Here is a 115343-nt window from a genome sequence, read left to right as displayed (position 1 = left end):
CCAGGCAGCGGACTCCGCCTCGCGATCGACAACGGTTGCGAGCGCGATCTGCGGATAGCAGGGCGGGCGTCCCCGAGCTGTGAGGCGCCATGACACTTGTTCGCTTTCCACGCAGTACGCGCGTCGTCGCCCGTCACGCGAGCGACGACGGGCTCGACACCGGCGCGCTCGAAGCTGCGCTGCGCGAGGTGGTCGACGGCGAGGTTCGCTTCGACGCCGCCACCAGGGCGCTGTACGCCAACGACGGGTCGAACTTCCGGCGCGTGCCGATCGGCGTGGTGATCCCCCGCACCATCGACGACGTGGTGGCCGTGCACGAGGTGTGCCGGCGTCAGGGCGCGCCGATCTTGGCCCGGGGGTGCGGCACGAGCCTCTCGGGCGAGACCGTGAACCACGCCGTGGTGATCGACTTCACCAAGCATCTGCACCACATCGGCGACGTGGATCCCGACCGGCGCCTGGTACGGGTGGAGCCCGGGGCCATCAACGAGCAGGTGAACCATGCTGCCGTCGAGCACGGGCTCGCGTTCGGCCCCGACCCGGCCACCCACGCGTACTGCACGATCGGCGGCAACATCGGCAACAACTCCTGCGGCACGCACTCGCTGTTGTCGCGCCTCGCCGGCAACGGATCACGCACCTCCGACAACCTCGAATCGATGGAGGTCCTGACGTACGACGGCGTGCGGCTCCGGGTCGGGCCGACCAGCGACGCCGACATCGAGCGACGGATCGCCGAGGGCGGCAGGGTGGGCCAGATCTACCGCGACTTGCGCGAGTTGCGCGACCGCTACGGCGACGCGATCCGCAAACGCTTCGCGCCCATCCCCCGACGCGTCTCGGGCTACAACCTCGACGAGTTGCTTCCCGAGAACGGCTGCAACGTGGCGCGTGCGCTCGCCGGAACCGAGGGCACCTGCGTGACCGTGCTCGAGGCCACCCTCCAGCTCGTGCCCCACCCGCCGGAGCGCTCGTTGCTGGTGATCGGCTACCCCGACATCTACACCGTCGGCCGCCACCTGACCGAGATCGTCGACGCCCGCCCCACCGCCTGCGAAGCCATCGACCACGCGCTGTTCCACGCCGAGCGAGAGTCGGGGCTGAACCCCTCGGAGCTGTCGCTGCTCCCCGACGGCCAGGCCTGGGTGCTGGTGGAGATGGGCGGTGACACCAAAGCCGAGGCCGACGACCGGGCCGAGGAGCTGCGCAAGCGGCTGGCTGCCAGCGACGACCCACCGTCGGGCGCGTCGTTGTTCGACGACCCCGACCAGGAACAGCGCCTCTGGAAGGTGCGCGAGTCGGCCCTCGCTGCCGAGACGTTCCCGCAGGACGAGGCCGACCGATGGCAGGGGTGGGAGGACTCGGCCGTGCCGCCAGAGCGGATGGGCGACTACCTGCGTGACCTGCACGGGCTCCTCGACGACTTCGGCTACCACGGCGCCACGTACGGGCACCTGGCCGACGGCTGCGTGCACTCGTCGATCTCCTTCGACCTTCGCACCGCCGGCGGCCTCGGCGACTACCGACGGTTCCTCGAGGCGGCGGCCGATCTCGTGGTGTCGTACGGCGGGAGCCTGTCGGGCGAGCACGGCGACGGCCAGCAGCGCGCCGAGCTGTTGCCGCGCATGTTCGGCGACGAGCTGGTGCAGGCGTTCCGGGAGTTCAAGGCGATCTGGGATCCCGACGGGCGGATGAACCCCGGCAAGATCGTCGACCCCGATCGGTTCGACGAGCACCTCAAGCTCGGCACCGCCTACAACCCCTCACGACCGGCCACGGCGTTCGCCTATCCCGACGACCACGGCGACTTCGCGCACGCCACGTTGCGCTGCGTGGGCGTCGGCAAGTGCCGCACCCCCGAGGGCGTCGACGTGATGTGCCCGAGCTTCAGCGTGCTCGGCGAGGAGCAGCACACCACCCGCGGCCGCGCGCACCTGCTCGACGCGATGCTCCGCGGCGACGTGATCACCGACGGATGGCGCAGCCAGGAGGTCTTCGACGCGCTCGACTTGTGCCTCGCGTGCAAGGGATGCACGAACGACTGCCCGGTCAACGTCGACATGCCCACGTACAAAGCGGAGTTCTTGCACCACCACTGGGCCCGGCGCCTCCGGCCTCGCCACGCGTACGCGTTCGGGTTGATCGACCAGGCGGCACGGGTCGGCTCGCACGCGGCCACGCTCTACAACATCGCCGCGACCTCGCCGCTGGCCTCCGCGATCCGCTCTGCGGGCGGTGTGGCGCCCGAGCGCGAGCTGCCGAAGCTGGCGCACACCACGCTGCAGCGCTGGCACCGTCGCACCACGCGCAAGAGCCGCAGCGCGACCCACACCGGCGGCGACCGCCCGTCCGTCGTCTTGTGGCCCGACACGTTCAACAACTACTTCCACGCGGATGTCGGCATCGCTGCGGCAGAGGTGCTCGACGAAGGTGGGTTCGAGGTGCTGATGCCGCGCCGCCACGTGTGCTGCGGCCGACCGTTGTACGACTACGGATTCCTCGACATGGCCCGCCGCTACCTGCACCACGTGCTCGACGAGCTCCGCCCGTGGATCCGTGCGGGCATCCCGGTCGTGGGCATCGAGCCGAGCTGTCTCGCCGTGTTCAAAGACGAGCTACCAAAGCTTGTGCCCCATGACGACGATGCGCGCCGCCTCGCTGACAACGCCATGCACTTCGCCGAGTTCGTGGATCGCTACGAGCTCCCGCTCCCCCGCCGGTCGGGTGACGCGCTCTTGTGGGGGCACTGCCACCAGAAGGCGACCGGCGGGATCGATCCCGATGCACGGGTGCTCGCGCGCATGGGCTACGACGTCGAGACGCTGACCGGGGGATGCTGCGGCCTTGCCGGCTCCTGGGGCTATGAGGCCGATCACTACGACTTGTCGATGGCCTGCGGGGAGCAGGGAGTGCTCCCGGCCGTTCGAGCAGCGGCGCCGGACTCACTGGTCGTCGCCAACGGGTTCTCGTGCCAGACGCAGATCGCCACAGGCACCGATCGCCGCGCGCGGCACCTCGCGCAGGTCATCAACGACGCCAACTGACGGTCGTCGCGTCGGAGGTCAACCGTCGGTGTCACCGCGGCGGGCACGGTCCGCCGCGCGCACACCGATCCGGCCGCACGCCAGCACCAACACGCCGAGCCCGAGCGTCCAGGCGATGAAGCCCTCCGGCACGGGCCCGAGGTGACCGAGGTTGATCCCGCCGCGATCGTCGGGATGGTGCAGGTACTGCACATACGCCGCGATGTTCGCCACGTCACGATCGCTCAGCGCCGAGGGCGAGAAGGTGGGCATCTCGCCCGGGCCGGTGCGAACGGCTTCCGCCACGTCGACGCTGCTCGAGCGGTGCAAGCTCGGCGCCGCGTCGCCGTTCGCGAGCGCGCCGCCGGCACCCGCCGACTGATGGCACGCGGCGCACGCCTGCTGGTAGCGCGTCGCCCCCGCACCGAGGTCGGCGTCATCCGTGCGCACACGCGGCACCTCGGGGCCGTGCGTGAACGTCGACGCGTAGGCAACCAACGCGCGCACCTGCGCGGACGTGAACTTGGGCTCGTGACGCTCCACGCGTGCGTCGGGCGAGCTGAGCGGCATCCGTCCGGTGCGCACCATGAAGTCGACCGACGCCGTGCCCACGGCACGCAACGACGGACCGTTGGCGGTTCCGACGCCGGCGGCGCCGTGACACATCGCGCACGACCGGAGATACAGCACCCGGCCATCGGGGCCAGGCGCGGCTTCGCTCCGCCCCAGCCGCATGTCCGAGCCCGGCGCCGAAGCCGCCGCGCGCCCGCCTACCAGGCACCACGTGCCCGCCACGAGCGCGCACCCGAGCATCACCAGCAGCCATCGCGCGCGGCACACACACCGGCGCTGACCGGCACGCGGGCCGGCTAACAAACTCCGCTTCGCCACGCAGGCGTTTCGCGGCCGACGCAGCGGTCAGTTCCGCAAGCCGGATGCCGCCTGCCACTCGACGACCTCGCCCGCACACCGGCCGATGGGCGCACGCGCGCCATGGCGTCACGGTTGCGGTCGCCACGCTGCTGGGCAGCTCGGCGGTGACGGGCTGCGCGGAGACCCACTCGATGCTGCACCCGCACGGCCCCGACGCCGGGCGCATCGCGAACCTGACGTGGTTCATGCTGATCGTGGCAGGAGCCATCACGGCAGTCGTGTTCGTGTTGATGGTGGTCGGTCTGTACCGCAAAGGCAGGGGCGCGACCTCGGCCAGCCGCCGCCTGATCATGTACGGCGGGGTGGCGCTCCCCGCGGTGGTGCTCGGCACGTTGTCGGTGATGACGGTGTTCACGTTGCACCGCACCGAGAGCGCGGCCGCCCAGCGGGTGCAGATCGAGGTGATCGGCCACCAGTTCTGGTGGGAAGTGCGCTACCCCGGCACGGGAGCCGTGACGGCGAACGAGATCCACGTCCCGGTGGGCGAGGAAGTCGACCTCACCCTCCGGTCCGACGACGTGATCCACAGCCTCTGGGTGCCGGCCCTCGCGCAGAAGGTCGACATGATCCCCGGCCGCACGAACCACCTCGCACTCGAGGCAACGCACCCCGGCACGTACCGCGGCCAGTGCGCGGAGTTCTGCGGCGTGGAGCACGCCCAGATGATCTTCCAAGTCGTCGCCCAGCCCCCCGCGGCGTTCCACCGATGGCTCGCCCACCAGGCCGCACCCGCCGCTGCTCCCGCGTCGCCGGCCGCGCGAGCCGGACGCGCGGAGTTCCTGTCGCAAGCGTGCGCCGGCTGCCACACGGTGCGAGGCACACCGGCACACGGAAGCGAGGGCCCCGACCTCACCCACGTCGCCGACCGTGCACAGCTCGCGGCCGGAGCGATCCCCAACGACCCCGACTCGCTCCGACGTTGGATCGGCGACGCGCAGGCGATCAAGCCCGGCGCGCTCATGCCCGAGATGCCGATCGGGGCCCATGAGCTCGACCTCATCGCCGCGTACGTCGAGGCGCTGCAGTGATCCCGGTCGCAGCACCGGCACCGCCGTCGACCGGTCAGCCCGGCCCGGGCCCACGGGTCGGCGGCGATGCCGACCACGCGCTGACCGACGTGTGGGAGGACGATCCGGGCCTGCCCGGGTTCTTCACCACCGTCGACCACAAGCGGATCGGCATCCGTTACCTGGTGACGGCCGTGATCTTCTTGCTGATCGGCGGGATCGAAGCCTCCGTGATCCGCCTGCAGCTGGCCACGCCGAACGGCTCCATCGTGGGCGCGAACACGTACGACCAGATCATGACGATGCACGGCACGACCATGATCTTCTTGTTCAACACACCCGTCTTCGCGGGCTTCGGCAACTACCTGGTGCCGCTGCAGATCGGCGCACGCGACATGGCGTTCCCCCGCCTCAACGCGCTCAGCTACTGGATCTACGTGATGGCGGGGCTGTTCATGTACGGCGGCTTCGCGATCGGCGAGGTGCCCAACGGCGGCTGGTTCGCGTACACCCCGCTCACCGCATCGGCCTACTCACCGGGCCGCGGCCTCGACTTCTGGGCGCTCGGCATCACCTTCTTGGGCATCGCCACGACGGTGGGCGGCATCAACTTCATCGTGACGATCTTCCGGATGCGCGCCCCAGGCATGTCGTTCAACCGCCTGCCGCTGTTTTGCTGGGGAATCCTCACCATGAGCTTCATGATCGTGTTCGCCCTGCCGGCGATCACGCTGGCGGGCGCGCTGTTGGAGATGGACCGCACGTTCCACACCCGGTTCTTCGACGTGGCCCACGGCGGCGCGCCCCTGCTGTACCAGCACCTGTTCTGGATCTGGGGACACCCCGAGGTCTACATCCTGTTCATCCCCGCGACCGGGATCATCTCGATGATCATCCCGACCTTCGTGCGCCACCGGATCGTCGGCTACCCGGCGATCGCCGCGTCGCTGGTGGCCACCGGGTTCATCAGCTTCGGCCTGTGGGTGCACCACATGTTCGCCACCGGCACCCCGATGGTCGTGGCGAGCTTCTTTTCGATGGCCTCGATGGTGGTGGCCATCCCGAGCGGCGTGCAGATCTTCGCGTGGCTCGCCACGCTGCTCGCCGGCGAGAAGGTGCGCTTCGAGCCGCCGCTGCTGTTCGCCGTGGGCTTCATCGTGATCTTCGTGATCGGCGGCATGTCCGGGGTGATGGTGGGAGTCGTGCCGTTCGATCAGGCGGTCACCGACAGCTACTTCGTGGTGGCCCACTTCCACTACGTGCTCATCGGCGGCACCATGTTCCCGGTCTTCGCGGGTCTGTACTACTGGTTCCCGAAGTTCACCGGCCGGCTCCTGCACCGCGGCCTCGGCATCGCGTCGTTCTGGTTCATGTTCATCGGCACGAACGTGACGTTCTTCCCCCAGCACCTGCTCGGCTTCGACGGCATGCCGCGCCGCATCTACACGTACGCCAGCTCGACCGGCTGGGGCCCGTTGAACCTGCTGTCGTCGATCGGGGCGGGCGTGCTCGTGCTCGGCGTGGCGGCGTCGGTGGTCAACTTCGCCCACGCATGGCGCCGGGGACCGCAGGCGTCGGCCGACCCGTGGGGCGGCGAGACGCTCGAGTGGGCTGTGGAGTCGCCGCCGCCGCCGCACAACTTCGAGGCGGTGCCGGTCGTCGGGTCGGGCGAGCCGATGTGGGATCTCGCGCCCGGAACGCGCCTGGGCACGCTCGCCACGGTCGACGACGAGGACCTGACCCGGCCTGCCCACCGCCATCACCGTGCGTGGCTCACGTCACCGCTCGACGCCACCGAGCCCGAGATGACCACCATGCCCGGCCCCACGTGGTGGCCGTTCGTGTTGGCCCTCGGGATGCTCGTCGTGTGTGTGGGCATCGCCGGCCGCGCGGTGGTGGTCGACGGGATCGGCCTGGCCCTCATGGCGTTCGCGCTCGTGCGCTGGCACGACGTGGGAGGCAGCTGACGTGTCGGCCACCGACACCGGCATCGCTCGTGCACCGAGCGCGGTGGGACGCCGGCCCCTCGGCTGGTGGGGCATGGTGCTGCTCATCACGACCGAGGCCACCTTGTTCTCGCTGCTGCTGTTCGCGAACTTCTACCTGCGGGCCAACAACCATCCCTGGCCGCCCGCGGGCGTCGAGAAGCCGAAGCTGCTGCTGAGCGGGATCCGCTCGTTCATCTTGTGGGGATCGAGCATCCCGGCGGCGCTGGCCGAGCGGGCGTTGCGTCGCGACGACCTCCGACGCTTCCGCGCCATGTTGGTGGCCGCGCTGGTGATGGCCGCCGTGTTCCTGGCCGGCCACATCCAGGAGTACGTGGAGCTGTCGGCCGAGCTCACGCCCACCGACAGCGCCTACGGCTCGAGCTTCTACACGATCACCGGCCTGCACGCGATCCACCTGCTCGTCGGGATGGTCGTGCTCGCCTACCTCGTGGTGCAGAGCCTCCGAGGCCGCTACGACCCGGGCCGCCCCCGCACGGGCGCCACGTGCGGGATCATGTACTGGCACTTCGTCGACGTGGTCTGGCTCGCGGTGTACCCGTCGCTGTACCTGTCGGTGACCTGGTGACTGCGCACGCCCCGGCACCGCAACCGCAGCACGCTCCGGCCGTCACCGGGCGCCTGGTCTGGTTCGTGGTGGCCACGGGCCCGCTGGTGTGGATGGGGCACCTGGCCGGCAGCGCCGCGCTCGTGCCGCTGCAGTGCAGGCTCGGCACCACCTGGATGGTCAACGCGCTCACGGCGCTGTGCGCCGCGGTGATCGCCGCGTCGGTCGTGGCCGGCCACCTGTTGCGACGGCGTGCGCTCGCCGCCGGGAATCGGGCGGTCGCGTTCGTGGCGCTCGTGGGCCAGGCGTGGGGCGCCATATCGATCGCGGTCACCATCGTCGAAGGGCTCCCGAACGCGGTGCTGTCGTCGTGCCCGCGATGACCTTCCCGGTCGGGCGCTTCCTCACCACGTGGGAGATCGACCCAGCGGGGCTCCTCGCCGTGGCGGTGGCGGGGCTGGCGTACGAGCGCGGCCGACGCGCCATCCGGCGGCGAGCCGGGCCCGGTCGTGTGGTGCAGGCGAGCGGAGTCGCCTGCTACACGGCGGGCCTCGGCTGCGTGGTGCTCGCCTTGTGCTCGCCCCTCGGCGCGCTCGACGACACGCTGCTGTCGGCGCACATGGGCCAGCACCTGCTGCTCGGGCTCGTCGCGCCGCTCCTGGTGGTGGTGGGCCGCCCCGCCACGGTCATCGCCTGGGGGCTGCGGCCGACGGAACGCCACGCGCTCACCGATGCCTGGCGGCGCTCGCCGCTCGGGCGCGTGAGGCGGGGCAGCGCCGGAGTGATGATCGCCGCCGTGGCCTTCCATGTGGGGGCGTGGTGGGTGTGGCACCTGCCGCCCGCGTTCGACCTCGCGCTGCGCAACGACCTGGTGCACGTGGGCGAGCACGCCACGCTGTTCGCCTCGGGCCTGGTGCTGTGGTGGGTCGTGGTGGGCATCCGCTGGCGCGATCGCACCGGCATGGCCGTGCTGGCGCTCTTCGCCGCCGAAGTGGGCACCGGCATGCTCGCGGCGCTGATGGTGCTCGCCGACCACCCGCTGTACACCGTGTCGCCCGAGCTCGTCACGTGGGCGGTGCACCCGATGGCCGACCAGCAGCTCGGGGGCGTGATCATGTGGGTGCCCGGCGGGTTCGTGTACCTCGGCGCGGTCACGGTGTTGGTGGCGCGCTGGCTGGCACGGGGCCCGGCCCCGGCGACGCCTCCCGCCGCACCTCCCCCTCCCCCGCCGCCCCTTCGCTCCGAAGCAGATCGCGGCACCACCGCCACGCCAGCGCGCCGGTGACGGCCGGCAACGCGAACACGGCGATGCGCAACCCGGCGGTCATCGCGTTCACCGAGACGCCGAGGCGAGCGGCCAGCACGTCGTTGCCGCCGGCCACGAACAACACCGTGTAGAAGGTGAACGCGCCCACGCCGAGCGCCGTGCGCCACGGCCGGTCGCGTGGGCGCTCGAGCAGGTGGTGCTCGGCGCGATCTCCCGTGATCCGCTTCTCGACGAACGGCCACAGGTACAGGCCCAGGAACGTGAGGCCGGGCAACAGCACGGTCGGGAAGAACTGGTTCGGCAACGAGTACCCGCCGATGCGCACCTCCCACGGGGGAAAGAGGCGCATCGCGCCCTCGATCCACCCCATGTACCAGTCGGGCTGTGCCGCGGTGCTGACCGTGGCCGGGTCGTAAGGCCCGTACAGCCACACCGGGTTGATCTGGAATAGGCCACCGAGGAAGGCCAACACGGCCACCACCGAAAGCCCCATGGCGATCGAGCGCGCCGCGTACGTGGGCCACAACCGCGAGCCCACCACGTTGGACTCTTCGCGGCCCCGACCGGCGAACTGCGTGTGGGTCTGGCGCCACACCGACGCGAGGTGCAGCGCGAGCAGGGCCGCGATCACCGCCGGGATGATGAACACGTGCGCCACGAACAAGCGCTGGTTCATCGCGTTGCCGGGATACTCGCCGCCCCAAACCCAGAACGCCACGCGATCGCCGATCAGCGGGATGCCCTGTGCGATCGAGTAGCCGATGCGCAGCCCGGTGCCGCTGAGCAGGTCGTCGAGCAGCGAGTACCCGGCAAAGCCGTTGGCGATCGCGAGCACCAACAAAGTGACGCCGACCAACCAGTTGAGCTCGCGGGGTCGGCGGAAGGCGGCGGTGAAGAAGATGCGGCACAAGTGGGCCACGATCGCAGCGACGAACACGAGCGCAGCCCAGTGGTGCATCTGGCGAAAGAACAGTCCGAGGCGCACGTCGAAGCTCAAGCGGATCGACGACGCGTACGCCGCGCTCACCTGTTGGCCGGCCAACGGTGCGTACGAGCCGTGGTACACCACCTTGTTGGTGCCGGGGGTGAAGAAGAGCGCCAGGTACGTGCCGGTCGCCACCAGCACCATGAAGCAGTACAGGGCGATCTCCCCGAACAGGAACGAGAAGTGGTCGGGGAACACCTTGCCGAGGGCTTTGGTGACGAAATGGGCGGCGCCGAAGCGGTCATCCACCCAGCCGGCGGCGCGGCGCGAGATCATCCGGGAACCGCGAGGCCGGGTCATCGACGGTTCATCGATGCCATGACCCCGGACCGATCGGATCGCTGAAGTCGCCACCGGCCACGAGGTAGCCGTCGCGGTCGATGCGCAACGGCAGCTGCGGGAGCGAGCGGGTGGCGGGGCCGAACACCGGCCGGGCCCCGTCGGTCACGTCGAACATCGACTGGTGGCATGGGCACAGCAATCGATGCGACTCCGCCTCGTACAAGCCGACCGGGCATCCGGCGTGCGTGCACACCTTCGAGTACGCCACGCAGTCGTCGGGGTTCCATCCCTCGCGTCCCGGCCGGGCCCGGAACGGCACGTCGCCACAGCGCACGAGCACGGCCTGCGAGTCGGCCGAGCCCACAGCCCCCTCGGGAAAGATGGTCACCGCACTGCCCTCGTCGAGGTCGACCGGGCGCAGAGGCTCACCGTTCGCCGTCACCGCGCGCGTGCCGCGACGCCAGTCGGTGTGGCGCAGCGCCCCGTCGGGGTTGGGGCCGAGCGACCGCAGTGGCAAGAGCGCGCCCAGTGCGCTCGCGAACAGGCCGGCACCGAACAGGCCGCCGACCAGCCCTCGCCGGCTGAGCACGCGCCCGCCGGCCTCGAAGTCAGCAGCGAAGGCAGCGCGCTCGCGCTCGTCGGACCGGAGGGCGTGCCGTGGCTCGGTCTGCCCTCCGCCGGGCATGAAAGCGCGGGCCCACATACCCAAGCCCAACGCCATCCCCGCCGCTGCGACGAACACGCAGACGCCGGCCCATTGCGTCTGACCGCCGCGCCACGCCACCACGATGAACCCGATCGCGCCTGCGAGCCCAACGGCGAACGAGCCGGCGATCCACGTGTCGACGCCACGGCCGGGGGGAGGCGGCTTGGTTGGCATGGCGGTCACCCTCACGTCTGCGACGGTCAGGCCGCTTCCCCGCCCCCGGTCGCGGCAAACGGTTTGTCGCAACCCCCACCCGGTCAGCGTCCTGAGGGCTCGACACGCCCGCGACACAGGAGGCAATGCATGAGCGAGCAGCGACCCACACCCGAGTCGGAGCCGGGTTGGGATCCCCCCATCTCCTCCCTGCCCCAACAGGCGGTCGCCGTGTTCGACGGTGAGAGAGCGGCCCGGGATGCGGTCCAGGCGCTCGTGGCCGCCGGCGTGCGTCGCGAGGCGATCCGCGTCGGGGCGGAGCGAGATCGGCGCGCCGCGCTGCGCGGCGAGATGCGCGAGGAAGCCGACCACACCTTCGCCGGGCCTGCCGGCGCGCTGCCGAAGGAGGCCACGCGTGGTGCGGTGGCCATGGCGCTGGTGGGCGGCGGCGCGGGAGGCGTGATCGGCGCGCTGATCTCTCTCATCCCCTTCGGTGGGCACTGGTGGGTGCGCTTGGTGATCCTGGTGACCGTGGGCATCGCCGCCGGCTCCACGATCGGGTTCATCGCTGGCGGAGGGGCCATGGCCCGCGGGCCGGCCGAGCCGCCAGCCGCGGCCCGCGGCATCACGGTGGCGGTGCAGCCCGTGTCGTCAGAGGTGGTGGAGGTGCTGCGCAACGCCGCACCGTTGCGGGTCGACATGCTCACCGCGAACGGCGACACGCTCGGCGTGGTCACCACGGAAGCCGACCGTCGTGACGCGGACGACCGTGCCGGACCTGTCAGTCAGGCCGGCGAGCTCCTCCGAGAGGATCCCACGGCGCAGCGATCATGGGCGACCAATGGAGAGCGATCTGGCGATGACTGACCTCTGCTCACCCGCCAGGGGCACCGATCGCCGCGAGTCCGCGTGCGGGTCAGCACCGCTCCCCGCGCCGCCCGCGCCACCGGCACCGGCACCGGCACCGGCACCGAACCCGATCCCGGAACCGCGACCGATGTGAGCGCGCGTCACGGCTCGATCTGCCCTTCGCCCTTCACGTTGGCGCCGATCTCGGCGGCCTCTTCGTAGGCCCGCGACACGTTCGCGTCGGCCGCGTCGGCCTTGGTGTCCGCGGCAGCGATCTCCTCGTCGGTCGGGTCGCGATCCGCCGCGTGCCCCGTGAGGGCCTCGCGCTCCTCCTCGGCCTCGGTCGCTTCGTTTGGCTCGGTGGGTGCCATGTCGTCGGTCCTCCTGCTCGTCGGCCGGTTGACAAGTGCCGACGGCGATCGCACTTGCCGCCTCGACTGCAGCCAAACAGTCACCGAAGATGTCGACGCACTGCAGCGAGCCAGCGCTGGGCGTCGCGACGGGCGACGCGCGACGCGACCGAGTCGTCGGCCGTGGTTCGCACCGAGGTGCCGCGCCGGCGGCAGCGTCCGATCGCCCGCTCGACCACCACCCACGACATCACGTCGAGTGTGGCCTCGCGGAGATCGAGGTGCACGGCGCCGCGACCCGCGTCGGCTGCCTCGTCGAGCACCGCTCCGAGCTCGAGAGCCACGACCTCGTCGACTGGGCCGTGCACCGAGACGGCCGTGTGGTCTTCACGGCGCTCCACGACCAGCTGCTCGGCGCGGTGTTCCTGATCGTCGTGGTGATGGTCGATCATCGTGCTCGACGAGGGTCGGTCGACGGGTCGGGCGCGTGCCGGCGCCCGGGCTCGGTGCTTCTCAGGTCGGCATGACGAGCCGGCGGAGCCGCTGTGTGGCTGCAGCGAGCCAGCGCGACACCTGCATCTGGCTCACCCCGAACGCCGCGGCGATCTCCGACTGCGTCTCGTCGTCGATGTAGTAGCGACGGATCACCTCGCGCTCGCGGCTGCTCAGCTCGGTGAGCGCACGCATCAGGGACACGTGGTTCTCCGCTCGCTCGAAGTCGAGGTCGACGGGGTTGGGCGGCTCGACGGGGGTATCGCCAGGCCGCACCGCCCGGTCGAGCGAGCCGACCGAGCGTGCCTCCATGGCTTGGCGCACGGCGCCGATGCTCGCAGCCGAAACGCCGATCACCTCGGCCACCTGGCCATCAGTGGGTGCCGTGCCGAGCTCCAGGGTCAGGCGCTCGGTCTCGTGGCGAACGGGTCCGGCGAGCTCGTGAACCCGCCGGGGCACACGCATGGCCCAACCATGGTCGCGGAAGTGCCGCTTGATCGACCCTTCGATCGTGGGCGTGGCAAAGCCCTTGAACGGGATGCCCCGTGTCGAGTCGAAGCGCTCGATCGCCACCAGCAACGCTTCGGACGCGACCTGCACGAGGTCGTCGAGCGGCTCGCCCATGCGGTGCATGCGGTACGCGATCGATGTGGCGTACGGCAGGTACGCGTCGACGAGAGCAGCCCGGGTGTCGCTGCTCGCGCGCTGTTGGTGCCGCAGGTGCAGCTCCCAGAGCTCCAGCGGAACGGCGTTCGAGCCGTCGGGATCTCGCGGGACGGACGCCTGCGCGAGCGCCGGGAGCTCGACCTCGATCGTTGTGGTTGGCCGTGTCACGGTCTCTCCTCGATCGACTGTGCGTACGCCAGAGGCACGTCCCCAGGTGCAAGCGGTCGAAACGAAGTCACGCCGTGCGCAGGAGCTTCAGCAGTCGCGAGCGTGCAGTGCCAGCGCCATCAGCGTCCCACCGCCTTCTCGAGCTCGTGCTTGTTCATCTTCGATCGGCCCTTCACACCGCGTTCGCGTGCTTCCTGGTACAGCTGGCGGTACGTGCGCCCGCCCGGTCCGCGGTGCGAACGCAGGCCGCCGCGCCGCGCGGAGCTCAAGTCGTCGGTCGACGTGCGCGCGTGTTCCGAGGCCTCGCCGCTGCGAGCGCGCTCCTTGTTGACCGTGCGCGCCGCGATCTCTTCGGCCCGGCCGCCACGCCCGTGCTCCTCGAGACCCTCCTTGATGTGCTCGTACTGACGTTCGCGCTCGGCGCTCCAGCGGTTGGTGCCGTGCCGTGGCATGCAGCCTCCTTCTCGGTCGAAGTCTTCGAGCGCGCGCTGACCCCCGACCGCGACGTCAAACCGGTGTTTGCCACCAAGGGCCGCGGCTAGCGCAAGGGGTGTCGCCATCAGCTGCATGAGGAGGGGCCATGGCCCAGACCGTCGCCGACCAGATCCTGCAACGACTGCACGAGTGGGGTGTGCGCCACATCTTCGGCTACCCGGGCGACGGCATCAACGGGATCATCGGCTCGTTCGCCGAGCTCGACGACGCGCCACGGTTCGTGCAGGCACGCCACGAGGAGATGGCCGCGTTCGAGGCAACGGGCTACGCGAAGTTCTCGGGCGAGGTCGGGGTGTGTCTCGCCACTTCGGGCCCGGGTGCGATCCACCTGCTGAACGGCCTGTACGACGCCAAGCTCGATCACGTGCCCGTCGTGGCGATCGTGGGCCAGACCGCTCGCACCGCGATGGGCGGCAACTACCAACAAGAGGTCGATCTCAACACGTTGTTCAAAGACGTGGCCCACCACTACGTGCACACGGCGATGGTGCCCGAGCAGTTTCCGATGTTGATCGACCGGGCGATCCGAACGGCGTATGCCGAGCGGTGTCCCACGTGCATCATCGTGCCGTCCGATCTGCAAGACCTCCGGTGGGATCCGCCCACCCACGACTTCAAGATGGTGCCCGGCAGCTTGGGTTGGACGCCGCCGGACGCGGTGCCCGCGTCGTCGGACCTGCAGCGCGCCGCGGCGGTGCTCAACGCCGGCGAACGGGTGGCCGTCCTGGTCGGGCAGGGAGCGCGCGGGGCCCGCGACCAGGTGATCGACGTCGCCGACCGCCTCGGCGCGGGCGTGGCCAAAGCGCTGCTCGGCATGGACGTGCTCAGCGACGACTTGCCGTACGTCACCGGCGCGATAGGCCTGCTCGGCACAAAGCCGAGCTACGACCTGATGATGGAGTGCGACACCTTGTTGATGGTGGGGTCGAGCTTCCCGTACTCCCAGTTCCTGCCACCGTTCGGCCAGGCGCGGGGCGTGCAGATCGACCTCGACGGCACCATGATCGGCATCCGCTATCCGATGGAGGTGAACCTCGTCGGCGACGCGGCGGCCACCCTCTCTGCGCTCGTACCGCTGCTGGAGGCCAAGGCCGACCGCGCCTGGCGCGAGGGCATCGAGAGCGCCGTGGCGCGATGGTGTGAGGTGCTCGACGCCCAAGCGCACCAGGACGCCAATCCGATCAATCCTCAACGGCTCGTGTGGGAGCTGTCGTCGCGGATCCCGCACGACGCGATCGTGTCGAGCGACTCCGGCTCGGCGGCCAACTGGTACGCCCGGCACCTCCGGTTCCGGGGCGACATGCGCGGTTCTCTGTCGGGCACGTTGGCAACGATGGGCCCCGGCGTGCCGTACGCCATCGGCGCCAAGTTCGCCCACCCGGGCCGCCCCGCCATCGCACTCGTCGGGGACGGAGCGATGCAGATGAACGGGATCAACGAGCTCATCACCATCAAGCGCTACTGGCAGGAGTGGACCGACACCCGCCTGATCGTGGCGGTGTTGCACAACAACGACCTGAACCAGGTCACGTGGGAGCAGCGCGCGATGAGCGGCGACCCGAAGTTCGAGGGCTCCCAGACGCTGCCGGATTTCCCGTATGCCGACTACGCGATGAGCTTGGGGCTCGACGGGAAGGTCGTCGACGACCCCGGCGCGCTGGGTGACACGTGGGAGCGCGCGCTCGCCTCGGACCGGCCGTTCGTGATCGACGCGATCTGCGATCCCGAGGTGCCGCCGCTGCCGCCGCACGTCGAGCTCGAGCAGGCCACGTCGCTGCTCAAGGCGGTGATGAAGGGCGACCCTGCGTCGGCCGAGATCGTGCGCAACGGCTTTCGCGGCAAGCTCGAAGAGTTGCTGCACCGGTGAACCGGGCGCGATCGAGCGAACCGCGGGTCACCCGGGTGCGGGCTGCGGCCTACACGGTCCCCACCGATGCGCCCGAGTCCGACGGCACCCTTGCGTGGTCGTCGACCACGGCCGTGGTGGTCGAGGCCGACGCCGCGGGCCACACCGGCGTGGGCTACTCCTACACCGATGCCGCCGCCGTCGGGGTGGTGCACCGCCTCTTGGCCCCGGCTGTCGAGGGCTGCTCAGTGTTCGACGTGCGCGGCGCCAACGGGCGGATGCGCCGGGCGGTGCGCAACCTCGGCACCCATGGCATCGCCATGGCCGCGCTGTCAGCCGTGGATCTCGCGCTGTGGGACCTCGAGGCACGCGTGCTCGACCTACCACTCACCCACCTGCTGGGTGCCGTGCGGGACGGCGCTCCCGTGTACGGCAGCGGAGGGTTCACCAGCTACGACGACCAGCGTCTGGTCGAGCAGCTCTCGGGCTGGGCTGGCGACGGCGTGCCGTTCGTGAAGATGAAAGTCGGGCGGGAGCCCTCGCACGACCTGCACCGCGTGCGCGCGGCACGCCGGGCGATCGGGGTCGGTACCGAGTTGTTCGTCGACGCGAACGGCGCGTACTCCGCGTCCGACGCGGTGGCGTGGGCCGCACGATTCGCTGACGAGGGCGTGTCCTGGCTCGAAGAGCCCGTCACCTCCGAGGACCTGGCCGGCCTGCGCCGTGTCCGGGATCGGGCCCCGGCAGGCATGCAGGTCGCGGCCGGCGAGTACGCCGACTCGCCGTGGGTGTTCGAGCAACTCGCGCAAGGCGCGGTCGACGTGCTGCAGATCGACGCGACGCGCTGCGGTGGCATCACGGGCTTCCTCGACGCCGCCACGATTGCTGCCGCGCATGGCTTGCCGGTGTCCGCGCACTGCGCTCCGGCGGCGCATGCCGCGCCCGCGTGCGCCGCGCCGAACCTGGTGCACGTGGAGTGGTTCTGGGACCACACCCGCCTCGAACCGATGCTGTTCGACGGCGTGCCGGCCCGACGCGCCGACCGTGTGTATCCCCACCGCGACGCTTTCGGCAACGGGCTGACCCTCAAAGCGGTCGACGCTGGTGCGTACGCCGCATGAGACGGGTGGGCTCGAGCTCCGTCGACGGTGCGCCGGGGGTCGTGGTCGTGACCGGGGCGTCGGCCGGTGTCGGACGAGCGGTCGCGGAAGCCTTCGGTGCGCGCGGTGCTCGTGTCGGCCTGCTCGCGCGCGGTCGGGCGGGGCTCGACGGCGCGACCAGGTCCGTCCGCGAGGCGGGCGGTGAGGCACTCGCGGTGCCGACCGACGTCGCCGATCACCACCAGGTCGAGGACGCCGCGACCCGGATCGAACGGGAGCTCGGGCCGATCGACGTCTGGGTGAACGACGCGTTCAGCGCCGTGTTCGCGCCGTTCAGCGAGGTCACCGCGGCCGAGTTCCGCCGCGCGACCGAGGTGAGCTACCTCGGCTTCGTCTACGGCACGATGGCGGCGCTGCGTCGCATGCGGCCCCGCGACCGCGGCACGGTCGTGCAAGTGGGCTCCGCGCTCGCCTACCGCGGCATCCCGCTCCAGTCCGCGTACTGCGGCGCCAAGCACGCCATCCAGGGGTTCACCGAATCCGTGCGCTGCGAGCTCCTTCACGATCGCAGCGCAGTGCGGGTCACGATGGTGCAGCTCCCCGCGGTGAACACACCGCAGTTCTCCTGGGTGCTGTCGCGGCTGTCGCGTCACCCCCAACCCGTGCCCCCCATCTACCAACCTGAAGTGGCAGCACGATCGGTGGTGCGCGCCGCCACCGGCACTCGCCGGGAGTGGTGGGTGGGCGCGAGCACGGCCGCCACACTTCTCGCGAACGCCGTCGTACCCGGTGCCCTGGACCGCTACCTCGGCCGTACCGGCTTCGAGAGTCAGCAGACCGACGAACGCCGGTCGGTCGACCGGCCCGCCAACCTCTGGGAGCCTGCCGACGCAGAGATCGACTTCGGAGCCCACGGCGAGTTCGACGACCGGGCGCGGGCGCACAGCGTGCAGCGAGCCATCGCGGCGCGGCGCACCCCATTGGCCGTCGGCGCGGGAGTCGTCACACTCGCGGGCGTCGGCTGGCGCGCACAACGGCGATGACCCGCCCGGGCGAGGCCACGAGCCACGCCGGCGACTCCCCCTACCCGCCGATCGCCGACTACGCGCTGATCGGCGACGGGCACAGCGCCGCCCTGGTTTCGCGGTCCGGGTCGATCGACTGGTGCTGCATGCCGCGCCTCGACGCGGGCAGCTCGTTCGGCAGGCTCCTCGACTGGGAACGCGGCGGCCATTGCGCCGTTGCTCCCGAGCAACCCGACGCGGTCGCGAGTCACCGCTACCTCGACGACACGATGGTGCTGGAGACGATGTTCCGGGCATCGTCAGGACAGGCCAGGCTGCTCGACTGCTTCACCACCCACGAGGGCGGAGCCCGCCACCCCCGGAACCAGCTGCTGCGCGTGGTCGAAGGCCTCCGGGGAGCCGCCACGTTCCAGGTGCGCATCGCCGCGCGGTTCGACTACGGCGACGTACGGCCGTGGGTCCGCTCTCACCACGCGGGGGTGTGGAGCGCTGTCGGTGGCAACGACGCGCTCGTGATCCACACCGACATGGACCTCGCAGTCTCCGCCCTCCACGATCTCGTCGGCACCGTCACGCTCCGCGCCGGTGAGCGAGCTCGCTTGAGCTTCACGTCGGTGGCCCCCGAGCAGCTCGAGGGCGGGCCTCCCGAGGCACCGAGCACCCATGAGCTCGACGAGCGCCTCGACACCACGATCGCGTGGTGGCGCGAGTGGGCCACCACGGTCACGATCGAAGGGCCGGATGCCAGCGCCGCGCGTCGTTCTGCGCTGGTGCTCAAAGCGCTCACGAACGCCCCCACCGGCGCCATCGCCGCGGCCGCGACCACGTCACTGCCCGAGGTCGTGGGCGGCACCCGCAACTGGGACTACCGCTACGCGTGGATCCGCGACTCGCAGTTCACCGTGCGCGCGATGGCCGAGCTCGGCTGCGACCGCGAGGCCGACGGTCTCCGTCGCTTCGTGGAGCGCAGCGCCGCCGGCGGCGCGTCGTCCTTGCAGATCGTGTACGGGCTGGGCGGTGAGCGGCGCATCCCTGAGCTGGAGCTCGACCTCGAGGGCTACGGGCGATCCCGCCCGGTTCGGATCGGCAACAGTGCGTCCGAGCAGCGTCAGCTCGACGTGTACGGCGAGTTGCTCGACCTGGCATGGCAATGGCACCAACGAGGCCGGTCGCCCGACGACGACTACTGGCGCTTCCTCCTCAGCCTCGTCGACGCCGCCGCGGAGCACTGGGACGAGCCCGATCAGAGCTTGTGGGAGACGCGGGGCGAACCGAGGCACTTCGTGCACTCGAAAGTGATGTGCTGGGCCGCGCTCGACCGAGGTATCAAGCTCGCCCAAGCGTGCATGCGCAAGGCACCGGCCGAGCGGTGGGCCGACACCCGCGACACCGTTCGGCGCTCGATCGAACGCCACGGCGTCGACGACGGCCGCGGCTGCTTCGTTCGCCACTACGGCACCACCGACGTCGACGCGGCGCTCCTGCTGCTCCCCACCGTCGGCTTCGTCGCCTACGACGACCCGCGGATGGTCGCGACGACCGACGCGGTCATCGCCGACCTCGACGTGGACGGTCTGCTGGCTCGCTATCGCGCCGATGACGGCGTCGATGGCGAGGAGCACCCGTTCGTTCCGTGCACGTTCTGGCTCGCGGAGTGCCTGGCCCGCCAAGGGCGCGTCACCGAGGCGCGCGCGGCATACGACCGCGGCGTGCAGACCGCGAACGATCTGGCGCTCTACGGCGAGGAGTACGACCCGACGGGCGGCGAGATCCTGGGCAACTTCCCGCAGGCCCTGAGCCACCTCTCGCAGATCGCCGCGGCGGTCGCGCTGCGTGCTGGTGAAGGAGCGTGACGAGCCGTCAGCGGGCGTGGCACCGACCGACGTGCGGAGCTTGCCGATCGCGATCAGGTACCGCAGCGGCAACACGATGGATCCGCCCACCGCCTCGGAATGCGCGACGTCGGGCGCCACGAGAACCACGAACAGCACGGTCACCACATCCACATCGCGAGGGCACAGACCCGTGACGTGCGCGCAGCGACTCGACGTGCCATGCCGGGCCACTCCACGCGAGCGGCAGCCGGAAGCCGAGTGTGGGCCGTGGTTTCGGCCTCGAACCGCCGGTCAGCACGTCGGTCGCCCGGTTGACGACGTAGCACGCGCTGTACGCTGCACACCTCGCACCACACCACAGGGGATTGCCATGCGGGTTGACACCGTTGCTGACGCCAGTCTGGTGACCGTGCTTCGCCCCCTCGACGACCAGCGATCCCTGCAGCTCGGCGGATTGCTCGACGAGATCTGCGACGCGGGCAGTCCCGCGGTCCTCGACCTGCGCTTGGCGAGCCCCCCGCCGTTCGAGGCCTGGTTGGTCATCGAGCGGTGCCGCAAGCGCTTCGCGCATGCGGGCACGTCGCTGCGACTGATCACGGGCACCGCTGGCTACAGCGACGAGCGCCGCGCTGCGCAGCACTGCCTCGAGCAACTCCGTACCGACAACAGCTGACCTGCCGCGACCAGACGCTCCGGTCTTGTTTCGCTCGCCCGCATCGGGGCAGAGGTTGACCGCCCACACGGGAGTGCACGTCGATGTCGAACCCTGCCACCTGACCCGTGGCCCCCCGGCACCGGGCCCCGGCGCCACCACCCCCTACGCTCTCGCGCACCGAGCGGGTGGCGATCGGGGCCCGGTCTGCCCTCGTGGCGATCGCCGCGATCGCCGCGGCCGGGGCGGTTGGCGGAGCGACCGATCTGCCCGCGATCTCCGCCACTCTCGGACCGACCGCGTACGTGTTCGCCGCCCACCCGGCCACCACGACCGCTCGGCTCCGCAACGCACTGCTCGGACACGGTGTGGCGGTCTCCGCGGGGCTCGGCTGCCTCGCCGCGTCCGGCCAGTGGGGCGCGCGCCCCGATCCGTTGCTCCACGGGCCAGGGCTCGCGCAAGCCGCGGCGGCTGCCTGCGCGCTGGGCGCGACCCTCGTGGCACTCGAGCTCCTCGATGCCCATCACGCGCCAGCGGCTGCTACGGCGCTGTTGGTCGCGACCGGGGTCTGCGGGCCCATGCGCCCGCTCGGCGGCCTGCTGGTCGGCCTCGCGGCCGTGTTGCTCGTGGGCCCGCTGCTCGCGCGCCTTCCCTGGCGGAGGGCCGCTGCCGTTCGCCGTGCCGCGAGGTCGGGTGACCTCTGATCCGACGCCGGGCCACCGGTTTCGCGGTCTCGCTGCGGGATAGCCGGCGTCTACGAGCACCTCCTCACGGCGGACCGGCAGTCACGGAGATCCCATGTCATCAGTTACCGCCAGCTCACTCGAGGCGCTGGCCCGCATCGTCCGCAACGTGCCCATCAACGCGTCGCCGGCCGCGGATACCAAGCCCGACCATCGCGACCCGCTTGCCCAGCGCCCTTTGGCGGCACCGATGAGGAACCGACGGCTCGAGCTTCCTGACGAAGCTGATCGGCCAGCCCAGTCCCCGAGCAGCCCGCAGGGTTCGCCCCAATGGGTGGCCGCGCACGGTGATCACCATGACGAGCCGCCACCACGTTGCGCGCGCGCGTGATGACGCAACGTAGACAAGCGGCTTGAAGCTGTCTAAGGTCGAAAACGGCACGATTCGCAGCGCCGCGAGGACCACCGCCCACGTCGGTCTACGACCTTGGAGACGACCTCCCATATGACGTCGCCCGCTGAGCACCGGAGGAGATCGCACCCCGATGGCGGCCCCGTCGAACCACCCCACACGCCTGCCTGCAACAGCGACGACGAGCGGGCGCACCGGTTCGCCCAGCACCAACCGCTCGCGCACGCGCTTGCGCGGCGCATGCACCGGGGCAGCACCAACCTCGAGGATCTCGAGCAAGTGGCCTGCGAGGCACTGCTCGGCGCGATCGACCGTTTCGAGGCCACCCGCGGCGTGCCGTTCGGCGCGTATGCCACGGTCACGATCATCGGCCGGCTCAAGCGCTTCTACCGCGACGCCGGGTGGGCGCTGCGCGTGCCCCGCCCGGTCCACGACCTCGCTGCACCGCTCGTGCACACGGGCGAGCAACTGAGCCAGCGGCTCGGTCGCGAACCATCGGCCGCCGAGCTCGCCGACGAGCTCGGCACGGATGTCGAACAGGTCGTACTGGTGCAAGAGGCCACCCGCGCCCGCCACACCCTGTCGCTGGATGCTCCCGTGCCCACCGACGGCGCCGCGGCCTCGACGAGACGCGAGCGGCTCGGGCGCCTCGACAACGGGTTCAGTCGCGCCGAGACCCGCATCGACCTCGCCGCGGCGCTGAGGGCGCTCTCCGATCGCGACCGGAAGCTGCTCACCGAGTACTTCGTGAACGAGTGCTCGCAAGCGGCCATCGCCGATGACTCGGGCGTGAGCCAGATGCAGATCTCTCGCGCCATCGCCGGAGCAGTCGCGAGGCTCCGCGCCCGCATGCAGGTCACCCGCGGCACCGGCTGAACCCAACGACCGCGGCGAACGACCGGACCGATCGTTCCCGGAGCGTGGACAGGACCTCGGCCTCTCTGACCAGCAGCGCTCGGCACCCGGTCGGCGGCGAGCACCCGAACTCGGGCCGCAGCCGCGTCAGGTCTCGACGCGGCGGCTCTCGGCGCGGCGGTCCAGCGAGGTGTACACGCGGAGCTTGAGCTCGTCCAACACCAGCATCCAGGCGAGGGCGTAGCCCCACGCCAGGCCGACAAGGTTCCACCGCAACGGGGTCATGAACGCGCCCGACCACGCGATGCAGGTGGCGATGAGCTGCGTCCCCACCACGGCGACCAGCAGCACCGTCGCGGGACGCTGGGACCAGAACCGGCCACGGGTCCGGGCGACGAACAAGGTCAGGTGACCGGCCACCGACAGCTTGAGGTAGAGCAACGTCCGCACCTCGTCGTCGGAGAGGTGCAACACGGTGTGGCCGATCGACAGGACGCCGAACGAGGAGACCACGCCAGCCAACCCGAGCACGGTCGCCACGGCGAGGACCTCGGTGAGGTCCCAGCGCTCGGGCCGCCTCGAGGGCACCACCCGGTCATACGCGATGGTCAAGATGGCTGCGTCGTTGAGGATCGCCAGAAGGACGATCTGCACCGGCGAGACAGGGAAGAACCCGAAGGCGACGATCGACACCGTCACGAACCCCACGACCCGGATGGTCTCGGTGATCCGATAGATGGCGTAGTTGACCATCCGGCGAAACACCTCACGGGCCCGGTGGATCGCGTCGATGATCACCGACAAACCCGGTGCCAGCAGCACGATGTCCGCCGCCGCGCGGGCCGCATCGGTCGCACCGGCGACGGCGATGCCCGCGTCGGCCCGGTGGAGGGCGGGCGCGTCGTTGACGCCGTCACCGGTCATCCCGACGATATGACCGCCCGCCTGGAGGGCAGCAACGATGCGGTACTTGTCCTCGGGCACGACCTGGGCGAAGCCGTCGGCCCCCTCCACGACGGCCATCAGATCGGTGCCCTGGCGCTCGGCCAGCGCAGCAGGCCCGAGCAGAGCGGCGATCATCCCGAAATCGGCCCAACGGTCCGTCACCCCGGTGAGCACCAGCGCGGCCTCGATCATCCACTGGATCGGGTTCCACAGATGCCCGATTGCCTGAGCCAGGGCACCGCGCTCGTGCTCCGCCAGGCGGTTCGGACCATAACGTTCGAGGCGCGCCGCTGCCTCTCCGGCGGTAAGGCCGTCGTCGGGGCCGAGCCGCTCGTCCCGGTCACGATCGGCGTTCCGGCGTTGGTCGGTGACCGGTCGACGCGAGGCGGATCGAGACGCGGCACCTACCACCACGACGCTCTGCCTGCCATCCGTTCAACGTACTCGCCGCCGTCATCCCTGCGGTGGGCGCAACTGCGGCGACAGCGCCCCCGGCGAGCCATCGGGGACGACGGGCTCGCCTGAAGGCTCGCCACGGGGCTGGTCGTCCCGGAAATCGGTGGGCGATAAGGGATTCGAACCCCTGACCCCCTGCGCGTCATGCAGGTGCTCTAACCAACTGAGCTAATCGCCCCGGGAGCAGGCCACGGTAGCAGGTCGGTTCGCAGCTCAGAACCCCGGCAGAGCGGGCCAAAGCGGGCAGACTGCACGGCGTGCACGCCCGACACACCCCTGATGTCGCCGCGGTCCCCGACGACCGGCGCGGCGACCTTGTCCGCGGGTTCGCGGCCCTCCGCGACCAACTCGGCATCGCGGTGGACTTCCCACCCGACGTGATCGCTGCCGCCGAACAGGCGGCGAAGGCCCCCCGGCTGCCCGACCACGACGCGACCGACATCCCGTTCGTCACGCTCGACCCGCCCGGCAGCAAGGATCTCGACCAGGCCGTCCACCTGGGCGCCAAGAAAGGCGGCGGCTACGTGGTGCACTACGCCATCGCCGACGTCGCCGCGTTCGTCGCCGGCGGCGACCCGGTCGACACCGAGGCTCGGCGCCGCGTCCAGACCGAGTACGCGCCCGACCAGGTCGCGCTGCTGCACCCGAGCGCCCTCAGCGAGGGCTCGGCCAGCTTGTTGCCCGACCAGGCACGGCCCGCCTTCGTGTGGACGATCGAGCTCGACGCCGACGGAAGCCAGACGTCGTGCCTGCTGCAACGATCGATGGTCCGCAGCCGCCAGCAGCTCGACTACCCGGGAGTCGAGGCGGCCTTGGCCGCCGGCAACGCGCCGGATCCGATCGCGCTGCTCGGCGAGATCGGCAAGCGGCGCCGTACCGCCCGCCAGGCGCTCGGCAGCCTCGACTTGCCGGTGCCCGAACAGCAGGTCCTGCACCAGGCCGACGGGCACTGGTCCATCACCTTGCGGGCCGAGTCCGACGTCGAGTCGTGGAACGCGGAGATCTCGCTGCTCACCGGCATGGCCGCCGCGCAGATCATGCTCGACGCGAAGGTCGGTGTGCTGCGCACATTGCCGCCCGCGTCGCCCGACGACCTCGCTCGAGTCCGCAAGGCGGCCACCGCCATCGGCATCGACTGGCCCGACAGCAAGACAGCGGGCGAGGTGCTCGCCGCCCTCGACCCGTCCGTGCCGATCAACGCCGCCTTCGCCGACCTCGCCGCCGAGCTGCTCCGGGGCGCGGGCTACACCGCCTTCGACGGCAACCCGCCCACCGGCGACGCGGCCGTGCACGCGGGTATCGGCGGCCCGTACGCGCATGTGACCGCACCGCTGCGCCGGTTGTGCGACCGCTTCGCCTTGGAGGCGTGCGCCGCGGCGGTCGCGGGCCAAGAACTGCCCGAGTGGGCCCGCAGCGCGCTGGGCACGCTGCCGGATCTCATGGCCGAGAGCGACAAGCGCAGCCACGAGCTCGACCGCGGCGTGGTCGACCTCACCGAGGCGTGGCTGCTCGCCGACCGCGTCGGCGAGACCTTCGACGCGATGGTGGTCGACGTGCACCACGACCAGGCCACGGTCGTGTTGGACGAACCGCCGGTGCGCGGCCGCTGCGACGGAAAGGTCGAGCTGGGAACCCGCACGAAGGTCCGCCTCACCGAAGCCGACCCCGCCCAACGATCGATCCGCTTCACCACCGCCTGACTGCCAGCGCCGGCGGGCAGAGCCGTCATCCCACTGGGGCGGGTCGGGCCGGTCGGGCCAGCGCCGGCGGTGCGCTCCTCCCACTGGGCCGCTCGGGCGCTCGGGCGCTCGGGCCAGCGCCGGTGAGGCGCTCAGCCCTGCTCGGACTTGCGGGCCGCGTGGGAGACCTCGGCGAGCCGTTCGACCACCCCCGCGGCGGCGCCGCCGTCGATCGACTTGCGGGCCAAGTCGACACCGTCGGGCAGCGTGTCGGCGAGCCCGGCTGCCACCAACGCCGCCCCGGCGTTCAACACGACGACGTCGCGGTGGGGTCCCTCGGTTCCGGCGAGCACGGCGCGGGTGAGCGCCGCGTTGTGGCTGGCGTCGCCGCCGCGCAACGCCTCAGCGCCGACGAGCGAAAGCCCGAGGTCGGTCGGGTCGACCGTCGAGGTGGTGACCGCACCGTCGCGCAGCTCCAAGACGGTGGACGTGGTGGTCGTGGTCAGCTCGTCGAGGCCGTCGTCGCCGTGCACGACCATGGCGCGCGCTGCGCCGTTCGCGGCCAGCACCTGGGCCATGCGGTCGGCCAGGCGCACGTCGGCCACACCGATCACGAGCCGCTTCACCTGGGCGGGGTTTGCCATCGGGCCGAGGAAGTTGAACACGGTCGGGACGCCGAGCTCTTTGCGCGTGGGTCCGGCGTGACGCATGGCCGAGTGGAAGCGCGGCGCGAAGCAAAAGCCCATGCCGGCCTCCTCGACGCAGCGGGCCACACCGGAAGGGCCGAGGTCGATCACCACGCCGAGCGCTTCGAGCAGATCTGCCGACCCGCATGCCGACGACGCGGCCCGGTTGCCGTGCTTGCACACGGTGGCGCCGGCGCCCGCGACGACGAAGCTCGAGATGGTCGAGACGTTGATGGTGTTGGCCTTGTCGCCACCCGTGCCGACGATGTCGACCGCAGCGTCGGGATCAGCGAGCTCGACGCGCTCGGCCGCGCCCAGCATCGCCCGCACCAGCCCCGTGAGCTCGTCGACCGTCTCGCCCTTCATGCGCAAGGCGATGATGAACCCGGCGATCTGGCTCGGCGAGGCGTTGCCGTCGAGGATCTCGGCCATCGTCGCTTCGGCCGCCTCGGTCGACAAGTCGCCGCCGGCCGTGACGGTGCCGAGCACCGCGGGCCATCCGCCCAGCGCCCCGAGCGTGGCCATCAGCTACCCCGGCCGTCGTCGGACAGCTCGAACATGGGGAAGAACTTAGGACACCACGGCCGGGCCACCGGACCCGATTCCCCAGCCGATACCGTCGACTCGTCCAGGTGGGCCGACCGGCCTGCCGACAGGGGGAGCGCCATGAAGTACGTCCGGCTCGGGACCACGGGGACTTACGTGTCGAGGGTGTGCCTCGGGTGCATGAGCTACGGCGTCCCCGATCGTGGGGGGCATCCGTGGAGCCTCGACGAGGAGCAGTCGAGGCCCTTCATCCGCCGGGCCGTCGAAGCCGGCATCAACTTCTTCGACACCGCCAACGTGTACTCCGACGGCACCAGCGAGGAGATCGTGGGGCGGGCGCTCGCCGACTTCGCCGAGCGCGACGAGATCGTGCTGGCCACCAAGGTCCACGGGGCCATGGGAAGCGGGCCCAACCGCCGCGGCCTGTCGCGCAAGGCGATCATGGCCGAGATCGACGCCAGCCTCACCCGGCTCGGCACCGACTACGTCGACCTCTACCAGATCCACCGTTGGGATCCGCACACGCCGATCGAGGAGACCATGGAGGCGCTGCACGACGTCGTGAAGGCGGGCAAGGCACGCTACATCGGCGCGTCGTCGATGTACGCCTGGCAGTTCTCCAAAGCGCTCCACACCGCGCAGCTGCACGGTTGGACGCCGTTCGTCACCATGCAGAACCACTACAACCTCCTGTACCGCGAGGAGGAGCGCGAGATGCTGCCGCTGTGCGCGGATCGTGGCATCGGGGTGATCCCGTGGAGCCCCCTCGCACGGGGTCGCCTCACCCGCCCGTGGGACGAGGCCACCGCACGCAGCGAGACCGACCAGTTCGGCGCGTTCCTCTACCGCGACGGCGACCAGGTGATCGTCGACGAGGTCGGCCGGATCGCCGACGCCCGCGGGGTGCCGAGGGCGCAGGTGGGGCTGGCCTGGTTGCTGGCCAAGCCGGGCGTCACCGCGCCGATCTTCGGCGCCACCAAGCCCCACCACCTCGACGACGCGCTCGCAGCCATCGACCTGGCGTTGGCCGACGACGAGGTCGCCGCACTCGAAGCCCCCTATGTCCCCCACCCCGTCGCCGGCCACTGACCACCGGCAACCACATTTGACCGGGACCTCCCAGAGAACACCCCGAACTGGGTGGGGATCCGCCTGCCCAGCGACCACGTTCCACCGAGTGGGGCAGGTCGGGGTCGCTACGACGGGGCCGGTCCGTTGTCGGGTCGGTCGGTTGTCGGGTGGATCGGTTGTCAGTTGGCGGCGATGAAGTCGGCCACGACCCTGGCGAGGGTCGGGCCGTTGTCCTCCTGGAGGAAGTGGGCTGCGTTCGGGATGGTCGTGTGCGGCTGGCCCTTCGCGCCTGGCACGGTCCGCTGGAAGATGCCGTCGCCGCCGTGGGTGATCGGGTCGTTGTCCGCAAATGCCGTGAGCCACGGCTTCTCGAAGGCCGCCAACGTCTCCCACGCCTTGCGGTTCGCCTCCGACGCCGGGTCGTCAGGACGGGTCGGCACCAAGCTCGGGAAGATCCGGGCGCCGGCCAGGTAGGAGTCGTCCGGGAAGGGTGCGTCGTACGCCGCGATCACCTCGTCGGACAGCGGGGTCGCGCAGCCGCCCTTGATGATGCCTCCCACGTGGAAGTGCGGAGACTCCTGGGAGTACTTCTGCCACGCCAGGAACGCTTCGCTCATCTTCGCGTCGCCGGTCGGAAGACCCGAGTTCGCCACGACCACGCGGGCGAAGCGGTCGGGGTGCTCGCCCACCAGCCGGAAGCCGACGAGCCCGCCCCAGTCCTGGCCCACCAGCGTGACGTCGCGGAGGTCGAGCCGGTCGAACAGTGCCTGGCGCATCCACTCGACGTGACGGGCGTACGTGTAGTCGGACTGCTGGGTGGGCTTGTCGGACTTGCCGAACCCCACCAGGTCGGGCGCCACGCAGCGCAGGCCGGCGTCGACCAGCACCGGGATCATCTTGCGGTACAGGAAGCTCCACGACGGCTCGCCGTGCATGAGCAACACGACTTGCCCGTCGGCTGGGCCCTCGTCGAGGTGGTGGACGCGCAGCGTGCCACCTTCACTGTCGTCGACTTCGACGTAGTGCGGCTCGAACGGGAACTCGGGCAGGTCGGCGAAGCGTTCGTCGGGTGTGCGGAGGGTTTCCATGGCATGTCCTTTCAGGCTGTTCTCGACCGGTCACGGCCGCGCAACGACCGGAGTGCGTCAGGCATCGGCTCGCAGCAGCGCCGTCACGACGAGCTCCGTGGTCTGGCGGGACCGAGTGGCCGACAGGCCTTGGCCGGCGCGAAGACGGTCCCATGCCGGCCAGCTCGTCGCCGCGTCGAGCGCTTCGAGGAGGTCGGGGTTCGTGCGTGCGGACGTCAGCTCGGCCGCGAAGACCGCGGCGACCTGGTGACGCAGCAGCAGATCGGCGCGGGCCAGGCCGTCGCGGATGGGGGCGGATCGGGCCGCGGCCCGCAAGGCGAAGCGGCGGACAGGTGCAACGGTCTCGAACACGTCGGCGCGGTTCGCCACCAGGGCGTGCACCCGCTGCTCGAGCGGGCCGTCGGGGCGGACGTCCTCGATCAGCGACCCGAGCTCGTGGGTCTGGCGCTCGATGGCCTGGGTGTGCAACTCCTCCATGTCCTGGAAGAGGCGGAAGATCGAGCGGATCGACACCCCGGAACGCTCGGCGACCGCCTGCGCGGTGGGCTGCTCGTCACCTTCGTGCAGCAGCTCGAGGATCGCTTCGACCACGGCATCGGTGTTGCGGAGGCGACGCTGCGCCCGCCCGTCGATCGCAGCGTCGCCTCCAGGCCCCACGCCGCCACTGTAAAGAACTGACAGTCACTATGTCAATAGTCTGCGGACCGCGCCCCACCGAGGTTGGTGCGGGTGCAGGCGCGCGCGGACCGCGGGCGCGACGTCATCAGGCGCCGCAGAGGTGGTCGACGTGGAACCTGCCGGGGTGGCTCAGGCGGCGCGGCTGGCGCGCCGACGCTGGCGGATGATCCGGCGCCGTTCCTTCTCGGTGGCCCCGCCCCAGACGCCGTCCTTCTCACGGACCGACAGGGCGTGCTCGAGGCAGTCGCTCCGCACCGGACACTGGGCACACACCGCTTTCGCTGGCTCTGCTTCCTCTTCGAACTCGGAGCTCGGGTAGAAGATCACCGGATCGAGGCCCCGGCAGGCGGCCTGCTTACGCCAGGTCAGTTCCATGCGCGATGTGTTTCCAGACTCGTCGGATGTGGACAGCGACCGCGGCAGCGCTTCCGCCGGGTCGGGGGCTCGTCGCGACCGGCGGCAACCGGTCCACCGGTCGTTTCGGACCGGTCGACGAAGGGCTGAGTATGGCGTACCTGAGGCCGGAAGTCACATCCAATCGGCCCAGGTCACGCCCGGAGATCGGTCAGCAGCTCGGCGACCGACGCCTCCGAGAGCGCCGTGTGGTGCTGGTAGTTCGGGTGGGTGATGGCCAAGGCGACCGGCTCGGAGGCGAAGCGGTCGACCTGGGCCGGGTCGAGGGCGAACGACACGTAGTGCACCGACGCCGTCATCTCGTCGCGGGTCAGCGCCTGGGCGTGTGCCGGATCGACATCGCAGCGGACCACGGCGACGTCGTCACCGGTACCGATGCGGAGCTCGACCTCGATCTCGATGCCGACGAGCTTCGGAAGCCACTCGCGCAGCCCGGCGTCGTCGGTGAGCTCGAGGAACATCGTGGTGCTCAAGTGCCCCGGGCTCGGGATGAGCGGGTTGTAGATGTCGAGCTCGGTCTGGATGCCCTCGTCGGTGATGATCCGCTCCACGCGGGCCATCTCCTGGATCTGGAAGCGAATCGTGTCGCGGTTCTCGAACACGAACGTGACGATCGGTCCGACGTGGACCCGTCGCTTCCTCTTGAGGTCGATCACATGGGCGCGGAAGTCCTTGCGCTCGCGTTCGTACGCGCGCAGGTCGACGATGTCGTCGAGCGTCAGCTGTCGGTCGTGTGCGGGGGGATGAGCAGGCATGGTTCCGGCGTGTGCGAGGGAGGACGGGCCAGCCGTCCCCCCTCGACGCGCGATCAGACGACGGTCAGGCCGTGACCGCTCAGGACAGGTTCTCGAGGCCCTGGGCGAAGCGACCGGCGTGGCTCTTTTCGGCCCGCGCCAGCGTCTCGAGCCACTCGGCGACGTCCTCGAAGCCCTCTTCGCGTGCGGTCTTGGAGAAGCCCGGGTACATCTCGGTGTACTCGTACGTCTCACCGGCGATGGCCGACTTCAAGTTGTCGGCGGTGGGGCCCACGGGCTCGCCGGTGGCCGGGTCGCCGACGGCGGCCAGGAAGTCGAAGTGCCCGAACGCGTGGCCGGTCTCACCTTCCGCGACCGAGCGGAACAACGCCGCGATGTCGGGGTAGCCCTCGACGTCCGCCTTCTGCGCGAAGTACAGGTAGCGGCGGTTCGCCTGGCTCTCACCGGCGAACGCGGTCTTCAGGTTGTCGAGGGTCTTGCTGCCGTTGAGGTCGGCCATGGCTGTCTCGTCTCCTACTTGTTGGTTGGTTGAGCTTGCTGCGGGATCAGTCCGTCGCCACCGGCGTGGTCGGTGGCGACGCAGTCGGGGCAGGTGCCCCGGAAGGTGATCTCGGTGCCGTGCACGGCAAAACCCGGATTCGCCCGTGCGGGCACCCGCACGTCGGGGAAGTCGACGTGGAGGTCGACCACCGCGCCGCACGACGTGCACACGAGGTGGTGGTGGGGCTCGAGGTTGGGATCGAAGCGAGCAGATCCGGTACCGAGCTGGAGGGCGCTGAGCTCGCCCATCTCCGTGAGGTCGTTGAGGGTCTGGTACACGGTGCGCAGCGACATGGTGGGCATGTCGCCCCGGGCCGCGGCGTGGACCGCCTCCGCCGTGGGGTGGTCGTGCGCGTCGTGCAGGATCCGGAAGATGCGCTCGCGCTGCGGGGTCACTTTGAGCCCACGCGCGCGGAAAAGGTCGGTGAGCTCAGCCGGCGACTTCACTCAGCCGACCATAGCCCTCACCGTCATCGCCAACAATCGTTGTTGACGAGAAGTTCGTGCGAACTGTGAGTGGCCGACATGTGACCCCGGACCGGGGACCCTCCCCTGAACCGGGTGGGGACCTGGTCGCGGTGGCAGCCGCTTCTCCCCCGCTTCGGCGTCGCACCGCCGACGGGGACCCGGCACGTCCGGCCCTAACATCGACGTGTGACCCCCACGGCTCCCTCCTCGCACGCCGCGCGGCCATGAGCGGCCCCAACTGGTTCGACCGGGTCAGCGCGCTCGACCGCCTCTCGCAAGATCCCTTCGACGTCGTCGTCATCGGTGGCGGGATCACCGGCGCGGGTTGCGCCCTCGACGCCGCCTCCCGCGGGTTGCGCGTCGCGCTGGTCGAGGCAGGCGACTTCGCCAGCGGCACCTCGTCCAAGTCGTCCAAGCTCGTACACGGCGGGTTGCGCTACCTGCAGAACGGCGAAGTGCGGCTCGTGTACGAAGCGCTGCACGAGCGCCAGCGCCTGCTGCACAATGCCCCTCACCTGGTGCGCCTGATGCCCTTCCTCCTCCCCGTCCTGACGGGCAAGGACTCACCGGTACCCCGCAAGTTGGCCCGCGCGCTCGGCGGCGCGATGTGGGCGTACGACCTCACCGGCGGGTTCCGCATCGGGAAGTTCCACGAACGACTCGACCAGGCCGCCGCGCTGGCCCACATGCCCACACTCCCGGCGGACAAGCTGGCCGCCGCGTACCTGTACCACGACGCACAGGCCGACGATGCCCGCCTCACCCTCACGGTCGCCCGCACCGCCGCGACCGAGCACGGCGCCGCGGTGGCGAACCGCACGCGTGTCGTCGGGTTCGACAACGGCCCGGACGGGCGGATCCGAGCTGTGCGGGTGCACGCCGAAGGCGTCGGTCCGATGCCCGATCGTGACCTGTCGATCCGCACCACGGCGGTGGTCAACGCCACCGGCGTGTGGGCCGACGACGTCCGCGCCATCGACGAAGGCACGCACCCCGACAGCATCCGGCCTGCCAAGGGCATCCACATCACCGTGCCGTGGGACAAGGTCCGCAACGACATCGCCGTCGTGATCCCCGTGCCGGGCGACAAGCGGTCGGTGTTCGTCGTGCCCTGGCCCAACGCCGATGGCGGCCCCGGCTACACGTACGTCGGCACCACCGACACCGATTACGACGGCCCGCTCGACGATCCGCAGTGCACGCCCGACGATGTCGCGTACCTCCTGAGCGCCATCAACGCGTGCGTCACCACCGACATCGACGAACGCGACGTCGTGGGCACCTGGGCGGGCTTGCGACCGCTCGTGAAGGACACCGGGTCCGGGGGATCGGGACGCACCGCCGATCTCTCGAGGCGCCACTCCGTACGGACCTCGCCGAGCGGCATGGTCACCGTCACCGGCGGCAAGCTCACGACGTACCGCGAGATGGCGGCCGACGCGATCGACGAGGTCGTGCGCCAGTCCGCCGCCTCGATCGCGGGACGGGTCGCCAAGCGGTCCCGCACCGCCAAGCTGCGCTTGCGGGGCGCCGAGGGCTACACGGAGGTGCGCGACGGCGGGCCAGGGAACGCGCCCGTGGCCAGCCAGGCCGTCGCCCACCTGGCCGACCGGTATGGCGGCGACGCACGGGTGCTGCTGGCCATGACCGAAGCCGACCCGTCGCTCGCCGAGACGCTGGTGCCCGGCACGCCGTATCTCGCCGCGGAGGCCGTGTACGCGGCCCGCTACGAGATGGCCACGTCGGTCGACGACGTCCTGAGCCGCCGCACACGCGCGCGCTTGCTCGCCCGCGACGCGTCGGCCGATGCCGCCGAACGGGTCGCCGAGCTGATCGGCCCGGTCCTCGGCCTCGACGCGACCCAACGGGCCGGCCAGGTCGCCGCGTACCGCCAGGCGATCGACGAGGAGCGCACCACCCCCGGCCTCGACCCGTCGACCCGGCCCCAATCCGCCGAGCTGTGAGCACTTGACCACCTGGTGGGTGGTCAAGTGCTCACAGCAGGCGGGTTTGGCGGGTTGGGCGGGGCGGGGCTGGGCGGGGTCGGGCGGGGCGGGGCGGGGCTGGGCGGGGCGGGGCTGGGCGGGGCTGGGAGCGGGGTCGGGCGGGGTCGGGCGGGCACAACCCAGGTAGCGTCCCCGGCCATGGCAACGCGCACTCCGGAGCCAGGATCGCCCACCCCACCGATCGCCCTGGCGGGCGGGGCCGCGGCCGTGGCGGCGCACCTGCCGACGGCACGGGTCGACGTCGACGACCGCCTGGTCGAACGCCTGCGAGCAACCGGCGCCGACGTGGCCACCGACGGCGACACGGTCGGCGAGGCCAGCCGCGACTGGTGGCCGTTGGCGATGATCTGGGCCACCGAGGGCGAGGTCGCCGGCCTGGGCGGCGCGGTGGTCCGGCCCTCCGACGCGGCTCAGGTCACCGGCATCCTTGCCGCCTGCAACGAGGCCCGCGTCCCGGTCACCGCGACGGGGGGACGCAGCGGGGTGTGCGGCGCGGCGGTGCCGGTGTTCGGCGGCGTGGTCCTCGACCTCACCGGTCTGTCGGGCATCGTCTCGGTCGACGACACCTCGATGATCGTCGACGTGCAGGCCGGCACGTTCGGCGACCGGCTCGAGGACGAGCTCCAAGCTCGCCACGGCGTCACCATCGGCCACTGGCCGCAGTCGATCACGCTCGCGACCGTCGGCGGCTGGCTCGCCTGCCGCGGGGCCGGCCAGTACTCCACCCGCTACGGCAAGATCGAACAGATCGTGGTCGGCCTCGACGTCGTCCTGGCCGACGGCCGAACCCTCACCACCGGCGGCCAGCCCGCCTCGGCGGTCGGTCCCGACCTGAACCAGCTGTTCGTCGGCTCCGAGGGCACCCTCGGGGTGATCACCGGCGCGCGCCTCAAGCTGCACCCCAAGCCGCCGTCGGAACGGCGGGGGGCGTGGACGTTCGACGACTTCGCCGCGCCGCTCGACGTGTGCCGCCGCATCCTGCGCCGCGGCGCCACCCCCGCGGTCTTGCGCCTCCACGACACGGCCGAAGCCGCCCGCTTCGGCATCGAAGGCCAGCACCTGCTCCTGGCGCTCGACGAAGGCGACGCCGGGCTGGTCGACGCCACGATGGCTCTCGTGGCCGAAGAGGCCGTCGCGTCCGGCGGGGTCGATGCCGGCACAGAGCCCGTTGCGAAGTGGCTCGAGCACCGCAACGACGTGGCCGCCCTCGAAGCCATGATCGGCAAGGGGTACGTGGTCGACACGATGGAGATCGCCGGCCCCTGGACGGCACTTCCACGCATCCACGACGCCACCACCGCGGCGATGCAGGGCGTGGCCGGCACGCTGATCGCCACGTGCCACCAGTCCCACGCTTACGTCGACGGGGCCTGCCTGTATTTCACGTTCGCCGCCAAGGTGGAGCCCGACGATCGGGAGCGGTACTACCGAGAGGTCTGGGACGCCGGCACCCGCACGGTGCTCGCCAACGGTGGCGCCCTGAGCCACCACCACGGCATCGGCCTCAACCGGTCCCGGTTCATGGCCGAGGCGCTCGGCGGCGGGCTCGACGTGCTGGCGGCGGTCAAGGCAGCGCTCGACCCGCACGGGATCCTCAACCCCGGCAAGCTCGGCTTGGCGTCGCCGTTCGGCCCGCTCCCCTGGCCTGCCGCCACCCCGACGACCGCCTCCCCCTCGAACCCGCAAGGAGCCTGACGTGTCGATCCTGGTCGTCGATGTCGGAACGAGCAGCGTCCGCGCCGCGGTCGTGGGCGCCGACGCGGTCGTCACCCACGAACACGTACGACCGACGCTGCCGTCGTCGCCAGCCCCCGGCCTCGTCGAGTTCGACGCCCGTGAGGTGGCCGCCGCGGCACTCGACGTCGCCCGCCAGGCGCTGGCGGCAAGCGGACCGGTCGACGCGGTCGGCATCGCCAACCAGCGCGCCTCGACCGTCGTGTGGGATCGGTCCACCGGCGAGCCGATCGGGCCCGGTCTCGGCTGGCAGGACCTGCGCACTGTCGGCGACTGCCTGGTGCTGCAAGCCGAAGGGCTGCGCCTGGCACCCAATGTCTCGGGCACGAAGATCAAATGGCTCCTCGACCAGTTCGACCCCGATCGCACCCGGAACTTGGCGTTCGGCACCGTCGACACCTGGATCGCCTGGAACTTGTCCGGGGGCAGCCTCCACGTCACCGACCACACCAACGCGGCCCTCACCGGCCTGCGCCGCGCCGACGCGTCGGGCTGGGACGACAAGGCGCTCGCGACCCTCGGCATCGCCACGACGATGCTGCCGCGCGTGGTCGACTCGTCGGAGCAGGTCGGCGCCGCCACGGCCCTCGACGGCGCACCACCCATCTGCGGCATGGCCGGCGACCAGCAGGCGTCGCTGGTCGGGCAAGGCTGCCTCCGGCCTGGCATGGCCAAGGCCACGTTCGGCACCGGCGGCATGCTCGACCTGTGCGCCGGTCCGGATCGCCCAGCGTTCGCCGCCCGAGGCGAAGCCGGCACCTTCCCGATCGTCGCCTGGGCCCGCGGTGGCGAGCTCACGTGGGGCGTCGAGGCGATCATGCTCGCCGCCGGCACGAACGTGGAGTGGCTGCGCGACGACCTCGGCCTCATCGACACCGCCGCCGCGTCGCACGACATCGCCGCCGAGTGCGACGACACCGAGGGGGTCGTGTACGTCCCGGCGCTACTGGGCCTCGGCACGCCGCACTGGGACTACGGCGCCCGCGGCACCCTGCTGGGCGTCACGCGCGGCACCGGCCGGCCGCACGTGGTGCGGGCGGTGCTCGAAGGGGTCGCGCAGCGGGGCGCCGACCTGTTGCGCGCGGCCGAAGCCGACACCGGCCTGCACGTCCCGTCGCTCCGCGTCGACGGTGGCATGAGCGCCAACCCCACCTTCCTCCAGGCCCTGGCCAACGCCACGCAACGTCCGATCGAGGTGTCGCCCGTGCTGGAAGCCACCACCCTCGGCGCGGCGTTCCTGGCCGGTCTCGCAATCGGCACGTGGGCCGACGAGGACGCGGTGGCCGCGGCATGGGCGCCGCGAGAGACGTACCAGCCCGGCGAGGCCTTCGACCACGACCGATGGGACGACGCCGTCCGCAGGGCCAAAGGCTGGTTCGGCGACCTGTCCGCGCTCGACTTCTGATCCGCCCCAGAGGCGTCGATCGGGTGCCCTAAGGTGACGCCCGCCTGTGTCGCGAGCGGGCGTTTTCTGTCCGCGACCCCGGTCCTAGTAGGAAAGAGCGGTTGACGTCAGGAGGTAGAGAAGTGGATCAGTCCCTCGCGGACGACCGCGGCCCGACCCGTCGTGGCCTGCTCGCCAGAGCGGCCGCCGCCGCGCCGATCGTCGCGGTCGGCACCGGCATGGTTCCGCTCAGCCGCTTCTTCCCTGCCGCGTGGGCCGACGAGCCGCCGACCGACTACGACCTCGCCGGGTTCGCCCAGTCCGTCGAGCTGGCGCTGGTCACGCTCTACGACACGGCCGCCGCGAAGGCCGGCGCACAGGCGTCGCTCGTGCAGAGCTTCGGCCAGCACCACCAAGATCACGCCGACCTGTTCGGCGGCTTCTTCGGCGCTGCCGGCGCCAACCCGCCCGACAAGCCCAACGCCAAGGTCGTCAGCCAGTTCAGCGGCCAAGTCGGCGCCGGCGGGGCCGCCACGTTGAAGGCGCTCGCCCAGCTCGAGGAAATCGCGGCGGCCACCTGGCAGTGGGTGCTCGGTGAGTTCGACAACAGCGGTGGCGCCAAGCTGTTCGCGGCGGTCTTGCCCGTCGAGGCGCAGCACGCCGTCACCCTCGGCCTGCTGACCGGAGGGTCGACCGACACCCTCGTGCCGGTCACCCAACCCGACACCGACAAGCTCGATCCCGCCCAGTACCCGGCACCTGCCGCGTCGGCCAGCGGCAGTGGGTCGAGCGACACCAGCAGCTGAGGCAGCGGAGAGACGAATGGCAGTGGAGAGCATGGACAACCACGACGACCACGTCCCCAACCCGAACCGTCGGCGCTTCCTCGCCCTCGGCGGCGCCGTCGCCGGCGCGGCGGTCGTGGCGGCCTGCGGGCCGAGCGGCGGGCCCGTCGCGCACACCGGCAACCAGCCCGTCACCTCGAGCACGTTGCTCCCGCCTCGTGCCCCGAGCACCAGCGAGGCGCTCACCGGCAGCGAGACCGATCAGTCGGTGCTCCAGACCGCGACGTCGCTCGAGCTCCTGCTCGTGTCGTTCTACGACGACATCACGAGCAAGGGCTGGATCAAAGACCCGGCGGCAATCCAGGTCATCAAGCAGTTCAGCCAACACCACTCCGAGCACGCCCACACCATGCAGGACGCCACCACCAAGGCGGGGGGCAAGGCGTACGACAAGGCCAATGCGGTGCTGAGCTCGACGCTGCTCCAGCCGAAGATCCAAGAGCTGCAGAACCCCGCGGCGGGCACCACCGACCAGGACTGGATCGCGTTCTGCCAGGCGCTGGAAGACATCGCCTCGGCCACCTACACCGCCGATGCCGCCGAGCTCGGTACGCCGGAGCTGCGCCAGGCCGCCATGAGCGTCGGCGCGACCGAAGCCCGCCACCGGATCGTGTTCGCTCAGCTGCTGACACCGAACGACCCGAGCCAGTGGGTGCCTGCGTCCAAGCAGGCGATCACCAACGCCATCGGCTCCGACGCCGCCGTCGGCGCCAAGTCCTGACGCGACCAATCCCCCCATCCCCCCCGTGGTGTGAGCAGTTGGCCACCCACCGGGTGGCCAACTGCTCACAGCAGGACGGGGTGGCCGGCGTGGCCGCGACCAACCTCGCGGCGGATGGTCGGCGTGGGGCGGGATGTGCGACGATGACCGGCGACGGTGAGCCGGCCGGATGGTCGCGGCTCGGGTCTCGGCCTCGGCCGGGACACCGGGTCGAGGAAAGTCGGGGCTCCAAAGGGCACGGTGCTGGCGAGAGCCAGGACGGGGTGACCTGTCGGATCAGGGCAACAGAGAGCAGACCGCCGATGGCGTCGCCGCTCGCGGTGGCGCACAGGTAAGGGTGAAACGGTGCGGTAAGAGCGCACCAGCGTCCGGGGTGACCCGGGCGGCTCGGTAACCCCCACCCGGAGCAAGGTCGAACAGGGGACGGCCGGCCCGGCCGATGTCCCCAGGTGGACCGCACAGATGGATGGCCATCCATCGGATGTCCCGCAAGGGCGCCGAGGACAGGACCCCGCTTACAGGCCGACTCACCGTCACCATTGCCCCTGACCAGGTGGCAGCCCGGACCATTGCCCCTGACCAGGTGGCAGCCCGGACCATTGCCCCACACCAGGCGGCAACCCACACCAGGGGGCAACCCACACCAGGGGGCAACCCACACCAGACGGCAACCCACACCAGACGGCAACCCACACCAGGTGGCTCACCCGTCCACACAGGAACGCACTAGAAGTAGCGAGAGTGCATGACTTCAGTCAGCACCCCCTGTCCTACTACGATCGACGTCGTGCCCGAACCGACTGACTGGCTGACCGTGCGCGAGGCGGCCACCCTGCTGGGACTGACGAAGGAGACGGTGGCACGCCTGGGCCGGCGTGGGGAGCTCCCGATCGACCGGCCCGGTCCCCGCTCTGCCCGCATTCGCCGCAGCGACGTGGACGCCTACATCGACTCCTGCCGGATCGAGCCCGGCACGCTCGGGACCCGCGCCGATGACCTCGCTGCGGGTCCCGGCGACACGGACGACGATTCCGACGACGATCCGGTCGGCGCAGCGACCTGACCGGCCGGCACGCTTCCGGCTTCAGCCACCCGCACGGTGGTGCGGGCCGGCACCCACTGCCCGCTCGATGCGGGCGCCCACCCGGACCAGGTCCTCGTCGCCGCCACGCGCGCCCACGAGCTGCACGCTGGCCGGCAGGCGTCCGTCGGACCTCGGCACCGGCAGCGCCAAGGCGGGGTTACCGGCGAAACTGACTGCGGCCGCGAAGTGGTTCGGCGCGATGTCGCGCGCTTCGATGCGGGGCGGTTCGCCGGCGATCACCGGCAACGAGATGGCATCGACGTCGGACAGCGCCGCATCGAGCTCGCGCTGCCATGCGCTCCGGCGGGCGAGCGCGGCCGCCTCCTGGGCAGAGGTCACCTGCTGCGCCACCGCGAACCGCTCACGGAGCTCGTCACCGAGCTCCGCGGCCGGCTCTTGGTACAAGTGACCCCAGGCCCGCCACGCCTCGGCGAACAACACGGTCAGACCGTCGTCGGAGGCCATGCCCCAACCGGCGAGCTCGATGTCGACCATCGTGCACCCCGCGGCCGCGAGCGCCGCGTCGATCGCCTGATCGACCCCAGGCTCGACACGGGGCGGTCGGATGCGACCGACCCGGACCTCGCCGTTGTCCGCCGACCCGGCGGCGGCGGCATCGAAAGTGGGATCGACCATCGCCATGCCGGTGGTGAGCGCGGCCACCCCCACTGCGAGCACGCCGACCGTGTCGAGGCTGGGCGCGAGCGGCGCCACCCCGTCGAGCGACACCCGCCCCCAAGTGGTCTTCAGGCCCGCCACACCGCAGCACGCCGCGGGCGTGCGGACCGACCCGGTGGTGTCGGTGCCGAGCGCGAAGTCCGCTTCGCCGGTCGCCACCGCCACCGCCGATCCGCTCGACGACCCACCAGGGATGCGGCTCGGGTCGAGCGGGTTGGCCGGCGTGCCGTACCACGGGTTCACACCAGTCGAGCCGAAGCACAGCTCGTGCAAGTTCGCCTTGCCGACGATGCGACCGCCCGCACCCCGGACAGCGGCGACACAGGCCGCGTCGCGCACCGCGGGTGTCGCAGCACTTGCGACGGCCGGCGACCCGACCGTCGTGACGACGCCCGCGACGTCGATGCAGTCCTTCACCGCCACCCGAGGCCCGCTGCCGGGCGGCGGCTCGAGCCGGGTGATGAACGTGGGCATCGGGCCATCCTACGGACGGCCCTCGACGGGCGGTGCCGAGGTCAGCCGGTGCCGGGCGGCACGACGCCGCCGCGGTGCTGCACCACGAACACCAGCAGCTGCCGGTACATGTCGAGGATCACGGGGCCGTAGTTCGGGGCGGTGGCCCACACACGGGTGAGCTGCCGCCAGGTGCGGCAGCAACCGGCCGGCCCGCGCAGGCGCTTGTCGACGAGCGGGTGCTGGTACTTCGGGTCCTTCTCCGCGTACGACTTCAGCAGCTGGATCTGGGCGCGGATGCCGAGCTGGGGCGTCGCGAACGAGAACCCGGCCGCGCACGAGTCGCAGTGACCGACGCCGGCGAAGTTGTTGCGGACGATGGTGTCGGGGTTCGTGAAGGAGCCGGTCTCGACGATCGACTGCGCGAACGCCATGTCGCCACGCACGCCTTCGTCGTCGCCTTCCTGCACGAACCATTTCGTGAGCTGCAACAGCGGCGCTTGCGCTTCGGGCGTCGTGCCGCGGGTCGCGAACCAGTACGCCATCTCTTCGGGCTTGGCCGCGCTGGCGCCTTCGATCGACAACGACCACGAGCCCGCCCCCGAGTCGTGCAGGTGCGCCTCGGCCTCGCGCAGCGCCGCGGCGGCGTCGCTCGACGCGCTGTGGGCCTTGACGACCCCCTCTTGTGCGGTGACCACGTCGCCGTCGGCGGCCTTTTTGGACTTGCGGGCGCGGGCGACGTCGCGGGCACGGGCGGCCCGCACGTCGCGGGCGGCCATGAGCTTGGCCCGCTCAGCCTTGAGCGACACCGACAAGAGCACCGATCGCTTCTCGCCGATGCTGCTGTCGCCGCCGACGATGGCTTCGAGCTGCGACTGCCCCGGGTCGACGTACTGCGAGATGGCCAGGGTCGCCAGCCGCTGTTGGGTCTCGCTCAACTCGTCGTCGGCCAGGGCCAGACGGGACTGGGCGTCGGCCAGGCGACCGCCGGCATCCTGGGCCCGGGATTGCATGTCGACGACGTGCTGCTGGGCCTTCGGGACCGCGTCGCGGGCGTTCAAGATGTCGATCTCGGCGAGCAGCGCCCGGACCCGGCCCGACGGATCGGGCAGCGTGGGCCCGGCGGGCACCGTCGAAGTCGTCGACGAGGACTCGCCACCTTTCGGCGGCTGCGTGGTGACGCCGCCGTCGCCGTGGGGCAGCGTCGTGGGGGTCGTGGGTGCGGGCGACGTCGCCGTCGACGTGGGCGGGGCGGCGCTCGATGAGGGACCCGAGGCGGCCGGCGGCAACGCCTGCCCACCCGCGCGGGGCGCCGAGACCAGCCCCGACGCCGCGAACAGGGCGAGGGCGGTGCACCACACCGCGAGCACGCGGGTTGGGGACCTGGGTGGTTGGACGGTACGCAGCATCGACATCGAGATCCGGGGCGCAGAACCGGGACCTGCTCCGCACCAAACGAAACGAGGCTAACCCCAGCGCCGCACCGTTCTTTCGTCCATCACTTCGACCATCGGCCCGAACAAGCCTGCCGTTGAGGCCCGCGCCGAGACTTCTGCGTCGACTCCGGCTGGTGGCCTGGGCTCGCTGTTCAGGCGTCGCCGAGGAGATGGCCCGCCTCGTTGAACGAGTGGATCACCGGACCGGTGGGGCCGACGGCGATCCGGGTGATCGAGGCCGGCTGCAGGAACAGCTTCCACGCCAGCTCCGGACCCGCGCCGAGTGCCCACGCGACCGCCGCCTTGATCGGCGACACGTGGCTGACCACGACCACGTCGTGGGCTTCGGCCTCGGCCCGAAGGTCGTCGCACGCGGCCGCGACGCGCGCTTGCAGGGAGGCGAGGGACTCGCCTCCCGGCGGCGTGAAGGACGGGTCGCTGCGCCACGCGCGCCACATGTCTGGCGGGACGTCGGCCAATGGCAACCCGTCGTAGTTGCCGTAGTCGATCTCGACCCACCGCGGATCGACGTCGACGGTGACGGCACCCGCGATGGCCTGCGCGGTCTCCCGGGTCCGCTGCAACGGGCTCGACCGGATGTGGTCGAACGACCCAACCGCCTCGCGCAGGCGCGCCGCCTGGCGGCGACCTTCGTCGTCGAGCGGCGGGTCGAGTCGGCCGAGCAGCAGCCGCTGCGCGTTCGCCGCGGTGCGACCGTGGCGGACGAGGATCAGCATCCCGCCTCCGGTCCCCTGGCCAGATCGCGGGAGAACTGACCGGTGCGCAGGAACAGGCTCCGCCGCGCCGGCTCACGCAAGCGGAACCGCTCGACCACCCAGACCAGGCACGCGATGCCGGCGAGCTCGAGCAGCCAGCCGAGCGCGCCGTGGGTCAGCTCGGGCACTTGGCGATGACCGAACCCCGCGCCGAACAACGGCCACCAGAACAACTGCTTGCGGCTCCACGTGCCGTCGAGGACGAGATGCAAGAACAGGCCGATCGGCAGCCCCAACCACCGGCGTCGCAGCAGCCGCCGCCGACGCGTGGCCAACATCACCGCCACGAGCACGACGATCGACGCGAGCAACGTGTGCAGGACGCGAGGCCGGCCGGTCAGCGCTTCGAGGACCGGCAGCACCGCCCCCACCGCGACCAGCCGGTTGTCGAGGGCGGGGCTCCGGAACACCACCCAGACGGCGACGACGCTCGCGCCGAGGAACCAGACCAACACGGCTGCTCAGCGGCCGCCCGGACGGCCGCCCGGACGGGCGTCCGGCACGAAGTTCGGTGAGGAGCACACGGCCGGCGAGCGGCGTCGACTCCCTCGCCACGCCATCCTCGTCGCGGCGCGCACTCGCCTGACCCCTTGCATGCTCAGTGGACCAACATGCGGCCGCACTCTTCGCAGTTGACCAGCTCGTCGGGCGGCAAGTGCCGGATGCGGTCGACTTCGACGGCCGACAAGGTGAGGTGGCAGCCGTCGCAACGGTTGCCGGTGAGTCGTGCGATGGCCACGCCGCCGAGTGGCACGCGCAGCTTCTCGTACTCGCCGACCAATCCTTCGTCGATGCCGTCGATCGACCCGGCTCGCTGCGCCTCGACCTCGGCCAGCTCCGCGTCGACGGCGGTCTCGGCCGCGAGCAGACCCGCCTGCGCGGCGGAGACGGCCGCCTCGGTTTCGCGGCGGGTGACGCGCTGCGCGTCGATCTCGCTCTGCAGCGGTTCGATCTCCTCCATCAGCTCCAGCACACGGTCTTCGTGGCCCGACTGGTGGCGCTTCAGGGAGGCGATGTCGTCCTGCAACGCCTGCAACTCGCGGGGGTTGGACACGGTGCCGCCGTAGAGCTGGCGCTCCGCGAGGGCCGCCCGCTCGACGAACGACGCGGCCGCGTCCTCCTCGCGCTTCTGCTCGCGAGCGAGCTCGTCACGAGCAGCCTCGAGCCGCGCGATCTCGGCGTCGGTCGCGGCGAGACGCTGGTTGGCTTCGGCCAGCGTCGTTCGCTCCTCGAGCGAGTCACGGCGATGGCGAAGCTGGTCGGCATGTGTGTCGTGGCCTTGGACCGCGAGCAGCCGTTCGAGGTCGGAGGGAGAGGACGGGTCACTCATATGGTCTCAAGGATGCCCGCCGCGGCCGGGTCGGCCGCCATTTCCGCCGCCAGGTGTGGTGACGGTCGGTCCCGGAACGGTCGGCTGGGTCGGCGCGGGAGTGGTCGGGCCGGACGACGGCGTGGACGAAGACGTGCTGGCCGGCGGGGCGGCGGGCCTCGGCACCACGGGAGCGGCCCGGCGGTACACGTTCGGGTCATAGCCCTGGCCGTCGTTGGTGCCCATGGTGAGGTAAACGCCGCCGCGGGTGCGGTCGGGGGTCGTGAACGGAACCTTGGGCGTGCTGCGCAACGCCAGGAGCTCGTTCATGAACAAGCCCCACGTCCGGGCGGGGTACTGCCCACCTTGGGCGCTGCCCCCGAACATCGGGACCTCAGCGGTGCCCCTGTCACCCCACCACACCGCCGTCGCGAGCTGGGGGGTGTAGCCGACGAACCACAAGTTCTTGGCTTCATCGGTGGTGCCGGTCTTGCCGGCGGCCTGCTGGCCGTTGGTGAGGCGGGCGCGCGTACCGGTGCCACCCTGCACGTTGGCGACGAGCACCTGCGTCACGAGGCGAGCCGTCTGCGACGAGATCACCCGTTGCGGGTCCGCCTTGTGCTGGTAGATCACCTTGCCGCTCGCGTCGGTGATCTTGTCGACGAAGTACGGCGCGTTGCGCACCCCGTCGTTGGCCAGCACGGCGTACGCCGCGGCCATGTCGAGGGGGTGCACGCCGAAGGTCCCGCCGAACGACATCACCGGGTACCAGGGGTTCATGCACTGCGCGGCGCGGGCCTTCTCTGCATCGGTCATCTTCGAGTCGGGCGTGTCCGTGTAGCAGTTGGTGATGCCCATGTTCTTGGCGATGTCGGCGACCTTCTCGAGCCCGACGACCTGCCCGAGGCGCCAGTACGCGCAGTTCACCGAGTTCGTGGTGGCCGACGTGAGCGTGCGCACGCCGCCCTCACCAGAGGAGAAGTTCACGCACTTCTGGGGTCGGTTGTAACGGGTGTCGACCTGCTGGAACGTGGAGGGATCGTCCCACCACAAGTTGCCTTGCGAGCTCTCGATCGTGTCGGACGGCACGAATCCCTCCTCCATGGCCGCCACCAGGACGAATGTCTTGAACGACGAGCCGGGCTGCTTGAGGGAGTCGGTGGCGAAGTCGAGCTGGTCGGGCACCGTCGGCGGCGGACCGCCGACCAGCACCCGCACCGCGCCCGTCGACGGCTCGACCGAGGCCATGGCAACGGTGCCCTGCTGCGGGACGCCTTGATACGCCGGCAAGGCGTACGTCAGGGTGGCCGGGTCACCGCCCACCCCCTGGACCGACTGCTGCGCGGCGTGCTCGGCCACCAGCTGCGCGCCACGGTCGTACGTGGTGTAGATCCGCAGCCCGCCACGGAACACCGCGTTGTAGCGAGCTTCTTGCGTGTTGCCGAGCGCTGCGCCTTCGGGCGTGTCACCGCTCAGCAGCCGACGCAGCACTTCTTGGGTGAAGTAGTCGCGGATCGACGCCGGCGGCGTGTGGAAAGTGGTGGGCAACGGCTCCTTGTTGGCCTTGTCGGCCTCGGCCTGCGACAAGCGGTGGGTCTCGACCAGACGACGCAGCGCGAGCGAACGCTGCTCCAACGCCACGCTCGGATGCGTCTTCGGGTCGTAACCGTTCGGGTTGGAGATCAGCGCGGCCAGCAGCGCCCCCTCGGCCCAATCGAGCTTCGACACGTCCTTGTTGAAGTAGACCTCCGCCGCCGCCTGCACGCCGTAGGCGCCGTGCCCCAAGTAGATGATGTTGAGGTAGCGCTCGAGGATCTGGTCCTTGGTGAGCTGCCGTTCGAGCTGCACCGCCAGGAACGCCTCGCGCAGCTTGCGCGACAAAGTGATCTTCGAGCCGGTCAGCGTCTTCTTCACCACTTGCTGGGTGATGGTCGACCCGCCTTGGGCCACCCCGCCCTGCTTCACGTTGGTGGCCATGGCGCGCACGATCGAGTGAACGTCGACCGGCCCGTGCTTGTAGAAGTCGCTGTCTTCGACCGCGAGCACCGACTGCACGACGGTGGACGGCACGTCGGACAGCTTCACGAGCGACCGGTTGATCTCGTCTTGGAACGACCCGATCAGCGAGCCGCTGTTGTCGAAGATCAACGACCGCTGGCCGATGGCCGGCAAGTCCAGCTTCTCCGGCGTGTACGAGCCCGCCGAACGCACCGTGTTCACGGCTGGCACCAGCGCGACCGCGCAGAGCACCAGGGTCAGCGCGCCGGCCACCACCAGGGCGAGGATTCGGGTCGTGTACTGCACGGACCCAAGACGTTAGCGGTGGCCCCGCGTCGGTCCGCGGCAGCCCTCCGGGCGGAGCTGCGCCGGCGAGCGTGGAACGCCCCACGCCGCCCGATCCCGTCCCTGCCATCGCCGGCGATGGCGCCCGCTCACCCACCAGAGACACCACTGGTGGTGGGTCGTGCGGATGGCGATGCGGTCCTGGCGGCCCTCGGCACCGCCGGGCGGCGTCCCCCTCCTCACCGCAGCTACGGCTGCGCCTTCGTCGTGCGTCCTGGCCAGCGGCACCGAACGACTCGCCATGACCACCTCCTCACCCACCAGACACACCACTAGATTGACCCGATGCCTCACCCACGACGGTTCCGGTTCGGCGTCCAGGTCTCCAGCGCACCCGACGGCGCGGCGTGGACCGCGCTGGCGCAGCGCGTCGAACAGCTGGGCTACTCGAGCCTGTACGTGCCTGACCATTTCGGCGATCAGCTCGGGCCGATTGCCGCGCTCACGGCCGCCGCGGCCGCCACCACCAACTTGCGCGTCGGGTCGCTGGTGCTCGACAACGACTACCGCCATCCCGTGGTGATGGCCAAGGAAGCGGCCAGCATCGATGTGCTGTCGGGTGGGCGCCTCGAGCTCGGCATCGGTGCCGGCTGGATGACCACCGACTACGACCAGTCCGGCATCCCGAAGGATCCAGCCGGTGTGCGCGTCGACCGGATGGTCGAGGCCATCGCAGTGCTCAAAGCCCACTTCGGTGACGGGCTCGTCGAGTTCCAGGGCGAGCACTACCAGGTCAGCGGCCTCGACGGGCAGCCCAAGCCGGTCCAGCAGCCGCTCCCGTTGCTCATCGGTGGTGGCGGACCGCGGGTGCTCGAGATCGCGGGGCGTGAGGCCAGCATCGTCGGCATCAACCCCAACCTCCGCACCGGCAAGATCGACGCGGAGACCGCGTCCGACGCGGTGGCATCCAAAGTCGATGCCAAGCTCGAACACGTGCGGCGTGGCGCGGGTGACCGCTTCGACGACCTGGAGCTGCAGATCCTCGTGTTCGGCGTGATCATCACCGACGACCGCAAGGCGACCATGGACGCCATGGCATCGTCGTTCGGGATCGCCGCAGGTGACGACTTCGAGACGCCGTACTTCTGGATCGGCTCACAAGAAGAGATCGTGGCCGACCTCCAGCGTTGGCGCGACCGCTGGGGAACCTCGTACTGGGTGGTGCAAGGCGAGGCCGCGGCGGAGACCGCCGCGCCGATCGTCGCCGCGCTCAACGGCACCTGAGGCGCGGCCGCCGGCCACGGGTCGTGCAGTCGCCCCAAGCTCGGGGCGCCCGCGGGTCGGCGGAGCTCGGTCGCCCGGCGAGTCTCAGTTGCGCGGCGGCCGTCGCTGGCGCGGGGCCCGCCCGTGCGGCTGCGTGGGGCGGGGCAACGCCGGCAACGACGCCATCGGGCGTCGCACCGAGCCGTCCGCCGGCACCTCGATCTGTTCGCCTTCGTGCCAGACCGTGATCGACTCGCCCTCCATCGAGTACTCCGCTTCCTGCGGGGTCAAGCGCACGTGCAGGCACGCCTTGCCGACCGTGAGCGCGAAGCGCAGGCTGCTCAACGCCTCCGGGAGGCGGGGCGCGAAGCACAGGTGGTCGCCGCGGCGCCGGAGACCACCAAAGCCGGCCACGAGCACCATCCACACGCCCGCCAGCGACGCGATGTGCAAGCCGTCGCGGGTGTTGTGCTCCAAGTCGTCGAGGTCCATCAACGCCGCCTCGCCCAGGTAGTCGTACGCCAGGTCGAGGTGGCCGACCTCGGCCGCGATCACGGCTTGGCAACACGCGGACAGCGACGAGTCGCGCACGGTGATCCGCTCGTAGTAGCCGAAGTTGCGAGCTTTCTCCTCGGCGGTGAACTCGTCAGGGAACAACTGCATCGCCAGCACGAGGTCGGCCTGCTTCACCACTTGCTTGCGGTACAAGTCGAAGTACGGGAAGTGCAACAGCAGCGGGTACTTGGCCGCGGGCGTGTGCTCGAAGTCCCATGTCTCGTGCGCGGTGAAACCCTCCGCTTGGGGATGCACGCCGAGGTCCGCGTCGTACGGCACGGTCATCTTGTCGGCCGCGTCGCGCCAGCTCGCCATCTCCTCGTCGTCGACGCCGAGGCGGCGCGCCGGATCGACGTGGCGCTCGGCGGCGGCAGCCGCCGCCTGCAGGTTCTGGCGCGCCATCAGGTTCGTGAACACGTTGTTGTCGGCGACCGCGCTGTACTCGTCGGGACCGGTGACCCCGTCGATCCGGAACGCGCCGTGCGCGTCGTGGTGGCCGAGCGATCGCCACAGACGTGCCGTCTCCACCAGCAGTTCGAGGCCGACCGTGGCCTCGAACTCGCGATCGCCGGTGGTGCACACGTAGCGGACCACGGCATCGGCGATGTCGGCGCCGATGTGAAACGCCGCCGTCCCCGCCGGCCAGTACCCCGAGCACTCCTCCCCCCCGATGGTGCGCCACGGGAATGCTGCGCCACGCAGGCCGAGCTGACGGGCGCGCTCGCGCGCCGCGGGCAGCGTGGAGTGGCGCCACGCCAGCGCGAACTTCGCTGCGCTGGGCGAGGTGTACGTGAGCATCGGCAGCACGTACGTCTCGGAGTCCCAGAACGCGTGGCCGTCGTAGCCCGGGCCGGTCAGCCCCTTCGCCGCGATCGCTCGACCCTCTGCCCGGGCACCCGCCTGCAGCACGTGGAACAGAGCGAAACGGACGGCCTGCTGGATCTCGGTGTCGCCCTCGAGATCCACGTCGCCGTGGCTCCAGAAGTCGTCGAGGTAGGAGCGCTGGTCGGCGGCCAGCCGATCCCAGCCGGTGTGCACCGCCAGCGTCAGCGCCGCGTCGACCTGATCGCGCACCGCCGGCACCGAACGCTCGGCCGACCAGCCGTACGCCACGAACTTGACGACCGTGAGCCGCTCACCCGCTGCGAGCTCCGCGGTCACCGCGACCCGCCCGAGGTCGTCGGACGCCTCCGAGGTGATCTTGGGCCCGGGACCTTCGATCACATGGTCCATCGCAGCGGCCATACGAAGCCCGCTGCGCTTGGTGGCATGCACCAGGTTCACCCGCGTGCCGTTGCTGGAATGGGCTTCTGCTTGCCACGGCGTCGTGATGGCGGCAGCCACGCGGGGGTCGCCGCCGGCGGCGGGAAGCTGTTCGTTGGCGACCAGTTCGGACTGGACCACGACGCGGGCCGGCGCGCCCACCGCTTCGACCTCGTAGCGCACCGCGGCGATGGCCCGCTGCACGAACGACACCATTCGCGTCGAGGAGATCCGCACTTGCTGACCGGCCGGCGAGATCCAGTCGACGGTGCGGCGCACGACGCCGGCCCGAAAGTCGAGCTCGACGTCGTGGCTGGCGACCTGGCCGTACCGGACGTCGAACGGCTCGTCGTCGACCAGCAGCCGGATGATCTTGCCGTTCGTGACGTTGACGACCGTCTGGCCGGACTCGGGGTAGCCGTAGCCGGCCTCCGCATACGGCAGCGGGCGCACCTCGTACACCCCGCTCAGGTACGAGCCCGGCAGACCGTGCGGCTCGCCCTCGTCGAGGTTGCCGCGCCAACCGATGTGTCCGTTGGACAGGGCAAAGACGGATTCCATCTGGGCGATCCGGTCGAGGTCGATGCCGATCTCGCGCACACCCCACGGCTCGACGGTGAAGGCCGGTTGCTCGATCATCGTGCGAGCAGCTCCGCCAGGTCTTCGACCACCCGGTCGGCGCCGTGCTCGCGCAGCTCGGCGGCCTGGTTCGCCCGGTCGACGCCCACCACGAACCCGAACTTGCCGGCGCGCCCGGCGGCCACACCGGCCAGCGCGTCCTCATAGACCACGGCCGCGGCGGCTTCGACGCCGAGGGCCTTGGCGCCCGCCAGGAACGTGTCGGGCGCCGGTTTGCCCGCCAAGCGCTGCTCACGGGCCGTGATCCCGTCGATCCGCACGTCGAGGTACTGCTCGATGCCGGCGGCGACCAGCACGTCCTTGCAGTTCGCGCTCGACGACACCACCGCCGTTGGCAAGCCGGCCTCGCGGACCGCTTTCAGGTAGCGCACGGACCCGGCGTACGGCTCGACTCCGTCCTTGCGGATCATGGCCAGGACCAACTCGTTCTTGCGATTGCCGAGACCGTTGACCGTGTCGGCCGAGGGCGCGTCGTCGGCGTGGCCCTCGGCGAGGTGGATGCCACGCGACGCGAGAAACGAGCGGGTGCCGTCGGCACGGGGCTTGCCGTCGACGTACGCGTCGTAGTCGTCGTGGACGTCGAACGGCACGAACGGTTCGTGGCGCTGCTCCGCCCGTCGCCGCAGGTACTCGTCGAACATCTGCTTCCACGCGGCTGCGTGGACCTTGGCGGTCTGAGTGAGCACGCCGTCGAGGTCGAACAGGCAGGCGCGGACGTGGTCGGGCAGACCGAGAGCCATGTTCACTCCCTTCCGTTGGGCTGCGTCAGAAGGTCGGCCAGACCGAGCGCCACGCTCACTCACTTCCATCGGGCCGTGTCAGAAGGTCGGCCAGGACCTGCGCTTGGCTGATGTCGGCCGCCTTCGACGCGGTCAGGAGGGTGAGGGGTCGGTCTGCTGCGAGCGATCGAAGGTGGTCGAACGCGGCCGCCCGCACCGCGTCGCGCAGCTCGTGGGTGTACCGGGCCCGGAACTCGTCGAAGCGGTCGGGGTCGTGGCGGTACCACTTGCGCAGCTCGGTGGATGGCGCCGCGTCCTTGCACCATTCGTCGAGCGCCGCGGCGTCCTTGCGAAGCCCGCGGGGCCACACCCGGTCGACCAGCACCCGGCTGCCGTCGGTGGGCAACGGCTCGTCGTACACCCGACGCACCTGCACCTTGTTGGTACCCACGTTGACGGCCTCCTTCCCGGGCGGAGTCGACCTCCACCATGCCAGACCGACCCCCCGACCAGCACGCACTCGCGCCCACCCCAACCCCATCGTGCTGTGAGCACTTGGCCACCGTGGAGGTCGCCAGGTGCTCACAACAGCGGGTGGGACGCCCCAACCCCATCGTGCTGTGAGCACTTGGCCACCGTGGAGGTCGCCAGGTGCTCACAACAGCGGGGGGGATGCCCCAACCCCATCGCAGGGGTGGGACCCATGCCCGGTCCGTGAGGTCGGGGCGTGGGCTGTCGCAGGGGGGGTCCATAATCGGCGGGTGACCGATCACCCGTGGCGGACCGCCACCGGGCTGGTGCTCCCCGAGCCGCCCAACGCCCGAGAGGAGACAACCACGTGAGCGCCACCGACCCGCCCGGCGACCACCGAGCACACGACCACCTGGCCGACGACCGACCAGCCGCTGAAGCGCCCATCGACCCAGCCGCGGGCCGACCTTCGACCGATCCGTCCAGCGAGCGAACGTCGCGCCACGGCGCGTCGACCACCGACGCACGCGCTTCGAAGATCGTCAAGCTGCTCGCCCAGGCCGAGGCCACCAACCACCCGGCCGAAGCCGAGACGTTCCTCGCCCGGGCCGCCGACCTGATGGCCCGGTGGCAGATCGACGACGTGCTGCTCGCCCGTGCCCGCAAGGGCACCACCGCGGCCGACCCGGTCATCGAGAAGTCCATCGAGGTCGGCACCGGGCACTACGTCCGCCTCCGCGTCGCACTGCTGGCCTGCGTGAGCGAGCATCACTGCTGCCGCACGCTCACCGCTGCGGCGTGGAACGGCACCGTCGCCACGGTCGTCGGCCACCGCGCCGATGTGGATCGCGCGGTCTCGTTGTACGGCGCCCTCGCCATCCACTCGGCCCGGGCGATGATGGCCGACTCCCCGAGGACCGGCTCCGGCGGCGCCACCATCCGTTGGCGTCGCTCGTTCCTGGCCTCGTACCTCAACCGGATCGACGCCCGTCTCCGCGAGCTCTCGGACCGGGCGCAGCGCGACGCGGCAGAGGCCCAGTCCACACCGGTCGCCACGGTCGCGCTGGCGATCCGCGACCGCACCGACGCAGCCGACGACTGGATCTCGAGCCGCTACGGCAGGCTGCGCAAGGCCCGTCAACCGTCGCCCGTCCAGCACTCGGCCCACGCGGCCGGTGCCGGGCGCTCCGCGGCCGACCGGGCGCCACTGAACGACTCGATCGGCGGACGGCCACGCGGGCAGATCGGCGCGGCAGGTGCCTGAGACCCGGCGCGCTGTCGACCGCGAGCGGGCGCGGGTGTACCGCGCCGAGTCCACCGCGTTCGCCCACTCTCGCTACGAGGAGCCGATGGGGTGGCTCGCGGTACAAGCCGCCGCCGAACGGATCGCCGACGATCCGTGGTGGGTGGCGGCCACCGGAGGCTGCCGACCGGTGGTCGTGAAGGCCCGGCGCGATGCGGCGGTGTCGAGCTCGGTGTCGGTTGCCGACCAGCACTCCATCCGGGTCGCACCCGGCCACGGCACGTGGGTCACCCTCAGCCACGAGCACGCCCACGTGTTGGCCCACCGGACCGATCCGACCGCGCCAGGGCACGGCTCGCTGTTCCGAGGGGCGCACCTCGCTGTCGCAAGCCGGGTGCTCGGCCCCGTCGGTGCCGCGATGTTGGCGCGGGCCTATGACCTCCACGGTCTCTCGGCAACGGCAGCTCCGTCGGATCCGCCGCCGTGGCAGCCGCCGACACCACACGGCATGCCACACGGCATCGCCGAGCTCCACAACCTGGCCGAGCGGGGCGCCTGACGGGCAACGAACGACCCACCGGCAACGAACGAGCGTCGGGTACCACCCGGCCGCAGACCACCCGGCCGCAGACCACCCGGCCGCGGACCACCCGGCCGCGGACCACCCGGCCGTCGGCCGCGGCCGGCCCCCCGCCTTCCCGCAAGCCGAGTGCGTCACCGGTCGGGTCCGCCGCTCACGCCAACCGGCCGTGAGCGGGCTCCAGCCGTGCGCCACCCGCCCCAGCCGTCCGCGCACTCGCCCCGATGCCGCCGTGACCACTGCCACCTCGACCGCACAACGCCCGCAGGAGCGTGTGCGATGGTCGACAACCGGCCTTCACATCGCGGCAACCCGGGCGAAATCGCGGCCGCGTTGACTTGCACGCATGGCCTCTCCCCCGCGCCGCCCCCGCCTGGTCGTCGTCGGCAATGGGATGGTCGGGCACCGGTTCCTCGAAGAGCTCGTCGCTCTCGACCTCCACCGCCGCTTCGAAGTGGTGGTGTTCGGCGAGGAGCGCCGCCCCGCGTACGACCGCGTCCACTTGTCAGGCTTGTTCGACGACCAGACCGAGGCCACGCTCACCCTTGCCGGCCCCGACTGGTACGACGCCCACGGCATCGAGCTGCGGCTCGGGCGGCGGGTCGAGCACCTCGACGCCGACGCCAAAGTGCTGCGGGCCCGCGGCGGCGTCAACCTCCCTTACGACGAGTGCGTGCTGGCCACCGGTTCACGCCCGTTCGTGCCGCCGATCCCCGGTGCCGACACCCCCGGGGTGCACGTCTACCGCACCCTCGCCGACGTCGAGGGGATCCGCGCCGACGCAGCCAAAGCCTGGCGCGGCGTGGTGATCGGCGGCGGCCTGCTCGGCCTCGAGGCGGCGCACGCGCTGCAACTCGCCGGCGTCGACGATGTCGAAGTCGTCGAAGTGGCTCCTCACCTGATGGCTGCCCAGATCGACGCGGCCGGCGCGGCCATGCTCGCCCGCGACGTGATCCGCCTCGGCATCGCCGTGCGAACCGCCGCCATGGTGGAGGCCATCGAGTCGGACGGTCGCCGGGTGTCGGGGCTGCGACTCGCGGACGGCGACACCTTGGCAGCAGACATCGTGATCTGCGCAGCCGGCATCCGCCCGTGTGACGATTTGGCCCGCGACGCTGGTCTGGCCATCGGCGGGCGGGGCGGCGTCGTGGTCGACGACTGGATGGCGGCGTCGGCAGCGGGCGTGCACGCGATCGGCGAAGTGGCCTGCCACGCCGGCAAGGTCGTGGGTCTCGTCGGCCCCGGCATCGCCATGGCCAAAGTGCTGGCCCACCGGCTGGCCGGGTTCGACGCCGAGCCGTACGACGGCGGCGACCCGTCGACCAAGCTGAAGCTGCTCGGCGTCGACGTCGCGTCGGTCGGCGAAGTCCGGGCCGATGCCCGTGACGACGTCGAGGAAGTCTCCTTCCGCGACCCGATCGCCGGCGTCTACCGCAAGCTGCTGATCGGCGCCGGCGGCGAGCTCGTGGGCGCGGTGATGGTCGGCGACACCAGCCTCTACCCCACCTTGGTGCAGATGGCCCGAGGCACACTCGCAGCGCCCGACGATCCGGGGGTGTTGGTGACGGGCCACCAGGCGCCGACGGATTTCGGCGCCCTCGACGGTTCGAGCCTGGTGTGCACGTGCCACAACGTCACCGCGGGCGACATTCGCTCGGCGTTCCACGAGAACGACGCGACCGACGTGCCCGCGATCAAGGCGTGCACGGGCGCTGGAACCGGCTGTGGATCGTGTGTCCCGATCATCACCGAGCTGCTCGGCGCCGAGCGTCGGGCTCGGGGTGAAGTGGTGGTCGACCGGCTCTGCGAACACTTCGCGCAGTCCCGCGCCGAGTTGTTCGACGTGGTGCGCGTGACCGGCATCCGGACGTTCGCGGAGCTCGTCGAGCGGTTCGGCACGGGCACCGGCTGCGAGATCTGCAAGCCGGCCGTCGCCTCGATGTTGGCGTCACTCGACAGCGGCCACATCCTCGACGGCGAGCAGGCCACCTTGCAGGACACCAACGACGCATTCCTCGCCAACATCCAGCGCGACGGCACGTACTCCGTGGTGCCACGCGTGGCCGGCGGTGAGATCACCCCCGACCAGCTGATCGTGATCGGCGAGATCGCTCGTGAGTTCGACTTGTACACCAAGATCACCGGCGCCCAGCGGATCGACTTGTTCGGCGCCCGGGTCGACCAGCTGCCGGCCATCTGGGGTCGCCTGGTCGACGCAGGCTTCGAGTCGGGCCACGCGTACGGCAAGGCGCTGCGCACGGTGAAGTCGTGTGTCGGCTCGACCTGGTGCCGGTTCGGCGTGCAGGACTCGACGCAGCTCGCCATCGAGCTCGAGCTCCGCTACCGGGGACTGCGGGCGCCGCACAAGCTCAAGTCCGCCGTGTCGGGTTGCGCACGCGAATGCGCCGAGGCCCAAGGCAAGGACTTCGGGATCATCGCCACCGAGCGGGGCTGGAACCTGTTCGTGGGCGGCAACGGCGGCATGCGACCGCGCCACGCCGACTTGCTGGCGACCGACCTCGACACCGAGACGTTGGTCCGCACGATCGACCGCTTCCTCATGTACTACATCCGCACCGCCGGCCGGCTCGAACGAACCGCCACCTGGCTCTCGAAACTCGACGGCGGGATCGAACAGCTCCGTCGAGTGATCATCGACGACGCTCTCGGCATCTGCGACGAGCTCGACGCCGCCATGGCCCACCACGTCGACTCGTACGCCTGCGAATGGGCCGAGACACTGGCTGACCCGGCCCGCCTCGAACGCTTCAAGCCGTTCGTCAACACCGACTCGCTGGACGAGACCGCCCAGTACGTCCGCATCCGCGGCCAGCGCCAACCCGAACCCGCAGGAGCACTCCCATGACCGATCTCTCTGCCGACGCGCTCGACGATGCCGACTTGGGCGGTTCCCCGGCCACGCCGGCGAGCGCCGCCCGCTGGACCAAGGTGTGCGGTGTCGACGCGCTTCGCCGCGGCTCGGGCGTGGCCGCCCTGGTTGCCGGCCGCCAGATCGCCATGTTCCTCACCGACGACGGCGTCATCTACGCGCTCGACAACGTCGACCCAGCGGCGTCAGGCGCACCGGTGCTCAGCCGCGGCCTGCTGGGCGACACCGCCGGGCGCAAGTACGTGGCGTCACCGATGTACAAGCACCGCTACGACCTCGCCACCGGCGAGTGCCTCACCGGCGGCGACCCCGTGGCCAGCCACGACGTGCGAGTCCACGGCGGCGCCGTGTTCGTCGGCACCGGCCGGTGAGCGGGGTCAAGCGCTGACGTCGGCGCCGAGCGCCGTCGCGACGAGGCGGTAGCCCCGGCGCGGCGACGTCTCCACGGCACTCCCGAGCCGCCCGAGGCGGCGGCGCAGCCGGGTGACGGTCACGCCGACGGTGTGGTCATCGGCCCAGCCGTCGGGCCACGCCCGTTGACCGAGTGTGCGGCGTGACACCACCGCACCTGGCCTGGCTGCCAGCACTTCGAGCACGCTGCGCTCCCGTGCCGGCAGCTCCACCACCCGGTCACCGACCACCACGGCTGCCCGCCGCAGAGCCAACCGCTCGCCGGCCACATCGAGCAAGCGGGGCCTCGCGAGGTGCTGCGCCACGGCCTCGACCATGGCGCCGAGGCGCGCCCGATCGGGCTCCACCGCCGGGACGATCCCCACGCGGCGCGCCGTCGCGGCGCACGCAGGTCCGACCACCGCCGCGGCGACTTCCTCGTGGAACGCGGCGCGCAGCGGCGGGCCGAGCCCGGAGCGGTCGGCGAGGTCGACCAGGCGCGTCAACGCCGGTGAGCTCGTGAACGTCACTGCGTCGACGCGCTGCTCGACGATCGTCTCGATGAGCCGCCCGGCTCGCTCGAGGTCCGGGTGGTCGGTCCACCGATAGACCCGGACCGCCACGGAGTCCAAGCCGGCTTCGGCCAGCGCGGTGACCAACACCGGATCGGCCGATCCGTCGATCTGCACGGCGACCCGGCTGCCTGCCGGGTATCGCGCCGCCACCCGGGCGACCAGCTCGGCGCCGAGCTCGGAGGCGGCGCTCGCGAAGATCTCATGGCCGGCCACCGTCAGCTCACCGGCGGCCTTGGGGCCGCGCACCCACAGGTCCGCGCCCGCGAAGACCCGGTCGAGCCGGTCGCGCGTCCCTGATGCGTCGACCGCGCTGAGCCAACCCCGTACGCCGATGCCGGTGGTCAGCACGACGGCGACCGGCGGGTCGAGCGCGAGCGCTTCGGTGAGCTGGGCCAGCTCACCACCGTCGCCTTCGTCGACGAGGGGCAGCGTGTGGATCGTGGGGGCGTGGAGGACCTTGGCGCCGAGACGCTCCAACAACAGGGACTGCTCGCCGCTGCGACGGTCCGCGGTGACACCGACGGTCGCGCCGCGCAACGGGAGGTCCATCGCTCCAGTGTGCTGGACGTTCGTTTCCATTCGGTTAACCGGCCGTTTCGGCACCGCTACCACCGCCGCACGGTGCGAGACGTCACATGTCGGCCGGCCGTCACCCGCCCTTGCGCGACGGGACACGGCCACGAAACGCACGTCTGTCCCAATGGGTCGGCGAAACCCACTGCCGACAATTGATGGAGGAACGATGCCGACCCCCGTACCCGACGCCCTCCGGTCACAGGAGGACCTCGCGGCCGACAAAGCCGACCAACTCCTGCGAAGTCCGTTGCGCTACCTCGCGAGCTCGGCTCTCGCGGGTGCCTTCATCGGCGTGGCGGTGATCTTGTTGTTGATGGTGAGCGCGCCGCTCATCAACGGCCACTCCGCCAGCACCAAGCTCGTACAGGGCTCCGTCTTCGGCGTGGCCCTCACCTTGGTGGTGTTCGCCGGCGCCGAGCTGTTCACCGGCAACAACATGGTGATGGTCATCGGCATGGTCGCCAAGCGGATCAAGACGGCGCAACTGGTAGGCGTGTGGGTCGCCTCGCTGGTCGGCAACCTCATCGGCTCGGTCGCGTTCGCCGCGCTGGTGAACGGCTCGGGCATCCTCGACAGCGGCGCCACCCCCGGCAAGGCCGGGCCCGCCCACGCCGCGCTCGCGTCGATCGTGGCCGGCAAAGACCACCTCACCGGCGGTCAGGTGTTCCTGCGGGCCGTGCTGTGCAACTTCTTGGTGTGCCTGGCGATGTGGATGGCCGCCCGCGCCACCAGCGACGCGGCCAAGCTGATCTGCCTCTGGTGGGCGCTGCTGGCGTTCATCGCCTCGGGGTTCGAACACTCGATCGCGAACATGACCGTCTTGTCGTTGGCGGCGTTCAGCGGCGACGGCCACTGGCACAGCCTGTGGAACAACCTGGTGTGGTCGGTTCCCGGCAACATCGTCGGTGGCGGCGCGCTGGTGGGCTTGGCCTACGCCTACATCGGCCGTTCGACTCGCGCGGCGAGGATCTCACCGGCCGCCGCCGGTTCACGGCGGGAGCTCGACCCGATGGACGAGCTCGAGGGCCAGCTCGAGCGGCCCGCGCTCGTCCCGCAGGGGGCTCGCCTGTCGCCGGCACCGGCCGAGTAGCGGCTCGGCCCGCAACCCACGCCGAAGTAGACTGACATGTCAGTCAACACACGCGAGGTGCGCAGATGGCGGACGGCCCGACGATGTCGGACGAGGATCAGGTCGCCTACCGCAAGGCGATCCCCGACGTCATGGGCTCGACGCCTTACTTGTCAGGGCTCGGGCTGGTGTTCGATCGTTACGAGCCCGACGAGGTCACGCTCCGGCTCCCCTTCCGTGCCGAGCTCACCAACGACGGCCACGTGTACCACGGCGGCGTCATCGCCACGGTCATGGACACGGCGGGCGCGGCCGCCGCGTGGTCGAACCACGACTTCTCCAAGGGCACCCGCGCCTCGACGGTCAGCATGTCCTTGCAGTACGTCGGGGTCTGCAAGGGCACCGACCTCGTGGTCCATGCCCGGGCCGTGAAGCGGGGCCGGGAGCTGACCTTCTGCGAGATGACCGCCACCGACCCCGACGGCACGCCGGTGGCGCACGGCCATCTCACGTACCGCATCGTGTGACCGCTGCCGGATCGGGTGACCGCACGAGATCCGCTCAGGTGGCCGTACGACGGCGGGACGATGCCGGCGCGCGGGCGGCGGCGACGGCGGGCGTCCGCGGGCGCAGGCCGTCGAGGACGAGCGTGACCACGAAGTCGGCCACTGCGCTGGCCGGCACGCCGTCATCGGTCGTCAGGCGGCGATGGGCGAGCTGGCCGATGAGCGACGCCAGCGTGAACGCCACCATGCGGGGCGGCAGGTCGATGATGTCGCCACGCTCGCGGGCCACCATGATCGCCGCCTCGATGTCGGTGATGAAGCGCTCGTAGATGCCGCCGAGGTGCTTCTCGAAGCGGTCGCCGAACGCCAGCGCGTCGCGAAACAGCAGCTTCACGGTGTCGCGATCGGACTCGAAGAACTCGAACGTGGAGCGCACGGCGATGCGGAAGAAGTCGTCGACGGTGGCGGCCGGATCCGCCAGAGAGCGTGCCAAGTGATCGCGCAGGGCGTGCTCCTCGACCTCCATCAGCGCGTGGAACAGCTCGTCTTTGGAGTCGAAGTACCAGTACACCGAGCCGTAGGACAGTCCTGCCGCCTTGGCGATGTCGGCGATGGTCGTGGCGTGGAACCCTTTGCGCGCGAACACCTGCTTGGCGGCGGCCATGATCTCGTCGCGCCGTTGCGACTTCTCCTCGTCGCTGCTGGCACGCCGCCGACGCGTGGCCTTGCCGCTCTTGGTCGTCACCGATGCCACCCTACTGACCCCCTTGTGCAGCTCCCGTGGACCTGTCCGAGCGACGGATCCGCTCACGGTCGGCTGCCGATCTCGGCGTGCGCTCGGGCCGCGAGCGTCCACCGGCGCTCGGACCCCGACCTCGCCGCCGAGTCCTCGACGACCACCACCGCGTCGGCGCGCTCGCTGTTCACACACGTGGCGGTCGCACCGTCGGGGTCGACGTAACCAACCGACACGCAGCGTTGCGCCGGGAGGTGCACGTCGAGGGACAGCCGACGGTGACCCACCGCGCCGCGCACGGTGAAGCGATCACCGTCGACCCGGGCCCGGAACCGTGCCGCTGCCGCCAGCCCGTGCGCAGGCCAATCGGGCTCGCCCGGCAAACGCAACTGCACCATGGGCACCAGCGGAAGGCGCCGCAGACCTGGTCGGCGCGGGGTGGCAGCCACCACTTCCAGGGTGCCGCCGCCGTCGAGATCCGCATGCAGCCAGCACCAGCGCTGAGCGCTCCCATGACCGTAGATGCGTGCCAGCGCGCCGCGAGCATCGAGGTCCCGCACCCCACCGGGCCCGACGACCTTGCCCCGCACCGCGGCCCCCGGCCGCGCGAGCACTTGCGAGCCCGGCAACACCTCGCGCCGCCAGGACCACGACGGGAACGTCCACAGCGGTGGCTCGCCACCCTCCAACTCGAGATCCCACGACCACTTGCCTGCCGCGCCGCGCACGTAGCCGGCCCCGATCACGTTGTCGCCCACCCGGCACCAGTCGCCGGCACCCGAGCGTCCGGTGCCCGCCGCCGGGTCCGCCGCCGCAGACCGCTCGACCGGCGCAGGCCCGAACCGGACGAGCTCCGGCGATCCGTCCGGCGGGAACACGGCCAGCCATCCCACCACCCTCGGTCCATCACCCCCAACATCCGTGTTGTGAGCAGTTGACCACCTGGTGGGTGGCTGAGCGCTCACAGCAGTGGTTGTGGGGGCGACCACCTCTTGGTGGATCCAGTAGCCGGTGCCGTCGGCGTCGGTGAACGTCACGTACCAGACCTCCAGCCGCCCGGCACGACCGTCCCACCGCGGCAGGCCCGGGTCGATCGTCATCGGTCGCCGTTGGCCCCACCGACGAGTTGCTCGAGCCCCTGGACGGCGTCGATGAACTCATCGACCATCTCGAGCACCACGGTTCCCGCCGGGCGGACGCGGTCGAGCGAGCCGACCACCTGCCCCACGAAGTACGTCGCCAACTGGCGAGCCGGCGCGTCGGGATCGTTGGACGCCAGGTGGATGCGCAGCTGCGGGTCGCTGACCAGCGCGGTCTGCAGCGGCATGCCGAGCGGGTCAGGCGTGTCGGGCCGGTCCCACTCGTCGGTCCACGCCGTGCGCAGCATCCGGGCGGGCTTGCCGGTCAGCGACCGGGACCGCACGGTGTCGGCCGAGCCGGCAGCGAGGAACTTCTCCTTCACCACCGGTGCCGTCTCGGCTTCCTCAGTGGTGAGCCACACCGAACCGCACCAGACCCCTTGCGCGCCCAATGCGAGGGCGGCCGCGATCTGGCGGCCGCGCCCGATGCCGCCGGCAGCGAGCACCGGCGTGGGAGCCACGGCGTCCACCACTTCCGGGACCAGGACCATCGTGGCGATCTCGCCGGTGTGACCACCGGCTTCGGTGCCCTGGGCCACGATCAGGTCCACGCCCGCCTCGGCGTGGTGCACCGCGTGGTCTCGGGTGCCGGCCAGCGCGGCGACCATCACGTCGTTGCCGTGGGCGCGCTCGACGAGGTCGACAGGCGGGGACCCGAGCGCGCTCGCGATCAGCGCGATCGGGTGCTGAAACGCGACGTCGAGCAACGGCTCGTAGCCGCGCCGCGACACGTTGAGACCTGCGCCGGTGGGCAGACGCTGTTCCGCGGGCGGGACCTCGATCCCATACCGCTCGAGCAGGTCATCGAGGAACGCCCGGTGCTCGGCTGGCAGCAGGTCGCCCACCTGCTTGGCGTCGAGGCCGCCCGCGTCGGCGCCGACGAACTTCGACGGCAACAGCAGGTCGACGCCGAAGGGCTTTCCGCCGCAGTGCTCCTCGATCCAGGTCAGTTCCGTGTCGAGCAGCTCGGGGGTGTGGCCAACCGCACCCAGCACGCCCAGGCCACCGGCTTTCGAGACCGCGGCCACGACGTCGCGGCAGTGGCTGAAAGCGAATATCGGGAACTCGATGCCGAGCTGCGAAGCGATCGCTGTCTGCATGATCCGACGCTAAGAGCTATTGACTGACTTGTCAATCAATTGTAAGACGTGAGTTGACCCGACCCGCTGGATGGCCCGGATGACGAACCGCTCCCGCACACTCGTACTCGAGGCGCCGCGCCAGTTCCGCCCGCGATCGCTGCCCCACCCGGAGCTCGGCGATGACGACGGGTTGGTGCGCGTCGAAGCGTGCGGGCTGTGCGGCACCGACCACGAGCAGTACACCGGCCAGCTCCACGGTGGCTTCCCGTTCGTGCCCGGCCACGAGACCGTGGGCGTCGTCGAACAGATCGGCACGGCGGCGTCGGCCCGTTGGGGCGTGCAGGCCGGCGACCGGGTCGCGCTCGAGGTGTTCCAGTCGTGTCGCAGCTGCGACCCGTGCCGCGCCGGCAACTACCGGCACTGCGATGTGCACGGCATCGGCGACATGTACGGCTTCAAGGCGGTCGACGAGCCACCCGGGCTGTGGGGTGGCTACGCCGAGCATCAGTACTTGGCGCCGGACTCGATGCTGCTCCCGGTGCCCGCGACGCTCGACCCGGTGCTCGCCACGTTGTTCAACCCGCTCGGCGCCGGGATCCGGTGGGCCGTCACGGTGCCGGCAACCAGCCCCGGCGAGATCGTCGCCGTGCTGGGTCCGGGCATCCGCGGGCTGTGCGCGGCAGCTGCGGCACGGGAAGCAGGTGCGGGCTTCGTGATGGTCACCGGTCGTGGACCACGCGACGAGGGACGGCTCGCGATAGCGGCCGAGTTCGGCGCCGATCTCGCCGTCGACGTCGAGCGCCACGATCCGGTCAAGGCGCTGCACGGTGCGACCGGCGGGCTCGCACACGTGGTGGTCGACGTCACGGCCAAGGCACCGGCGGCGTTCGCGCAGGCCATCCGCCTGGCGAGGGCAGGCGGGCGCGTGGTCGTCGCCGGCACCCGCGGGGGCGGTGAGGCGCCGGGCTTCTCGCCCGACGCTGTCGTCTACAAGGAGCTGCAAGTGTTCGGCGCGCTCGGCGTCGATGTCGTGGCGTACCGGGCTGCGGTCGACCTGCTGGTCGCCGACCGCTACCCATTCGGCGCACTCCCCCGCGCGGTCGTGGGGCTCGACGGGGTTGAACGCCTGCTCCGGTCGATGGCAGGCGAGGGTGACCTACCACCCGTGCACGGCGTGGTCCGCCCCTGACGGCGCACCTCCCGGCGGCGTGGGCTCCGACCAGTCAGATCGCGACGCCATCACGGGGGCGAGCGGTGACTCAGGCCGCCGCGGCACGCCGACCGATCGCCGCCGCGCCGACCATCCCGGCTCGCCGCGCGTAGCCGCGGGTGATGCCGGCCACCAGCTCGTGGGGCCGGCCGACCTCCACGAACACCCGCAGCGGCAGTGGACCGGGCTCGGTGCTGCGCAGCATCCGTCCGAGCATCGTGACCAGCGCGCCGACCGCGCGCACGCGGTTGACCGGGTTCGCCGAGACGACCGCGAGCGCTCGCTGCTGGGCGCCGGCTTCGTGCTCCTCCTCGTCCTTCAGCACGTTCGCGATCCACGCAGACGTGTCGGGATCGGAGACCCGGCGCAGCCAGAGCAGCAGGTCTTCGGCGATGCCCTCGCCCAGCACCGACCACACGGCCGCTTCGACGGTGCCGCGGGGCTGTTGGCCGTGGTAGCGGTCGAGCAGCCTTCGATACGGGCGCATGGCGCGCTCAGGATCGGCGCCGAGGGCTTCGAGCCGGTGGAGGAAGCCCCGATGGTGGCCGAGCTCCTGCGCGGCGACGCGCTCCCACGCCTGGCGCTCGGCGTCGGTCGTGGCCGCCTCGGCATTGGCGCGGGCTTCTTCGTGTGCTTTGAGCTCGCCGTACGCGATGGCGCCGAGCACGCGGATCATCGCGGTGGACGCTGCGGGCGTGTTGGGGCCGGATGTCTTGGTCATTGGTGGACCTCCAAGTCGGTGACGGAACAGACGTCGAACGTGACGTGGGTGTGGTGACGGTCGACGGGGAGCGTTCGACCGGGACCGGGTGGACGACGGGCTCCGTCGAGCAGCGGCTCGGTGGCAGCACGAGACGTCGCAGCAGTCATCGATGCCCGGCTCCGCAGGCGGCTCGCAGCAACAGGGCCGCTTGCGACCCGAACGGGATGTCGTAGCTGATCCCGCCTCCGCCGCCGGCGTCAACGTACGGCGCGAGCCGGCTCGCAGCCGCAGACCCGAACAGCGACGCGATCGCGGAGAGGAACGCCTGGCCGCCGACTGGCTGGCCGGCGACCTTCATCGCACGGGCCGCGGCACCCGCCTGGAGCGTGCGGCCGTCGTACCAGTACGACCCCGACCACTCGACGAGCGGCGTGCGGAACAGCGGGATGCGCACTTCCCAACGGTCCTGCTGCCAGTACCCGCACTTGCCCGCGACGATCGCGACGCGGCCCGGCTCGGCTTGCAGGAAGTCGACGAACCCGGGGGTGCCGAGATCGATGTTGCGCTTGTCGTACCGCACGCACAGCGGATCGTCGGCCGGCCCCGGGATCGTCGGGGGTCGGGTGCCGTAGTCGTAGACGTGACAAGTGAACGAGGGGTCGTGATACGGGGACGGCGCGCCTGGCCCGGGCGCTTGTTGCGCGCCGGCGGGAGGGGACCCGGCCATGGTGGTGAGGGCCAGCAGGCACGTGGCGAGCGCGGCCGCCAGCCACGACCACATCCGCCCGGGTCGGACGATCGGATCGGTCTTCATCTCGGCATTCCGCTCCGTTCTCGCCTTCGCGGCCATGTGCGCGCTCACCTGTGGGCCCTGCCGTGGAGGACCGCGTCGGGCCGGAGGTCTGCGGCGTCAGGTCTGCCCATGGCACGCAAGCGACGCTGCATTGCCCGCTCGACCAGCGCAGCGATGGTCAGCGACGGGTTCACGGCGAGCGCGGTCGGCACGATCGATCCGTCGAGCACCGACAACCCGGGCTGACCGAAGACCCGTCCGTCCTGGTCCACCACCCCGTCGCCGCGCGCCACCGCCATCCGTGTTCCGCCGAGCGGGTGCGCGGTCTGGGGGTTCGGGTACTCGCGGGCGACGTCGACGAACGTGCCGCCGGCGTCCTCGACGATCCCGCGGCACACCGTCCGGGCACGGTCCCAGACCGCTTTCGACGCCGGGCTCTGCTCGTAGCGCAGCGGGAGCAGCCGGTTGCCTTGGTACACGCTGACCTCGGGGCCGTCGATCACGCCTTCGGAGTCGTCGAGGCCGATCACCGCGAGGCCGAGGAAGTGGCTGCCGAAGTCGCGGTAGCGCTGCTTCTTGGTCAGGCCCCACGCGTCGGGTTGCCCGGAGCGGGACGCGCCATGCCCGTCGATCAGCGTCGACAACGGCAACATGTGCTGGGTGATCACGATGAACTTGTCGGCCGCGTGGGGACCGGTCGACTCGGGGCGCAGCCAGTCGAACGAGACCGTGTCCATCGCCACACCTTGGTAGACGTCGGTTCGCTGTGGCATGAACGCGCCCAGCGGCAAGTCGGCGTTGCCCGAGATGTGGCGGCCGAGATGCGGGTTGCTGATCCCGGATCGTTGGAGCAGCAGGGTGCTTCCGATCGCGCCGGCGGCGACCACGACCTCGTCGGCTTGGAGCAACGCCACCCCTTGACCCGAGCCACCCTCCGCACCCGGCCCGGGGTGCCCGATCACCTGCCAGACGCCCGCGACGCGTGCAACCAGGTCGACCTCCACACCCGAGCGCACTTCGACGCCGAGCCGGCGCGCCGCGCCCAAGTAGTTCTTGGTCATGTCTCGCTTGCGGCCGAACTGGCAGCCCGTGTTGCACCAGCCGCAGTGCAGGCAGTCGTCGACGGCTTGGCGGATCGGCAACACGGTGTGGCCGCCAAGGCGTGCGGCGCTGGCCCAGACCGAGCCGCGCCTCGGTACTTGGCGCCACTGTTCGCCGGGGTCGCCGGTCCGCCAGACCATCTGGGTGACCGGCAAGTTGCGTTCGACGAGGTCGTAGAACGGATCGAGCTCGGCGCGCGTGATCGCGGCAGGGAACAGGCGCCGGCCACCCCCTTCGGTCCGGTCGAACACGAAGGAGGGAGCCCGGAGCGACACGCCGGAGTACACGATGGATCCGCCGCCGACGACGGAGCCTGTCAGCACGTCGAGCCCGCCCCGACCCGTGGCCGGCACATAGACCGACTGGTAGCGCGTGTAGATCCGGTACAGCGAGTCGGGCGCTTCTGACTGGGCGAGCGCCGCGTCGGGCACCGCGGGGCCTCGCTCGAGCACGATCACCCGCAGGCCGGCGGCGGCGTAGCGAAACGCCGCGATCGACCCGCCGAAGCCCGAACCGATCACCGCGACGTCGTACCGGTCGACCATGGACCGGCCTATCGCCTCACGCGGGGATCGCCAAGCATTGCGGCTGCCCGTGCCCGGTGCGATCGGTGTACGTGGCGAGGTAACCCTTCGACGGCCCCGGCAAGCCCATGTTCTTGCTCCCCACCCGGTTGACCATGTCGCCGTAATACGCACCGGCGATCAGCGCGAACGCGATGAGATGCGGGGTCGAGTGCAGCGGATCGGCGAACAACTTCACCAGGAGGTCTTGGCGCTGCGAGTACGTCAAGGTCGTGAAGGGCGCGAAGTGCCGGGTGAGGGCCGCAGCTTCGACGTCGGCCACCACCACAGGTGCGACTTCCGGAAGTTGGTCGAGCAGCACTTGCACCCCTCCGGCCTCGTACGCGCCCCCGGTGCGCGAGGGGTCGTCGATGGGCCCAGGCACCAGTGTCGACGCGTACGCGGCGAGCGTGCCGGGGAACGGCGCCGCCCGGCCGGCGAGCCTTGCCGGCGCGCCCCATGCCGACCGGATCCGCAGCGGCGCAACCGCCAGCCACGCGGCGAGACCCGCGCCGCCGGCGAGCACCGCGCGCCGGCCGAGCGGCAGCGACGGGCTCGGGTCGGGCGTCACCGCTGGTCGTAGTTGGCCAGCACGGCGAGCAGGTCGAAGTCGCGCTGACGGACGGGCGTGTCGAACCAGCCGGCACCGTCGCTGACCTGCAGCCGGTCGTCGAGCAGGTTTCCCGACAGCGCGGAGCGCGCGTCGATCGGGCAGTACTGGATGATCCACGCCCGCCGGGCGCCGTCGGTGAGGTTCGGGCCTGACTTGTGCATGAGCAGCGACGAGAACACCAGCACCGAGCCCCGGTGCACCGGCACGGCCACGCCGTCGACCGTCGGCCCGTCGTGGCCGACCCGGAACGGCCCACCTCGGCCGTCGTCGTGGTGTGGTTGGCGACCGTCGTGCTGCGAGCCCGGCTGGAGCCACAAGCAGCCGTTCTGTTCGTCGGCGTCGTCGAGCGCGAGCCAACACGTGACGTACTCCTCGGGCACCAGCGGCGTGTAGCCGGAGTCCTGGTGCCACGGCAGCTCGGTGCGAGCCTGCGGCGGCTTGACCACGGCCTGCTCCCAGTAGAGCCGAGCGCCCTCGGGCAGGAGCGGGCGCACGATCGTGGCCCAACGATGGTCGGTCGCCCAGCGCGCCAGACCTTCGTCGGCCAAGTGCATCATCGGCCGGTAGGACAGCGGTCCCTCCTCGGCGTGGCCGAGCGCCAGCTCGAACGCGGCCGACTCGATCCGCTCGGCCATCGCATCGCACTCGGCGGCGCTGAACAGGCCGTCGGCCAGGAAGAAGCCGTCCGTGCGGAACCGCTCGATGTCGGCGCTGTTGGCGACCGCGACCACTCGCTCCCCCGTCCCCCAGAGGCGTCCGTCCTGCCGTCAACCTAGTTGTTGACTGATGAGTCAGTCAATGACTCTGCCGCGCCTGCGGACGGTCGACCATGGAACGCGGCCGGGCGCCGCGCGCGCCGGGCTGACCGCTACTCCACCGCCGCGGCGAGACGGTCGAGCGTTCCCTGCATGGTCTCGCGGTTGCGGGCCGCACGGTCGTCGATGCCTGACACCTGCTTGCTCCACTCGATCGCGTACTCCGGTCGCAAGTCCTCAGACCACTCGGTTACCCGGCACCCGCCGTCGGTCGGCTCGATGCGATAGCCCCAGGTGGCGTAATGCACGTCCATCATCGAGCACTCGAACACGAACGAGCGGCCCGGCTCCGCCTCGACGATCTTCCCCTGGCTGGTCCACTCGTGTTCGCCGTTGCGGTTGTGGCCGTCGAACACGGCGCCGACCGATGGCCCGTCGAAGCCCTCTTGCCACTCGCAGGAATGGCACTCGATCGACCACTCCCCCATCCGGGTGACGTCGGACAGGGCGGCGTACACCGCCTCCGGCGACGCGGCGATGTCACGTGAGATCTCGAGCTTGTCGGCCATGCGCCCAGTCCATCACAGACCGGCGGCGCGACCTCACCCCGGCTTGGTGCCGACGACGCACCGGGCGACGCCGGGGACCCGCACGACGCCGTCGGTCTCGAACGCGCCGACACGCTCGATCGCTGCAGCCCTGATTCGGCCGCGCGCCGCGTCGTCGACCTGTTGGAGCGCGGCGACCGCGAGCGACACGTGCTCGCTCATCATGTCCCAGTACTCCTCGGGCGTGGCCGTGACCAGCTCGACATCGACGTCGCACTCATCGACGTCTTCCAATCCGGCACGTTGGTACGCCTCGCTGACGCAACCCGGCGCCGCCCAACGGAACATGTTGGGCCCGTCAGGGTCCGGGGGCGGGAGCCGCACTTCGGACGCGATCGCCTCCATCGTGATGGAAGTCCAGGGATTCCCCTCAGGGTGCACCCACACGGCTGAGCACAGGCGTCCACCGGGCTTGAGCACCCGGACGAACTCGGCCGCGGCGCGAGCAAGATCCGGGAAGAACATCAGCCCGAACCGCACGGACACCGCGTCGAAGGTGGCGTCGCCAAACGGGAGGTCGTCCGCGCTGCACACCTCGGTCTCGATGTTGGTGATCCCCCGTGCGGCGGCGCGCCGCGCCGCCACGTCGAGCATCGCCGGCACCAGGTCGGTGAGCACGATGCGACCGTCCGGCACCAACCTCGCGATGGTCAGACCCGGCTCGCCGGTACCCGATGCGACGTCGAGCACGTGGTCGTCGGCAACGATGGCGAGATGCCCGATCATGGCGTCGCCGACAGGCGCGAGCTGGTCGACGATGATCGAGTCCCACTTCTCCCATCCCGCTGCCAGCCCGGACCACGTCGACCGCTGCGCCGAGCGGATCTCGTCCTCTCTGGCCATCTCCCCTCCCCGGAGGGGTCCGCCGCCCCGTGCCGCGCCCGCCCTCTGCTGCATGATGCCCGCTCCGGGACCTGTCGGGTGCGGCGCCCTCGGCGGGGCGACACCAACAGCGGGACCGACAAGGACCTTGACTGACAAGCAGCTTGTCCATCGATTCCCGACGGCGTGCGGGACGTCACGACGACCTGGCCGGCCTGCCACCCGCATGGATCGGCGTCGGCACCTGCGACTTGTTCCACGACGAAGACGTCGCGTACGCGGAATGGCTCGGAGCCGCCGGGGTCGAGACCGAGCTGCACCTCGTCGAGGGTGCCTTCCACGGCTTCGACGCGATCCGGCCGAAGTCCCGTATCGCCCAGACGTTCCTCGCCAGCCAGGTCGACTTCCTGAACGCCGCGCTCGCACCCACCGGCTGAGGTGAACGCGCCGCCGCGCGGTTCGACACCTGTCGCTCCACGCACCGGCGTCGGGCGAGGGGCTTCGTGGTGGGCGCGGAGGGACTCGAACCCCCGACATCTGCCTTGTAAGGGCAGCGCTCTAGCCAGCTGAGCTACGCGCCCGGAGCGGAACAGCGTAGTTGGCGTCCCGCCGGTGTCTGCCGGGCCTGGCGGCCAGCGGCGAGTCAGTGTGTGCGGGAGCTGTCCGGACCCGCGGACGCCAAGTCGGCTTCGGAGCACACATCGATACCGGCGTCTCGCAGTGCCGCAGCGGTGACGCCCTCGCCGTCGACGAGCGTACGGGTGAAGGTGCCGTCATAGACCTGGTGGCAGCCGCACGATGGCGACCGCGCTTTCAGCACGGCGCGCGCCGCGCCGGCGGCACGTGCGACTTCGACGGCATGGGCCGCACCACGGCGGTACGCGCTGGTGACGTCGACCCCGTCGCCGCGCACCACCCGGCCGTCGGGCTGGCGCTCGGCCGCCAGACGCGGGGTCGGGAGCCCGCCCACCGTCTCGGGGCAAACGGGCACCAGGTGGTGGGTCCGACCGAGCGCCACCACCCGTTCGTCGGTGCGCGCGCCTCCCTTGTGATCGCACGCCACGCCGAGCAGACAAGCCGACACAACGATCGCGGGAAGCGCCCGACCGGCCGCCGGGATGTCCGACGTGTCAGCCATACCCGAGGCGTTCGATCTCGGCCGTCGGGCGGCCCGGCTCGACCGTGTGGAGCAACGGCGCCATCGGCGCGTGAGAGGCCCTCGACATCGCCATGAGCGCGGACGTGAGCTCGGCCTGCAGCTCGGGGAGCTGGTCGGGCGCGAACCAGGCGACCTCGGCGATCTCTGGCGAGGACGGCACCGGCGTCGCGCCGGCGTCGGTGAGGCGAGCGCGGTACACGATGTCGATGCGCTGCGGCGCCGGCTCGACCACCACGGCCGGCTCACCCAGCAGCTCGACCTCCACACCGATCTCCTCGAGCGCCTCCCGGTGGGCCGCGTCGGCAGGGTCCTCGCCACGGGCCAGCAACCCGCCCGGCACGCCCCAGTGGTTGCGGTATGCCAGCCGCACGAGCAGCAAGGCCCCGTCGTCGCGGGCGATGAGGCACATGGCGCCCACGGTGTACTTCGGAGCGATCCCTCGCACGACCCATCGCCGGCCCTTACGGGGCAGGCGCCGGTACAGCCGCAGCGCCAGGCGGTGGAGGCGATCACGCATGGTCGAATCCTACGAGCCGTCGACCCCGAAGCCGCGGGTCAAAATGTGCGCCGGGCAGCCACGATCTCCGCCAGCAGCTGCGGGGTGGCCGCTGCGACGGGCGTGCGGCGATCGGCGTGGTCGAGGGTGACGAGCTCTCGCCCCAACCCGTCGGCCACCACCGCACCGGCCTCGCGGCACACCAGCAGCCCACCCAGGTAGTCCCACACGCCGTGCGCGCTGGGCGAGCAGTCGATGAACCCGTCGAGCGTGCCGTCGGCCACCGCGCACAAGTCGAGCGCGACGGCGCCCAGCGCACGGAACTGCCGCCAGCCGAGGTGGCACGGCGGCAAGCCCGACAGGGCGACCAGCGAATCGGCCAGGGCGGTCGCGCCCGACGGCCAGATGGCCTCGCCGTCGCGCCGCGCGCCGCCCCCGCGCGCCGCGGTGTAGCGGACCTCGTGGCGGATGTCGTGCACCACGGCCGCCGCAGGTCCGTCGTGGTCCACTGCGCACAGGCTGGTCCCCCACCACGACACGCCCCGAGAAGCGTTCGTCGATCCGTCGAGCGGGTCGACGACCACCACGACCCCGCTCGTCCCCTGGCCCGTGCGGCCCGACTCCTCGCTGACGACGTCGAGGCCGGCGTCGTGGAGGATGCTGAGCGCGGCGCGGTCAGCGACCAGGTCGCTCGCGTACTGGCCCTCACGCCGTCCCGACGGGCCCCAATCACCGGTGGCGGCGAGCGACGCGATCGTGGCGTCGGCAGCCGCGCCCAGCAGATCGAGGAGCTCGGCGCCGTCCACCCCCCGGACCGTAGCCCCACGCGCGAGTGGGCCGCCCCCGCCAACCGCCAACCGCCAACCGCCAAAACCTGGCGATTCGTGCACGAGTGGCGACATAGCAACGGCGGACCCCTTGAGCCCGCCGCGACATAGCAACCACATCTGCACGAATCGCAAGATCGTGGTCGCCTGGCGACCGCGTTGTCGCACGGGCATGGCAGGCTTGTCGGGCATGGCCGTCATCGACGTTCCCGGCTTCGTGGCCGACCTCAAAGATCACGCGGTGGACCACGGGTTCCACGTCCACGACGAGCGTCACTTCGTGGAGACGTACTCCTTGCGCCAGTCGTGGGAGGTCGACCTGCATCCCGAGGAGGCCTGCGGCGGACCGCTCGACCTGCACCTCGCCCTCGAAGTCGATCCCCGCAGCATGTTGGCTTTCGAGGACGTGGTCATGGGCCTCGAGGACGAGGACGACGAGCCGCCCGACAAGTTTCACCTCCCGCTGCACTTCACGTGGTCGCTGCCGCCGCTGCCCGACGGGCCCGACCTGCTGGTGCTGGCCACCGACCTGGCCGGCGTCGGCGGCACCGACTTGCCGATCGAGGTGTCCGCCATCGACTCGTTCGCGTCGGTCACCGATGCGGCCGAGCGGGCGCTCACGATCGTGGCGCGGGTCGAGGTGTCACTGGCCCGCGTCTTCATGGGCCAAGAGCAGCTGTGCGATGTGCTCGATCGCTGCCTCAACGTGAGCCGGTTTCTGCTGGAGCGAGCACCGAGCTGGCTCGGCGATGTCTGACCCGGTCGCCCACCAACCCCGCCGGCCACGCAACCCCGCCGGCCGCGCAACCCGCACGCCATCACCACCCATCGGCGGCGAACGGGCGGCCAGGCCGGTCGGCGGTGCGGTCGCCGGACGTCAGACCGCGAGGCCGGTGAGGAGGCCCGCGGTGAGGAACAGCGCCAGCACCGCCACGGCGATGCCCACTTGCAGCCAGGTGTAGGGCCCAATCGCACCGGGGCCACCGGGAGCGGACGCGGGCGGTGCCTCGCCATCGTGTGCTCCGGCCCCCGCCCCTGACCTCGCCACCGGCGGAACCACCGTCGGCTGCGAACCGAGGGCCGCGGACGCCAGGGCGGTCGATTCCGACCCCGACCCCGGCACCGGCACCGGCGAGACGCCACCCGACCCCGGCAAGACATCACCCGAGCCCGGCACCGGCACCGGCGAGACGCCACCCGACCCCGACTCCGGTGCGGGGGTCACGGCCGGCGCGGGTGTCCACGACGAGAACGCGCCGGCAAGCTGGTGCGGGTCGGGCGGGCTCACGACCGGCAGTGGGGTGACCGGCACGCCGAGCTGCGCCTGCGCCCGCTGGAGCGCCTCGCCGAGGGTGCGGGCCGACGCCGGACGGTGCGCCGGCTGCTTCTGCATGCACCACTCGAGCACCCGGCACAGCAGGTCGGGCACACCCATCGGTCGCAGGTCGGGCGGTGGTTCGGTGGCGAGGCGCGCCATGACGGCGAGCACGTGCTCGTCGCCCGGACGCACGAATGCGGGCCCGCCGTACAGCAACGCGAACAGCGTCGAGCCCAACGAGTACACGTCGGACGAGGTCGTGGCCGGCTGACCCGACAGCACTTCCGGCGCCACGTGCGCGGGGGTCGCCAAGATCGTCGTGCTCTGACTCATGTCGAGGCCCTGCACCCGGGCCAGGCCGAAGTCGGCCAGCAGCGGCTCGCTGTACTGCGACCGCAGCACGTTCTCGGGCTTGATGTCGCGGTGCAGCAAGCCGGCCTCGTGCGCGGTGGTCAACGCGCCCGCCAACTTCACGCCGGTGTCGAGCATCTCAGGCCACGGGAACGGCCCACGCGCCGCGAGCCGGTCGGCCAACGACCCTCCCGGCAGGTACGGCATGATCAGGAACGGTCTGCCGTCAGGCGTGGAACCGGCGTCGAAGATCGAGACGATGTTGGGGTGACCGGACAACGCGCCGAGCGCCTGGCACTCCTGCTCGAAGCGGGCGAGGGTCTTGGCGTCGGGAGTCGAGTCGAGGACCTTGACCGCCACGGTGCGCCGGAAGTGCTCCTGGCGGCCCCGGAACACCACGCCGAAGCCGCCCCGCGCCACCTGTTCGAGCCCTTCGATGCCCGGGATGCCGAGGTCGGCGGATCGAGGCGACATCGGTTGGTCGGTCATCGCCCCTCCCGGAGCCATCCCAGCGCGACCCTCAGAGGGTAGGCGCGGCCCCGGGCGGCGAACCCGCTACTGCGTGGCAGGGACGCGGGCTGGGTTCAGGAACCCGCGGTCGACCACGGCGCGGGCCAGTGGTCGGGCCAGGTCCCGGAGTCGGATGCAGCCGTCGTCCCCCAACACGTCGTACGCCGGGATGGCCGCACGGTCGGTGGCGTCCTCGACGCGCTGACGGTGGGCGACGCCCTCGCTCGTGAGCGCGAGGTCGTCGCCGGCCTCCAGCAGGCCACGGGCTCGCAGCCGATCGACGGCCGCGTCCCAGTCCTCGTCGGGCCAGCTCCGGCTCGCCCGGAGGAAACCGACGTGCACATCGCCGGTCGCGGCGTGCACGACCAGCGCCTCCACCGCCGAGATGTCTTCGGCTACGAGTGCCCCGATGTGGGCGTCGCCACGAAACTCGCGCAACAAGGTCTGGGCGTGCCACAGCTCGAGCAGCGGGTCGTCGGGCCAGTCGAGCGCGGCGTGGGCCGCGAAGAGTGGACGCCCTTCGCAGTGGTCGGCCGCTGCTTGCGCGGCGCGGCGCGCCAACCGGGCCGCTTCCACCACCTCGGGCACCTCCGCAAGCTCACCCAGGGCGGCGCGAAGCGCTCGGTCGGCGACCCGCGTGCGGGCCTGGAGCACCCTTGCGGGTGTGGTGGCCGCCCACACACCGTCCATCGAGCGACGCACGAGCGCCGGGTGGAAGTTGAAGAACGTGGCGATCACGACCTCGACCGGCACGGCACCGAGTGGCGCCGAGCGCGACGCGAAATAGCCGGCGGTGCCGGCGGGGACCCCTGCCGCGGCGTACTCCTCGGGGCCCTCGGGTGCGAAGTAGATGAGCCCGTGCAAGGGCTCGAGGGTCCGCCAGGTCTTCCTGGCGACGACCGGTTCGATCATGCGGTGGCGGCGGCGCGGTCGGCGGCCACCGCGTCGTACGTCTCGTAATCGGTGCCGGTGTCGTCGGCGTGCTCGAACTCCATGAGGCCGTACTTGGCCCACTCCTTGCGGAGCCAACCATCGTTGGCATCGAGCAACCCGAGCTTGCGGACGTTCGGCACCAACTTGGCGTGGAAGCCCCGCGCGAAGCTCGCGCCGGGCAGCAGGCCCTTGTGCTGGGCCGCCTCGATGATGGCCGGCACCACCGCCTCGGCCGACACGCCGAGCCGCTCCCAGATCTCCGGAGTGGTGGCGCGTGCCCGGTTGAGCAACGAGTTCTCGAGCAGGAACTCCTGGCGCTCCTTGAGCTCCGCCGACGAGAGGTGCTGGTAGTACTCGCTCAGGCTGAGCACCCCGAACGCCACGTGGCGAGCTTCGTCGGACATCACGTAGCGCAGCAGCTTGCGCAGCAGCGGTTCGTCGGTGCGACGGAGCAGGTCACCGAACGCGGCCAGCGCCAAGCTCTCGATGATGATCTGCATGCCGAGGTAGGCGATGTCCCACCGGCTGTCCTCGAGCAGCGCGGTGATCTGGTTCTCGAGGAACGGCGTCATCGGGTACGCCTCACCCAGCTTGGTGTGCAGGTACTTGGCGAAGACCTCGGTGTGCCGGGCTTCGTCCATCGTCTGGGTCGACGCGTAGTACTTGGCGTCGATCCACGGGACCGTCTCGACGATCTTCGCAGCCGTCATCATGGCGCCCTGCTCGCCGTGCATGAACTGGCTCAAGTTGGCTTTCAGGCCCTCGATCCCGAACGCGGTGATCTCACGATCACCCCACGCGGCGATCGGGGAGCCCGGCAGCTTCGTGGCCTCGCGCACGATCTCTTGGAACGGCGTCGGCTTCTGGACGAGCTCCTCGGGGTCGACGTCGATCGACCAGTCGAGCTCGGTCACGCTGTTCCACTGCGACGACATCGCCTTGTTGTAGAGCGTGACGAGCTGAGGTCGCTCCCGCTCGTAGTTCCACAAGAAGATGCGGTCGGCATGGTCGTGCACGATCTTGATCGACGCATCCATCTCGGCCTGGCTCGGCAGGTCGGCCATGGCAGTCCCCCTTCGCGCTGCTTGCAGGCAACGGCGTACATCGTGCCAGATGCGGCACCGGCCTCCACTCATCGGAGCTTCCGCGGTCTCTCAATTGTGGAACCGTAGAGTCTCAGAACTACCTTTCCAACCGGCGTTCATCACCCGATCAGCCCCGACCTGTCACCCGGAGTACACCCGATGCTGTTGCGGCTCCTGCGCAGCCACCTCCATCGCTACCGCTACCAGCTTGCGGGTGTCTTGCTGTTCCAGACCGCCCAGGCGCTCGCCACGTTGTACCTGCCGAGCCTCACCGCCGACATCATCGACAAGGGCGTGTTGGGCGGCGACCGCGGCTACATCTGGTCCACCGGCGGCTACATGCTGTTCATCACCTTCATCCAGGTCGCGTGTGCCACGATCGCCGTGTACTACGGGTCGCGGGCGGCCGTCGGCTTCGGACGAGACGTGCGCGCCGGCCTGTTCCAGCAGGTGCTGAGCTACTCGTCGCACGAAGTGAGCGAGCTGGGCGCGCCGTCGTTGATCACCCGGGTGACCAACGACGTGCAGCAGGTCCAGACGTTCATCCAGCTCAGCTGCACGATGCTCGTGGCGGCGCCCATCACGTGCGTCGGCGGCATCATCATGGCGGTCCGCGAGGATGCCGGCCTGTCGTGGATCCTGGTCGTGGCGATCCCGTTGCTGGTCGTGCTGATCGGGCTCGTGATCTCCCGGATGGTGCCCCTGTACCAACGGGTGCAGGACCTCATCGACTGGGTGAACCGGGTGCTGCGAGAGCAGCTCGTCGGGCTGCGGGTGGTGCGGGCCTTCGTGCGCGAACCCCTCGAGGTGTACCGCTTCGCCGAAGCCAACGGCGAGCTGACCGACGTGTCGCTGCGGGCCGGCCAGATCCAGGCCTACATGTTCCCGATCGTCATGGTCATCATGAACTTCTCGAGCATCGCGGTGATCTGGTTCGGCGCCGGGCGCATCAACAGCGGCACGCTCAAAGTCGGCGCGCTGATCGCCTTCCAGACATACCTCGTGCAGATCCTCGGCGCGGTGATGATGGCCACGTTCATGGCCGTGCTCATCCCCCGCGCCGCGGTGTGCGCGGAGCGGATCGAGGAGGTCCTCGACCTCGACTCGTCGGTCGCGCCACCGCCCGAGCCGATCCCGATGACCACGACCCGCGGCACCGTCGAGCTGCGTGGCGCCACCTTCGGCTACCCCGGCGCCGAGGAGCCGGTGCTGTCCCAGGTGGACCTGCTCGCCCGACCTGCGCAGACCACCGCCATCATCGGTTCCACCGGCGCCGGCAAGACCACGTTGTTGAACCTGATCCCCCGCTTGTTCGACGTCACCAGTGGTGCCGTCCTCGTCAACGGCACCGACGTGCGCGAGCTCGATCCCGAGAACTTGTGGCACCACATCGGCCTGGTGCCCCAACGCCCGTACCTGTTCAGCGGGACGGTGGCATCGAACTTGCGCTTCTCGGCGCCGGGCGCGACCGACGAGGAGCTGTGGGAAGCGCTGCGGGTTGCGCAGGCCGCCGACTTCGTGGCGGCCATGCCGGGCGGCCTCGGAGCCACCATCGCACAGGGCGGCCTCAACGTCTCGGGCGGTCAACGGCAACGTCTCGCCATCGCCCGTGCCCTGGTCCGCAAGCCCGACATCTACCTGTTCGACGATTCGTTCTCGGCGCTCGACACCGCCACCGACGCACGACTGCGCGCCGCGCTCGTGCCGTACGTGTCGGACTCGACGGTGATCATCGTGGCTCAGCGGGTGTCCACGATCCGCAACGCCGACCAGATCCTCGTCCTCGACGACGGCCACGCGGTGGGTCTCGGCACCCACCACGAGCTGCTGGACACCTGCCCGACCTACGCCGAGATCGTCGACTCGCAGATGAGCGCGGAGGAAGCGGCGTGACCGACCGCGATGCCACCCCCTCCGGCAACGGTGCCTCGTCAGGCAACGACCGCACCGCATCGAACGGCGCTGCTGCCGCCGAGGCCCCGACCGACACGACCTCGACGGGTGGCACCGAGGTGAGGAACCCCCAGCGCGGGGCCATCACCGGACGGTGGGGCACGACGGCCGGGATGCCCGCCGAGAAATCGAAGGACTTCGGCGGTACGGTCCGCCGGCTGCTGCGCCAGATGGCAGCCCAGCGCACACAGATGATCATCGTGGTGACCACTGCCATCGGCAGCGTCGTGTTCACGGTGATCGGCCCGAAAGTCCTGGCGCACGCAACCGACATCGTCGTGCGCGGGGTGTTCATCCACCACGGGGTCGACTTCCCCGCCCTGCGCCACACACTGCTCGTGGCCGTCGGCCTGTACGTGGCGGCGACCGTGTTGCGGTACTGGCAGTCCTACGCGCTCGCGGACGTCGTGCAAAAAGCCATGCACCGGCTGCGCTCCGATGTCGAGGACAAGATCCACCACCTGCCGCTGCGCTACGTCGACGGCCGTCCCCGCGGCGACCTGCTGAGCAGGGTCACCAACGACATCGACAACCTGGCCCAGAGCCTCCAGCAATCGCTGGCGCAGATGCTCACGTCGGTGCTGATGATCATCGGCGTCGGCGTCATGATGTTCACGATCGACCCGATCCTGGCGGGGGTCGCGATCGTCACGATCCCGCTGTCGATCGTGATCGTGCGCATCGTGACCCAGCGGTCGAAGCGGTGGTTCATCGCCCAGTGGCGCGACACCGGCGAGCTCAACTCCCAGGTCGAGGAATCGTTCACCGGCCACGCGCTGGTGAAGGTGTTCGGCCAGCAGGGTGCCGCCCTGGCTCGGTTCCAGACCACCAACGACCGGCTCTACGAAGCGTCGTTCCGGGCGCAGTTCATCACCGGTGTGATCCAGCCGGCGATGATGTTCCTCGGCAACTTGAACTTCGTGGCGATCGCCGTGGTGGGCGGGTTGCTGATCTCGTCCGGGCGGATGACCGTGGGCGACATCCAGGCGTTCATCCAGTACTCCAGGGCGTTCACGCAACCCATCACGCAGATGGCGTCGATGGCCAACGTCTTGCAGTCGGGCATCGCTTCGGCGGAGCGGGTCTTCGAACTGCTCGACGCCGAAGACGAGTCGCCCGATCCCGAACACCCGCTCGTCGACGAGCGGCCAGAGGGCCGTGTCGAGTTCGAGCGCGTGAAGTTCTCCTACCGGGCTGACCAGGAGCTGATCCGTGACTTGTCGCTCGTGGCCGAGCCGGGCGAGACCGTGGCGATCGTCGGGCCGACCGGCGCCGGCAAGACCACGTTGGTGAACTTGATCATGCGGTTCTACGAGGTCGACGGCGGCCGCATCACGCTCGACGGCGTCGACATCGCCCAGATGACACGCGCCGAACTGCGCTCCAACATCGGCATGGTGCTGCAGGACACCTGGCTGTTCGGCGGAACGATCCGCGAGAACATCGCGTACGGCAACCTCGACGCGACCGAGGAGCAGATCCGGGCGGCGGCAAAGGCCGCGTACGTCGACCGGTTCGTGCACTCGCTCCCCGACGGCTACGACACCCGCCTCGACGACGACGGCACCACCGTGTCGGCCGGCGAGAAGCAGCTGATCACCATCGCCAGGGCATTCCTGGCAGACCCCACGATCTTGATCCTCGACGAAGCCACCAGCTCCGTCGACACCCGCACGGAAGTGCTCATCCAGCAGGCCATGTCGGCGTTGCGCTCGTCGCGCACGAGTTTCGTGATCGCCCACCGCCTGTCGACCATCCGCGACGCCGACCTGATCTTGGTGATGGAGAACGGGTCGATCGTGGAGCAAGGCACGCACGAAGAGCTCGTCGCACGCGGCGGTGCGTACTACCAGCTCTACAACGCCCAGTTCGCCGGCCCGGCCATCGAGGAGCTCGACGAACCGGCGGGCACCCCCTCGACCTGATTCCGCCAGGCGAGCGGGACGTGCGTGGGGCGGGTGGGGATCGAACCCACGACCGAGGGATTATGAGTCCCCTGCTCTGACCACTGAGCTACCGCCCCAAAATCGAGAGCGCCCGCCGGCTGGACCGGCGGGCCGCACCTGCTCCGGGGGAGAGGCTCGAACTCTCAACCTAACGGTTAACAGCCGTTTGCTCTGCCAGTTGAGCTACCCCGGATCGGATTGCGCAGGTTAGCAGGCCCCCTCGCCACCCCCGACCGCCGGCGGCCTCAGGTGCCAACTGCCCCAACGCCGGGTTGCGTTTGGTACAACAGAGCGATGCGCACCCGGGTCGGCATCGCTCTCGCTCTCGTCGTGTCCGCGGGGGTGGTGGCCCGCGCGGTGCAGACGCACCACGACACTGTCGAGCGGGTGGTGAACCGGCTACGGCGGCGTGACCTCGCCGAGACCGGAGCCGTGAAGCTTCGTGCGGCGGCCGATCTGGGAGCGGAGCGGCTGCGGGCCGCCCTCACCGACGTTCGCCACCGCCAGCCCGAGGGCGAGCTCGTCGGCTGACGGTCCACTGGCCACGACCCACGCGCCCGCCCGACGGCCGCGGCGCGCCCCTCAGTCGCCGTCGAGGTAGTCGCGCAGCTTCTGGCTGCGATGCGGGTGGCGCAGCTTGGCGAGGGTCTTCGATTCGATCTGGCGTATTCGCTCCCGCGTGACCCCGAACTCCCTGCCGACTTCCTCGAGCGTGCGAGCTTGTCCATCCTCGAGGCCGAAGCGAAGTCGCATCACTTGGCGCTCGCGGTCGTTGAGGTCCTCGAGGGCCTGCTCGACCGCGTAGTTGAGCATGGTGCGGGCAGCCCGCTCCTCGGGGGCGTCCGCGGTCATGTCCGGGATGTAGTCGCTCAAGTTGGAGTCGTCGGCCTCGCCAAGGGGCGAGTCGAGCGACAAGGGATCCTGCGCGATCCGGAGGATCTCGCGGACGCGATCCGGGGTCATCTCGACTTTGGTGGCCAGCTCGTCGAGCGTGGGCTCGCGCTCGAGCTCCTGCAGCATCTGGCGCTGCACGCGGTTGACCCGGTTGATCGACTCGAACATGTGGACCGGGATCCGAATGGTCCGCGCCTGGTCGGCGATCGCACGCGTGATGGCCTGGCGGATCCACCACGTGGCGTACGTCGAGAACTTGAAGCCCTTCGTGTAGTCGAACTTCTCGACGGCTCGCATCAGGCCGAGGTTGCCTTCTTGCACCAGGTCGAGCAGGGGCATGCCCCGAGCGACGTAGCGCTTGGCGATCGACACGACGAGACGCAGGTTGGCTTGGATGAGCTCGCTCTTGGCCCGTTCCCCGTCACGGACGATCCGCTCGAACTGGCGCCGCTCCGCCGCGCCGATCTCGTGCGAGCGACCACTGGCTTCCATTTCGGCGAGGTGAACCGCGGCGAGCGAGCCGGCCTCGATCCGCTTGGCGAGCGCCACCTCGCCTGGCCCGGTGAGCAGTGGCACGCGGCCGATCTCGCGCAAGTACACACGGACGGGGTCCGACGAGGTGGTGGTGCCGGCCCGCGCCGCCGGGCGGATGGTGCGACCAGATCGGCGGTCGCGGCGGTCACGGGGCTCGTCGTCGTCGCCGAAGCCCTCGAGCGCCAGCAAGTCGATCACGGTCGGCTCGCGCACCTGATCCAACGGCCGCGCCGCGCTGCCACTCTCGATGTTGACCACGGCAGCTTCGGTGCCGTGGTGGTCGGCGCCTTCCAACTCGGCGGCGGGGCCGCCAGCGCTCCCGAGTGATGGCACCGCACCGGTGTCGGTCATGCTCCCTCCGCGACGTGTTCGGTGAGCCAGGCTACCAACTGCTTCACCGCGGCCTGACTGCCGTCGCCCTCAGACCGGAGCTCCTCCTGGCGGAGCTTGATCCAGCCGATCAAGGCGGCGAACGCCAACGGATCATCGGACATGCGCGCGTCACGCTCGACTTCGGCGAGGGCGCGCTCGGTGGCCTGGTCGACGAGGCGGGCGAGCACGTCGGCGGGGTCGGCAGCGGTCTCCTCCATCGCCAAGCGGGACAACAAGGCAGCTTCCTCACCGTTCGACGCCAACGCGGCGGCGCGGGTGTCACCGCCGTGGGCGCGGAGCGACCCGAGCACGGCGACGTGGACGGGATCGGTGAACAAGCGGTCGACGAGCCGGTCGAGGAGCTCGGAGGGTCGGTGCACCGCGACGCGGAGCGCCTCGGTCTCGGCGGTGGTGCGGAACGGCACCGCGGGCGCGGCACGCCCTCCGGCGGCGGCCTCGTCGGGCGCCGGGCGGCGGGCGCGGGTCGCCGTGGCGCGCTCGGGAGGGTGGGCGATGAAGTGCTCGACCCGGCCGCGCAGCCGGGTTGCATCGAGGCGGCAGCGGTCGGCGACCTCCATCACATAGGGGTCGCGCACCAGCTCGTCGGGGTGCTCGGCGATCATGGCGGCCGCCACGTCCGCGGCGTGTGCCCGCCCTTCCGGGCTGCGCAAGTCGCCGCCCCGGAGGGCCTGACCCACGCGAAACCCGAGGAACCGCTGGGCTTCGTCGACCGCGGCGCGGAGCTGGTCGGGATCGTGCTGGGCCAAGTCGGCCGGATCCTCCCCTTCGGGCAGAGCCACGACCGACACCTCGAGGTCGTGTGTGCGCTCCCACTCGTACACCCGCTCCGCAGCGGCCTGGCCCGCGCGGTCGGGGTCGAAGGCGAGGATCAGGCGCTGGCTGAACCGCCGTAGGAGCTTGACGTGCTCCTCGGTCAGCGCGGTTCCGCAGGTGGCGACGGCAACCGGTAGCCCGGCTCGGGCGAACCCGATCACGTCGGTGTAGCCCTCACAGATGATCACCCGATCCTGTTGCACGATCTCGGTCTTGGCCCGGTCGAGTCCGTAGAGCACCTTGCTCTTGTGGTACAGGGAGGTCTCCGACGTGTTGCGGTACTTGGGCCCTTCGGCGTCGGGCAGCTTGCGGCCGCCGAAACCGACGGGATCGCCTTGGGCGTCGGCGATCGGGAACAAGATCCGGGCGCGGAAGAAGTCCTGCTGCTTGTTGACGCGGTTCACGAAGCCGAGGCCCGTGTCGGCGAGCACCTTGTCGGTCACCCGCAAGTGGCGCGCGAGCGTGTCCCACGCGTCGGGGGCCCAACCGAGGCGGTACTCGCGAACCAGGTCGCCGTCGAAGCCGCGCGCCCGCAGGTAACGGCGCGCGGCGCCGGCGTCGGCGCCGTGCAGCAAGCGGTCGTGGTAGAAGTCGACCGCCTTGGTGATCACATCGATCAGCAGCTTGCGTTCCCTGCGGGCCTCGCCTTGGTGCGCATCCGTGTAGCGCAGGGTGATCCCTGCCTGCGCAGCGAGCTGCTCGACGGCGCCCACGAAGTCGAGGTGGTCGATCTGTTGCACGAAGTCGATCGCGTCACCGCTGGCCAGGCACCCGAAGCAGTAGTACCGACCGATCTGCGGCCGCACGTTGAACGACGGCGTGTTCTCCTGGTGGAAGGGGCAGCGCCCCACGAAGTTGCCACCGACCTTCTTGAGCGCCAGGTGGCGGCTGATCAGCTGGACGATGTCGACGGCGTCGCGGACCCGCGCGATGTCGTCGTCCACGATCGCCATCAGCGCCACCTCGGCATCTCGGGAACGTAGCGCGGCCGCTGCACTGTTCCACCCGGCTTCCGGGGTCGGTCGGACCAGTCCCAGGTCATGGTGCACGACGCCGGTGCGCGGGCCGCCACACCGACCAGGCGATCGACACCACGAGCACGCCGATGATCACTGCCAGCGACACGCCGATGCCGATGTGCACCACGTGGGACAGCAGCATCTTGACCCCCACGAAGGCCAGGATCACCGCAATGCCGTTGTCCAGGGTTTCGAAGCGGTCCTTCGCGCCACGCACCACGAAGTACAACGACCGCAGGCCCAAGACTGCGAAGGCGTTGGAGCTGTACAGCACGAACGTGTGGGTCGAGACCGCGAGGATCGCCGGGATCGAGTCGGTGGCGAACAGGACATCAGTGAGCTCGATCATCACGAGGACCGCGAACAGCGGGGTGGCCAGGCGCCGCCCGTCGATCTTCGTGAACAACCGCTGACCGTCGTATTCGGGTGTCGACGGCACCAGGCGGCGCAGCGCGCGCAACGTCCGGCTGGTCGCAGGGTCCACCGCCTCCTCGGTCCCACGCAACAGCCGCCAGGCCGTGTACAGGAGAAACGCGCCGAAGACGTACAGGATCGGGTCGAAGCGATCGACCACGGCGACGCCGGCCACGATGAACACGGCCCGCAGCCCGAGCGCGCCGAACACCCCCCAGAACAGCACCCGGAACTGGTAGCGGACCGGCACGACGAACCAGTCGAGCAACACGGCCCAGACGAACACGTTGTCGACCGAGAGGCTCTCTTCGATCAAGTAACCGGAGTAGTACTGGCCTGCGATCGAGCGGCCGAACCAGACCCACACCAGCGCGCCGAACCCCAGCCCGAGCGCGATCCACGCGCCCGTCTCGACGAGCGCCTCACGGAACCGGACCTCGCGCGGGCGCCGATGCACGACCAGCAGGTCGAACAGCAGGGCACCGAGGACGACCGCCCCGAAGATGGACCACTGCCAGAGCGCGGCGTGCGAGCGCAGTGGCCTAGCCCCCCGCGGCGACCACCGCCTGAGCTGCGGCCAGCCGGGCGATCGGCACGCGGAACGGCGAGCAGGACACGTAGTCCAGCCCGGCGTCGAAGAAGAACGAGATCGACTCGGGGTCACCGCCGTGCTCGCCGCACACGCCGAGCTTCAGCCGGTCGTTGACCTTGCGGCCACGCCGGGTCGCCTGGCGCACCAGCGCGCCCACGCCATCACGGTCGATGGTCTCGAAGGGGTTGCGCTTCAAGATGCCCTGCTCGAGATACGCGTTCATCATGCGGCCCTCGACGTCGTCGCGCGAGAACGCGAACGTCATCTGTGTGAGGTCGTTGGTACCGAAGCTGAAGAAGTCCGCCACTTCCGCCACTTGATCGGCGCACAACGCGGCCCGCGGGGTCTCGACCATCGTGCCGATGAGGATCTTCGGCTTCCGGCGAAGGTCTTTGGTGGCATCGGCGATCGCGTCGACCGCCCAGCCGCGAGCCAACGCGAGCTCCTCGCGCGACACCACGAGCGGGATCATCACCTCGACGATCGGGTCGCCGCCCTTGCGGACCCGGTCGGCCGCAGCCTGCACGAGCGCTCGTACCTGCATGGCGTACAACCCGGGCTTCACCACACCGAGCCGCACACCACGGATCCCGAGCATCGGGTTGACCTCGTGCCATGACTTGGCCGCCTCGAGCAGCTTCTCCTCGGCGGGGGCGAGCCCGCCGATGGCCTTCTTCTCCTCCAGCTCCTCCAGCGAAGGTAGGAACTCGTGCAGCGGTGGGTCGAGCAGCCGGATCGTGACGGGCAGTCCGTCCATCGCTTCGAGGATCGCCTCGAAGTCCTTCTTCTGGACTCGGCGCAGCTCTTCGAGCGCCGACGCCTCCTCTTGCGGTGTGTCGGCCAGGATCATGCGACGCACGACGGGGAGGCGGTCCTCGCCGAGGAACATGTGCTCTGTGCGGCACAACCCGATGCCCTCCGCGCCGAACGTGCGCGCTTTGGCGGCGTCAGGGCCGTTGTCGGCGTTGGCGCGCACCGCGAGCCGGCCCTTGCGGATCCGGTCGGCCCAGCCGAGCACCACCTCGAACTCCTCCGGCGGCTCGGTCTCGGTGAGGGCGGCCTGGCCCAACACGACTTCGCCTGTCGTGCCGTCGAGACTCAACCAGTCACCTTCGTGCACCGTCACGTCGTCGACGGTGAACGCCCCGGCCTTGATCTTGACCTTCTCGGCGCCCACGACCGCCGGGATCCCCCAACCTCGCGCCACGACCGCGGCGTGGCTCACCAGACCGCCCCGCGCGGTGAGCACGCCCCGCGACGCCTGCATGCCGTGCACGTCCTCGGGTGACGTCTCGTTGCGGACGAGGATCACCGCCTCACCCCGGTCTGCTGCGGCGACCGCGTCGTCGGCGTCGAACACGACGCGGCCTACCGCTGCGCCGGGCGACGCGGCGAGCGCGACGGTGATCACCGGCAGGTCGCCCTTGCGGAGCTGCGGGTGCAGCACCTGGTCGAGGTGGTCGGCGGTGATCCGCGAGACGGCTTCCTCGCGGGTGATCTTCCATGCGGGCGTGCCCGCCGACTTCTTCGCCTTGGTTCCGGCCGCCATCTCCGCCGCCATGCGGAGCGCGGCACGGCCGGTGCGCTTGCCCACACGGGTCTGCAACATCCAGAGCTTGCCCTGCTCGATGGTGAACTCGGTGTCGCACATGTCTCGGTAGTGATGCTCGAGCCGAGCGAAGATCCCCAGCAGGTCGTCGTGGATCTCCGGGAAGTGGCCGGCGAGCTCGTCGAGGCTCTCGGTGTTGCGGATGCCGGCGACGACGTCCTCGCCCTGGGCGTTGATCATGAAGTCGCCGTAGGGCTTGTTCTCACCCGTGGCCGCGTTGCGTGTGAAGCCGACACCCGTGCCCGACTGCTCGTCCCGGTTGCCGAACACCATGGCCTGCACGTTCACGGCGGTGCCGAGGTCGTGCGGGATGCGGTCGCGCACCCGGTAGGCGATCGCCCGGGGGGTGTTCCACGAGCGAAACACGGCTTCGATCGCGCCCCGCAGCTGCTTCATGGGGTCCTGCGGGAACGCCCGTCCGGTGTGGCGCTTCACCACCGCCTTGAACGCGTGGCACAAGTCGGCCAGCGCTTCCGCGGAGAGGTCGGCGTCGGTGGCCGCGCCGACCGCTTCCTTGGCTGCGTCGAGGGGCCCGTCGAACTCCTCGCCCGGCACGCCGAGCACGATCCGGCCATACATGGCGATGAAGCGCCGATACGAGTCGTAGGCGAACCGGTCGTTCGACGTGACCTCGGCGAGGCCTTTGACCGACTTGTCGTTCAAGCCGAGGTTCAAGACGGTGTCCATCATCCCCGGCATCGAGAACTTCGCGCCCGAACGGACGCTGACGAGCAACGGGTCGACCGGGTCGCCGAGCGAACGGTCCATGGCCTTCTCGAGGCGCGCCACGTGACGGGTGAGCTCCGCGTCGAGCCCTTCAGGCCAGCCGGACTCGAGGTAGCGGCGGCAGGCGGTGGTGGTGATCGTGAAGCCCGGCGGCACCGGCAGCTCGAGGACAGAGGTCATCTCGGCCAAGTTCGCGCCCTTCCCACCCAGCAGGCCCTTGAGCTCCATGGGCGGCCGGCGGTGGGAGTGATCGAACGCGTAGATCAGAGGCACGTGTACACCTTTGGTTCGGGACCGGGCGTGGACAGGTGGGCCGTGAGCCTACCGGCGGTAGCCCCTGGATCGAGAAGGCAGCCGGCGACCAAACCCTCCCCCCTGCCACTCGTGGTGCCGAGGGCCGCCAGGGCCGCCCCGCCGATTGCCAGGCGCACGACTAGCGTCGATCCGCGCAACGCCGGCCGAACCAAGGGGGACCCGTGGCCGCCAAGCCTGAGGTGCAGACATTCCTCGACCTGCTCGCGCAGATGGAGTCCGGGTCACCCGAGGAGCCCGGGGTCGACGAGACCCGAGAGACCTATCGCGGGCTGTACGCGATGACCGCCAGGGACGACGGCGCCGAGGTCTCCGACCGCACGTTCCCCGGCCCGGCGGGCGATGTCGCCCTGCGCGTGTACCGCCCCTCGGGCAGCGACGCAACGCCCCCGCTGCTGGTGTGGTTCCACGGTGGTGGCTGGACGATCGGCGACCTCGACACCACCGACGGAATGGCTCGGGCGCTGTGCACGCGCGGGCGTGTCGTGGTGGCGTCGGTCGACTACCGGCTTGCGCCGGAGCACCCGTTCCCCGCCGCGGTCGACGACTGCATGGAAGCGACCGCATGGCTCTCGGCCCACGCCGACGAGTTGGGCGCCGACGGCTCGCGCCTCGCCGTGGGGGGCCACTCGGCAGGCGGCAACCTCGCGGCGGTCGTCTCGCAACTCGCCAAGTCCATCGGCGGGCCGTCGATCGCGCTCCAAGTGCTGTGCTGTCCGGTCACCGACGCCAGCAGGTCGTGGCCGTCGCGGACCGAGAACGGCGAGGGCAAGATGCTCACCCAGGAGCTGATGGATTGGTTCACCGGGAACTACCTCGCCGGCAACGACGCGGCCGCCGCCCACCCCCGGGTCTCTCCGTTGCTCACCACCGATCTGTCGGGCCTCCCGCCCGCCGCGGTGATCACCGCCGAACTCGACCCGCTGCGCGACGAGGGCAACGCCTACGTCGAGGCGCTCCAAGCGGCGGGGGTGCCGGTCGACCACCGCCTCTTCGAGGGCGAGATCCACGACTTCTACACGCTGCAAGGGATCCTGCCCGACGCCGAGGAAGCCCTGGACCACCTCGCGAAGGCGCTGGCGGAGACGTTGCGCTGATCCGCCGGTGCCCTCCGGCGTGTCGTGTCCGTTGGGTCGCGCCGGTGACAACGCCACGCCGGCCGATGCCGGCAGGCTTCGTCAGAAGCCGAGCTTGGCGTGCAGGTGGCCGACCAGGTGGTCGATCGCGACCCGGTCCTGCGCCATCGAGTCGCGCTCGCGCACCGTCACGGCCCGGTCCTCGAGCGACTCGAAGTCGACGGTGACGCACAACGGCGTGCCGATCTCGTCCTGGCGGCGATAACGGCGGCCGATGGCCTGCGTCTCGTCGTAGTCGCACATGAACTCGGGTTGGACGAGGCTGAGTACCTCCCCCGCCACCGCGGAGAGCTCCGGCTTCTTGGACAGCGGGAGCACCGCGACCTTGTACGCCGCCAGGCGCGGGTGCAGCCGCAGCACGGTGCGCTGCTCGCCACGGACTTCTTCCTCGTCGTACGCGCTGAGCAGGAACGCCATCATCGTGCGGGTCGCGCCCGCGGCAGGCTCGATCACATGGGGGATGTACCGCTCCCCCGCCGCCTGGTCGAAGTACTCGAGCCGCTCACCGGAGTGCTCGATGTGCTGGCGCAGGTCGTAGTCGCCGCGGTTGGCGATGCCTTCGAGCTCATCCCAGCCCCAGGGGAACAGGAACTCCACGTCGGACGTGCCCGACGAGTAGTGCGACAGCTCGTCCTCGGCATGCGGCCGCAACCGGAGCTGATCCGCGGGGATGCCGAGGTCGAGGTACCAGTTCATGCGTTCGTTGCACCAGTACTCGTACCACTGCGCCGCCTCGTCGGGCGGGACGAAGAACTCCATCTCCATCTGCTCGAACTCACGGGTGCGGAACACGAACTGGCCAGGCGTGATCTCGTTGCGGAAGCTCTTGCCCGTCTGCGCGATGCCGAACGGAGGACGCTTGCGGCTGGCGTTCATCACGTTGGTGAAGTTGACGAACATGCCTTGTGCGGTCTCGGGCCGCAGGTACACGTCATGGCCCGCACCTTCGACCGGGCCGGCCGTCGTGCGGAACATCAAGTTGAACTGGCGCGCCTCGGTGAAGGAGTCCCTCGCCCCACAGTTCGGGCACGTGCGGGGATCGTCGAGCTTGTCGAGCCGGAAGCGCTCGTTGCAGTTGCGACAGTCGACGAGCGGGTCGGTGAAGTTGGCCAGGTGGCCCGACGCTTCCCACACCGCCGGTGGGGTGAGGATCGAGGCGTCCAGGCCCACGATGTCGGTGCGCAGCTGGACCATCGAACGCCACCAGGCGTCCTTCACGTTCCGCAGCAGTTGGACGCCGACCGGCCCGTAGTCGTACGCCGACCGGAAGCCGCCGTAGATCTCCGCCGACGGGAAGATCACCCCGCGGCGCTTGCAGAGGTTGACGACCTTGTCCATCAGGGACGGGTCGGGCTTACCTGCTGCGGTCGCGGGTTCGGACATGGCCGTCGAGCGTAGTGGGGTCGCGATACGGCCCTGACCCGAGTTCGATGCCATCGCGTCGTCGCCAGGGGCGGGGCAGTAGCCTCCGCCCTCGTGACCACCTATCCCGCCACGCCGCCGAACTACGCGATGGCGATGCGCAAGCCGACCGACGTCATGGGCAAGCGCATCGGCGCGTACCTCCTCAACGGCCTGATCAGCGCGATCGTGATCATCGGGCTCTTCATCGGCATCATCGCCGCCACGTCGCCGGGCAAGAGCTACAAGAACGTCCAGGCGGCCACCGGCGAGACGGCCTACAAGTTCTGCGACAACTACGACCCGGCCAACCGCAACGACAAGTTGTGCTTCGCGACGAGCGATGACGAGTTCATCCTCATCGACAGCGGGCCGTTCATCGGCACGCTCATCGGCGTGGTGGTCGGCTGGTGGCTCATCGACGCGGTGATCCTCGAAGGGCTCGCCGGCGGCAACCTCGGCAAGCTGATCGCCGGGTTGCGCGTCGTGCGCGAGAACGGCTCGAAGCCGGGGCTCGGCTGGGCCTTCCTGCGCAACCTGCTGCTCCTCATCCCCGACGGCATCTTCGCCGGCCTGGTCGGCCTGATCGTCTCGCTGACCAACGACGACCATCAACGGGTCGGCGACATGGCGGCCAGCACGTACGTGGTCGACAAGCGCGCGGCAGGCCAGCCGATCCGTTCGGCGCCGGCCGGCTTCGGCGGCTACGGCGCACCGGGACAAGGCGCGATCACCACTCCCGGACCCTCACCGTTCGGGCCGCCTTCCGGCACGCAGCCCTCGCCCGGGGCCGCCCCGGCGCCGAGTTCGCCCTCGCCGGCGTCGAGCTCACCCGCCGCCACGGCCACCGGCGCCGCGGTCCACCAACCCCAGTGGGACGCCGCCCGCAACACCTACATCTGGTGGAACGCCCAGGAGCAGCAGTGGCTCGAGCACGACCGCGCGTCGGGCACTTGGCGACCCATCAGCCAGTGAACACCAGGCGGTGACCACCGCCGGGGCTCCCGCCGCCATCTCGCACGATCCCACGGCCGTCGTGGGTCGGCGCATCGCCGCGTGGGCGATCGACCTGGTGATGTTCGCGGCGTTGGAAGTGCTGCTCGTCGTGAGCCTCGGCACCCGCCACCACCAAGGCGCCTGTGACCAGCTCACCCGCGGCCACGCCGCCGCACAGTGCCTCTCGCTGGGTTCGAACACCTACCTGGTCGCCGGTGGGCGGCTGGCGCTCGGCACCGCGATCAGCGTGACCTGGTTCCTCGGCCTCTTCTCGCTGCTGCAGGGGCTCACCGGGCGGACGCCCGGCAAACTGCTCACCGGCGTGCGCGTCGTGGGCCCCGACGGTCACGCACCCGGCATCCGACCCGCTTTCGTGCGATCGGTCTGCTGGGTCGCTGACGGCTTCCCGTATCTGCTCGGACCGGTCGTCGGTGGCGTGGCCATGGTGAGCACCGCCGGCCACCAACGGCTCGGCGATCGGGCGGCGCACACCTGGGTGGTCGCAACCGGCGCGGCGGGCGTCCCGATCGGGCCGGCGGGCTGACTCGCGGCGTCGCTCGACCGAGGGCTCAGCCCTGGCCGAGCAGGCGCACCGACTTGAGGCGTCGCTCGAGGTGCTGCTCCATGGCGTGGGTCGCCAAGTGGTCGACTTCGGTGGTGGCCGGCGACGACGGCACCTGCAACGCGGTGGCCAGCCGGCCGCCCAACACCAGCTGCAACAGGTCCACGGCCTCGGCCGACACCGGCAGGCCGCGGCGATGCTCCCGGCACAGCAAGCCCCCGTCGAGCAAGTCGAACGCGCACAATCCATCGTCGCGACCGCACACCGCGCAACCCTCGACGATCGGTCGGACACCGTCGTGCGCGAGGAGCTTGAGGAAGAACGACGCGACCAGCAGCGCGGCGTCATCGGCGGCGAGCGCTCGGAGCCCACCGAGCAGCAACTGGTACAGCCCCGGGTCGGGTTCGCGCTCTTGGGCCACCTGGTCGACCACTTCGAGCAGGCTCGCCGCCTTGGTCAGGCGGTCGAGGTCGTCCTTGACGGCACGGAAGTGGTCGACGGTCTCGGCTTGCGTGACGGTGTCGAGCTCACGACCTTCGTAGAGCTGCAAGGCCACGTGACTCGGGGGCTCCAGACGTGCGCTGAACCGGCTACCCGACTTGCGAGCGCCCTTGGCGACGGCTCGCACCTTGCCGTGGCCCTCGGTGAGCAGCACCACGATCCGGTCGGCTTCCGCCAGCTTGTACGTCCGCAACACGATCCCGTGGTCGCGGTACAGCGCCATTACCGGCTCAGCCCTGCGACACCACGCCGCCGAAACGGCGATCGCGGCCTTGGAACTCGCGCACCGCGTCGAAGAGGTGCTCGCGGCGGAAGTCCGGCCACAACACGTCGGTGAACACCAGCTCGCTGTACGCCGCCTCCCACAGCAAGAAGTTCGAGATGCGGTACTCGCCGGAGGTGCGGATCACCAGATCGGGATCGGGCATGTCGGGGTCGTACAAGTAGCGGCGGATGGTGCGCTCGCTGACCTTGTCAGCCGACACCCCGTCGGCCACCAACGCCCGCACGGCGTCGACCAGCTCCGCGCGCCCGCCGTAGTTGAAGCAGATCGTGAAGTTCATCCGCTGGTTGCCGACGGTCTGTGCCTCCGACGACTCGATGCGCCGCAACACCTTGCGCGGTACCCGCCAATCACGTCGACCGATGAAGCGGATCCGCACCCCTTTGCGGTCGAGGTCGTCGGTGTGGCGCTGCAAGATGCCCTGGTTGAAGCCCATGAGGTAGCGGACTTCGTCAGGCGGACGGCGCCAGTTCTCGGTGCTGAACGCGTACACCGAGAACCACTTCACACCCAGCTCCAGCGCCCCGTTCACGGCGTCGAGCAACGCCTCTTCGCCGGCTGCGTGACCTTCGGTGCGCTTCAGTCCGCGTTGCTCCGCCCACCGCCCGTTGCCGTCCATCACTGTCGCCACATGCCGTGGGACCCGGCCCGGGTCGATACCTTCGGGGAGCACGACAGCAACCTACCGTCTACGCGAAGGGCCGCTGGGGTGCGCGACCGACTCAACCGGCTGGGTGAACGCTGGCCATGGCTGGGCACCGTTCTGCGCGTCCACGACCGCTTCGGGGAGCTGCAAGGAGGCTCGGCGGCGAGCGCGATCACGCTGTCGGTGTTCGTGGCGTTGTTCCCCCTGCTGCTGGTGGTCATCTCCGTCGTCGGCTTCATCTCCGGCTCGAACCCGCACCTCGCGCACGACCTGGTGCACGACCTGGGGCTGACCGGGGCGGCTGCCCGGAACCTCGAGACCACCATCGACACGGCCCGCCGGAGCGCCACGGCCGCGTCGACAATTGGCCTGCTCGGCCTCGCATGGAGCGGCCTCGGCGTGATCGCCGCGCTGCAACACGGCGTGAACCTCGCCTGGCAGGCGGAAGAGAAAGGCCTCAAGTCGAAGCTGCTCGGCGTGCCCTGGCTGGTCGGCGCTGGGCTGATCTTCGCGGCCTCGTTCGCGCTCTCCACGATGCTCGGGCTGCTGCCCGGCTGGCTGGCGCCGGCCAACTTGCTCATCGGGTTGGCGGTTGACTTCGGCTTGTTCTTGTGGACGTTCTGGCTGCTCGGCACCGTGAAGGTCGGTGTGCGCCCCTTGCTCCGCGGCGCCTTGCTCGCGGCCATCGGCTTCGAGGTTCTCAAAGTGGTGGGCTCGGTGTACGTCCCGCGGCTGGTGGCCCGTTCGTCCGCGCTCTACGGGTCGCTCGGCGTGGTCTTCGCGACGCTCGCGTGGTTGCTGTTCTTCGGTCGCCTGCTCGTGTATGCCTCGGTCCTCAACGTCGTGGGCTACGAGCAGCGCGAGGGAACGGTCAGCTTGGAGGTCGACGCGCCGCGGGTGCCCGGCGAGGTGCCGCTCCGCACCACCCGTGCCGGTGTGGTCGTGCCGAGAGAGATCGCGGCCGAGTCGGATTGACCGTCGCGCCGGCTCAGTCGGCCGCTTCGAGGCGGGCCTTGGCGTACTCCCAGTAGGCGCGGAGCGCGCGGATCCGCCCGTTGCCGTCGGTGCGGTACGTGTACACGCCGTCAACCACCGCACGGCTGCCGTCAGGGAAGGTCGTGGTGATGGTTCCGACGTTGGCGCACTCGTCGCCCGCCGCGTAGGACTCGCGGATCTCGAAGGCGATCTGGCCCGACGCGACCACCTGGTCGTAGAAGCCCGCGATTGCGTTGGCGCCGTGGTGACCGGCGCCGTCGGGGTCGAACGGCGAGGGGCCGATCGGGTCCTCGACCACCGCATCGTCGGTGAACAGCGCCAGCCAGCGGGCCCGGTCACCCGACTCGACCGCCTGCATCGACGCGATCGCCGCGTCGCGCGCCGGATGCGACGCGAAGCGCTCCATCCCCTTCATCGCACGCCCTCCATCTCACGCGCCTTCGCGCGCGGCGAGCGGCTGGATGACCTCGTCGGCGAACCGGCGCACGGAGTCGAGTTGCACTTGCAGATCCTTGTGGTCGCCGCCGTAGGAGAACCACGGCACGGTCATCACGTCGGTCACCCCACGCTCCGCCAGCGCCGCCATGCCGTCGACCTCGGCGGCGATCAACGGCGTGACCTTCACCTCGAACGTGGCGCGGTCGCGCCCGTGCTCGTCGAGCACCGGCCACAGCCGGCGCAGCACCTCGTCGAGGTCTTCCGGCGTCATCTGCACCGAGATCCAGCCGTCGCCCACACGGGCCGCGCGCCGCAGCGCCGCGTCGGAGTGGCCACCGATGTAGATCGGCACCGGCTGCGACGGCCACGGCGCCATCGACAGACGATCGAAGTCGTAGTGCTCGCCGTGGAACTCCGCATAGCCACCGCCGAGCAGCCGGCGCAGGATCTCGACGGTCTCGTCGAGGCGGGCGCCGCGCGTCTGTTTGACCTGCCCCGTCCAGTCGAACTCCTCTTGCAGCCACGACAACCCCAGACCGATGCCGACGCGGCCGTCGGCCATGGCCGCGGCGGAACCGACGGTCTTGGCGAGCAGCAACGGGTTGCGCAGCACCGTCTTGTACACGTTCGTGTAGAAGACGAGCCGCTCGGTGACCGCGGCCATCGCGGGGATGGCGACGAACGGCTCGACGAACGGCGTGTCGTGGTGCCAGAACCGCCGCCCGTCGCTCGTGTACGGGTACTTGTCGGAGACTTCCTCGGGATAGAAGACCGAGTCCGGCATCGTGACCGCGTCCCAACCCGACTCCTCGGCAGCTCGTGCCAGCGGGATCAGGTGGTCCGCGGGGACCATGGCGAGGGCGAGCGAGAACTTCACCCGAGCCAATCTAGAACACGTTTCAGTCTGGGTCCCGGGCCGGGGAGCGACGGCACCGGCCGCCTCCGGGGCCGTCGGTAGGGTGGTGAGCCGTGTCGGTCACCGAAGTGCTGCAGCAAGTGGTGGCCGCGCTTCCCGGTGGCGGCGAAGTACGCGAGGGCCAGGTCGAGATGGCCGAAGCCGTCGCACGGACCTTGTCGAGCCGGGGCCATCTCGTCGTGCAGGCCGGCACCGGCACCGGCAAGTCCCTGGCGTACCTGGTCCCCGCCGTGCTGTCGGGCCACCGCGTCGTGGTCGCCACGGCCACCAAGGCGCTGCAGGACCAGCTTGCCGGCAAGGACCTGCCGTTCGTCGCCGATCACGTCGACGTGCCGTTCGAGTTCGCAGTGCTCAAAGGGCGCTCGAACTACGTCTGCCGCCAGCGGGTCGCCGAGCTGACCCGCAAGGCCGACCACGACGCCGACCATCAACTCACACTCGACGTGCTGGCCGAACGAGCGCCCGCAGAGGAAGTGGCCCGGCTGATCGAGTGGGCCGGCGAGACGGAGATCGGCGACCGGGCGGAACTGGAGTGGGAGCCATCACCGGCGGCGTGGGGCGCGGTCAGCGTGGGATCGAAGGAGTGTCCGGGGTCGAACCGCTGCCCGCAAGGTGAGGCGTGCTTCGCCGAAGCAGCGCGGCGGCGGGCAGCGGCGGCGCAAGTCGTCGTCGTCAACTTGCACTTGTACGGACTCGACGTGGAAGCGGGTGGCGTGATCCTTCCCGAGCACGATCTCGTGGTGGTCGACGAGGCCCACCAGCTCGAAGACATCGTGTCGACCACCAACGGTCTGGAGATCGGCGCCGGCCGCTTCCCGGCTGCTGCGAGGGCGGTCGCCTCGGTGCTCGAGGACCCGAAGCTCGTCGACGACGTCGCCGGCGCGGGCCCGATCTGGGCTGCCGCGCTCGCCCCGCTGGTCGGACGTCGCCAGCGCAGCGCGCTGCCCGAAGCGGTGGGCGACGCGGTGACCCTGGCCATGGGTCGCCTCGACCGCGCCCAGGCCGCACTGCGCGCCGTCAGCCCGCCGAGCGGCAGCGACGCTGCCACCCGCCGCCATCGGGCCCAAAAGCAGCTCGGCGCGCTCACCGACGAGTTGGCGCTGGTGGTCGACGCGCCCGACACCCACGTGGCCTGGGTCGAAGGGCCGGACCACAACCCGTCGTGGCGCATGGCACCCATCGACGTGGCGGATCTCTTGGCCGGCGAGCGCTGGTCACGCGTGGGCGCCGTGCTCACCAGCGCCACGATCCCGCCCGGCCTGGCGGACCGGGTCGGCCTGCCCGAGGTGCACCGCGAGCTCGACGTCGGCAGCCCGTTCGACTACGAGGCGCACGCGCTGTTGTACTGCGCGGCGCACCTGCCCGAGCCCCGCTCCGCGGAGTTCGAGGAAGCCAGCCACGACGAGTTGTCCGCCCTCATCCGGGCCGCCGGCGGCCGGACGTTGGCGTTGTTCACCAGCTGGCGCGCGATGGAAGCCGCGCTGGAAGCGTTGCGGGAGCGGCTCCCGTTCCGACTGCTCGGCCAGCGCGATCTGCCCAAGCCGGCCCTGGTCGAGGCCTTCGCCGCCGAGCCCGAGACCTGCCTCTTCGCGACGATGGGCTTCTGGCAGGGCATCGATGTCCCAGGCCCCACACTGTCGCTCGTCACGATCGACAAGTTGCCGTTCCCACGCCCCGACGAACCGCTCCTCCAAGCCCGCCGGGAGCGGGCACGCGAGACGGCCTTCCGCACCATCGACCTGCCCCGCGCCGTCACCCTGCTCGCGCAAGGGGCCGGCCGGCTGATCCGCAGCGCCGAGGACCGAGGCGTGGTCGCCGTGCTCGATCCACGCCTGGCCAAGAACGCGGGCTACCGCTGGGATCTCATCAACGCCCTCCCGCCGATGCGCCGCACGCGCGACCGCGCGGAAGTCGAGGCGTTCCTCGAGGAGCTCCGCGCGCCCGATTGATCGGCGGCTGCGTGGCGGCCCGGGCGTTCGCCTGTTCCGCTACTCGATCGCATGGACGAAACCCACGCGCGTCTGAGCGCGTCGGTCGGGCCTGGTCAATAGCCGAGTTCGTCGAAGGTCTCAGGTCGCCGCTGCCAGTTCTTGTCGACGCGTACCTTCAACTCCAAGAAGATCCCGTCGCGCAGCTGGGCGCGGACTCTGGTCCCCACTTCTTTGAGGACACGGCCGCCCTTGCCGATGACCATGCCCTTTTGCGACTCGCGCTCCACGAGGATCTCGCAGGTGATGTGGGGCCAATCGAGCTCCGTGACGCGGGTAGCGATGGAGTACGGCATCTCCTCACGCAACGTCCGGAACAGCTGCTCGCGCACGAGCTCGGCCACCCACACCGCGTCGGGCTGGTCGGTGACCATGTCGTCGGGGTAGTACGGCGGCCCTTCCGGCATGCGCCGTGCCAGCTCCTCGACCAGCGCGTCGACACCTTCGCCGGTGCGGGCCGACACGGGGAAGTACGCCGACCGGTCGAGCGCGGCGACGGCCGTGAGCTGACGCACCAGCTCCTCGTTGCTGGCCCGGTCGATCTTGTTGATCACCACGATCCCGTCGGGCGGCACCTGGCGTGCCACATGCTCGTCGCCACGCCCAAACGGCGCGGTGGCGTCGATCATCAGGCACACCACGTCGACATCGGTCGCCGCGCCGGCCGCGGTGGCGTTGAGCCGCTCGCCGAGCGCGGTCTTGGGCTTGTGGATGCCGGGCGTGTCGACGAACACGATCTGCACGTCATCGCCCACCCCAGGGTGGGCCGGCAACGTGAGCACACCGTGCACGCGGGTGCGGGTGGTCTGGGGCCGGCTCGAGGTGATCGAGACCTTCTGGCCCAACACATGGTTCAACAGGGTGGACTTGCCGACGTTGGGTCGCCCGAGCAGGGCGACGAACCCGCTCCTCATGTGGCCGCCACGTCGCGCGAGATCCGCACCCGGCTGATGCGCCGCCCCTGCACCTTGTCGACCCGGAGGCGGAAGCCGTTGACCGTCACCGTGTCGCCTTCGGAGGCGACGTGGCCGAGCTCGTTGAACAACAGGCCCGCCACCGTGTCCCAGTCACCCTCGGGCAGGCCTTCGACCGGACCGTTGCCAGCGGCCTCGGCGAGCGGCACCAGCACTTCGTTCGCCTCGTCGATCGGCAAGCGACCGTTCACGCGCAGCACACCGCCGGGCAGTGGCTCGATCATCGGATCCTCCACGTCGAACTCGTCGACGATCTCGCCCACCAGCTCCTCGATGAGGTCCTCGAGCGTGACCAGCCCCGCCGTGCCGCCGTATTCGTCGATCACGATCGCCATGTGGAACTTGTCGGCCTGCATCTCGCGCAACAGATCGGCCACCGGCTTGGTCTCGGGCACGAACCTCGTGGGACGACCGAACGCGGCCACCGGGTCGAGCTCGCGACCGTCGCGCTCGGCGCGCATCAGGTCTTTGGCGTAGATGACGCCGACCACGTCGTCGATCCCCTGCCCCACCACCGGGATCCGGCTGAAGCCGTTCAGCAACACGACTTCCATCGCGTCGGCCACCCGGAACGCCTGGTCGACCACGACCATGTCGGTGCGCGGCACCATCACCTCGCGGACGATGGTGTCGCCGAAGGAGATGATGCGGCTGATGTAGGCCTGCTCGTCGGCTTCGATGACCGACGCTTCTGCGGCTTCCTCGGCCAGCGCCAACAACTCCTCCTCGGTCACGAACGGGCCGTCCTTGATGCCTTTGCCGGGGAGGATCACGTTGGCGAGGCCGATGAGGCCGCGCGCCAGCATCCGCAACGGCGGGAGGCTCACGAAGGCCTGCACCGGCCGGGCGCTCAGCAGCGCGGCTCGGTCGAGGTGCTGGACCGCCCAGGTCTTCGGTGCCGCCTCGGTGATGACGAACACCATCGCGACGTTCACCACCAACGCGAGCACCACACCGAGGCTGCCGAACACCCGCTCGGCGAACACCGTGGTCAACGCCGTCTGCGCGGTCTGGGCCGCGAGCACCACGAGCAGCAAGGCGTTGAGGAACGTCTCGGGCGCGTCGACCAACTTCACCAGGGCCCGCGACGAGCGCGTCGACGCGTCGGCGTCGAGGCCCGCGGCGCGTGCCCGGCGGATTCGGGTGAGGGCGACTTCGGCCATCGCGAGGAAGGCCTGCATCACCAGCAGCACCGCGATGACCGCGAGGATCAGGCCGTCGACGCTCGTGAAAGCGAGCCCCAGAAGGACCGCGGGGCCGTTCACTGTTCCGGCGGAACCTCGGTGCCGGCCGCCACCGGGCCGTGAAACCGGGCCAGCAGGTCCTGCTCCTTGGCCCGCATCTCGCGCGCTTCGTCGGGATCGCCGTGGTCAAGGCCCAAGATGTGCAACACCCCGTGCACCACGAGCAGCGCGATCTCGTCGTCGAACGAGCCGGCGTGGCCGGGGGCGTTGGCGGCCGCGACCTCGGGAGAGATCACGACGTCGCCGAGCAGCAACGGCGCGTCGGACGGGTCGGGTGGGCTGCGGTCGGGACCGGTCGTGGCGAGGTCAGGCCACCGGCCCAGTTCCATGAGGTCTTCTTCGATCGGGAACGACAGCACGTCGGTGGGGCCTTCGCCGTCCATGAACCGGGCGTTGAGGTCCGCCATCGTGTCATGGCTGACGAACAAGAGCGACAGTTCCGCGTCGCCGCGGATCCCTTCGGCGAGCAGCACGTTACGAGCCAGGTCGCCCCAGCGCTGCACGTCGATCGCGTGCACCGACTGCTCGTCGGCCACGAACACCTCGAGCACTCCCTCGGCGGGGATGCGCCGACGCGCGCCGGTGGACGGCGTGCCCGGCCGGGGCCCGCTCGGAGGGTCAGCCATCGAGCCGGCGGTGGGCGACGCCCGCGGCGTCGGCCCGCTCGTATGCGTCGACGATGTCCTGCACGATCCGGTGACGGACCACGTCGGCGCCCGACAGCCGCACGAACGCCAGACCGTCGATGCCCTGCAAGGTCTCCTCGAGGCCGCTCAGCCCGCTGCGACCACCCGGCACGTCGACTTGGGTGGTGTCACCGGTGACGACGACCTTGGACCCGAAGCCGATGCGGGTGAGGAACATCTTCATCTGCTCGGGCGTGGTGTTCTGCGCCTCGTCGAGGATGATGAAGCTGCGATTCAGCGTGCGCCCGCGCATGAAGGCGAGCGGCGCCACCTCGACCTCGCCCCGTTCGAGCATCCGCTGCGCGCCATCGGGGTCGACCATGTCGTGCAGCGCGTCGTACAGCGGGCGCAAGTAGGGATCGACCTTGGCCATCAGGTCGCCGGGCAGGAAGCCGAGCCGCTCGCCGGCCTCGACGGCGGGGCGGGTCAAGATGATGCGGTCGACTTCCTTGGCCTGCAGGGCCTGCACGGCCATCGCCACCGCCAACCAGCTCTTGCCCGTGCCGGCCGGGCCGACCCCGAACGTGATGACGTTCTCGGCGATCCCGTCGACGTAGCGCTTCTGGCCACTCGACTTGGGCCGGATCACGCGACCCCCGCGCGACCGCAACACGGTGGTGGTGAGCACGTCGGCTGGCCGCTCGTCGGCCTTGACCATCTCGATGGTGCGCCGGACCACTGAGGGTTCGAGGTGGTGACCTTGTTGGATCAACAACACGAGGTCCTCGAACAGTCGGCCCACCTTGTCGGCCGCGGGCCCGTCGAGGTCGATCTCGTTGCCCCGCACCGTGATCCGCACGTCGCCGAAAGCGTCTTCGACCATCCGGAGCAACTCGTCGCGGTGGCCGAGCAGCGGCCCCATGAGGTGGTTGCCGGGAACGTGCAGCTTCATCTGGGTGTCGGACACAGCACCTCGGTGGTGACGGGAACAGGCGGCCGGAGGCCATTGGCAGCGTACTCCCGGCAAACGCCGACATATCCTGCCGATTCGATGGAACGCCCGGACCCGCTCGACGCGGAGGCGGCCGCGCTGCAGGTCGACGCCGCCGCGCATGCCAGGCGGGTACGACGCGGCCTGGCGCGGCAGGATCTCGACGAAGCGACGTTGGCCGCCATGTTGGTTGACTGGGCCGAGCGCGACGCCACCGTGGTGTTGGAACTGCTCGACGGACAGCGCCGCACCGGGCGCATCGTCGCGGTGGGCGCCGACTTCGCGGAGCTGCGGGGCGCCGACGGAACGACGTTCCTCCGGATCGACGCGATGTTCGCCGCGATCGGCGGGCCCGAAGCGGGACGGCCACCGGGCCAGCGAACCCCTGCCACCTCGCGTTGGACGCTGCGCGACGCACTGGCGGCGCTCGAACCAGATCGGCCTCGGATCGGTGTGCGCGCGCTCGGTGGGGAGCCACTGCGCGGACGCTTGCTCGACGTGGGTGCCGACGTGCTCCGTCTCCAACTCGACGGAGACGCCGGTGCAGTTGCCTACGTCGCGCTCGCGTCCTTGGCTGAAGCCTCCGTCACCGGCTCGGGATAGAGGTGCTCGAGCGTGCCCGGCGCGATCCGGCATTGCTCGATGAAGTCATCGACCTCTGCCTCCTTCAACCGGATCACCCGGCCGAAGCGGTACGCCGGCAACTGCCCCTCGTCGATGAACCGGTAAAGGGTGCGCGGCGTGATCCCAAGTCGCTTTGCTGCTTCCGCGGTGCTCAACCACCGCACGTCTGTCGGGGTCATCGAAAGCATCATACACACCCTCTCCATGCATTTGGCGCACGTCAGGCGACTCTCACCGCACCGCCTCGACCGCACCGGCCAACCCACCTCACGAACCGATGGGAGTACCACGACAGTGGTCGAGGTCCGCCACATGGTGTATCTATTTGTGCGCTCTGTGCAGTTTCACGAGGGGGCGCCGCATGGCCACCAGCACGATCGGGACCACCCCCGCGTCGCACCGCGCGGACGCTGAACCGCCCTCGGGCACCCATCACCGACAGGTCCACCCCCGCCGGAGCCTCCCGAGCGGCCGAGCGGTCCTCGGCGGGTTGCTCGTCGCGTTGGCTGCGATCGCGGCCTTTGTCGCCGCACGCGGCTCCAACGTCGACCACGCACCGCGCTACGTCGTGGCACGCCACGACCTCGACGTGGGCCGGCGCCTGACACGCACCGATCTGGGTCTCGCGTCGGCTCGGCTACCTGACGGTGTGGCGCGCCGCGCGTACACCACCGCGGATCCGCTCGTCGGTGCAGTGGTCGTGGCGCCCATCGCCAAAGGCGAACTGCTTCAGCGTGGGCAGGTCGCCGACGCCACCCGGCAACCCGGCCGCAACCAGGTCTCCTTCGCGGTCGACGCCGATCGGGCCGCTGGCGGCGACTTGCGACCGGGCGACCGGGTGGCCGTGCTCGTGACGCCTTCCGGTGGCGGAACCCCAGCCGTGGTGGCCACTGATCTCGAGGTCATCCACGTTCGTCAGGGGGGCTCGCAGATCGAGGGATCGGGCCGCCTCACGGTGCTCGTGGCGGCGGACCGAGACCAGATCATCGGCATCGCCCGCGCCACCAACCCGGATCTCGTCACGGTGGTCCGCACCACCGGCGTGTCGGGCGACGACCAGCTGCACGTCACGAACGAACAGGCGCCGAAGTGAACGACGGGCGCTACGTCGTGCTGGGCCTCGGCGATCCTCGGGCACCGTGGTTCTCCGAGCTCGCGCAGTGGGCCACCGCTGGCGTGGCGCCGATCGAGTTCGTCAAGTGCCTGTCGGTCGCCGAGGTCATCACCCGGCTCGAGTCGGCACGTCCGTACTCGGCGCTGCTGGTTGACGAGTCAGCCACGGGACTCGACCTCGATCTCGTCGACCTCGCCCGCCGTCACGGCTGTGCGGTGATCGCCGTCGACGGTGGCCACCGCGATTGGCGAGCGCTGGGCGTCGCCGGCGTGCTCCCGTCGGGCTTCGAGCGTGGACCGCTGGTCGCCGCGCTGGCCGACCACGCCTCCTTGGTGCGCAACCCGCGGGGGGAGGGCTCCACCGCGCCCGACGCCGTGGCCGTCACCCCATGGCGCGGCCAGCTCGTCGCCGTCACCGGACCTGGCGGCACGGGGGCTTCCACCGCGGCGATGGCGCTGGCGCAAGGGCTGGCGGACGATGTCCGGTACGCCGGGATGCTGGCCCTTGCCGACCTCTCGCTGAACGCCGAGCTCGCCATGTTCCATGAGGTCGACGACCTCGTCCCCGCGCTGGCCGACCTGGTGGATGCGCACCGCCACGCGCAGCTCGGCGCTGCCGAGGTCCGCTCGATGACCTTCGAGATCGTCGCTCGGCGCTACCGGTTGCTGCTCGGTCTCCACCGGCACCAGGACTGGACCGCCCTCACCCCACGAGCGGTCGCCAGCGCGCTCGACAGCCTTCGGGCGGCCTTCCACGTGACCGTCGCCGATGTCGACGCCGACGTGGAAGGCGAGCGCGAGACCGGCTCCACCGACGTCGAGGAACGCAACGTGCTCGCACGCACGGCCGTGGCACAGGCCGACGTCGTCGTCGTGGTCCTGCAACCTGACCTCAAAGGCGTGTTCGCCGGCCAGCGAACCGTCCACGCCCTGCAGGCCATCGGCGTCGCCGCGGAACGAACCGTCGCCGTCGTGAACCGGGCACCGCGGGCTCCTCGGGGCCGTGCCCAGCTGGCGCAGGCAGTGTCCGACCTGGTCGGACCGCTGGCGACCACCGCTCCGGTGTGGCTCCCGGAGCGCCGCGGCTTCGACGACGTCCATCGCAACGTCGAGCGATTCCCTCGAGCCCTGACCGACCCGCTCGTGACCGCGGTCGAGGCCGTCGCCGAGCGGGCCGGCGCTCCCGAGCCGTCCACGGTCGAGCCAGAGCGGATCGCACCCGGCTCGCTCGGCACGTGGACCGATCAGGAGGAGGCCTCGTGAAGGCCGAGGAGTCCCCGCTGCAGCACATCGAAGCGGCCGTACAGCAGCGAGCGAAGGCCGCCGACCTCGACATGTCGAGCCCCGACGCCGCCGATCGACTGCGCCAGCTGATCGCGGAAGAGCTCACCGACTGGGCGCGGGAACACGCCAGAGGCCACCGGCCCTATCCGCTCGCGGACCCCGAAGCGCTGGCTGCTCGTGCGTACCGGAATCTCGCCGGGTACGGCCCCCTCGACGAGCTGCTCCGGGATCCAGATGTGTGGGAGATCATGGTGAACGGCCCAGCGGCGATCTTCGTCCGGCGCCACCGCGGGCCGTCCGGCTACCACCCGGACGTCTTCCATGACGATCGTCATGTCGTTCGCACGCTGACCAAGTTGCTCGACGACGCGTCCTCCTCGCATCGCAAGCTCGATCCGTCCGAGGGGCTCCAGGACGCGCAGCTCGACGACGGCTCGCGCTTGCACATCGTGCACGCCGACCTGGCGCGCGGCGGGCACACCATGGTCAACATCCGCCGGTTCGCGGGCGTGGCGTTCCGCAGCCTCGACGAGCTGGTGGCCACTGACACGCTCACCGACACCGCGGCGCGGTTCTTGCGTGCGTGTGTCCAGGCCCGGGCATCGATCGTGTTCGCCGGCGCGCCCGGCGCCGGCAAGACGACGTTGTTGAGCTGCTGCGCCGCGGAGCTCGATCCCAGCTTGCGAGTGGTCACCGCCGAGGAAGTGTTCGAGGTCGACGTGCCGCTCGCCAACGTCGCGAGCCTTCAGACTCGGGCTTCGCGCCCCGAACGCCAGGAAGTCGACTTGCGTCGCCTCGTGTCCGGCTTCCTCCGGATGGCGCCCGACATCGCCATCGTCGGCGAGGTCCGCGACCGCGAAGCCCTCGCACTGTTGCTCACGCTCTCATCCGGCGTGAAGGGATTCACCACGATCCACGGCGGCTCGGCCCGTCAAGCGTTGACTCGTCTTCGGTTCGTGGCGCAGCTCGCCGACGGCGACTTGCCGCTGGCCGCACTCAACTCACTCGTCGCCGAGGCCGTCGACCTTGTCGTCCACAGTGTCCGCACCTCAGAAGGCCCACGGATCAACGAGATCATCGCCGTCGAGGATCACGCCGGGAGCCTCGACGCCGTACCGTTCACGATCACGGACGTGTTCCGTCGGACGGGCAGCGACGGGATGCTGCGCTGGACGGGCGAGATCCCGAACCGGCTCGGCCTGCTCTTCGACCAGGCCGGGCTCCACGTTCGCGAGATCGTCGACACGACCTCGCAGGTCGCACGGTGACGGCACTTCTCGTCGCCCTCGCCGCCGCCTACGGCGTCCACCTTCTGTACACCGCCGTCGTCTTCCGCTGGCGTGGGCTCGGTCCGGGCCCGCAGGTCACGCCGCCTGCGCCGCGGCGCGACGTCACACGGTGGCTGCGCGAAGCCGGGGTGAGCGGGGTCGGCCTTCCGCAGTTCGCCGCGGCCTCGCTGTTGCTCCTGCTGCTCGGCGGTGTCCTCGGGTTCGCGATCTTCGGCGGCATCTTGGCGGCGGTTGCCCTCGGCGCGTTCACGGCCATGCTGCCCGCGGCGACCTTGCGTTCACGTCGGCGTCGGCGGCTCGAGCGGGCCCAGGAGGCGTGGCCCACGATGATCGACGAGCTGCGCATCCTCACCGGCTCGGCCGGCCTTTCCATCCCGCAAGCGCTCTTCGAAGTGGGTCGTCGCGCACCTGCGGAGCTGCGACCCGCATTCGCTGCCGCACAACGTGAATGGCTGCTCTCGACGGACTTCGCACGCACGCTCGGCGTGCTCAAGCGCGACCTCGCCGACCCCACTTGCGACGCTGCCTGCGAGACGATCCTCGTCGCGAACGAACTGGGCGGCACCGGCCTCGAGGCCCGGCTCACCGCCTTGAGCGGCGACCGGCTCCAAGAGGTGCAGGGACGCAAGGATGCCCGCGCCCGCCAGGCCGGTGCCAGATTCGCCCGTCGCTTCGTGCTCCTCGTGCCGCTCGGCATGGCGCTGGCCGGTCTCTCGGTGGGGACAGGGCGAGCCGCGTACGCGACGGCTGCGGGACAAGTCGCCGTGCTGATCGGCATCGGCGTGGTGGCGGGTTGTTGGTGGTGGGCCGGCCGGATCATGCAAGTGCCCGTGGAAGGACGGGTGTTCGCAGAATGAACACGCGGCTCCTCGCCGTCGCCGGGCTCGCGATGTGGGCCGGCTGCTCGTTGCTGTTGTCGCGCGTGCGATGGTTCGCGCGTCGCTCGTTGTCCGAGCGGCTACGCCCCTACCAGCCCGGCGCGCCGACCAGCAGCGCACCTGGCCTGCTCTCGGTCGGCTCGGTTCGCGAGGTCGTCGCGCCGTTGGCAACCGACGTGGGCGGACGCCTGGCGCGCGCCTTGGGCGTCGAAGAGCCCCTCACCGTCCGTCTCATGCGCATCCACTCACCGCTCGATCCCATGACCTTCCGGGTTCGACAGGCCGGGTGGGCTGCTGCGGCGTTCGCCCTCGCCACTGCCGCGAGCGTCGCGGTCCGGCCGCCACCACTGGTCGCGCTGGCCGCGATCGTGGCTGCCCCGCTCCTCGCGTTCTTGGTGATCGAGCAAGGCCTGGCCGCCGCCTCGACGAGGTGGCAGCGCAACCTCCTGCTCGAGCTCCCGGTCGTGTGCGAACAGATCGGCATGCTCCTGTCCGCGGGACACTCCCTCGGGGGCGCGCTCGGACGGGTCGCCCACCGCGGTCGAGGCGCGGTGGCACAAGACCTCACCCGCGTCGCCAACCGGATCCGGCAAGGACTCGGCGAGGCGGAAGCGCTCACGGAGTGGGCCGACCTGGCCGCCGTGCCCGAGGTGCGCCAGGTGGTGCAAGTGCTGTCGCTCAACCGCGCCACCTCGGACCTCGGCCGGGTCATGTCCCGCGAAGCGCGCTCGATTCGCCAAGAAGTGCAACGACGCCGGGTCGAGGAGCTCGAACGCCGCGCCCAGCAGGTCTGGATCCCCGTCACCGTCGCCACGCTCGTCCCCGGCGTCATCTTCCTCGCCGTCCCCTTCATCGAAGCCCTCCGCTTGTTCTCCTCCGCGTGACCAAAGGAGCCGTCATGACCGACCTCTACACCGCGCTGCTCGCCGCTCCCGCCCTGCGAGCGACGGTCCGCACCCGCATCCAACTGAACGAGCGGGGCGAGGGGGTGATCTCCGCTGCGATCGCGGTGCTGATCGTGGCGTTCCTGGGTGCGCTGATGTGGGTCGGTTTCAAGCAGATCTGGGGGACGACGAAGACCAAGACCGACCAGCAGATCACCCAGATCGGGAACTGAGCGCGGTTGCGAGCGCCGGCCGCGATCCACGGGCGATCGCCGTGTCGAGGCCGCGGCGATCAGGGCGCGGGCTTGTTCGGCACGTGGTTCGGTCTCGTCGTCGTGCTGGTGCTGCTGCTGTTCGCTGTGCAGGTGATGTTCGATCTCTACGCTCGATCCGTCGTGACCGCCACGGCCTACGATGCCGCCCGCCGCGTGGCCGCTGACCACCGCGGCTCCTTCGCGAGTGCGCAGGCGACGGCGGAGACCGAAGCTCGATCGGCGCTCGGCCGCTACGGCTCGCGGGTGCGCTTTCACTGGTCCACAGACGGCGAAGTGGTGCGTCTGCGTGTGACCGTCGACAACCCTCGCATCGGACTTGCCGGTGTCAGCTCGCCCTTGCTCGTCGACCACATCGACCGCACGGTCACGGTCCGGCTGGAGGAGCCTCAGCCGTGACCGCGCCCGAGGTCGGACGTCGCCCGCCGCGGGGCCGACAGCTGCGCGGGGACGCCGGGCAGGTCGCGGGCATCGAGGCCATCCCCTTCGGGATCCTCGTGTTCGTGGTCGGCGTGCTGTTGATCACCAATGCCTGGGCGGTGATCGACGCCAAGCTCGCTGCAGACGCTGCCTCGCGGGAGGCCGCTCGCGCGTATGTCGAGGACTGGCCCGACCCCGCGGCGAGTTGGGCCGACGCGCAGCGACGCGGCCGCGATGCCGCGTCGGCCCAAGGTCGGGACGGCACCCGGCTCGACCTCACCCGCACCCTGGACCCCGCCTACGAACGATGCGGCCGCGTCACGATCACTGCGCGATATCGGGTGCCTGCGTTGTCGTTGCCGTACATCGGCGGCTTCGGACACGGCTTCACTGTTGGCTCCACCCACTCCGAGGTGATCGACGCCTACCGATCCGGCGGTACTGCGGAGGGAACCTGTGCCTGACCGGGCGCGGCGGCGCGACGCGGGCACGGTCTTGTTGCTGATGCCGGCCGCCGTGCTGATCGTGATCATCCTCGGCGCCATCGCGGTCGATGCTGCGGTGGCATTCACCGCCCAGCGGAACCTGGTCGCGGCTGCCGGCGACGCGTCGAACGACGCCAGCGAGGTCGGCCTCGACCGGGGCGCGCTGCTCGGGCAGGGCGAGGTGCGCCTCGACCGCCGGTCTGTCGCGGCCACGATCCTCCGCGTCCTGCACCGCGACGGGATCGACGACGCGACCGTCGAGGACGTGGCGATCACAACCGATGGTCGCTCGGCCTCGGTTCGCCTCCGGCGCACGGTGCGCCTCGTGTTCGCACCGATCGTTCCGGGCGTGTCGCACACGGCGACCGTCCGAGCGACCGTACGAGTGACGGCGCTGTCGAGCTGATGTCACTTGTGCACGTGCATGTATTTTCATGTAGTTTTGTGTGATGCCATGTGACGTAGTGTCATCCGTAGGCGTCGATGGCGACGGACTCGCGCTGGTGAAGACCGCCACCACGGCAGCAGGACGCGACCGATTGCGGCGGGAGGCCGAGTTGCTGACGGCAATCGCCCACCCCGGCGTGGTCGAGCTGCGTTCGTTCACCGAGGAGGCCGGCCGGGCAGAGCTCCGGCAGCGCTGGGCCGGTTCGCGCTGTCTCGCCGGCACACGGCCGGGCCGGGTGGAGGAGGCGGCGGGCGTGGTCGCCGCCTTGGCGCACACCGTTGCCGACCTGCACGACGCAGGGCTCGCCCACACTCGCATCGACGCCACCCACGTGGTGGTGGCACCCGATGGGCGGCCGGTGTTGTGCGGGCTCGGCGACGCGTCGACCGATCCCGCCGATCGAGCCCAAGATGTGTGGGCGCTGGGCCGCCTCCTCAACGAGTTGGTCGGCACCGACGGGGAGCTAGAGCCCATCCCCGATCGGCGACTGAAGCGGCGCGACAAGCGGTGGCATGGCTACCGACTACGTGCGATGTTGATGTTGGCCGACCAGGCCACGGCCGAACCCGACCATCGGCCGAGCGCCCGCCAGCTCGCGCGCAGCCTGGCAACGACCATCCCCGATGCCCGGTTGATCGCCGACGCCGATGAAGGTGCACGGACCCCGCCGGTCGGCGCGGTCCTGACGCATCTCGACACCGAGGCACCGGCATCAGCACCGCCCGATGACACGACCTCGGCCGGGCCTGCCAGCGCACCCACGGACAATGCCACCTCGCTGGAGCGGGTCGAGCCGCAGGGCAGGTCGGACGTCGTTGCGAGCGCGACGGCCGAGGGCGTGCTGAGCGACGACGACGCGCGGTGGGAGGCGTTGTGGGGCGTGGTCGAGCGGGGCGCGGGGCCGCTGCACGCAGTGGTCGACCACGAACTCCCGTCGCAGCACGACGAGCGTCCACCCGAGCACGTGGAGCCACCCCGGCCCCCGAACACCCGACGTCGACTCTTGATCCGTGGAGGGGCCGGGGTCCATGCGGCGGCCGCCCTGGCCGGTGCGGCGCTGATCGCGTTCGGGCTCATGGGGCTGCGAGCTGCCACGGCCGCGCCGCCGTCGCAACGCCTCACCCGGTCGACGCGACCCACCTCCGTGCGAACGGCCGCCACGCCGTCCCGCTCGCGCCCCGCCCACGTGGCCACCGGGCGCTGCCCGACGGTGCGAGCGCCGGCTGTCGATCTCGACCACGACGGCTGCGGCGAGGCGGTGCTCGTCAGCGGACGTCGGGTCACAGCGGGCGATGCTCAGTTCGAGGTGGGTCGCCCGGGTGATCAGTTGGTTCTCGGATCGTGGAACTGCACCGGTCAGGTCACGCCGGCACTGCTTCGCCCGACGACGGGTGAGGTCTTCGTGTTCTCGTCTTGGGCCGGCGACCATCCCGTCGTCGTGCCGGCCACCGCGCAGGTCGACGGTGCCGATGGGCTCAGGGTCGAGCACCACGGCAATTGCGACACGCTGTACGCCACCCGTCCCAGGAACCAGCCCGTTGCGGTCCCGACGCCGTGAGCGCCAACCACCGCCTCCACCGGTTGGCCGGCTGCGCAGTCGCCCTCGCACTGCTGGTCGCGGCGCTGCACCGCTTGGGTGGAGCGGCCCTCGCCGCCCCGCCGCTCCTTCACCCCGGACAGCTCGGCCGCTGGGCCGCCGCGCGTGACCCGGCGACGATGGCGTTCGCGCTGGTGCGACTCGTCGCGCTGGTCGCGGGTTGGTACGTGTTGGTGGTGTGCGTGGCCCACCTCGCCGCAGCGGGCAGCCGCAGCCAGCCCCTCGCCCGGGTAGCCGACCTGGTGACGCTGCCGCTGCTGCGCCGCGCCATGACCGCCGTCGCAGGAGCAACCCTCGTGGCCAGCGCGCTCGCCGTCGCGCCAGCATCCGCTGCGCCCACGCCCCCCGCCCAGGGACACGGGCAGCAACCGCGTCCGGCAGCAGGCGCTGTTGGCACACCGCAGGCAGAGCAGCGACGGATCACCGCTGGTGACTCCGGCACGGCAGCCCTGCGACGCCTGCCGGCGGTCGACGAGGAGCCCACGACGCCCTCCCGACCGGCTGCTCCGACCACCACGCCACCGACGACCATCGAACCCTCCGCGCCAAATGCCACCACGGCGCCCGCACCCAACCCACCGACCACTTCCCGACCACCGGCCACGGCCGGAAGTGCGCCGGAAACCACCGCCGCGCCTGCACCCCCGGATTTGGGCACCGCGTCGCTCCGACGGACGAGTCCTCCCCGAGGGCCGAGGCCGAAAGGGTCGCCCGCTGACGCGCCAGGTGACCCTGAGGAGAGGGCCGCTCCCACCACCGCGCCGCCGCTGTGGACCACGCGGCCCGGCGACAGCTTGTGGTCGATCGCCCAACACGTCCTCGAGTGGACGAGGGGCCATGCTCCGTCCGATGGCGAAGTCGCCACTTACCTGCCGAAGCTGGTCGCCGCCAACGCCGGTCGCCTCGCGCGGCCGGGGCACCCCGAGCTGATCTTCCCCGGCCAGGAGTTCGAGCTGCCGCCGATCGACTGAACGGCCACCTCAACGAAGTGACCAGCGCGGCGCCTCGCCAGCTGACGACCCGCCGCCGAGTGGGCCGCTACGGGACCACCCGGTCCGACAAGGCGAGCGCCGACGCCGCGTCGGTGCGTCGCGCGCGATCGCCGGGCTGGGCCTCGTCGAGGGCACGGCTGACCGCGTCGATGACCGCGGCGGTGGTGTCGGGCACCACCGCGTCGACGATGCCGAGCTCGAGCAGGTCGCCGCTCGTGAGCCGGAGCTTGGGAGCTACCGCGGCAGCCTTGCCGGCGTCGCGCTCGAGGATGGCCGCAGCGCCCTCGGGGCCGATCACCGAGAAGACGGCGTGCTCCTGGATCAGCAGCCGGTCGGTGTGGCCGAGCGCCAGCGCTCCCCCGCTGCCCCCCTCGCCGACGCAGACCGCCACGCTCGCGGTCGGAAGTTCGGCCAACGCCGCGAACGTGCGGGCGATCTCGCCGGCCACGCCGTGCAGCTCGGCATCCGACGAGGGATCGGCGCCCGGCGTGTCGATCAGCGTGACAAGCGGCAGCGCCAGACGTCCTGCCAGGTCGATGGCCCGCTGTGCGAGGCGGAACCCGTCCGGGCGAGAGCGGCCGTCGCCCGCCTTGCGGTCGTGCGCGATCACGACCACCCGGCGGTCGCCGATCGACGCAAGGCCCGCGCGGGTGACCGGGTCGGTGGAGTGCAAGTCGGTCCACGACCGGCACAGCTCGGCTGCGACCTCGATGCCGGTGGGGCGTGAGGCGCCCCGGGCGCGCTGCACCTCACCCCACGCGCCCGCAGCCGGAGGCTCGACATCTGTGGGTGCGACCCCGCGCGGGCCCAGCACCAGCGGTGCGTCGCCGTGGCCCAGCGCCGCCTCCACCCACGCCCACGCGTCGTGCGGCGCCACCACCGCGTCGACCAGGCCGGCGGCGTACGCGGTCGCCGAGGTGTGCGAGCGACCGCCTACCTCGGTGCCGGTGGTCTGCGCGACCACCCGCGGTCCGGCGAAACCGATGGTCGCCTCGGCTTCGACCGCCCGCACGTCGCACAGCGAGCCGTACGAGGCGAACACCCCGCCGGTGGTCGGCGAGCGGTGCAGGGCCACCGACAGCAACCCGGCGCGGGCGTGGCGACGCGCGGCGGCAGCTGTGCGACCCATCTGGATCAGGCTCACCATGCCCTCTTGCATCCGTGCGCCGCCCGAGCGGGTGACCACCACCACCGGCAGCCGCGCGTCGACGGCCCGGTCGTAGGCCCGGCACACCTTCTCGCCCGCAACCACGCCCATCGAACCACCCAGCACCTCGAAGCGACCTTCGATGACCACAACGTGCTGCGTGCGGCCAGTCCGAACCGACTCCTCGGCCATCTCGTCGAGCACCGCGGCATAGCCGGGGAATCCGAGCGGGTCCCCGCTGCGCAAGTCACGGTCCCATTCCTCGACCAGGGGCGGCAGCTCCATACCCGGTACCGTCACAAGCCCCGACCCGGCCTGTCGAATCCGCCGCTCTCCCCCATTCCCCATCCCTGCTGTGAGCACTTGAGCACGTATACGGTGGCTAACTGCTCACAGCACGAAGCGTGGGGCGCGCACCACCACGATCGCGACACTTCCCCATCCCTGCTGTGAGCACTTGAGCACGTATACGGTCGCTAACTGCTCACAGCACGAAGCGTCTGGTGGGGGTGGCGGGAGGTCAGCGAAGGCGGAGGGCCACCTCGTTGGCGAGGAGGCGTCCCGGAACCGTCAACCGCACGTTGCCAGGCCTGGCTGCGGGCTCCAACAGTGGTGCGAGCGGGCCGGCGCGATCGGCGTCGGTGAACGACGACGCAGGGACGCCGTCGCGGGTGCGCAACGCGAGCTGCAGGGCCTCGATCCGGCGTTGGTCGGCGTCGAGCCGCTCGGATCCCGCCTCGACCGACGCACCCGCCTCGATGAGCGACACATACCGGTCCGGCGTCCGCACGTGCCAGTAACGGCGGCCATCGCGGTGACCGTGCGCGGCGCACCCCACCGCCAGGTAGTCGCCCATGGTCCAGTACAAGAGGTTGTGGCGCGCCTCGTGACCTGGGCGCGCCCAGTTCGACAGCTCGTACCAGGCGAACCCCGCGGCTTCGAGTCGCTCGACCGCCAACTCGTACTTGTCGGCCTGGTCGTCGTCGTCGGGGTGGCGGGACGGATCCTTGGCGAGCGGCGTGCCCGGTTCCACCGTCAGCGCGTACGCGCTCACATGCACCGGGTCCAGTCCGATCACGTCGTCGAGGGTGCGTCGCCAGTCGTCGAGCGTCTCTCCCGGCGCCCCGTGGATGAGGTCGACGCTGAACGGGATGCCGGCCTCGTGGGCTGCATCGGCGGCCGCCACCACGTTGGCGGGGTCGTGGGTGCGACCCAGCGCGCGCAGCACGTGCGCGGCCGTCGACTGCACCCCGAACGACAAGCGGTTCACGCCCCCGGCCCGGTACGCCGCGAAGCGCTCGACCGACGCGTCATCAGGGTTGCACTCGACGGTCACCTCGGCATCCGACTCGGGCGCAATCGCCGCCAGCACCCCGACCAGCTGCTCGGGGGGCAGCCGCGACGGCGTCCCACCACCGAAGAACACGCTGGTCACCGGCGGAAGCCTGCCGGCGCGGTCGCGCTCGATCTGCCGCTGGCACGCGTCGACGTACCGGTCGATCAGTTCGTCGCGGTCGGTCCACGTGGCGAACGCGCAGTAGTCACAGCGGTGCCGGCAGAACGGCACGTGCACGTAGACACCGAACGGGGCGGTCACCCCACCATGGTGGTCAGGGATGGAAGGCGACGCCCATTTCGTCGAGCCGCGTGCGCACCCCGTCGACCGACACGTTCAAGATGCACGCGACGGCGCGGAGGTCATCGCCACGGATCGTGAGCATCCGGCCGTTGAAGTCCTGACGCTGGACTTGGATCATCCCGAGGAACCGCGCCAGCAGCGCACCCTCGGTCGTGGCCAGCGCGTCGAGCTTCGTCAGGTCGAGAATCAGCTTGTCGGGCGCCCGCCCGGTCTCGGATGGCTCGGCGCCGTCGTCGCCGTCGTCGCCCGGCAGCAGCTGGCTGACCGGCACCCGGTAGAAGCGTGCGAGGCGTTGCAGGCGGGGCACCGAGATGGCCCGCTCGCCGCGCTCGTATGCGCCCAGCACCGATGCCTTGAACTCCAACGCGGAGTCGCGTTCGACTTCTTGCAACGACATCCGCTTCTGGCGGCGGATCCCGCGCAGCCGAACACCCACCAAGCGGGCGTACGCCCGTCCCGCTTCGTCCAACTCCGACTCGGTCGAGTCGATCACCGTCATCGTTCCCCTCTTTCGCCCCGGCCGCCCAGCCGGTCTGTCAAGGGCTCACCCTACCTCCACTCAGCGTTCACCTTCGATCACCACGCGTGATCAGCGTGACCGAATGACCGCGTTCAGTGCGGATTGGGCGAAAACAGGTGAGCTCGCAGGCCGCAGAGCGCCACGCCGGCGGCGACCGCGGCGGTCTCGGCCCGCAGCACCGTGGGGCCGAGCGACACCGTCGCGCGGCCGGCGCGCTCCTCGTCGCTCCATCCACCTTCGGGCCCGATCAGGACCGTCGGCGTGGCCAGCGTCGGGGCGTCTCCGCCGAAATCGGCGAGCCCGACGCCGGGCGCGCCAAGCGCGACGTCGAGGTCGACCAGATCGTCGACGACCGGCACGCGGGTGCGGTGGGCCTGCATGGCGGCCCCGCGTGCCACCCGCCGGAGCCGGTCGCGATTGGCCTCGGCCTTACGTCGGTCCCAGCGAACCACTGACCGGGCGGCCCGCAACGGCACGATGCGGTCGACCCCGACTTCGGTGAGCTTCTGGACGATCCACTCGGGTCGTTCGCCCTTCACGAGGGCGAAGCCGACGGTCACGAGCGGGGCTGGCTCCGGGTCTTCGTGGACCTCGCCCACCGGCTCGATCCGGTCACCCCAGCGCGCGGTGCGCCAGCGGCCTTGCCCATCGCTGATCACGAGGTCGTCTCCGCCACGGACCCGACGCACCCGGACGAAGTGGTGGCGGTCGTCGTCGCTCAGCTGCGGTCGCTCGAGGTCGTCGACGAACGCGAGCGGACCGCGGCCACGCAGCGGGGCCATGTCCTACTTGAACGCGGAGCGGAGACGGGAGAAGAGCTTGGTGTCCGGCTCGGCCACCTGCTCGGACCGCTGGTCAGCGAGCTGGCGGACGAGCGCGTCCTGCTCCTCGGAGAGGTCGGTGGGAACGTCGACCACCACAGTGGCCACGAGG

Annotated in this window: 112 protein-coding genes, 4 tRNA genes, 1 other RNA gene and 1 pseudogene (1 of these 118 only partly in view); 53 read left to right on the top strand and 65 right to left on the bottom strand. The window is 70.6% G+C overall.

The window, feature by feature from the left end; translation table 11 throughout:
* The first annotated feature begins 89 nt into the window (after positions 1–89).
* Complete coding sequence (locus tag VHA73_15880) at positions 90–3044, top strand: FAD-linked oxidase C-terminal domain-containing protein (protein HVX19501.1); 2955 nt, start codon at positions 90–92, stop codon at positions 3042–3044.
* A gap of 18 nt (positions 3045–3062) precedes the next feature.
* Here VHA73_15880 and VHA73_15875 read toward each other — a convergent pair whose 3' ends face one another.
* Positions 3063–3863: a cytochrome c gene (locus VHA73_15875; GenBank protein HVX19500.1), complete on the bottom strand. Its 801-nt coding sequence runs from the start codon at positions 3861–3863 to the stop codon at positions 3063–3065.
* 197 nt (positions 3864–4060) lie between these two features.
* Here VHA73_15875 and coxB point away from each other — a divergent pair, with 197 nt between their 5' ends.
* The 5 genes and pseudogenes from coxB (at position 4061) to VHA73_15850 (ending at position 8633) form a co-directional block, all read left to right on the top strand.
* Positions 4061–4984 (top strand): cytochrome c oxidase subunit II, encoded by a 924-nt coding sequence (gene coxB, locus VHA73_15870; protein HVX19499.1) that lies wholly within the window; start codon positions 4061–4063, stop codon positions 4982–4984.
* On the top strand, positions 4981–6930 hold the full coding sequence (gene ctaD / locus VHA73_15865) for a cytochrome c oxidase subunit I (protein ID HVX19498.1): 1950 nt from the start codon (positions 4981–4983) through the stop codon (positions 6928–6930). Before coxB ends, ctaD begins: the two co-directional genes overlap by 4 nt.
* A 1-nt stretch (position 6931) precedes the next feature.
* The gene (locus tag VHA73_15860; GenBank protein ID HVX19497.1) at positions 6932–7537 is read left to right on the top strand and encodes a cytochrome c oxidase subunit 3; all 606 of its coding nucleotides are present in this window, start codon (positions 6932–6934) and stop codon (positions 7535–7537) included.
* Complete coding sequence (locus tag VHA73_15855; GenBank protein HVX19496.1) at positions 7534–7899, top strand: hypothetical protein; 366 nt, start codon at positions 7534–7536, stop codon at positions 7897–7899. The genes VHA73_15860 and VHA73_15855 overlap by 4 nt, the downstream gene beginning before the upstream one ends.
* Positions 7896–8633, top strand: a pseudogene (locus VHA73_15850) (cytochrome c oxidase assembly protein). The gene VHA73_15855 and the pseudogene VHA73_15850 overlap by 4 nt, the downstream one beginning before the upstream one ends.
* A 34-nt stretch (positions 8634–8667) precedes the next feature.
* On the opposite strand, the gene VHA73_15845 reads toward VHA73_15850, so the two are convergent.
* Positions 8668–10068 carry a cytochrome bc complex cytochrome b subunit gene (locus tag VHA73_15845; GenBank protein HVX19495.1) on the bottom strand — a complete coding sequence of 467 codons (1401 nt, stop codon included), beginning with the start codon at positions 10066–10068 and terminating at the stop codon, positions 8668–8670.
* A gap of 7 nt (positions 10069–10075) precedes the next feature.
* Positions 10076–10930, bottom strand: a complete 855-nt coding sequence (locus tag VHA73_15840; GenBank protein ID HVX19494.1) for a Rieske 2Fe-2S domain-containing protein — start codon at positions 10928–10930, stop codon at positions 10076–10078.
* A 129-nt stretch (positions 10931–11059) separates the two neighbouring features.
* On the opposite strand from VHA73_15840, the gene VHA73_15835 reads away from it, so the two are divergent.
* Positions 11060–11776, top strand: a complete 717-nt coding sequence (locus VHA73_15835) for a hypothetical protein (protein HVX19493.1) — start codon at positions 11060–11062, stop codon at positions 11774–11776.
* A gap of 143 nt (positions 11777–11919) precedes the next feature.
* Here the strand turns inward: VHA73_15835 and VHA73_15830 are convergent, their stop codons facing one another.
* The 4 genes from VHA73_15830 to VHA73_15815 all read right to left on the bottom strand — a co-directional run bounded on the left by VHA73_15830 (position 11920) and on the right by VHA73_15815 (position 13886).
* On the bottom strand, positions 11920–12129 hold the full coding sequence (locus tag VHA73_15830) for a hypothetical protein (protein HVX19492.1): 210 nt from the start codon (positions 12127–12129) through the stop codon (positions 11920–11922).
* An 80-nt stretch (positions 12130–12209) separates the two neighbouring features.
* Positions 12210–12560 (bottom strand): hypothetical protein, encoded by a 351-nt coding sequence (locus VHA73_15825; protein HVX19491.1) that lies wholly within the window; start codon positions 12558–12560, stop codon positions 12210–12212.
* A gap of 61 nt (positions 12561–12621) precedes the next feature.
* Positions 12622–13434, bottom strand: coding sequence for a sigma-70 family RNA polymerase sigma factor (locus VHA73_15820; protein ID HVX19490.1), 813 nt, complete (start codon positions 13432–13434; stop codon positions 12622–12624).
* Positions 13435–13553: 119 nt separating this feature from the next.
* A complete protein-coding gene (locus VHA73_15815; GenBank protein HVX19489.1) occupies positions 13554–13886 on the bottom strand; it encodes a hypothetical protein in 333 nt (110 codons plus the stop codon).
* A gap of 128 nt (positions 13887–14014) precedes the next feature.
* On the opposite strand from VHA73_15815, the gene VHA73_15810 reads away from it, so the two are divergent.
* From VHA73_15810 to VHA73_15785, 6 genes are all read left to right on the top strand, one after another.
* Positions 14015–15796 (top strand): thiamine pyrophosphate-requiring protein, encoded by a 1782-nt coding sequence (locus VHA73_15810; protein ID HVX19488.1) that lies wholly within the window; start codon positions 14015–14017, stop codon positions 15794–15796.
* On the top strand, positions 15793–16896 hold the full coding sequence (locus VHA73_15805; protein HVX19487.1) for an enolase C-terminal domain-like protein: 1104 nt from the start codon (positions 15793–15795) through the stop codon (positions 16894–16896). Before VHA73_15810 ends, VHA73_15805 begins: the two co-directional genes overlap by 4 nt.
* A 47-nt stretch (positions 16897–16943) precedes the next feature.
* A complete protein-coding gene (locus VHA73_15800) occupies positions 16944–17918 on the top strand; it encodes an SDR family oxidoreductase (GenBank protein ID HVX19486.1) in 975 nt (324 codons plus the stop codon).
* A complete protein-coding gene (locus VHA73_15795) occupies positions 17915–19753 on the top strand; it encodes a glycoside hydrolase family 15 protein (protein HVX19485.1) in 1839 nt (612 codons plus the stop codon). The genes VHA73_15800 and VHA73_15795 overlap by 4 nt, the downstream gene beginning before the upstream one ends.
* Before the next feature lie 385 nt (positions 19754–20138).
* Complete coding sequence (locus VHA73_15790) at positions 20139–20408, top strand: hypothetical protein (GenBank protein ID HVX19484.1); 270 nt, start codon at positions 20139–20141, stop codon at positions 20406–20408.
* 194 nt (positions 20409–20602) lie between these two features.
* Complete coding sequence (locus tag VHA73_15785; protein ID HVX19483.1) at positions 20603–21091, top strand: HPP family protein; 489 nt, start codon at positions 20603–20605, stop codon at positions 21089–21091.
* A gap of 115 nt (positions 21092–21206) precedes the next feature.
* On the opposite strand, the gene VHA73_15780 is transcribed toward VHA73_15785, so the two are convergent.
* Positions 21207–21536 carry a hypothetical protein gene (locus VHA73_15780; protein ID HVX19482.1) on the bottom strand — a complete coding sequence of 110 codons (330 nt, stop codon included), beginning with the start codon at positions 21534–21536 and terminating at the stop codon, positions 21207–21209.
* A 39-nt stretch (positions 21537–21575) separates the two neighbouring features.
* On the opposite strand from VHA73_15780, the gene VHA73_15775 reads away from it, so the two are divergent.
* Positions 21576–22358, top strand: coding sequence for a sigma-70 family RNA polymerase sigma factor (locus VHA73_15775; GenBank protein HVX19481.1), 783 nt, complete (start codon positions 21576–21578; stop codon positions 22356–22358).
* A 126-nt stretch (positions 22359–22484) separates the two neighbouring features.
* Here VHA73_15775 and VHA73_15770 read toward each other — a convergent pair whose 3' ends face one another.
* Together VHA73_15770 and VHA73_15765 are read right to left on the bottom strand one after the other, a co-directional pair.
* Positions 22485–23693, bottom strand: coding sequence for an HAD-IC family P-type ATPase (locus VHA73_15770; protein HVX19480.1), 1209 nt, complete (start codon positions 23691–23693; stop codon positions 22485–22487).
* 149 nt (positions 23694–23842) lie between these two features.
* Positions 23843–23916 (bottom strand) — tRNA-Val (locus VHA73_15765).
* 79 nt (positions 23917–23995) lie between these two features.
* On the opposite strand from VHA73_15765, the gene VHA73_15760 reads away from it, so the two are divergent.
* Positions 23996–25438, top strand: coding sequence for an RNB domain-containing ribonuclease (locus VHA73_15760; protein ID HVX19479.1), 1443 nt, complete (start codon positions 23996–23998; stop codon positions 25436–25438).
* Positions 25439–25569: 131 nt separating this feature from the next.
* Here VHA73_15760 and trpD read toward each other — a convergent pair whose 3' ends face one another.
* Positions 25570–26628: an anthranilate phosphoribosyltransferase gene (gene trpD, locus VHA73_15755; protein ID HVX19478.1), complete on the bottom strand. Its 1059-nt coding sequence runs from the start codon at positions 26626–26628 to the stop codon at positions 25570–25572.
* Positions 26629–26769: 141 nt separating this feature from the next.
* Here trpD and VHA73_15750 point away from each other — a divergent pair, with 141 nt between their 5' ends.
* Complete coding sequence (locus VHA73_15750; GenBank protein ID HVX19477.1) at positions 26770–27738, top strand: aldo/keto reductase; 969 nt, start codon at positions 26770–26772, stop codon at positions 27736–27738.
* A gap of 161 nt (positions 27739–27899) precedes the next feature.
* Here VHA73_15750 and VHA73_15745 read toward each other — a convergent pair whose 3' ends face one another.
* From VHA73_15745 to VHA73_15720, 6 genes are all read right to left on the bottom strand, one after another.
* Complete coding sequence (locus tag VHA73_15745; GenBank protein ID HVX19476.1) at positions 27900–28808, bottom strand: haloalkane dehalogenase; 909 nt, start codon at positions 28806–28808, stop codon at positions 27900–27902.
* A gap of 57 nt (positions 28809–28865) precedes the next feature.
* Positions 28866–29465 (bottom strand): TetR/AcrR family transcriptional regulator, encoded by a 600-nt coding sequence (locus VHA73_15740; GenBank protein ID HVX19475.1) that lies wholly within the window; start codon positions 29463–29465, stop codon positions 28866–28868.
* Between the two features lie 150 nt (positions 29466–29615).
* Entirely contained in the window at positions 29616–29861 is a 246-nt protein-coding gene (locus VHA73_15735) for a WhiB family transcriptional regulator (protein ID HVX19474.1), read from the bottom strand.
* Between the two features lie 173 nt (positions 29862–30034).
* A complete protein-coding gene (locus VHA73_15730) occupies positions 30035–30655 on the bottom strand; it encodes a DUF3501 family protein (protein HVX19473.1) in 621 nt (206 codons plus the stop codon).
* A gap of 79 nt (positions 30656–30734) precedes the next feature.
* A complete protein-coding gene (locus tag VHA73_15725) occupies positions 30735–31154 on the bottom strand; it encodes a rubrerythrin family protein (GenBank protein HVX19472.1) in 420 nt (139 codons plus the stop codon).
* Positions 31155–31168: 14 nt separating this feature from the next.
* A complete protein-coding gene (locus VHA73_15720; GenBank protein ID HVX19471.1) occupies positions 31169–31642 on the bottom strand; it encodes a Fur family transcriptional regulator in 474 nt (157 codons plus the stop codon).
* 245 nt (positions 31643–31887) lie between these two features.
* On the opposite strand from VHA73_15720, the gene VHA73_15715 reads away from it, so the two are divergent.
* From VHA73_15715 to VHA73_15685, 7 genes are all read left to right on the top strand, one after another.
* Positions 31888–33627, top strand: coding sequence for a glycerol-3-phosphate dehydrogenase/oxidase (locus tag VHA73_15715; protein HVX19470.1), 1740 nt, complete (start codon positions 31888–31890; stop codon positions 33625–33627).
* Between the two features lie 180 nt (positions 33628–33807).
* Positions 33808–35364 carry an FAD-binding oxidoreductase gene (locus VHA73_15710; protein HVX19469.1) on the top strand — a complete coding sequence of 519 codons (1557 nt, stop codon included), beginning with the start codon at positions 33808–33810 and terminating at the stop codon, positions 35362–35364.
* Position 35365: 1 nt separating this feature from the next.
* Positions 35366–36808 carry an FGGY family carbohydrate kinase gene (locus VHA73_15705; GenBank protein ID HVX19468.1) on the top strand — a complete coding sequence of 481 codons (1443 nt, stop codon included), beginning with the start codon at positions 35366–35368 and terminating at the stop codon, positions 36806–36808.
* A gap of 122 nt (positions 36809–36930) precedes the next feature.
* A complete protein-coding gene (locus tag VHA73_15700) occupies positions 36931–37593 on the top strand; it encodes a ferritin-like domain-containing protein (protein HVX19467.1) in 663 nt (220 codons plus the stop codon).
* A gap of 16 nt (positions 37594–37609) precedes the next feature.
* Positions 37610–38353, top strand: a complete 744-nt coding sequence (locus VHA73_15695; GenBank protein ID HVX19466.1) for a ferritin-like domain-containing protein — start codon at positions 37610–37612, stop codon at positions 38351–38353.
* Between the two features lie 157 nt (positions 38354–38510).
* An RNA gene (rnpB, locus tag VHA73_15690) (RNase P RNA component class A) lies at positions 38511–38887 on the top strand.
* A 253-nt stretch (positions 38888–39140) separates the two neighbouring features.
* Positions 39141–39416 carry a helix-turn-helix domain-containing protein gene (locus tag VHA73_15685; protein ID HVX19465.1) on the top strand — a complete coding sequence of 92 codons (276 nt, stop codon included), beginning with the start codon at positions 39141–39143 and terminating at the stop codon, positions 39414–39416.
* Between the two features lie 21 nt (positions 39417–39437).
* On the opposite strand, the gene VHA73_15680 is transcribed toward VHA73_15685, so the two are convergent.
* From VHA73_15680 to VHA73_15655, 6 genes are all read right to left on the bottom strand, one after another.
* The gene (locus tag VHA73_15680) at positions 39438–40589 is read right to left on the bottom strand and encodes an amidase (protein HVX19464.1); all 1152 of its coding nucleotides are present in this window, start codon (positions 40587–40589) and stop codon (positions 39438–39440) included.
* Between the two features lie 41 nt (positions 40590–40630).
* A complete protein-coding gene (locus tag VHA73_15675) occupies positions 40631–41938 on the bottom strand; it encodes a glucosaminidase domain-containing protein (protein ID HVX19463.1) in 1308 nt (435 codons plus the stop codon).
* Positions 41939–42156: 218 nt separating this feature from the next.
* Positions 42157–42741 carry a histidine phosphatase family protein gene (locus VHA73_15670; protein ID HVX19462.1) on the bottom strand — a complete coding sequence of 195 codons (585 nt, stop codon included), beginning with the start codon at positions 42739–42741 and terminating at the stop codon, positions 42157–42159.
* Complete coding sequence (locus tag VHA73_15665) at positions 42735–43235, bottom strand: hypothetical protein (GenBank protein HVX19461.1); 501 nt, start codon at positions 43233–43235, stop codon at positions 42735–42737. The genes VHA73_15670 and VHA73_15665 overlap by 7 nt, the downstream gene beginning before the upstream one ends.
* Positions 43236–43378: 143 nt before the next feature.
* Positions 43379–44110 (bottom strand): C4-type zinc ribbon domain-containing protein, encoded by a 732-nt coding sequence (locus tag VHA73_15660; GenBank protein HVX19460.1) that lies wholly within the window; start codon positions 44108–44110, stop codon positions 43379–43381.
* Positions 44111–44116: 6 nt separating this feature from the next.
* Positions 44117–46393 (bottom strand): transglycosylase domain-containing protein, encoded by a 2277-nt coding sequence (locus VHA73_15655; GenBank protein HVX19459.1) that lies wholly within the window; start codon positions 46391–46393, stop codon positions 44117–44119.
* A 324-nt stretch (positions 46394–46717) separates the two neighbouring features.
* On the opposite strand from VHA73_15655, the gene VHA73_15650 reads away from it, so the two are divergent.
* Positions 46718–47656 (top strand): TIGR03621 family F420-dependent LLM class oxidoreductase, encoded by a 939-nt coding sequence (locus VHA73_15650; GenBank protein ID HVX19458.1) that lies wholly within the window; start codon positions 46718–46720, stop codon positions 47654–47656.
* 84 nt (positions 47657–47740) lie between these two features.
* Here the strand turns inward: VHA73_15650 and VHA73_15645 are convergent, their stop codons facing one another.
* From VHA73_15645 to VHA73_15635, 3 genes are read right to left on the bottom strand one after another with little or no spacing between them, the layout of a single operon-like run.
* Positions 47741–50092 (bottom strand): glycosyl hydrolase family 65 protein, encoded by a 2352-nt coding sequence (locus tag VHA73_15645; GenBank protein HVX19457.1) that lies wholly within the window; start codon positions 50090–50092, stop codon positions 47741–47743.
* Complete coding sequence (locus VHA73_15640; protein HVX19456.1) at positions 50089–50832, bottom strand: beta-phosphoglucomutase family hydrolase; 744 nt, start codon at positions 50830–50832, stop codon at positions 50089–50091. Before VHA73_15640 ends, VHA73_15645 begins: the two co-directional genes overlap by 4 nt.
* A gap of 55 nt (positions 50833–50887) precedes the next feature.
* Positions 50888–51262 (bottom strand): DUF488 family protein, encoded by a 375-nt coding sequence (locus VHA73_15635; GenBank protein ID HVX19455.1) that lies wholly within the window; start codon positions 51260–51262, stop codon positions 50888–50890.
* Between the two features lie 387 nt (positions 51263–51649).
* Between VHA73_15635 and VHA73_15630 the strand changes: the two genes are divergently transcribed.
* The 4 genes from VHA73_15630 (at position 51650) to nirD (ending at position 56366) form a co-directional block, all read left to right on the top strand.
* Complete coding sequence (locus VHA73_15630; protein ID HVX19454.1) at positions 51650–52546, top strand: DUF2786 domain-containing protein; 897 nt, start codon at positions 51650–51652, stop codon at positions 52544–52546.
* Positions 52539–53084: a hypothetical protein gene (locus tag VHA73_15625; protein ID HVX19453.1), complete on the top strand. Its 546-nt coding sequence runs from the start codon at positions 52539–52541 to the stop codon at positions 53082–53084. Before VHA73_15630 ends, VHA73_15625 begins: the two co-directional genes overlap by 8 nt.
* 367 nt (positions 53085–53451) lie before the next feature.
* A complete protein-coding gene (gene nirB / locus VHA73_15620) occupies positions 53452–55971 on the top strand; it encodes a nitrite reductase large subunit NirB (GenBank protein ID HVX19452.1) in 2520 nt (839 codons plus the stop codon).
* Positions 55968–56366 (top strand): nitrite reductase small subunit NirD, encoded by a 399-nt coding sequence (nirD, locus tag VHA73_15615; protein ID HVX19451.1) that lies wholly within the window; start codon positions 55968–55970, stop codon positions 56364–56366. Before nirB ends, nirD begins: the two co-directional genes overlap by 4 nt.
* Positions 56367–56372: 6 nt before the next feature.
* Here nirD and VHA73_15610 read toward each other — a convergent pair whose 3' ends face one another.
* Entirely contained in the window at positions 56373–57509 is a 1137-nt protein-coding gene (locus VHA73_15610; GenBank protein ID HVX19450.1) for a uroporphyrinogen-III synthase, read from the bottom strand.
* A gap of 193 nt (positions 57510–57702) precedes the next feature.
* Here VHA73_15610 and VHA73_15605 point away from each other — a divergent pair, with 193 nt between their 5' ends.
* Together VHA73_15605 and VHA73_15600 are read left to right on the top strand one after the other, a co-directional pair.
* A complete protein-coding gene (locus VHA73_15605) occupies positions 57703–58626 on the top strand; it encodes a formate/nitrite transporter family protein (GenBank protein HVX19449.1) in 924 nt (307 codons plus the stop codon).
* A gap of 65 nt (positions 58627–58691) precedes the next feature.
* Positions 58692–59132 (top strand): PaaI family thioesterase, encoded by a 441-nt coding sequence (locus VHA73_15600; protein ID HVX19448.1) that lies wholly within the window; start codon positions 58692–58694, stop codon positions 59130–59132.
* A 34-nt stretch (positions 59133–59166) separates the two neighbouring features.
* Here the strand turns inward: VHA73_15600 and VHA73_15595 are convergent, their stop codons facing one another.
* From VHA73_15595 to VHA73_15585, 3 genes are all read right to left on the bottom strand, one after another.
* Positions 59167–59856: a TetR/AcrR family transcriptional regulator gene (locus VHA73_15595; protein ID HVX19447.1), complete on the bottom strand. Its 690-nt coding sequence runs from the start codon at positions 59854–59856 to the stop codon at positions 59167–59169.
* A gap of 62 nt (positions 59857–59918) precedes the next feature.
* Positions 59919–60947 (bottom strand): hypothetical protein, encoded by a 1029-nt coding sequence (locus VHA73_15590; GenBank protein HVX19446.1) that lies wholly within the window; start codon positions 60945–60947, stop codon positions 59919–59921.
* On the bottom strand, positions 60944–62086 hold the full coding sequence (locus tag VHA73_15585) for a nitronate monooxygenase family protein (GenBank protein HVX19445.1): 1143 nt from the start codon (positions 62084–62086) through the stop codon (positions 60944–60946). Before VHA73_15585 ends, VHA73_15590 begins: the two co-directional genes overlap by 4 nt.
* 79 nt (positions 62087–62165) lie before the next feature.
* Here VHA73_15585 and VHA73_15580 point away from each other — a divergent pair, with 79 nt between their 5' ends.
* The gene (locus VHA73_15580; protein ID HVX19444.1) at positions 62166–63257 is read left to right on the top strand and encodes a medium chain dehydrogenase/reductase family protein; all 1092 of its coding nucleotides are present in this window, start codon (positions 62166–62168) and stop codon (positions 63255–63257) included.
* Positions 63258–63327: 70 nt separating this feature from the next.
* On the opposite strand, the gene VHA73_15575 is transcribed toward VHA73_15580, so the two are convergent.
* The 7 genes from VHA73_15575 to VHA73_15545 all read right to left on the bottom strand — a co-directional run bounded on the left by VHA73_15575 (position 63328) and on the right by VHA73_15545 (position 69257).
* Positions 63328–63999: a ferritin-like domain-containing protein gene (locus tag VHA73_15575; GenBank protein ID HVX19443.1), complete on the bottom strand. Its 672-nt coding sequence runs from the start codon at positions 63997–63999 to the stop codon at positions 63328–63330.
* Positions 64000–64144: 145 nt separating this feature from the next.
* Complete coding sequence (locus tag VHA73_15570; protein ID HVX19442.1) at positions 64145–64795, bottom strand: hypothetical protein; 651 nt, start codon at positions 64793–64795, stop codon at positions 64145–64147.
* Positions 64796–64839: 44 nt separating this feature from the next.
* Complete coding sequence (locus VHA73_15565; GenBank protein HVX19441.1) at positions 64840–66420, bottom strand: GMC family oxidoreductase; 1581 nt, start codon at positions 66418–66420, stop codon at positions 64840–64842.
* A 16-nt stretch (positions 66421–66436) separates the two neighbouring features.
* Positions 66437–67009 (bottom strand): hypothetical protein, encoded by a 573-nt coding sequence (locus VHA73_15560; protein ID HVX19440.1) that lies wholly within the window; start codon positions 67007–67009, stop codon positions 66437–66439.
* The gene (locus VHA73_15555; protein ID HVX19439.1) at positions 67006–67782 is read right to left on the bottom strand and encodes a phytanoyl-CoA dioxygenase family protein; all 777 of its coding nucleotides are present in this window, start codon (positions 67780–67782) and stop codon (positions 67006–67008) included. The genes VHA73_15560 and VHA73_15555 overlap by 4 nt, the downstream gene beginning before the upstream one ends.
* 137 nt (positions 67783–67919) lie before the next feature.
* A complete protein-coding gene (locus tag VHA73_15550) occupies positions 67920–68375 on the bottom strand; it encodes an SRPBCC family protein (GenBank protein ID HVX19438.1) in 456 nt (151 codons plus the stop codon).
* Positions 68376–68408: 33 nt separating this feature from the next.
* On the bottom strand, positions 68409–69257 hold the full coding sequence (locus VHA73_15545; protein ID HVX19437.1) for a methyltransferase domain-containing protein: 849 nt from the start codon (positions 69255–69257) through the stop codon (positions 68409–68411).
* Positions 69258–69400: 143 nt separating this feature from the next.
* On the opposite strand from VHA73_15545, the gene VHA73_15540 reads away from it, so the two are divergent.
* The gene (locus VHA73_15540; GenBank protein ID HVX19436.1) at positions 69401–69673 is read left to right on the top strand and encodes an alpha/beta hydrolase fold domain-containing protein; all 273 of its coding nucleotides are present in this window, start codon (positions 69401–69403) and stop codon (positions 69671–69673) included.
* A 67-nt stretch (positions 69674–69740) separates the two neighbouring features.
* Here VHA73_15540 and VHA73_15535 read toward each other — a convergent pair.
* The 4 genes from VHA73_15535 to VHA73_15520 all read right to left on the bottom strand — a co-directional run bounded on the left by VHA73_15535 (position 69741) and on the right by VHA73_15520 (position 71697).
* Positions 69741–69817, bottom strand: a tRNA-Val gene (locus VHA73_15535).
* Between the two features lie 62 nt (positions 69818–69879).
* The gene (locus tag VHA73_15530; GenBank protein ID HVX19435.1) at positions 69880–70374 is read right to left on the bottom strand and encodes a DUF523 domain-containing protein; all 495 of its coding nucleotides are present in this window, start codon (positions 70372–70374) and stop codon (positions 69880–69882) included.
* Positions 70367–70912 carry an NUDIX domain-containing protein gene (locus tag VHA73_15525; protein HVX19434.1) on the bottom strand — a complete coding sequence of 182 codons (546 nt, stop codon included), beginning with the start codon at positions 70910–70912 and terminating at the stop codon, positions 70367–70369. Before VHA73_15525 ends, VHA73_15530 begins: the two co-directional genes overlap by 8 nt.
* 38 nt (positions 70913–70950) lie before the next feature.
* Positions 70951–71697 (bottom strand): inositol monophosphatase, encoded by a 747-nt coding sequence (locus VHA73_15520; protein ID HVX19433.1) that lies wholly within the window; start codon positions 71695–71697, stop codon positions 70951–70953.
* A gap of 211 nt (positions 71698–71908) precedes the next feature.
* On the opposite strand from VHA73_15520, the gene VHA73_15515 reads away from it, so the two are divergent.
* Entirely contained in the window at positions 71909–72475 is a 567-nt protein-coding gene (locus VHA73_15515) for a hypothetical protein (GenBank protein ID HVX19432.1), read from the top strand.
* Between the two features lie 120 nt (positions 72476–72595).
* On the opposite strand, the gene VHA73_15510 is transcribed toward VHA73_15515, so the two are convergent.
* From VHA73_15510 to VHA73_15500, 3 genes are all read right to left on the bottom strand, one after another.
* Entirely contained in the window at positions 72596–73876 is a 1281-nt protein-coding gene (locus tag VHA73_15510; protein HVX19431.1) for a protein kinase, read from the bottom strand.
* Between the two features lie 66 nt (positions 73877–73942).
* Complete coding sequence (locus VHA73_15505; GenBank protein ID HVX19430.1) at positions 73943–74761, bottom strand: hypothetical protein; 819 nt, start codon at positions 74759–74761, stop codon at positions 73943–73945.
* 44 nt (positions 74762–74805) lie between these two features.
* Entirely contained in the window at positions 74806–75894 is a 1089-nt protein-coding gene (locus VHA73_15500) for a ferritin-like domain-containing protein (protein ID HVX19429.1), read from the bottom strand.
* Positions 75895–76074: 180 nt separating this feature from the next.
* Here VHA73_15500 and VHA73_15495 point away from each other — a divergent pair, with 180 nt between their 5' ends.
* On the top strand, positions 76075–77808 hold the full coding sequence (locus VHA73_15495) for an ABC transporter ATP-binding protein (GenBank protein HVX19428.1): 1734 nt from the start codon (positions 76075–76077) through the stop codon (positions 77806–77808).
* Positions 77805–79793: an ABC transporter ATP-binding protein gene (locus VHA73_15490; protein ID HVX19427.1), complete on the top strand. Its 1989-nt coding sequence runs from the start codon at positions 77805–77807 to the stop codon at positions 79791–79793. The genes VHA73_15495 and VHA73_15490 overlap by 4 nt, the downstream gene beginning before the upstream one ends.
* Before the next feature lie 25 nt (positions 79794–79818).
* Here the strand turns inward: VHA73_15490 and VHA73_15485 are convergent.
* Both VHA73_15485 and VHA73_15480 read right to left on the bottom strand, forming a co-directional pair.
* Positions 79819–79891: transfer RNA gene (locus tag VHA73_15485), tRNA-Ile, on the bottom strand.
* A gap of 43 nt (positions 79892–79934) precedes the next feature.
* Positions 79935–80007: transfer RNA gene (locus tag VHA73_15480), tRNA-Asn, on the bottom strand.
* A gap of 101 nt (positions 80008–80108) precedes the next feature.
* Here VHA73_15480 and VHA73_15475 point away from each other — a divergent pair.
* A complete protein-coding gene (locus VHA73_15475) occupies positions 80109–80345 on the top strand; it encodes a hypothetical protein (protein ID HVX19426.1) in 237 nt (78 codons plus the stop codon).
* 51 nt (positions 80346–80396) lie between these two features.
* Here VHA73_15475 and rpoD read toward each other — a convergent pair whose 3' ends face one another.
* The 4 genes from rpoD to ppdK all read right to left on the bottom strand — a co-directional run bounded on the left by rpoD (position 80397) and on the right by ppdK (position 87081).
* Positions 80397–81593, bottom strand: a complete 1197-nt coding sequence (rpoD, locus tag VHA73_15470) for an RNA polymerase sigma factor RpoD (GenBank protein ID HVX19425.1) — start codon at positions 81591–81593, stop codon at positions 80397–80399.
* Positions 81590–83401: a DNA primase gene (gene dnaG, locus VHA73_15465; protein ID HVX19424.1), complete on the bottom strand. Its 1812-nt coding sequence runs from the start codon at positions 83399–83401 to the stop codon at positions 81590–81592. Before dnaG ends, rpoD begins: the two co-directional genes overlap by 4 nt.
* A gap of 85 nt (positions 83402–83486) precedes the next feature.
* A complete protein-coding gene (locus tag VHA73_15460; GenBank protein HVX19423.1) occupies positions 83487–84419 on the bottom strand; it encodes a TerC family protein in 933 nt (310 codons plus the stop codon).
* A gap of 4 nt (positions 84420–84423) precedes the next feature.
* Complete coding sequence (gene ppdK, locus VHA73_15455) at positions 84424–87081, bottom strand: pyruvate, phosphate dikinase (GenBank protein ID HVX19422.1); 2658 nt, start codon at positions 87079–87081, stop codon at positions 84424–84426.
* A gap of 203 nt (positions 87082–87284) precedes the next feature.
* Here ppdK and VHA73_15450 point away from each other — a divergent pair, with 203 nt between their 5' ends.
* The gene (locus VHA73_15450; GenBank protein ID HVX19421.1) at positions 87285–88217 is read left to right on the top strand and encodes an alpha/beta hydrolase; all 933 of its coding nucleotides are present in this window, start codon (positions 87285–87287) and stop codon (positions 88215–88217) included.
* 81 nt (positions 88218–88298) lie between these two features.
* Here the strand turns inward: VHA73_15450 and VHA73_15445 are convergent, their stop codons facing one another.
* Entirely contained in the window at positions 88299–89639 is a 1341-nt protein-coding gene (locus tag VHA73_15445; protein ID HVX19420.1) for a glycine--tRNA ligase, read from the bottom strand.
* Positions 89640–89732: 93 nt separating this feature from the next.
* Between VHA73_15445 and VHA73_15440 the strand changes: the two genes are divergently transcribed.
* Entirely contained in the window at positions 89733–90632 is a 900-nt protein-coding gene (locus VHA73_15440; protein ID HVX19419.1) for an RDD family protein, read from the top strand.
* A 10-nt stretch (positions 90633–90642) separates the two neighbouring features.
* Positions 90643–91197 (top strand): RDD family protein, encoded by a 555-nt coding sequence (locus VHA73_15435; GenBank protein ID HVX19418.1) that lies wholly within the window; start codon positions 90643–90645, stop codon positions 91195–91197.
* Between the two features lie 25 nt (positions 91198–91222).
* Here the strand turns inward: VHA73_15435 and recO are convergent, their stop codons facing one another.
* Positions 91223–91939, bottom strand: a complete 717-nt coding sequence (recO, locus tag VHA73_15430; protein ID HVX19417.1) for a DNA repair protein RecO — start codon at positions 91937–91939, stop codon at positions 91223–91225.
* A gap of 7 nt (positions 91940–91946) precedes the next feature.
* Positions 91947–92672 (bottom strand): polyprenyl diphosphate synthase, encoded by a 726-nt coding sequence (uppS, locus tag VHA73_15425; protein ID HVX19416.1) that lies wholly within the window; start codon positions 92670–92672, stop codon positions 91947–91949.
* A gap of 36 nt (positions 92673–92708) precedes the next feature.
* On the opposite strand from uppS, the gene VHA73_15420 reads away from it, so the two are divergent.
* Entirely contained in the window at positions 92709–93620 is a 912-nt protein-coding gene (locus tag VHA73_15420; protein HVX19415.1) for a YihY/virulence factor BrkB family protein, read from the top strand.
* A 13-nt stretch (positions 93621–93633) separates the two neighbouring features.
* On the opposite strand, the gene VHA73_15415 is transcribed toward VHA73_15420, so the two are convergent.
* On the bottom strand, positions 93634–94056 hold the full coding sequence (locus VHA73_15415; protein HVX19414.1) for a nuclear transport factor 2 family protein: 423 nt from the start codon (positions 94054–94056) through the stop codon (positions 93634–93636).
* A gap of 15 nt (positions 94057–94071) precedes the next feature.
* Positions 94072–94956, bottom strand: a complete 885-nt coding sequence (locus tag VHA73_15410) for a TIGR03619 family F420-dependent LLM class oxidoreductase (GenBank protein HVX19413.1) — start codon at positions 94954–94956, stop codon at positions 94072–94074.
* 92 nt (positions 94957–95048) lie between these two features.
* On the opposite strand from VHA73_15410, the gene VHA73_15405 reads away from it, so the two are divergent.
* Positions 95049–96944: an ATP-dependent DNA helicase gene (locus VHA73_15405; protein ID HVX19412.1), complete on the top strand. Its 1896-nt coding sequence runs from the start codon at positions 95049–95051 to the stop codon at positions 96942–96944.
* A 95-nt stretch (positions 96945–97039) separates the two neighbouring features.
* On the opposite strand, the gene era is transcribed toward VHA73_15405, so the two are convergent.
* Genes era through VHA73_15385 form a run of 4 tightly spaced genes read right to left on the bottom strand, consistent with a single transcriptional unit; the run spans position 97040 to position 100794 of the window.
* A complete protein-coding gene (era, locus tag VHA73_15400) occupies positions 97040–97897 on the bottom strand; it encodes a GTPase Era (GenBank protein ID HVX19411.1) in 858 nt (285 codons plus the stop codon).
* Positions 97894–99222 carry a hemolysin family protein gene (locus VHA73_15395; protein ID HVX19410.1) on the bottom strand — a complete coding sequence of 443 codons (1329 nt, stop codon included), beginning with the start codon at positions 99220–99222 and terminating at the stop codon, positions 97894–97896. Before VHA73_15395 ends, era begins: the two co-directional genes overlap by 4 nt.
* A complete protein-coding gene (gene ybeY, locus VHA73_15390; protein ID HVX19409.1) occupies positions 99219–99827 on the bottom strand; it encodes an rRNA maturation RNase YbeY in 609 nt (202 codons plus the stop codon). Before ybeY ends, VHA73_15395 begins: the two co-directional genes overlap by 4 nt.
* Positions 99820–100794, bottom strand: coding sequence for a PhoH family protein (locus VHA73_15385; protein ID HVX19408.1), 975 nt, complete (start codon positions 100792–100794; stop codon positions 99820–99822). The genes ybeY and VHA73_15385 overlap by 8 nt, the downstream gene beginning before the upstream one ends.
* 84 nt (positions 100795–100878) lie before the next feature.
* Between VHA73_15385 and VHA73_15380 the strand changes: the two genes are divergently transcribed.
* On the top strand, positions 100879–101421 hold the full coding sequence (locus tag VHA73_15380) for a hypothetical protein (protein HVX19407.1): 543 nt from the start codon (positions 100879–100881) through the stop codon (positions 101419–101421).
* Here VHA73_15380 and VHA73_15375 read toward each other — a convergent pair.
* A complete protein-coding gene (locus tag VHA73_15375) occupies positions 101370–101621 on the bottom strand; it encodes a helix-turn-helix domain-containing protein (GenBank protein HVX19406.1) in 252 nt (83 codons plus the stop codon). The genes VHA73_15380 and VHA73_15375 overlap by 52 nt on opposite strands.
* 182 nt (positions 101622–101803) lie before the next feature.
* On the opposite strand from VHA73_15375, the gene VHA73_15370 reads away from it, so the two are divergent.
* From VHA73_15370 to VHA73_15320, 11 genes are all read left to right on the top strand, one after another.
* Positions 101804–102535, top strand: a complete 732-nt coding sequence (locus VHA73_15370) for an SAF domain-containing protein (GenBank protein HVX19405.1) — start codon at positions 101804–101806, stop codon at positions 102533–102535.
* Positions 102532–103818: a hypothetical protein gene (locus VHA73_15365; protein ID HVX19404.1), complete on the top strand. Its 1287-nt coding sequence runs from the start codon at positions 102532–102534 to the stop codon at positions 103816–103818. The genes VHA73_15370 and VHA73_15365 overlap by 4 nt, the downstream gene beginning before the upstream one ends.
* Positions 103815–105107: an ATPase, T2SS/T4P/T4SS family gene (locus VHA73_15360; protein ID HVX19403.1), complete on the top strand. Its 1293-nt coding sequence runs from the start codon at positions 103815–103817 to the stop codon at positions 105105–105107. The genes VHA73_15365 and VHA73_15360 overlap by 4 nt, the downstream gene beginning before the upstream one ends.
* Positions 105104–105985, top strand: coding sequence for a hypothetical protein (locus VHA73_15355; GenBank protein ID HVX19402.1), 882 nt, complete (start codon positions 105104–105106; stop codon positions 105983–105985). Before VHA73_15360 ends, VHA73_15355 begins: the two co-directional genes overlap by 4 nt.
* Positions 105982–106890: a type II secretion system F family protein gene (locus tag VHA73_15350; GenBank protein ID HVX19401.1), complete on the top strand. Its 909-nt coding sequence runs from the start codon at positions 105982–105984 to the stop codon at positions 106888–106890. The genes VHA73_15355 and VHA73_15350 overlap by 4 nt, the downstream gene beginning before the upstream one ends.
* A gap of 14 nt (positions 106891–106904) precedes the next feature.
* Positions 106905–107123, top strand: a complete 219-nt coding sequence (locus VHA73_15345; protein HVX19400.1) for a hypothetical protein — start codon at positions 106905–106907, stop codon at positions 107121–107123.
* A 72-nt stretch (positions 107124–107195) separates the two neighbouring features.
* Entirely contained in the window at positions 107196–107561 is a 366-nt protein-coding gene (locus tag VHA73_15340; GenBank protein ID HVX19399.1) for a hypothetical protein, read from the top strand.
* Complete coding sequence (locus VHA73_15335) at positions 107558–108046, top strand: hypothetical protein (GenBank protein HVX19398.1); 489 nt, start codon at positions 107558–107560, stop codon at positions 108044–108046. The genes VHA73_15340 and VHA73_15335 overlap by 4 nt, the downstream gene beginning before the upstream one ends.
* Entirely contained in the window at positions 108039–108473 is a 435-nt protein-coding gene (locus VHA73_15330; GenBank protein HVX19397.1) for a hypothetical protein, read from the top strand. The genes VHA73_15335 and VHA73_15330 overlap by 8 nt, the downstream gene beginning before the upstream one ends.
* Before the next feature lie 43 nt (positions 108474–108516).
* The gene (locus tag VHA73_15325; protein HVX19396.1) at positions 108517–110073 is read left to right on the top strand and encodes a hypothetical protein; all 1557 of its coding nucleotides are present in this window, start codon (positions 108517–108519) and stop codon (positions 110071–110073) included.
* Positions 110070–111083, top strand: a complete 1014-nt coding sequence (locus VHA73_15320) for a hypothetical protein (protein ID HVX19395.1) — start codon at positions 110070–110072, stop codon at positions 111081–111083. Before VHA73_15325 ends, VHA73_15320 begins: the two co-directional genes overlap by 4 nt.
* Positions 111084–111150: 67 nt before the next feature.
* Here VHA73_15320 and VHA73_15315 read toward each other — a convergent pair whose 3' ends face one another.
* The 5 genes from VHA73_15315 to dnaJ all read right to left on the bottom strand — a co-directional run.
* The gene (locus VHA73_15315; GenBank protein ID HVX19394.1) at positions 111151–112536 is read right to left on the bottom strand and encodes a carboxyl transferase domain-containing protein; all 1386 of its coding nucleotides are present in this window, start codon (positions 112534–112536) and stop codon (positions 111151–111153) included.
* A 235-nt stretch (positions 112537–112771) separates the two neighbouring features.
* A complete protein-coding gene (gene hemW, locus VHA73_15310) occupies positions 112772–113848 on the bottom strand; it encodes a radical SAM family heme chaperone HemW (GenBank protein HVX19393.1) in 1077 nt (358 codons plus the stop codon).
* 13 nt (positions 113849–113861) lie between these two features.
* Positions 113862–114389 (bottom strand): transcriptional regulator, encoded by a 528-nt coding sequence (locus tag VHA73_15305; protein HVX19392.1) that lies wholly within the window; start codon positions 114387–114389, stop codon positions 113862–113864.
* 113 nt (positions 114390–114502) lie between these two features.
* Positions 114503–115192 (bottom strand): RsmE family RNA methyltransferase, encoded by a 690-nt coding sequence (locus tag VHA73_15300; protein HVX19391.1) that lies wholly within the window; start codon positions 115190–115192, stop codon positions 114503–114505.
* Positions 115193–115195: 3 nt separating this feature from the next.
* A protein-coding gene (dnaJ, locus tag VHA73_15295; GenBank protein HVX19390.1) for a molecular chaperone DnaJ crosses the window boundary here: on the bottom strand, positions 115196–115343 show its 3' end. It continues 968 nt past the right edge of the window; 148 of the gene's 1116 nt are visible here — the last part of the coding sequence; the start codon falls outside the window, past its right edge; it ends in the stop codon at positions 115196–115198.

The organism is Acidimicrobiales bacterium (assembly GCA_035547835.1).
In the GTDB taxonomy this organism is placed as follows: Bacteria; Actinomycetota; Acidimicrobiia; order Acidimicrobiales; family Iamiaceae; genus DASZTW01.
The sequence above is the reverse complement of the archived record's forward strand: the minus strand, read 5'-3'. Positions and strand labels throughout refer to the sequence as shown.

What these genes read in the sequence shown, in the direction of transcription:
- VHA73_15880 (HVX19501.1), top strand. Translation starts at nt 90, where the DNA reads ATGACACTTGTTCGCTTTCCACGCAGTACGCGCGTCGTCGCCCGTCAC.
- VHA73_15845 (HVX19495.1), bottom strand. Translation starts at nt 10,068, where the DNA reads ATGACCCGGCCTCGCGGTTCCCGGATGATCTCGCGCCGCGCCGCCGGC.
- VHA73_15840 (HVX19494.1), bottom strand. Translation starts at nt 10,930, where the DNA reads ATGCCAACCAAGCCGCCTCCCCCCGGCCGTGGCGTCGACACGTGGATC.
- VHA73_15835 (HVX19493.1), top strand. Translation starts at nt 11,060, where the DNA reads ATGAGCGAGCAGCGACCCACACCCGAGTCGGAGCCGGGTTGGGATCCC.
- VHA73_15830 (HVX19492.1), bottom strand. Translation starts at nt 12,129, where the DNA reads ATGGCACCCACCGAGCCAAACGAAGCGACCGAGGCCGAGGAGGAGCGC.
- VHA73_15825 (HVX19491.1), bottom strand. Translation starts at nt 12,560, where the DNA reads ATGATCGACCATCACCACGACGATCAGGAACACCGCGCCGAGCAGCTG.
- VHA73_15815 (HVX19489.1), bottom strand. Translation starts at nt 13,886, where the DNA reads ATGCCACGGCACGGCACCAACCGCTGGAGCGCCGAGCGCGAACGTCAG.
- VHA73_15810 (HVX19488.1), top strand. Translation starts at nt 14,015, where the DNA reads ATGGCCCAGACCGTCGCCGACCAGATCCTGCAACGACTGCACGAGTGG.
- VHA73_15795 (HVX19485.1), top strand. Translation starts at nt 17,915, where the DNA reads ATGACCCGCCCGGGCGAGGCCACGAGCCACGCCGGCGACTCCCCCTAC.
- VHA73_15775 (HVX19481.1), top strand. Translation starts at nt 21,576, where the DNA reads ATGACGTCGCCCGCTGAGCACCGGAGGAGATCGCACCCCGATGGCGGC.
- trpD (HVX19478.1), bottom strand. Translation starts at nt 26,628, where the DNA reads ATGGCCACGCTCGGGGCGCTGGGCGGATGGCCCGCGGTGCTCGGCACC.
- VHA73_15750 (HVX19477.1), top strand. Translation starts at nt 26,770, where the DNA reads ATGAAGTACGTCCGGCTCGGGACCACGGGGACTTACGTGTCGAGGGTG.
- VHA73_15745 (HVX19476.1), bottom strand. Translation starts at nt 28,808, where the DNA reads ATGGAAACCCTCCGCACACCCGACGAACGCTTCGCCGACCTGCCCGAG.
- VHA73_15735 (HVX19474.1), bottom strand. Translation starts at nt 29,861, where the DNA reads ATGGAACTGACCTGGCGTAAGCAGGCCGCCTGCCGGGGCCTCGATCCG.
- VHA73_15730 (HVX19473.1), bottom strand. Translation starts at nt 30,655, where the DNA reads ATGCCTGCTCATCCCCCCGCACACGACCGACAGCTGACGCTCGACGAC.
- VHA73_15725 (HVX19472.1), bottom strand. Translation starts at nt 31,154, where the DNA reads ATGGCCGACCTCAACGGCAGCAAGACCCTCGACAACCTGAAGACCGCG.
- VHA73_15715 (HVX19470.1), top strand. Translation starts at nt 31,888, where the DNA reads ATGAGCGGCCCCAACTGGTTCGACCGGGTCAGCGCGCTCGACCGCCTC.
- VHA73_15710 (HVX19469.1), top strand. Translation starts at nt 33,808, where the DNA reads ATGGCAACGCGCACTCCGGAGCCAGGATCGCCCACCCCACCGATCGCC.
- VHA73_15695 (HVX19466.1), top strand. Translation starts at nt 37,610, where the DNA reads ATGGCAGTGGAGAGCATGGACAACCACGACGACCACGTCCCCAACCCG.
- VHA73_15680 (HVX19464.1), bottom strand. Translation starts at nt 40,589, where the DNA reads ATGCCCACGTTCATCACCCGGCTCGAGCCGCCGCCCGGCAGCGGGCCT.
- VHA73_15670 (HVX19462.1), bottom strand. Translation starts at nt 42,741, where the DNA reads ATGCTGATCCTCGTCCGCCACGGTCGCACCGCGGCGAACGCGCAGCGG.
- VHA73_15660 (HVX19460.1), bottom strand. Translation starts at nt 44,110, where the DNA reads ATGAGTGACCCGTCCTCTCCCTCCGACCTCGAACGGCTGCTCGCGGTC.
- VHA73_15650 (HVX19458.1), top strand. Translation starts at nt 46,718, where the DNA reads ATGCCTCACCCACGACGGTTCCGGTTCGGCGTCCAGGTCTCCAGCGCA.
- VHA73_15645 (HVX19457.1), bottom strand. Translation starts at nt 50,092, where the DNA reads ATGATCGAGCAACCGGCCTTCACCGTCGAGCCGTGGGGTGTGCGCGAG.
- VHA73_15640 (HVX19456.1), bottom strand. Translation starts at nt 50,832, where the DNA reads ATGGCTCTCGGTCTGCCCGACCACGTCCGCGCCTGCCTGTTCGACCTC.
- nirB (HVX19452.1), top strand. Translation starts at nt 53,452, where the DNA reads ATGGCCTCTCCCCCGCGCCGCCCCCGCCTGGTCGTCGTCGGCAATGGG.
- nirD (HVX19451.1), top strand. Translation starts at nt 55,968, where the DNA reads ATGACCGATCTCTCTGCCGACGCGCTCGACGATGCCGACTTGGGCGGT.
- VHA73_15610 (HVX19450.1), bottom strand. Translation starts at nt 57,509, where the DNA reads ATGGACCTCCCGTTGCGCGGCGCGACCGTCGGTGTCACCGCGGACCGT.
- VHA73_15605 (HVX19449.1), top strand. Translation starts at nt 57,703, where the DNA reads ATGCCGACCCCCGTACCCGACGCCCTCCGGTCACAGGAGGACCTCGCG.
- VHA73_15600 (HVX19448.1), top strand. Translation starts at nt 58,692, where the DNA reads ATGGCGGACGGCCCGACGATGTCGGACGAGGATCAGGTCGCCTACCGC.
- VHA73_15590 (HVX19446.1), bottom strand. Translation starts at nt 60,947, where the DNA reads ATGACGATCGACCCGGGCCTGCCGCGGTGGGACGGTCGTGCCGGGCGG.
- VHA73_15585 (HVX19445.1), bottom strand. Translation starts at nt 62,086, where the DNA reads ATGCAGACAGCGATCGCTTCGCAGCTCGGCATCGAGTTCCCGATATTC.
- VHA73_15580 (HVX19444.1), top strand. Translation starts at nt 62,166, where the DNA reads ATGACGAACCGCTCCCGCACACTCGTACTCGAGGCGCCGCGCCAGTTC.
- VHA73_15575 (HVX19443.1), bottom strand. Translation starts at nt 63,999, where the DNA reads ATGACCAAGACATCCGGCCCCAACACGCCCGCAGCGTCCACCGCGATG.
- VHA73_15570 (HVX19442.1), bottom strand. Translation starts at nt 64,795, where the DNA reads ATGAAGACCGATCCGATCGTCCGACCCGGGCGGATGTGGTCGTGGCTG.
- VHA73_15565 (HVX19441.1), bottom strand. Translation starts at nt 66,420, where the DNA reads ATGGTCGACCGGTACGACGTCGCGGTGATCGGTTCGGGCTTCGGCGGG.
- VHA73_15550 (HVX19438.1), bottom strand. Translation starts at nt 68,375, where the DNA reads ATGGCCGACAAGCTCGAGATCTCACGTGACATCGCCGCGTCGCCGGAG.
- VHA73_15545 (HVX19437.1), bottom strand. Translation starts at nt 69,257, where the DNA reads ATGGCCAGAGAGGACGAGATCCGCTCGGCGCAGCGGTCGACGTGGTCC.
- VHA73_15530 (HVX19435.1), bottom strand. Translation starts at nt 70,374, where the DNA reads ATGGCTGACACGTCGGACATCCCGGCGGCCGGTCGGGCGCTTCCCGCG.
- VHA73_15525 (HVX19434.1), bottom strand. Translation starts at nt 70,912, where the DNA reads ATGCGTGATCGCCTCCACCGCCTGGCGCTGCGGCTGTACCGGCGCCTG.
- VHA73_15515 (HVX19432.1), top strand. Translation starts at nt 71,909, where the DNA reads ATGGCCGTCATCGACGTTCCCGGCTTCGTGGCCGACCTCAAAGATCAC.
- VHA73_15510 (HVX19431.1), bottom strand. Translation starts at nt 73,876, where the DNA reads ATGACCGACCAACCGATGTCGCCTCGATCCGCCGACCTCGGCATCCCG.
- VHA73_15500 (HVX19429.1), bottom strand. Translation starts at nt 75,894, where the DNA reads ATGGCCGACCTGCCGAGCCAGGCCGAGATGGATGCGTCGATCAAGATC.
- VHA73_15495 (HVX19428.1), top strand. Translation starts at nt 76,075, where the DNA reads ATGCTGTTGCGGCTCCTGCGCAGCCACCTCCATCGCTACCGCTACCAG.
- VHA73_15475 (HVX19426.1), top strand. Translation starts at nt 80,109, where the DNA reads ATGCGCACCCGGGTCGGCATCGCTCTCGCTCTCGTCGTGTCCGCGGGG.
- rpoD (HVX19425.1), bottom strand. Translation starts at nt 81,593, where the DNA reads ATGACCGACACCGGTGCGGTGCCATCACTCGGGAGCGCTGGCGGCCCC.
- dnaG (HVX19424.1), bottom strand. Translation starts at nt 83,401, where the DNA reads ATGGCGATCGTGGACGACGACATCGCGCGGGTCCGCGACGCCGTCGAC.
- VHA73_15445 (HVX19420.1), bottom strand. Translation starts at nt 89,639, where the DNA reads ATGTCCGAACCCGCGACCGCAGCAGGTAAGCCCGACCCGTCCCTGATG.
- recO (HVX19417.1), bottom strand. Translation starts at nt 91,939, where the DNA reads ATGGCGCTGTACCGCGACCACGGGATCGTGTTGCGGACGTACAAGCTG.
- VHA73_15415 (HVX19414.1), bottom strand. Translation starts at nt 94,056, where the DNA reads ATGAAGGGGATGGAGCGCTTCGCGTCGCATCCGGCGCGCGACGCGGCG.
- era (HVX19411.1), bottom strand. Translation starts at nt 97,897, where the DNA reads ATGAGGAGCGGGTTCGTCGCCCTGCTCGGGCGACCCAACGTCGGCAAG.
- ybeY (HVX19409.1), bottom strand. Translation starts at nt 99,827, where the DNA reads ATGGCTGACCCTCCGAGCGGGCCCCGGCCGGGCACGCCGTCCACCGGC.
- VHA73_15380 (HVX19407.1), top strand. Translation starts at nt 100,879, where the DNA reads ATGGAACGCCCGGACCCGCTCGACGCGGAGGCGGCCGCGCTGCAGGTC.
- VHA73_15375 (HVX19406.1), bottom strand. Translation starts at nt 101,621, where the DNA reads ATGACCCCGACAGACGTGCGGTGGTTGAGCACCGCGGAAGCAGCAAAG.
- VHA73_15370 (HVX19405.1), top strand. Translation starts at nt 101,804, where the DNA reads ATGGCCACCAGCACGATCGGGACCACCCCCGCGTCGCACCGCGCGGAC.
- VHA73_15350 (HVX19401.1), top strand. Translation starts at nt 105,982, where the DNA reads ATGAACACGCGGCTCCTCGCCGTCGCCGGGCTCGCGATGTGGGCCGGC.
- VHA73_15345 (HVX19400.1), top strand. Translation starts at nt 106,905, where the DNA reads ATGACCGACCTCTACACCGCGCTGCTCGCCGCTCCCGCCCTGCGAGCG.
- VHA73_15325 (HVX19396.1), top strand. Translation starts at nt 108,517, where the DNA reads ATGCCATGTGACGTAGTGTCATCCGTAGGCGTCGATGGCGACGGACTC.
- VHA73_15315 (HVX19394.1), bottom strand. Translation starts at nt 112,536, where the DNA reads ATGGAGCTGCCGCCCCTGGTCGAGGAATGGGACCGTGACTTGCGCAGC.
- VHA73_15305 (HVX19392.1), bottom strand. Translation starts at nt 114,389, where the DNA reads ATGACGGTGATCGACTCGACCGAGTCGGAGTTGGACGAAGCGGGACGG.
- VHA73_15300 (HVX19391.1), bottom strand. Translation starts at nt 115,192, where the DNA reads ATGGCCCCGCTGCGTGGCCGCGGTCCGCTCGCGTTCGTCGACGACCTC.